Annotated in this window: 113 protein-coding genes, 1 other RNA gene and 1 riboswitch (1 of these 115 only partly in view); of the genes, 51 read left to right on the top strand and 63 right to left on the bottom strand. The window is 58.1% G+C overall.

The window, feature by feature from the left end; translation table 11 throughout:
* On the bottom strand, positions 1–1,207 hold a 1,207-nt coding region (locus ACN0TA_RS13655; RefSeq protein ID WP_417583841.1), incomplete at its 3' end, for a HAMP domain-containing protein.
* A gap of 739 nt (positions 1,208–1,946) precedes the next feature.
* Between ACN0TA_RS13655 and ACN0TA_RS13660 the strand changes: the two genes are divergently transcribed.
* Together ACN0TA_RS13660 and ACN0TA_RS13665 are read left to right on the top strand one after the other, a co-directional pair.
* A complete protein-coding gene (locus ACN0TA_RS13660) occupies positions 1,947–3,803 on the top strand; it encodes an ABC transporter ATP-binding protein (protein WP_417583843.1) in 1,857 nt (618 codons plus the stop codon).
* Positions 3,800–5,701 (top strand): ABC transporter ATP-binding protein, encoded by a 1,902-nt coding sequence (locus tag ACN0TA_RS13665; protein ID WP_417583845.1) that lies wholly within the window; start codon positions 3,800–3,802, stop codon positions 5,699–5,701. The genes ACN0TA_RS13660 and ACN0TA_RS13665 overlap by 4 nt, the downstream gene beginning before the upstream one ends.
* An 18-nt stretch (positions 5,702–5,719) precedes the next feature.
* Here the strand turns inward: ACN0TA_RS13665 and ACN0TA_RS13670 are convergent, their stop codons facing one another.
* Both ACN0TA_RS13670 and ACN0TA_RS13675 read right to left on the bottom strand, forming a co-directional pair.
* The gene (locus tag ACN0TA_RS13670; RefSeq protein ID WP_417583847.1) at positions 5,720–6,616 is read right to left on the bottom strand and encodes an HNH endonuclease; all 897 of its coding nucleotides are present in this window, start codon (positions 6,614–6,616) and stop codon (positions 5,720–5,722) included.
* A 61-nt stretch (positions 6,617–6,677) separates the two neighbouring features.
* Complete coding sequence (locus ACN0TA_RS13675; RefSeq protein WP_417583849.1) at positions 6,678–8,024, bottom strand: HD-GYP domain-containing protein; 1,347 nt, start codon at positions 8,022–8,024, stop codon at positions 6,678–6,680.
* 196 nt (positions 8,025–8,220) lie between these two features.
* Between ACN0TA_RS13675 and ACN0TA_RS13680 the strand changes: the two genes are divergently transcribed.
* The 8 genes from ACN0TA_RS13680 to ACN0TA_RS13715 all read left to right on the top strand — a co-directional run bounded on the left by ACN0TA_RS13680 (position 8,221) and on the right by ACN0TA_RS13715 (position 17,798).
* Positions 8,221–9,276, top strand: a complete 1,056-nt coding sequence (locus ACN0TA_RS13680; protein ID WP_417583851.1) for a CNNM domain-containing protein — start codon at positions 8,221–8,223, stop codon at positions 9,274–9,276.
* A gap of 83 nt (positions 9,277–9,359) precedes the next feature.
* A complete protein-coding gene (gene uvrB / locus ACN0TA_RS13685) occupies positions 9,360–11,885 on the top strand; it encodes an excinuclease ABC subunit UvrB (protein WP_417583853.1) in 2,526 nt (841 codons plus the stop codon).
* A 189-nt stretch (positions 11,886–12,074) separates the two neighbouring features.
* Positions 12,075–12,914: a hypothetical protein gene (locus ACN0TA_RS13690; protein ID WP_417583855.1), complete on the top strand. Its 840-nt coding sequence runs from the start codon at positions 12,075–12,077 to the stop codon at positions 12,912–12,914.
* The gene (locus ACN0TA_RS13695; RefSeq protein ID WP_417583857.1) at positions 12,895–15,201 is read left to right on the top strand and encodes a UvrD-helicase domain-containing protein; all 2,307 of its coding nucleotides are present in this window, start codon (positions 12,895–12,897) and stop codon (positions 15,199–15,201) included. Before ACN0TA_RS13690 ends, ACN0TA_RS13695 begins: the two co-directional genes overlap by 20 nt.
* Positions 15,202–15,281: 80 nt before the next feature.
* The gene (locus ACN0TA_RS13700) at positions 15,282–15,734 is read left to right on the top strand and encodes a hypothetical protein (RefSeq protein ID WP_417583859.1); all 453 of its coding nucleotides are present in this window, start codon (positions 15,282–15,284) and stop codon (positions 15,732–15,734) included.
* Positions 15,735–16,360: 626 nt separating this feature from the next.
* Positions 16,361–16,870 (top strand): pyridoxamine 5'-phosphate oxidase family protein, encoded by a 510-nt coding sequence (locus ACN0TA_RS13705; protein WP_417583861.1) that lies wholly within the window; start codon positions 16,361–16,363, stop codon positions 16,868–16,870.
* A gap of 94 nt (positions 16,871–16,964) precedes the next feature.
* Positions 16,965–17,471, top strand: a complete 507-nt coding sequence (locus ACN0TA_RS13710; RefSeq protein ID WP_417583863.1) for an SH3 domain-containing protein — start codon at positions 16,965–16,967, stop codon at positions 17,469–17,471.
* A gap of 111 nt (positions 17,472–17,582) precedes the next feature.
* Positions 17,583–17,798: a hypothetical protein gene (locus ACN0TA_RS13715; protein ID WP_417583865.1), complete on the top strand. Its 216-nt coding sequence runs from the start codon at positions 17,583–17,585 to the stop codon at positions 17,796–17,798.
* Here ACN0TA_RS13715 and ACN0TA_RS13720 read toward each other — a convergent pair.
* On the bottom strand, positions 17,765–18,241 hold the full coding sequence (locus tag ACN0TA_RS13720) for a hypothetical protein (RefSeq protein ID WP_417583867.1): 477 nt from the start codon (positions 18,239–18,241) through the stop codon (positions 17,765–17,767). The two genes, ACN0TA_RS13715 and ACN0TA_RS13720, sit on opposite strands and share 34 nt — an antisense overlap.
* Before the next feature lie 160 nt (positions 18,242–18,401).
* Here ACN0TA_RS13720 and ACN0TA_RS13725 point away from each other — a divergent pair, with 160 nt between their 5' ends.
* Positions 18,402–18,611: a hypothetical protein gene (locus ACN0TA_RS13725; RefSeq protein ID WP_417583869.1), complete on the top strand. Its 210-nt coding sequence runs from the start codon at positions 18,402–18,404 to the stop codon at positions 18,609–18,611.
* 63 nt (positions 18,612–18,674) lie between these two features.
* Here the strand turns inward: ACN0TA_RS13725 and ACN0TA_RS13730 are convergent, their stop codons facing one another.
* A complete protein-coding gene (locus ACN0TA_RS13730; protein ID WP_417583871.1) occupies positions 18,675–18,974 on the bottom strand; it encodes a hypothetical protein in 300 nt (99 codons plus the stop codon).
* Between the two features lie 172 nt (positions 18,975–19,146).
* On the opposite strand from ACN0TA_RS13730, the gene ACN0TA_RS13735 reads away from it, so the two are divergent.
* Genes ACN0TA_RS13735 through ACN0TA_RS13755 form a run of 5 tightly spaced genes read left to right on the top strand, consistent with a single transcriptional unit; the run spans position 19,147 to position 23,073 of the window.
* Positions 19,147–19,905: an SDR family oxidoreductase gene (locus ACN0TA_RS13735; RefSeq protein ID WP_417583873.1), complete on the top strand. Its 759-nt coding sequence runs from the start codon at positions 19,147–19,149 to the stop codon at positions 19,903–19,905.
* A complete protein-coding gene (gene uvrC, locus ACN0TA_RS13740; protein WP_417583875.1) occupies positions 19,866–21,776 on the top strand; it encodes an excinuclease ABC subunit UvrC in 1,911 nt (636 codons plus the stop codon). The genes ACN0TA_RS13735 and uvrC overlap by 40 nt, the downstream gene beginning before the upstream one ends.
* A 19-nt stretch (positions 21,777–21,795) precedes the next feature.
* A complete protein-coding gene (pgsA, locus tag ACN0TA_RS13745; protein ID WP_417583877.1) occupies positions 21,796–22,377 on the top strand; it encodes a CDP-diacylglycerol--glycerol-3-phosphate 3-phosphatidyltransferase in 582 nt (193 codons plus the stop codon).
* Positions 22,374–22,625 (top strand): molybdopterin converting factor subunit 1, encoded by a 252-nt coding sequence (moaD, locus tag ACN0TA_RS13750; RefSeq protein ID WP_417583879.1) that lies wholly within the window; start codon positions 22,374–22,376, stop codon positions 22,623–22,625. Before pgsA ends, moaD begins: the two co-directional genes overlap by 4 nt.
* Position 22,626: 1 nt before the next feature.
* The gene (locus ACN0TA_RS13755) at positions 22,627–23,073 is read left to right on the top strand and encodes a molybdenum cofactor biosynthesis protein MoaE (RefSeq protein ID WP_417583881.1); all 447 of its coding nucleotides are present in this window, start codon (positions 22,627–22,629) and stop codon (positions 23,071–23,073) included.
* Positions 23,074–23,176: 103 nt separating this feature from the next.
* On the opposite strand, the gene ACN0TA_RS13760 is transcribed toward ACN0TA_RS13755, so the two are convergent.
* Positions 23,177–24,067: a branched-chain amino acid aminotransferase gene (locus ACN0TA_RS13760; RefSeq protein ID WP_417583883.1), complete on the bottom strand. Its 891-nt coding sequence runs from the start codon at positions 24,065–24,067 to the stop codon at positions 23,177–23,179.
* Between the two features lie 207 nt (positions 24,068–24,274).
* Between ACN0TA_RS13760 and ACN0TA_RS13765 the strand changes: the two genes are divergently transcribed.
* Positions 24,275–24,730: a MarR family winged helix-turn-helix transcriptional regulator gene (locus ACN0TA_RS13765; protein WP_417584165.1), complete on the top strand. Its 456-nt coding sequence runs from the start codon at positions 24,275–24,277 to the stop codon at positions 24,728–24,730.
* Positions 24,731–24,743: 13 nt separating this feature from the next.
* Positions 24,744–25,577: an undecaprenyl-diphosphate phosphatase gene (locus ACN0TA_RS13770; protein ID WP_417583885.1), complete on the top strand. Its 834-nt coding sequence runs from the start codon at positions 24,744–24,746 to the stop codon at positions 25,575–25,577.
* Here the strand turns inward: ACN0TA_RS13770 and ACN0TA_RS13775 are convergent.
* The 6 genes from ACN0TA_RS13775 to ACN0TA_RS13800 all read right to left on the bottom strand — a co-directional run bounded on the left by ACN0TA_RS13775 (position 25,533) and on the right by ACN0TA_RS13800 (position 29,727).
* Positions 25,533–26,735: an AI-2E family transporter gene (locus tag ACN0TA_RS13775; protein ID WP_417583887.1), complete on the bottom strand. Its 1,203-nt coding sequence runs from the start codon at positions 26,733–26,735 to the stop codon at positions 25,533–25,535. The two genes, ACN0TA_RS13770 and ACN0TA_RS13775, sit on opposite strands and share 45 nt — an antisense overlap.
* A 78-nt stretch (positions 26,736–26,813) precedes the next feature.
* Positions 26,814–27,155: a tRNA-binding protein gene (locus ACN0TA_RS13780; RefSeq protein WP_417583889.1), complete on the bottom strand. Its 342-nt coding sequence runs from the start codon at positions 27,153–27,155 to the stop codon at positions 26,814–26,816.
* On the bottom strand, positions 27,152–27,967 hold the full coding sequence (proC, locus tag ACN0TA_RS13785) for a pyrroline-5-carboxylate reductase (RefSeq protein WP_417583891.1): 816 nt from the start codon (positions 27,965–27,967) through the stop codon (positions 27,152–27,154). The genes ACN0TA_RS13780 and proC overlap by 4 nt, the downstream gene beginning before the upstream one ends.
* On the bottom strand, positions 27,964–28,464 hold the full coding sequence (locus tag ACN0TA_RS13790; protein ID WP_417583893.1) for a YbjN domain-containing protein: 501 nt from the start codon (positions 28,462–28,464) through the stop codon (positions 27,964–27,966). Before ACN0TA_RS13790 ends, proC begins: the two co-directional genes overlap by 4 nt.
* 268 nt (positions 28,465–28,732) lie before the next feature.
* Positions 28,733–29,467 carry a metallophosphoesterase family protein gene (locus ACN0TA_RS13795; protein ID WP_417583895.1) on the bottom strand — a complete coding sequence of 245 codons (735 nt, stop codon included), beginning with the start codon at positions 29,465–29,467 and terminating at the stop codon, positions 28,733–28,735.
* 8 nt (positions 29,468–29,475) lie between these two features.
* Complete coding sequence (locus tag ACN0TA_RS13800) at positions 29,476–29,727, bottom strand: accessory factor UbiK family protein (protein ID WP_417583897.1); 252 nt, start codon at positions 29,725–29,727, stop codon at positions 29,476–29,478.
* Between the two features lie 136 nt (positions 29,728–29,863).
* Here ACN0TA_RS13800 and lgt point away from each other — a divergent pair, with 136 nt between their 5' ends.
* From lgt to ACN0TA_RS13860, 12 genes are all read left to right on the top strand, one after another.
* Positions 29,864–30,661, top strand: a complete 798-nt coding sequence (gene lgt, locus ACN0TA_RS13805) for a prolipoprotein diacylglyceryl transferase (protein ID WP_417584167.1) — start codon at positions 29,864–29,866, stop codon at positions 30,659–30,661.
* Positions 30,654–31,736: a class I SAM-dependent methyltransferase gene (locus ACN0TA_RS13810; protein ID WP_417583899.1), complete on the top strand. Its 1,083-nt coding sequence runs from the start codon at positions 30,654–30,656 to the stop codon at positions 31,734–31,736. The genes lgt and ACN0TA_RS13810 overlap by 8 nt, the downstream gene beginning before the upstream one ends.
* 17 nt (positions 31,737–31,753) lie before the next feature.
* Complete coding sequence (gene pgeF / locus ACN0TA_RS13815) at positions 31,754–32,524, top strand: peptidoglycan editing factor PgeF (protein ID WP_417583901.1); 771 nt, start codon at positions 31,754–31,756, stop codon at positions 32,522–32,524.
* A gap of 150 nt (positions 32,525–32,674) precedes the next feature.
* A complete protein-coding gene (locus ACN0TA_RS13820; RefSeq protein WP_417583903.1) occupies positions 32,675–33,607 on the top strand; it encodes a ribose-phosphate pyrophosphokinase in 933 nt (310 codons plus the stop codon).
* A gap of 254 nt (positions 33,608–33,861) precedes the next feature.
* Entirely contained in the window at positions 33,862–34,125 is a 264-nt protein-coding gene (locus ACN0TA_RS13825; RefSeq protein WP_417583905.1) for a hypothetical protein, read from the top strand.
* Between the two features lie 127 nt (positions 34,126–34,252).
* A complete protein-coding gene (locus ACN0TA_RS13830) occupies positions 34,253–34,888 on the top strand; it encodes a 50S ribosomal protein L25/general stress protein Ctc (RefSeq protein ID WP_417583907.1) in 636 nt (211 codons plus the stop codon).
* A 57-nt stretch (positions 34,889–34,945) separates the two neighbouring features.
* Complete coding sequence (gene pth / locus ACN0TA_RS13835; protein ID WP_417583909.1) at positions 34,946–35,668, top strand: aminoacyl-tRNA hydrolase; 723 nt, start codon at positions 34,946–34,948, stop codon at positions 35,666–35,668.
* Positions 35,669–36,248: 580 nt separating this feature from the next.
* The gene (gene dapD / locus ACN0TA_RS13840; protein ID WP_417583911.1) at positions 36,249–37,094 is read left to right on the top strand and encodes a 2,3,4,5-tetrahydropyridine-2,6-dicarboxylate N-succinyltransferase; all 846 of its coding nucleotides are present in this window, start codon (positions 36,249–36,251) and stop codon (positions 37,092–37,094) included.
* 4 nt (positions 37,095–37,098) lie between these two features.
* Positions 37,099–38,268, top strand: a complete 1,170-nt coding sequence (dapE, locus tag ACN0TA_RS13845) for a succinyl-diaminopimelate desuccinylase (RefSeq protein ID WP_417583913.1) — start codon at positions 37,099–37,101, stop codon at positions 38,266–38,268.
* On the top strand, positions 38,268–38,789 hold the full coding sequence (locus ACN0TA_RS13850) for a hypothetical protein (protein WP_417583915.1): 522 nt from the start codon (positions 38,268–38,270) through the stop codon (positions 38,787–38,789). Before dapE ends, ACN0TA_RS13850 begins: the two co-directional genes overlap by 1 nt.
* A 14-nt stretch (positions 38,790–38,803) precedes the next feature.
* Positions 38,804–39,373, top strand: coding sequence for a hypothetical protein (locus ACN0TA_RS13855; protein ID WP_417583917.1), 570 nt, complete (start codon positions 38,804–38,806; stop codon positions 39,371–39,373).
* A 4-nt stretch (positions 39,374–39,377) separates the two neighbouring features.
* A complete protein-coding gene (locus ACN0TA_RS13860; protein ID WP_417583919.1) occupies positions 39,378–39,980 on the top strand; it encodes a hypothetical protein in 603 nt (200 codons plus the stop codon).
* Here the strand turns inward: ACN0TA_RS13860 and truA are convergent.
* The 3 genes from truA to def are packed head-to-tail and all read right to left on the bottom strand — an operon-like array spanning position 39,952 to position 42,203.
* Positions 39,952–40,722, bottom strand: a complete 771-nt coding sequence (truA, locus tag ACN0TA_RS13865; protein ID WP_417583921.1) for a tRNA pseudouridine(38-40) synthase TruA — start codon at positions 40,720–40,722, stop codon at positions 39,952–39,954. The two genes, ACN0TA_RS13860 and truA, sit on opposite strands and share 29 nt — an antisense overlap.
* The gene (gene fmt, locus ACN0TA_RS13870; protein ID WP_417583923.1) at positions 40,722–41,645 is read right to left on the bottom strand and encodes a methionyl-tRNA formyltransferase; all 924 of its coding nucleotides are present in this window, start codon (positions 41,643–41,645) and stop codon (positions 40,722–40,724) included. The genes truA and fmt overlap by 1 nt, the downstream gene beginning before the upstream one ends.
* Positions 41,646–41,687: 42 nt before the next feature.
* On the bottom strand, positions 41,688–42,203 hold the full coding sequence (gene def, locus ACN0TA_RS13875) for a peptide deformylase (protein ID WP_417583925.1): 516 nt from the start codon (positions 42,201–42,203) through the stop codon (positions 41,688–41,690).
* 105 nt (positions 42,204–42,308) lie between these two features.
* On the opposite strand from def, the gene ACN0TA_RS13880 reads away from it, so the two are divergent.
* Positions 42,309–43,454, top strand: coding sequence for a DNA recombination protein RmuC (locus tag ACN0TA_RS13880; protein WP_417583927.1), 1,146 nt, complete (start codon positions 42,309–42,311; stop codon positions 43,452–43,454).
* A gap of 60 nt (positions 43,455–43,514) precedes the next feature.
* Complete coding sequence (locus ACN0TA_RS13885) at positions 43,515–43,922, top strand: hypothetical protein (protein ID WP_417583929.1); 408 nt, start codon at positions 43,515–43,517, stop codon at positions 43,920–43,922.
* 9 nt (positions 43,923–43,931) lie between these two features.
* Here the strand turns inward: ACN0TA_RS13885 and ACN0TA_RS13890 are convergent, their stop codons facing one another.
* From ACN0TA_RS13890 to ACN0TA_RS13915, 6 genes are all read right to left on the bottom strand, one after another.
* Entirely contained in the window at positions 43,932–46,334 is a 2,403-nt protein-coding gene (locus tag ACN0TA_RS13890) for an EAL domain-containing protein (RefSeq protein ID WP_417583931.1), read from the bottom strand.
* A 127-nt stretch (positions 46,335–46,461) separates the two neighbouring features.
* Positions 46,462–47,064 (bottom strand): recombination mediator RecR, encoded by a 603-nt coding sequence (gene recR, locus ACN0TA_RS13895; RefSeq protein WP_417583933.1) that lies wholly within the window; start codon positions 47,062–47,064, stop codon positions 46,462–46,464.
* Positions 47,065–47,076: 12 nt separating this feature from the next.
* Positions 47,077–47,400, bottom strand: coding sequence for a YbaB/EbfC family nucleoid-associated protein (locus ACN0TA_RS13900; RefSeq protein ID WP_417583935.1), 324 nt, complete (start codon positions 47,398–47,400; stop codon positions 47,077–47,079).
* A complete protein-coding gene (locus ACN0TA_RS13905; protein ID WP_417583937.1) occupies positions 47,397–49,115 on the bottom strand; it encodes a DNA polymerase III subunit gamma/tau in 1,719 nt (572 codons plus the stop codon). The genes ACN0TA_RS13900 and ACN0TA_RS13905 overlap by 4 nt, the downstream gene beginning before the upstream one ends.
* A gap of 56 nt (positions 49,116–49,171) precedes the next feature.
* An RNA gene (ffs, locus tag ACN0TA_RS13910) (signal recognition particle sRNA small type) lies at positions 49,172–49,266 on the bottom strand.
* 54 nt (positions 49,267–49,320) lie between these two features.
* A complete protein-coding gene (locus tag ACN0TA_RS13915) occupies positions 49,321–50,154 on the bottom strand; it encodes a prephenate dehydratase (protein WP_417583939.1) in 834 nt (277 codons plus the stop codon).
* Between the two features lie 290 nt (positions 50,155–50,444).
* Between ACN0TA_RS13915 and ACN0TA_RS13920 the strand changes: the two genes are divergently transcribed.
* A complete protein-coding gene (locus tag ACN0TA_RS13920) occupies positions 50,445–51,650 on the top strand; it encodes a c-type cytochrome (protein ID WP_417583941.1) in 1,206 nt (401 codons plus the stop codon).
* Positions 51,651–51,731: 81 nt separating this feature from the next.
* Positions 51,732–52,673: a 2-hydroxyacid dehydrogenase gene (locus ACN0TA_RS13925; protein ID WP_417583943.1), complete on the top strand. Its 942-nt coding sequence runs from the start codon at positions 51,732–51,734 to the stop codon at positions 52,671–52,673.
* On the opposite strand, the gene ACN0TA_RS13930 is transcribed toward ACN0TA_RS13925, so the two are convergent.
* Positions 52,667–54,010: a leucyl aminopeptidase family protein gene (locus ACN0TA_RS13930; RefSeq protein WP_417583945.1), complete on the bottom strand. Its 1,344-nt coding sequence runs from the start codon at positions 54,008–54,010 to the stop codon at positions 52,667–52,669. The two genes, ACN0TA_RS13925 and ACN0TA_RS13930, sit on opposite strands and share 7 nt — an antisense overlap.
* A gap of 153 nt (positions 54,011–54,163) precedes the next feature.
* Here ACN0TA_RS13930 and ACN0TA_RS13935 point away from each other — a divergent pair, with 153 nt between their 5' ends.
* Positions 54,164–54,922 (top strand): tetratricopeptide repeat protein, encoded by a 759-nt coding sequence (locus ACN0TA_RS13935; RefSeq protein WP_417583947.1) that lies wholly within the window; start codon positions 54,164–54,166, stop codon positions 54,920–54,922.
* Positions 54,923–54,956: 34 nt separating this feature from the next.
* Here the strand turns inward: ACN0TA_RS13935 and ACN0TA_RS13940 are convergent, their stop codons facing one another.
* The 9 genes from ACN0TA_RS13940 to ACN0TA_RS13980 form a co-directional block, all read right to left on the bottom strand.
* A complete protein-coding gene (locus tag ACN0TA_RS13940; RefSeq protein ID WP_417583949.1) occupies positions 54,957–55,949 on the bottom strand; it encodes a type II secretion system F family protein in 993 nt (330 codons plus the stop codon).
* A gap of 7 nt (positions 55,950–55,956) precedes the next feature.
* Positions 55,957–56,934: a type II secretion system F family protein gene (locus tag ACN0TA_RS13945; RefSeq protein ID WP_417583951.1), complete on the bottom strand. Its 978-nt coding sequence runs from the start codon at positions 56,932–56,934 to the stop codon at positions 55,957–55,959.
* A 2-nt stretch (positions 56,935–56,936) separates the two neighbouring features.
* The gene (locus tag ACN0TA_RS13950) at positions 56,937–58,409 is read right to left on the bottom strand and encodes a CpaF family protein (RefSeq protein ID WP_417583953.1); all 1,473 of its coding nucleotides are present in this window, start codon (positions 58,407–58,409) and stop codon (positions 56,937–56,939) included.
* A gap of 20 nt (positions 58,410–58,429) precedes the next feature.
* Positions 58,430–59,707, bottom strand: coding sequence for an AAA family ATPase (locus ACN0TA_RS13955; RefSeq protein WP_417583955.1), 1,278 nt, complete (start codon positions 59,705–59,707; stop codon positions 58,430–58,432).
* 60 nt (positions 59,708–59,767) lie between these two features.
* Positions 59,768–61,084: a type II and III secretion system protein family protein gene (locus tag ACN0TA_RS13960; protein ID WP_417583957.1), complete on the bottom strand. Its 1,317-nt coding sequence runs from the start codon at positions 61,082–61,084 to the stop codon at positions 59,768–59,770.
* Between the two features lie 56 nt (positions 61,085–61,140).
* Positions 61,141–62,046, bottom strand: a complete 906-nt coding sequence (gene cpaB, locus ACN0TA_RS13965; RefSeq protein ID WP_417583959.1) for a Flp pilus assembly protein CpaB — start codon at positions 62,044–62,046, stop codon at positions 61,141–61,143.
* 263 nt (positions 62,047–62,309) lie between these two features.
* Complete coding sequence (locus tag ACN0TA_RS13970; RefSeq protein WP_417583961.1) at positions 62,310–62,858, bottom strand: A24 family peptidase; 549 nt, start codon at positions 62,856–62,858, stop codon at positions 62,310–62,312.
* Positions 62,859–62,874: 16 nt separating this feature from the next.
* On the bottom strand, positions 62,875–63,054 hold the full coding sequence (locus tag ACN0TA_RS13975; RefSeq protein WP_417583963.1) for a Flp family type IVb pilin: 180 nt from the start codon (positions 63,052–63,054) through the stop codon (positions 62,875–62,877).
* A 119-nt stretch (positions 63,055–63,173) separates the two neighbouring features.
* Positions 63,174–63,368 (bottom strand): Flp family type IVb pilin, encoded by a 195-nt coding sequence (locus ACN0TA_RS13980; RefSeq protein ID WP_417583965.1) that lies wholly within the window; start codon positions 63,366–63,368, stop codon positions 63,174–63,176.
* Positions 63,369–63,672: 304 nt separating this feature from the next.
* Between ACN0TA_RS13980 and ACN0TA_RS13985 the strand changes: the two genes are divergently transcribed.
* From ACN0TA_RS13985 to ACN0TA_RS14000, 4 genes are all read left to right on the top strand, one after another.
* Positions 63,673–64,137, top strand: coding sequence for a pilus assembly protein N-terminal domain-containing protein (locus ACN0TA_RS13985; protein ID WP_417583967.1), 465 nt, complete (start codon positions 63,673–63,675; stop codon positions 64,135–64,137).
* A gap of 131 nt (positions 64,138–64,268) precedes the next feature.
* Positions 64,269–64,823 (top strand): TadE/TadG family type IV pilus assembly protein, encoded by a 555-nt coding sequence (locus ACN0TA_RS13990; protein ID WP_417583969.1) that lies wholly within the window; start codon positions 64,269–64,271, stop codon positions 64,821–64,823.
* 2 nt (positions 64,824–64,825) lie between these two features.
* On the top strand, positions 64,826–65,581 hold the full coding sequence (locus ACN0TA_RS13995) for a TadE/TadG family type IV pilus assembly protein (RefSeq protein WP_417583971.1): 756 nt from the start codon (positions 64,826–64,828) through the stop codon (positions 65,579–65,581).
* Between the two features lie 105 nt (positions 65,582–65,686).
* On the top strand, positions 65,687–66,304 hold the full coding sequence (locus ACN0TA_RS14000) for an HAD family hydrolase (protein WP_417583973.1): 618 nt from the start codon (positions 65,687–65,689) through the stop codon (positions 66,302–66,304).
* Here ACN0TA_RS14000 and upp read toward each other — a convergent pair.
* The 13 genes from upp to ACN0TA_RS14065 all read right to left on the bottom strand — a co-directional run bounded on the left by upp (position 66,301) and on the right by ACN0TA_RS14065 (position 79,973).
* Entirely contained in the window at positions 66,301–66,930 is a 630-nt protein-coding gene (upp, locus tag ACN0TA_RS14005; RefSeq protein ID WP_417583975.1) for a uracil phosphoribosyltransferase, read from the bottom strand. The genes ACN0TA_RS14000 and upp overlap by 4 nt on opposite strands.
* Before the next feature lie 23 nt (positions 66,931–66,953).
* Positions 66,954–68,171 carry a phosphopentomutase gene (locus tag ACN0TA_RS14010; RefSeq protein ID WP_417583977.1) on the bottom strand — a complete coding sequence of 406 codons (1,218 nt, stop codon included), beginning with the start codon at positions 68,169–68,171 and terminating at the stop codon, positions 66,954–66,956.
* Entirely contained in the window at positions 68,171–69,490 is a 1,320-nt protein-coding gene (gene deoA, locus ACN0TA_RS14015) for a thymidine phosphorylase (protein ID WP_417583979.1), read from the bottom strand. Before deoA ends, ACN0TA_RS14010 begins: the two co-directional genes overlap by 1 nt.
* A gap of 6 nt (positions 69,491–69,496) precedes the next feature.
* A complete protein-coding gene (locus ACN0TA_RS14020; protein WP_417583981.1) occupies positions 69,497–69,787 on the bottom strand; it encodes a DUF6958 family protein in 291 nt (96 codons plus the stop codon).
* 50 nt (positions 69,788–69,837) lie between these two features.
* A complete protein-coding gene (locus ACN0TA_RS14025; RefSeq protein WP_417583983.1) occupies positions 69,838–72,207 on the bottom strand; it encodes an aldehyde dehydrogenase family protein in 2,370 nt (789 codons plus the stop codon).
* A 151-nt stretch (positions 72,208–72,358) separates the two neighbouring features.
* On the bottom strand, positions 72,359–73,348 hold the full coding sequence (gene deoC / locus ACN0TA_RS14030; protein WP_417583985.1) for a deoxyribose-phosphate aldolase: 990 nt from the start codon (positions 73,346–73,348) through the stop codon (positions 72,359–72,361).
* Positions 73,345–74,139, bottom strand: a complete 795-nt coding sequence (locus ACN0TA_RS14035) for a purine-nucleoside phosphorylase (RefSeq protein WP_417583987.1) — start codon at positions 74,137–74,139, stop codon at positions 73,345–73,347. The genes deoC and ACN0TA_RS14035 overlap by 4 nt, the downstream gene beginning before the upstream one ends.
* A 63-nt stretch (positions 74,140–74,202) precedes the next feature.
* Positions 74,203–74,616, bottom strand: coding sequence for a cytidine deaminase (locus ACN0TA_RS14040; RefSeq protein ID WP_417583989.1), 414 nt, complete (start codon positions 74,614–74,616; stop codon positions 74,203–74,205).
* Entirely contained in the window at positions 74,616–75,578 is a 963-nt protein-coding gene (locus tag ACN0TA_RS14045; protein WP_417583991.1) for an ABC transporter permease, read from the bottom strand. Before ACN0TA_RS14045 ends, ACN0TA_RS14040 begins: the two co-directional genes overlap by 1 nt.
* Positions 75,579–75,581: 3 nt before the next feature.
* Positions 75,582–76,691, bottom strand: a complete 1,110-nt coding sequence (locus ACN0TA_RS14050) for an ABC transporter permease (RefSeq protein WP_417583993.1) — start codon at positions 76,689–76,691, stop codon at positions 75,582–75,584.
* Positions 76,692–76,699: 8 nt separating this feature from the next.
* Positions 76,700–78,292, bottom strand: a complete 1,593-nt coding sequence (locus ACN0TA_RS14055; RefSeq protein ID WP_417583995.1) for an ABC transporter ATP-binding protein — start codon at positions 78,290–78,292, stop codon at positions 76,700–76,702.
* 28 nt (positions 78,293–78,320) lie between these two features.
* On the bottom strand, positions 78,321–79,328 hold the full coding sequence (locus tag ACN0TA_RS14060) for a BMP family lipoprotein (protein ID WP_417583997.1): 1,008 nt from the start codon (positions 79,326–79,328) through the stop codon (positions 78,321–78,323).
* Between the two features lie 177 nt (positions 79,329–79,505).
* Positions 79,506–79,973 (bottom strand): CoxG family protein, encoded by a 468-nt coding sequence (locus ACN0TA_RS14065; RefSeq protein WP_417583999.1) that lies wholly within the window; start codon positions 79,971–79,973, stop codon positions 79,506–79,508.
* A 158-nt stretch (positions 79,974–80,131) separates the two neighbouring features.
* On the opposite strand from ACN0TA_RS14065, the gene ACN0TA_RS14070 reads away from it, so the two are divergent.
* The 5 genes from ACN0TA_RS14070 (at position 80,132) to ACN0TA_RS14090 (ending at position 84,763) form a co-directional block, all read left to right on the top strand.
* A complete protein-coding gene (locus ACN0TA_RS14070) occupies positions 80,132–81,337 on the top strand; it encodes a cell surface protein (protein WP_417584001.1) in 1,206 nt (401 codons plus the stop codon).
* 17 nt (positions 81,338–81,354) lie between these two features.
* The gene (locus tag ACN0TA_RS14075; RefSeq protein ID WP_417584003.1) at positions 81,355–82,305 is read left to right on the top strand and encodes a DUF6384 family protein; all 951 of its coding nucleotides are present in this window, start codon (positions 81,355–81,357) and stop codon (positions 82,303–82,305) included.
* Between the two features lie 7 nt (positions 82,306–82,312).
* The gene (locus ACN0TA_RS14080) at positions 82,313–83,809 is read left to right on the top strand and encodes a hypothetical protein (RefSeq protein ID WP_417584005.1); all 1,497 of its coding nucleotides are present in this window, start codon (positions 82,313–82,315) and stop codon (positions 83,807–83,809) included.
* A 103-nt stretch (positions 83,810–83,912) separates the two neighbouring features.
* A complete protein-coding gene (locus tag ACN0TA_RS14085; RefSeq protein WP_417584007.1) occupies positions 83,913–84,260 on the top strand; it encodes an ArsR/SmtB family transcription factor in 348 nt (115 codons plus the stop codon).
* A gap of 14 nt (positions 84,261–84,274) precedes the next feature.
* Positions 84,275–84,763 carry an SRPBCC domain-containing protein gene (locus ACN0TA_RS14090; RefSeq protein ID WP_417584009.1) on the top strand — a complete coding sequence of 163 codons (489 nt, stop codon included), beginning with the start codon at positions 84,275–84,277 and terminating at the stop codon, positions 84,761–84,763.
* A 31-nt stretch (positions 84,764–84,794) separates the two neighbouring features.
* Here ACN0TA_RS14090 and ACN0TA_RS14095 read toward each other — a convergent pair whose 3' ends face one another.
* Genes ACN0TA_RS14095 through ACN0TA_RS14105 form a run of 3 tightly spaced genes read right to left on the bottom strand, consistent with a single transcriptional unit; the run spans position 84,795 to position 87,777 of the window.
* A complete protein-coding gene (locus ACN0TA_RS14095; protein ID WP_417584011.1) occupies positions 84,795–85,832 on the bottom strand; it encodes a histidine kinase dimerization/phosphoacceptor domain -containing protein in 1,038 nt (345 codons plus the stop codon).
* A 5-nt stretch (positions 85,833–85,837) separates the two neighbouring features.
* Positions 85,838–86,281: a response regulator gene (locus ACN0TA_RS14100; protein ID WP_417584013.1), complete on the bottom strand. Its 444-nt coding sequence runs from the start codon at positions 86,279–86,281 to the stop codon at positions 85,838–85,840.
* Positions 86,282–86,283: 2 nt separating this feature from the next.
* A complete protein-coding gene (locus ACN0TA_RS14105; RefSeq protein ID WP_417584015.1) occupies positions 86,284–87,777 on the bottom strand; it encodes a sensor histidine kinase in 1,494 nt (497 codons plus the stop codon).
* 137 nt (positions 87,778–87,914) lie between these two features.
* Between ACN0TA_RS14105 and ACN0TA_RS14110 the strand changes: the two genes are divergently transcribed.
* The 3 genes from ACN0TA_RS14110 to ACN0TA_RS14120 all read left to right on the top strand — a co-directional run bounded on the left by ACN0TA_RS14110 (position 87,915) and on the right by ACN0TA_RS14120 (position 91,464).
* Positions 87,915–88,640, top strand: coding sequence for a VWA domain-containing protein (locus ACN0TA_RS14110; protein ID WP_417584017.1), 726 nt, complete (start codon positions 87,915–87,917; stop codon positions 88,638–88,640).
* Positions 88,637–89,377 carry a DnaJ domain-containing protein gene (locus ACN0TA_RS14115; protein ID WP_417584019.1) on the top strand — a complete coding sequence of 247 codons (741 nt, stop codon included), beginning with the start codon at positions 88,637–88,639 and terminating at the stop codon, positions 89,375–89,377. The genes ACN0TA_RS14110 and ACN0TA_RS14115 overlap by 4 nt, the downstream gene beginning before the upstream one ends.
* Before the next feature lie 77 nt (positions 89,378–89,454).
* Positions 89,455–91,464: a BCCT family transporter gene (locus ACN0TA_RS14120; RefSeq protein WP_417584021.1), complete on the top strand. Its 2,010-nt coding sequence runs from the start codon at positions 89,455–89,457 to the stop codon at positions 91,462–91,464.
* On the opposite strand, the gene ACN0TA_RS14125 is transcribed toward ACN0TA_RS14120, so the two are convergent.
* From ACN0TA_RS14125 to ACN0TA_RS14145, 5 genes are read right to left on the bottom strand one after another with little or no spacing between them, the layout of a single operon-like run.
* On the bottom strand, positions 91,445–91,879 hold the full coding sequence (locus ACN0TA_RS14125; protein WP_417584023.1) for a GNAT family N-acetyltransferase: 435 nt from the start codon (positions 91,877–91,879) through the stop codon (positions 91,445–91,447). The genes ACN0TA_RS14120 and ACN0TA_RS14125 overlap by 20 nt on opposite strands.
* The gene (gene edd, locus ACN0TA_RS14130) at positions 91,879–93,693 is read right to left on the bottom strand and encodes a phosphogluconate dehydratase (RefSeq protein ID WP_417584025.1); all 1,815 of its coding nucleotides are present in this window, start codon (positions 93,691–93,693) and stop codon (positions 91,879–91,881) included. The genes ACN0TA_RS14125 and edd overlap by 1 nt, the downstream gene beginning before the upstream one ends.
* A gap of 51 nt (positions 93,694–93,744) precedes the next feature.
* Complete coding sequence (pgl, locus tag ACN0TA_RS14135) at positions 93,745–94,443, bottom strand: 6-phosphogluconolactonase (protein WP_417584027.1); 699 nt, start codon at positions 94,441–94,443, stop codon at positions 93,745–93,747.
* Positions 94,444–94,460: 17 nt separating this feature from the next.
* Positions 94,461–95,942 (bottom strand): glucose-6-phosphate dehydrogenase, encoded by a 1,482-nt coding sequence (gene zwf / locus ACN0TA_RS14140; RefSeq protein WP_417584029.1) that lies wholly within the window; start codon positions 95,940–95,942, stop codon positions 94,461–94,463.
* 26 nt (positions 95,943–95,968) lie between these two features.
* Complete coding sequence (locus ACN0TA_RS14145) at positions 95,969–96,844, bottom strand: BadF/BadG/BcrA/BcrD ATPase family protein (RefSeq protein WP_417584031.1); 876 nt, start codon at positions 96,842–96,844, stop codon at positions 95,969–95,971.
* Positions 96,845–97,008: 164 nt separating this feature from the next.
* Between ACN0TA_RS14145 and cobU the strand changes: the two genes are divergently transcribed.
* Positions 97,009–97,545 (top strand): bifunctional adenosylcobinamide kinase/adenosylcobinamide-phosphate guanylyltransferase, encoded by a 537-nt coding sequence (gene cobU / locus ACN0TA_RS14150; RefSeq protein ID WP_417584033.1) that lies wholly within the window; start codon positions 97,009–97,011, stop codon positions 97,543–97,545.
* On the opposite strand, the gene cbiB is transcribed toward cobU, so the two are convergent.
* The 4 genes from cbiB to cobA form a co-directional block, all read right to left on the bottom strand.
* Positions 97,542–98,498, bottom strand: coding sequence for an adenosylcobinamide-phosphate synthase CbiB (gene cbiB / locus ACN0TA_RS14155; protein ID WP_417584035.1), 957 nt, complete (start codon positions 98,496–98,498; stop codon positions 97,542–97,544). The two genes, cobU and cbiB, sit on opposite strands and share 4 nt — an antisense overlap.
* Positions 98,495–99,961, bottom strand: coding sequence for a cobyric acid synthase (locus ACN0TA_RS14160; protein ID WP_417584037.1), 1,467 nt, complete (start codon positions 99,959–99,961; stop codon positions 98,495–98,497). Before ACN0TA_RS14160 ends, cbiB begins: the two co-directional genes overlap by 4 nt.
* The gene (locus tag ACN0TA_RS14165) at positions 99,958–101,289 is read right to left on the bottom strand and encodes a cobyrinate a,c-diamide synthase (protein ID WP_417584040.1); all 1,332 of its coding nucleotides are present in this window, start codon (positions 101,287–101,289) and stop codon (positions 99,958–99,960) included. The genes ACN0TA_RS14160 and ACN0TA_RS14165 overlap by 4 nt, the downstream gene beginning before the upstream one ends.
* Positions 101,290–101,387: 98 nt before the next feature.
* Positions 101,388–102,233 (bottom strand): uroporphyrinogen-III C-methyltransferase, encoded by an 846-nt coding sequence (cobA, locus tag ACN0TA_RS14170; protein ID WP_417584042.1) that lies wholly within the window; start codon positions 102,231–102,233, stop codon positions 101,388–101,390.
* Between the two features lie 50 nt (positions 102,234–102,283).
* Between cobA and ACN0TA_RS14175 the strand changes: the two genes are divergently transcribed.
* Positions 102,284–103,042 (top strand): cobalt-precorrin-6A reductase, encoded by a 759-nt coding sequence (locus tag ACN0TA_RS14175; RefSeq protein ID WP_417584044.1) that lies wholly within the window; start codon positions 102,284–102,286, stop codon positions 103,040–103,042.
* Here the strand turns inward: ACN0TA_RS14175 and ACN0TA_RS14180 are convergent.
* Both ACN0TA_RS14180 and ACN0TA_RS14185 read right to left on the bottom strand, forming a co-directional pair.
* Entirely contained in the window at positions 103,017–104,006 is a 990-nt protein-coding gene (locus ACN0TA_RS14180; RefSeq protein ID WP_417584046.1) for a cobalamin biosynthesis protein, read from the bottom strand. The genes ACN0TA_RS14175 and ACN0TA_RS14180 overlap by 26 nt on opposite strands.
* Positions 104,007–104,124: 118 nt before the next feature.
* Positions 104,125–105,144 (bottom strand): LacI family DNA-binding transcriptional regulator, encoded by a 1,020-nt coding sequence (locus tag ACN0TA_RS14185; protein WP_417584048.1) that lies wholly within the window; start codon positions 105,142–105,144, stop codon positions 104,125–104,127.
* Between the two features lie 133 nt (positions 105,145–105,277).
* Between ACN0TA_RS14185 and ACN0TA_RS14190 the strand changes: the two genes are divergently transcribed.
* Positions 105,278–105,769: a hypothetical protein gene (locus ACN0TA_RS14190; RefSeq protein WP_417584050.1), complete on the top strand. Its 492-nt coding sequence runs from the start codon at positions 105,278–105,280 to the stop codon at positions 105,767–105,769.
* On the opposite strand, the gene ACN0TA_RS14195 is transcribed toward ACN0TA_RS14190, so the two are convergent.
* From ACN0TA_RS14195 to cobW, 5 genes are read right to left on the bottom strand one after another with little or no spacing between them, the layout of a single operon-like run.
* Positions 105,766–106,296, bottom strand: a complete 531-nt coding sequence (locus ACN0TA_RS14195; protein WP_417584052.1) for a hypothetical protein — start codon at positions 106,294–106,296, stop codon at positions 105,766–105,768. The two genes, ACN0TA_RS14190 and ACN0TA_RS14195, sit on opposite strands and share 4 nt — an antisense overlap.
* Positions 106,293–106,934 (bottom strand): cob(I)yrinic acid a,c-diamide adenosyltransferase, encoded by a 642-nt coding sequence (gene cobO / locus ACN0TA_RS14200; RefSeq protein WP_417584054.1) that lies wholly within the window; start codon positions 106,932–106,934, stop codon positions 106,293–106,295. The genes ACN0TA_RS14195 and cobO overlap by 4 nt, the downstream gene beginning before the upstream one ends.
* A complete protein-coding gene (gene cobN, locus ACN0TA_RS14205) occupies positions 106,931–110,650 on the bottom strand; it encodes a cobaltochelatase subunit CobN (protein ID WP_417584056.1) in 3,720 nt (1,239 codons plus the stop codon). Before cobN ends, cobO begins: the two co-directional genes overlap by 4 nt.
* Positions 110,651–110,655: 5 nt before the next feature.
* Positions 110,656–110,874 (bottom strand): alkylphosphonate utilization protein, encoded by a 219-nt coding sequence (locus tag ACN0TA_RS14210; protein ID WP_417584059.1) that lies wholly within the window; start codon positions 110,872–110,874, stop codon positions 110,656–110,658.
* Entirely contained in the window at positions 110,871–111,926 is a 1,056-nt protein-coding gene (gene cobW / locus ACN0TA_RS14215; RefSeq protein WP_417584061.1) for a cobalamin biosynthesis protein CobW, read from the bottom strand. Before cobW ends, ACN0TA_RS14210 begins: the two co-directional genes overlap by 4 nt.
* Positions 111,927–112,166: 240 nt before the next feature.
* Positions 112,167–112,445, bottom strand: a riboswitch (cobalamin riboswitch).
* 87 nt (positions 112,446–112,532) lie between these two features.
* On the opposite strand from cobW, the gene ACN0TA_RS14220 reads away from it, so the two are divergent.
* Positions 112,533–113,415, top strand: partial view of an aldo/keto reductase gene (locus ACN0TA_RS14220; RefSeq protein ID WP_417584063.1) — the 5' portion only. It continues 95 nt past the right edge of the window; the window shows 883 of its 978 coding nt (coding positions 1–883); it begins with the start codon at positions 112,533–112,535; the stop codon falls past the right edge of the window.

Below are 113,415 nucleotides of genomic sequence, written 5' to 3' on the forward strand. Positions count from 1 at the left end.
GTGTCGAGCGTTCGGACAGATCGTTTGCACCCGCAAGGATTTCGCCAGTCGCAGTCTTCAGCCCGCGCGAGGTCGTCTTAAGCTGACCAACGATCTCGGTCAGCTTTTCAGCAACAGCATTGGTGTCGTCACGAAGCGCAGCGAAAGCACCTTGATACCGGCCTTCCATCCGCTGGGTAAGATCGGTGCGGGCAAGTGCCGATAGCACGTGTCCTGCCTCTCCCAGCCCGGCATTGACCGTGTCGAGCATGGCATTGAAATTGGCAGCCACTCGATCGATATCGTCATCGCCGAACTTCTCGTTGATCCGTGTGGTGAAGTCGCCGGCAACACAGGCGTTGATCACGGCGTCAAACGCTGTCTGAAACCGCTCCATCATGGCGGCGCGCTCGGCCGCCGTCTTGGCATTGAGCAGGCGCTCCGCCTCGGCAGCTTCCATGGCTTGACCATTCGAGCGGAATACCTGCAGGGCCTTGGCCATCTGGCCCAATTCGTGCTCGCGCTCGCTTCCCGAAATGTCGGTATTAAAGTCGCCATCGGCCAGCCGCCGCATCATGGCTGTCATGCCTGAGATCGCGCCCGATAGCCAGCGGCCCATCGCAAACGCGCACGCAGCGCCGATCAACAAGGCGGCTACGATCTCGGCGATCAGAAGCGTCATATAATAGCTTTGCTCAGCGTCGATACGGGCACCAAGCGCATTTTGCTGGTCGGTGACCTGATCCGAGAGATTGTCGTACAGGGACTGCATCTGCGGCCCGAGTTCATCGAGCGTACGCGATGCAGTGACTTGGGCCGTGACATTCATCGACTGCTGCCCGGCGATCATATCCTGGGCGGCGGCGAGATATTCCAGCGCCAGCACTTCGACCCTGCCGATGGTTTCAAGGGCCAGGCTATCGCCTGCGAAATGGGCAAGCCCATCAGCGTCGTTGGTCGCCACGTCCTCGATCATGACCACAAGGGCTTCGGCTGTTTCTTCGGACGGATTGAGCCGGAATTCGTAATTGAGCCGCTGCGCTGCCTCAAGGTCGCGCACATAATCGTTGATTTCCTGGGTCTTGGCGGCACTCGCCTGGTAGCCATCGAGCAGTCCGCTCATGGCCTGCACGCCGAGCTGGCCAGCCAGTCCGACAAGAAGCAAACACGCCATAAGAACGCCAAAGGCGCCATAAACCCTGAATTTTACGCTGAGTTTCGAAAACATTCTGTCTTTCAATCCGTATATTCGAGCCCGTGACCCGGCCGTCCTTCTGGAGGAAAGGTCCTGATTGCGACGGAGGATTGAACACCAGCGACAGATAATACCGCCATACGCATTGTCCTCCGCTAAGCCTCACCGTTGCCGTCCCTCAACACCGGCGGAGCCTTCAGCGACCCTATGCAGAAATGCTTAAAATTTTCGGCACTTGGACTTTGATGGGCCGCGTTAGCGGAATGCCCGGTCCAAAATCGACTCCATGCGCACCATTCAGGCGCGGTTCAGTTGGAAAATGTCCTTATGTCTGCACTGCGCACGAAACTGTCATCGGCTGAAACCAAATCCGACGTCGAACCGTTTAATGCAGTACAGAGGCATCAAACACTGGAGGCTAAAAATGGCCCGCACCCTTATTCAGATGAGCATCGGAACCGCCGCCGGCGCTGTCATGGTCACAATGATGGTTACAGTGATGGCATTCACTGGCGCCTTCGCCTGACCGGCACACGTTCTTCGCCCAAAAAAGCCCCTGCCGATCCTCCCCGGCGGGGGCTTTTTCTTATCCGGCGTCCGAGCCGCAGCACAGTTACAGCGCACTGTTTCGCCAAATTGCAACTTGGCAGGCCGTAACACCTTGCAACCTGTCACAAATCGTCCTTGAATACACAGGCGAGTGATTTGCCTGATTTTCTGCAAGACGGCTTCCCGTTGCAGGTCGGGCTTTTTTTGATGTCTGGATAATTCAGTGACCACCCTCACGGCTGGCCGCGAGCGTTCGCGTGGCGACGCTCGGGCCCATGTTGCCGCCGCCCATTCCGGCAAGGATCGCAGCCCCCTGCTGCGCATCGCCCTTCTCTCTTTGCGCCACCATTGGCAAGTCGCAATCGCGGTCCTGGCGACCATAATTGCCGCCCTGCTTCAGCTTGCAGTGCCGCGCCTTCTGGGCCAAGCCATCGACCAGGCCCAGAATATCGTGTCGGTATCCGGCCAAAATGCCGAACAGGCCCTTTGGCTGAGCGCAATCACCTTGCTCGTCGTTTCAATCCTGCGCGGCGTGTTCACACTGCTGCAGAACTATTTTGCGGAATCGGTGGGCCATCACGTCGGCTACGAATTGCGCCTGGCCTTCTACGACAAGGTCCAGCGCCTTCCATACAGCTATCACGACAAGGTCCATTCAGGCGACCTGATCACCATCGGTCTACTCGATCTCGACGGTATCCGTATGTTCTTTTCAACAGGTCTTATCCGGGTCGTGTTGCTTACTATCCTGATTGGCGTTGGCGCGTGGATGCTGATTTCAACCGACCTGGTGCTCGGCCTGCTGGCGTTGAGCTTTGTGCCCTTTGTCGCCTGGCGGTCTTCGGTCGCCCAGTTGACGCTGCGCCAGACATGGCTGACCTTGCAGGAAAAACTCTCGGTTCTCACCCGCATCATGGAGGAAAACCTCGGCGGCATCCGCGTCGTCCGCGCATTTTCGGGCCAGAAGCACGAGCTCAATAAGTTCGACACAGCGTCAGCTGATGCTCTCGGATTGGCGCACCAGCGCACCAACATCCGGGTCAAGAACACCTCGATGATGACCTTCTCGTTCTTTGCTGCGATGGGGCTTGTCCTTTGGGTCGGCGGCAACAAAGTCATCGCCGGAGATATCAGCGTGGGCACGCTGGCCAGCTTTCTCACCTTCATGACCATCCTGCAGATGCCGGTGCGCCAGCTTGGCCTGATGGTCAATTCCTTTGCCCGCGCTTCCACCTGCGGCAATCGATTCTTTGCCTTCATCGACGCTCCGGTGGCGATCAAGGACAAGCCGGGCGCCAAGGATCTGGTTGTCCCCGAAGGCACGCTGACATTCGACAAGGTGAGTTTCACTTACGATGGCATCACCCATCCCACGCTCAAGGATATCAGCTTCACCGCCCGCAAGGGTCAGACCATCGGCATCGTCGGCGCTCCGGGCAGCGGCAAGTCCACCCTGGCCCATCTGATCGCCCGCTTTTACGACGTCAGCGAAGGCAGTATCAAAATCGACGGGCAGGACGTCCGCGACGTGTCACTCAAATCCCTGCGCACCAGCGTCGCAGTCGTGCAGCAGGACACGTTCCTGTTCACCACGACGATCGAAAACAACATCGCGTATGGCGATCCCTGGGCCAAGGAAACGCGCATCGAGAAAGCGGCTGAAAGCGCCCAGCTCCACAACTACATCATGGGCTTGCCCGCTGACTACGACACGGTGGTCGGCGAACGCGGCGTTTCGCTTTCGGGCGGCCAGCGCCAGCGTCTGTCCATTGCGCGCAGTCTGGTTCTAAAACCAGCCGTCATGGTGTTCGACGATTCCACAGCCGCCATCGATGCGGGTACCGAGCACCGCATCCGCTCGGCCATCCGCCGCTATGCCAAGGACCGGATTACCATCATCATCGCCCACCGCCTGTCCTCGCTCATGGACGCCGACACTATCTTCTTCCTGGAGGACGGCGCCATTGCCGAACGCGGCACACACGCCGAACTGCTTGAATTGGGCGGACGCTATCGCGCCCTCTACGATCTCCAGACCCGGCCCACAGAAGACATCGAATTGACGGAGGCCGGCCAATGAGCACGACCGATCTCGACGACGAACGCGACATCGCCACTTTCCCCGGCCAACGCCCGCCTCGCGCGACCGTAGGCAGCGCCCATATCGAGGAAGAGGTTTTTGGAAAGGCTTACGACCCGCGCACTGTGCGCCGCATCTGGGCCTTCGTACATCCCTACCGCCACCGCATTTATCTCTCGGTTGGCGCCGTTCTGGTATTCACCGCCACCCAACTCTCCATCCCGCTCATCATCGGCTACGCGATCGACAGCGGCATGACTGCCGGCGGCGATACGACCAACCTGCTGTGGGCAGTGCTCGCCTTCGCCGTGATGGTGGCTCTGAACTTCGCAGCCTCCTGGGTGCAGGAAAAGCAGGTCGGCAACGTCGCCGAAAACGTGCTCTTCGACATGCGCCGCGCCATGTTCGCACGCCTTCAGGCGGTCGCGCTGAGTTTCATGGACAAGACCGAAGTCGGGCGCCTGATGAGCCGGCTGCAGGGCGACGTCAACTCCATGCAGGAATTTCTTGAGACCTCAGTCATCTCCATCGGCGATCTCGTGCTGCTGTGCGGCATCGTCGTCGTGCTGCTCAGCCTCGATTGGGGCCTGGGGCTGTTGACCCTGGCCACCATGCCCGCGCTGTTCATCGTCCGCATTTTCTGGCTGCCCCCAGCCAAGCGGGCCTTCTGGGCCGCGCATGAGACCAATTCGGCTACCAATGGCGCCATGGCCGAAGGCATCAATGGCGTGCGCACCATCCAGAATCTCGACCGCCAGAAGGTCAATTTCGATCTCTATGACGATAAGGCCTGGTCCAATCTCAAAACCCAGCTGACCGGCTCGCGCTACGCCCAGGTCATGGTCCCGATCGTTGACAGTTTGACCGGCATCGCCATGGCTACCGTCATCGTGGTCGGCGGCTCGCTGGTCCTCAATGGCTCCATGCAGGTCGGCATCATCGTCGCCTTCCTGTTCTATATCCAGCGCTTTTTCGATCCGATCCGCTCGCTGACCATGCAGTACTCGATCATGCAGCGCGCCATGACCTCGGGCCGCCGCATCACCGAAGTGCTCGACGTCCCCGTTTCCATCGCCGACAGCCCGAACGCGGTAAATCTCACCAGAGACATGGACGGCTCGGTCGATTTCGACAACGTCGTCTTCGGCTACGATCCCAAGCGCCCGGTTCTCAAGAACGTCTCCTTCCACGTCAATCCCGGCGAAACCGTTGCCCTTGTCGGCCCCACCGGCTCGGGCAAGACCAGCGCCATGGCCCTCGTCCACCGCTTTTATGAAGTCCAGTCCGGCGCCGTCCGCGTCGGCGGCCATGACGTACGCGAAATCACCCAGGAAAGCCTGGGCGAACAGGTCGCCATGGTGCTTCAGGAACCGTTCCTGTTCACCGGCACCGTGTTTGAAAACATCCGCTACAACAAGGCCTCCGCCACGCTCGATGACGTCATCGCCGCCTCGAAAGCCGTCGGCGCGCATGAATTTATCACCCGCCTGCCCGATGGCTACGATACTGTCCTCGAACAGCGCGGCTCCAACTTCTCGCTCGGCCAGCGCCAACTTCTCAGCTTTGCTCGTGCCCTTGTTGCAGACGCAAAGATCCTCGTTCTCGACGAGGCCACTGCCAATATCGATAGCTACACCGAGCGTCAGATTCAAAAGGCGCTGGAAACACTGCTCGAAGGCCGCACCGGCCTCGTCATCGCTCACCGCCTCGCCACCATCCGCGGCGCCGACAGGATCATCGTACTGCAAAACGGCGAGTTGATCGAACAGGGCAACCACGACGAACTGATGGCCAAAAACGGCCTCTACGCCCGCCTCTACACAATGAACTACTCAAGCTTCGACGACATCCCCGACGACGTAGTCAACGCCGCCACCGCTGGCGACGGAACGACGTGAGGGCGGCTCTCAGGATGCTCAGTACTTGAATACGTTTTCTCTATGGCACAACAGGAATTCCGGATGCGGTCGATCTCGCAGTTCGTCTGGCCCGATAAGCCGCCCGGACTTATTGATTAGACTTTCCAGCCCCTGCCGATCATTGACCTGACGGGAAATAACGATCTCCAGATCATCCTCCAGCGTGATCAGACCCCGATCAAACATCCAATGGATTGTCCCCGAAAGCGGCACGCCATTATTGATGATATCGGGGCCATTTGCCTCAACCGGCCGAATGTGCGCGGCCTCCACTTCGGCCCGCCCCCCGCCATTGATAAGTTTGAGACCCGTAATTCCGCACCGCGAGTCGTACGCCTTCAAGACGACGCGCCGAAATACTCTATCACGTAGAATGCGGGACGTAAGCACACGCACCCGCTCTCGTTCGACTTCAAACGGCGCTTGCTCTTCCTCCAGTCCAGGCGGCACAGAGGCTAGTGCATCGCTTCGCGGAAGCAAATCGTCCTGCCCGACGAGGCCCATATCGATGATCCGATTGAAGTCTTTAGACCCAAGAGAACGGACTGCCGCTTGCGCCCTGCCCGATATCCGCCCCAGATCATTGAGCAGGCCAGCCTCGACCAATTTGTCGTCGAGAACAAACGGCACAGGGTTGGTGAAGGGCAGATAACTTCCAGGCTCGATGAGAGCTAAGAACATATCAGGCGTGTTGGGATCGCGTATGACGTCGGCGACCTTTGCCACGGCATAATAGCCGCGCGAATTTCGCACTTTGGTTGGTTCGTAATAGACAACCCAATCGCCGATACAGGATTTCACACGGGAATAATATTGCGACGGAAACTGGTATTGAGTGGCCGGGCTATCGTCATAGATCGAATCTGCGCGATGAATAAAAACACCAAAGCCCAAATTCAATCTCCCAATCGTATCATCCGACAATGTCCCACCATCACCGGACTGTCTACCCTGACTAAGCCACCGCCTGCTCCGACCGCACCAACGCCCGCTCCAGCGCTTCGATGCACAAAGGGTCGTGCGAAGTCCCCGCGCCCTCCCACAATATCCCCATCGCCTTGGACATCGGCATCGCCGCGCGATAGGGCCGGTCCGCCGTCAGCGCGTCGAAAACGTCCGCCGTCGAAACGATCCGTGTATCCAGATCGATGTCGTCAGCCGTCTTGCCGTTGGGATAGCCCTTGCCGTCGAGCCGTTCGTGATGGGCGCCTGCGACCACGGCCAGATCGGCGAACGCTCCGATCCGCGCCAGAATATCCTCGGACAGCCGGGCGTGATCGCGCATGGATACCCATTCGGCATCATCGAGCTTGCCCGGCTTGTCGAGCACGCTGTTGGAAACGCCCAGCTTGCCGATATCGTGCAGCAGCGCGGCGCGCTTGAGCCAGCGCCGACGTGCCCCAGTGTAGCCGAGCTCCTCGGCGATCAGATCGGAAAACACAGCAACTCGCTCGCTGTGGCCGGAGGTGAACGGGCTTTTCGCGTCGATCACCCGCGCAAAGGCCTGCGCGATGTCGTCGAGATAATCCTCATCGGCCCGCTGCATCTCGTGGCCCGGCTCGAGATCGAGCACCACCTGCTCGATATCCTCGCGCGCCAGCATGGCCCAGAACTCATCGTCCGCCGCCACGTCGGAAAATGCGAACACCACCGCCGGGTCGAACCACGTCGCCGACCGCGAGGTGATTTCGGCCATTGCCGCCTCCGGCCCGCCGGACATGAAGAACACGTCCACCACCTGCGCCATCAGCGCAATACGAGAAAACAGCGAGATATCGGTGCCGATCTTGCCCGTAGGCTTGCCACCACCATTCCACTGCTCGTCGAGATCGAGGATGCCTTGCGCCACATTCTCGGAGAACCGCATCTGGCGGGCGATTTCCGCCCCGCGCTGACACCGCGTTTCGATAAGGTCGGTAACGATCTCCCCGCCATTGCGCATGATGTTGACCACCGAGCGGAACCGTTCTGCCAGTCCCGCCTCCGCCCCGGTGTGCGACAAGACGAACCGCAGCACCTGCGGCAGGCTGCCGTCGAGATGCTTGAAGTCCCGCTTGAAGGTCAGGTCGTCGGCCAGATACAATTCGCAGATGCGCGCTGCATTGGACGAACACCCAAGATCCTTGAGCAGCAGCGCATAATAGAGATCGCGCAGCGCTGCCTCGTCCATGCCCATCGACCGGCCCACCTGCACCCCGATCCAGCAGCACCGCATGCAATGACCGGGAGGCTGCCCTTCTGTCATATCGAGAGCCCGGCTTAGCGCCCCCAACACTTCGGCCAACCGTATCGAACCACTCATCCTGCGTTCCTGCGCGTAGAGAATTTCCCCGATGGTAGGATCACACTCGCCAATGCTGCGTTAACGCGGACCGCAGCATCGCGTCCCATGGCGCATAGACAGCTTTGAGCACGGGACACGGCACCGGGAACCAAGCCACTGGCGGAACATTGCCTTTCCGATGCCGCAAAAGCGGCGAAACTTTGAAAGCTCGCTAATGACGCTTCTGACAATCTACATCGTTCTGGCCATCGGCATTTCGTTCCTGTGCTCGATGCTCGAAGCCGTGTTGCTCAGCATCACGCCGACCTACACAGCGACGATCGAGGGCGAAAAACCGCGGGTCGCAAGTCGGATCAAGGAATTGAAGGACGATATCGACCGGCCGCTATCCGCAATTCTAAGCCTCAATACCATCGCACATACAGTGGGCGCGGCAGGTGCCGGTGCACAGGCGCAGATCGTGTTCGGCGATGCTGCAGTCACTGTTTTTTCAGCCGTGCTCACCTTTCTGATCCTGGTATTATCCGAGATCATCCCCAAAACACTCGGCGCTCTCTATTGGCAGTCGTTCGCACCCTCCGCATCACGCATCCTGCCGGTGTTGATCATTGTCATGTGGCCGCTGGTCAAGATGTCTCAGTTCATTACGCGCCTCCTGTCGCGCGGCGAGCCGCAACCGCCAGTCACCCGCGAAGAAATCATAGCAATGGCAGATATCGGGCGGCGCGAGGGTGTCATTGATCGCGGGGATTCCAAGGTAGTGGCCAATCTGCTCAAATTCGACAAATTGACGGTCAAGGACATCATGACCCCGCGCACGGTTGCGTTCGCCCTCGATGAGCAAACGACAGTGCGCGAGGCGATCGAGCGCCGTCAGGACCTTCGCTTCAGCCGTGTTCCGGTCTATGAGGGTTCCATCGATACGCCCACCGGCTTCGTTCTCAAGACCGACATCCTCAATCTGGCGCTGGAGGAAGAACTTGAGCGCACCCTTGCAAGCTTTCGCCGCGAGATCACCAGTGTCGTTGAAACCACGCCGCTTGAAGAGCTGTTCGACATCCTCGTCCTCAAGGATCGTCACATGGCGCTGGTCACCGATGATTTCGGCGGCACAGCCGGTCTGGTGACGCTCGAAGATCTCATCGAAACCCTGATTGGCGAGGAAATCGTCGACGAAGCCGACTCAGTCGCCGATCTGCAGGCTTACGCGCGCAAGAAGTGGGAGGGGCGCACCGCCCGGCACAAGCAACGCAAGACCATACCCTCCTGACACGCCCTGTCAGCAGCAACTGTTCACACTCCGTTCTGTTGATGCTATTGAATAGCTCTAACTGCGGCCCGATATGGTGCTCCATGACCTCCGAGAAAAAATCCCGCCCCGGCAAAGCCGAATTCTCGATCGACGATTTCATCAAGGAAATCGAAAAAGCCGAGGATGCACAGGCCTCCAAGCCGCTTTACGCCGAACGCATGCGCAACAAGCGCGCCCTCGATCGCGCCGATCAGAAAGCCGCCGCCGAGGCCCAGGAAACCGAGCGCCTCGCAGGCAAGGGCAAGGACAACGCCAAAGCCAACGCCCGCAAGTCCAGCGCCGCCAAGGGCAAGCGCTCGGAGGCAACCGGCATGTCGCTCAAGGCCCCAAAATCCAAGGCCAACTCCGTCGAGCGCCCCACCAACCTCGATGGGTTCGCCGAAGCGCCGCAGGCCGGCTTTCACGCGCCCACCGACGTGACCAACTCCTCGGCCGGCGTTTCGGCCACCGTCGCCGCGCTCGAAAAGATCATTGCCGAGGGCCGCAAGGAGGTCGAGGGCACCAATGCCTGGAAGCCCCACCGCCCGGCCGCGCTCAAAAAGGACAGGGGCGGCATCCCCTTCCGCCTGCAGACCGATTACACCCCCGCCGGCGACCAGCCCACCGCGATTGCCGAACTGCTCGAAGGCGCCAACAATGGCGAGACCGATCAGGTGCTGCTCGGCGTCACCGGCTCGGGCAAGACCTTCACCGCCGCCCAGGTGATCGCCCAGACCGGCCGCCCCGCCCTCATCCTCGCCCCAAACAAGACGCTGGCCGCCCAGCTCTATGGCGAGTTCAAGCATTTCTTTCCCGACAACGCCGTCGAATACTTCGTATCCTATTACGATTACTACCAGCCCGAAGCCTACGTTCCGCGCACCGATACCTATATCGAGAAGGAATCCACCATCAACGAGCAGATCGACCGGATGCGCCACTCGGCCACCCGCGCGATCCTCGAACGCGACGACGTCATCATCGTCGCCTCGGTCTCCTGCATCTACGGCATCGGCTCGGTCGAAGATTACACCACGATGACCATCTGGCTCGAAAAGGGCCAGCGCATCGACCAACGCGCCCTATTGAACGAACTCGTCGCCCTGCAATACAAGCGCGGCGACATCGGCTTCGTGCGCGGTACGTTCCGGGTGCGCGGCGACACCATCGAAGTGTTCCCCGCCCACTATGACGACGCTGCCTGGCGCATCACGCTGTTCGGCGACGAGATCGAATCCATTTCCGAATTCGATCCCCTGACCGGCAAGAAATCGGCCGAATTGACCGCCGTGCGCGTCTTCGCCAACTCCCACCACGTCACCACCCGCACCACGATGAATGCGGCCATCAAGGAGATCAAGAAAGAGCTGAACGCCCGCCTGCAGGAACTCAACGGCATGGGCCGGTTCCTCGAAGCCCAGCGCCTCGAACAGCGCACGCTCTTCGATCTCGAAATGATGGAAGCCACAGGCTCCTGCGCCGGCATCGAGAACTATTCGCGTTATTTCTCGGGCCGCAAGCCCGGCGAGCCGCCCCCCACGCTGTTCGAATACCTCCCCGACAACGCCCTGGTCTTCGTCGACGAATCCCACGTCACCATCGGCCAGCTCGGCGCCATGTATCGCGGCGATCTGCGCCGCAAGGCGACCCTCGCCGAATACGGCTTCCGCCTCCCCTCCTGCATGGACAACCGCCCCCTGCGCTTCGAGGAATGGAACGCCATGCGCCCGCAGACGGTCTATGTCTCGGCCACCCCCGGCGCCTGGGAGTTAGAGCAGACCAATGGCGTCTTTGCCGAACAGGTCATCCGCCCCACCGGGCTGATCGACCCCGTCGTCGAAACCCGCCCCGCCACCAATCAGGTGGACGATGTGGTCGACGAAATCCGCCAGACCACCGACAAGGGCTACCGCACGCTTTTGACCGTCCTCACCAAGAAGATGGCCGAGGATCTCACCGAATATCTGCACGAGCAGGGCATCAAGGTCCGCTACATGCATTCGGACATCGACACCATCGAGCGCATCGAGATCATCCGCGATCTGCGCCTGGGCAATTTCGACGTGCTGGTCGGCATCAACCTGCTGCGCGAAGGCCTCGACATCCCCGAATGCGGCCTCGTCGCCATTCTCGATGCCGACAAGGAAGGCTTCCTGCGCAGCGAAACCTCACTGATCCAGACCATCGGCCGCGCCGCCCGTAACGTCGATGGCAAGGTCATCCTCTACGCCGACCGCGAAACCGGCTCCATGGAACGGGCGCTGGCCGAAACCAACCGCCGCCGCGAAAAACAGCTCGCCTACAACGAAGAGCACGGCATCACCCCGCAATCGGTCAAGGCCCGCATCAACGACATCGTGGATTCCGTCTACGAACGCGACCACGTCTCCGTCAAAATCCGCCCGGGCAAAGACGGCAAGGACACAGTCCCCGTCGGCGCCAACCTCGCCGCGGTGATAAAAGACCTCGAACACCAGATGCGCGAAGCCGCCACCAATCTGGAATTCGAGAAAGCCGCCAAACTCCGCGACGAGATCAAGAAGCTGCGGGATATGGAGATGGATGCGCTGGAGGGGCCTGGGGGGTGAAGCTGACCAAGTTTCGCAATATTTGGTAATATCAATAGGTCGCCCGCTAGCTGAAACGAGGCCCGTATTGCGCCGCAGAAGATCTGATCCCCCCGGCGTTCGATTTACCTTTGCAGGCGTTTGATACGCGCCTGATTGACCAATTCGCGCTAGAAGCTATCTTGGCCATTAATCTTCTAGGGGGCCGAGTTGCTAAAAGATGCTCTGATAGGGACACTCACACAGGGGGTCGTTTTTTGCTGTGCGCAAGCCGACCGATATGCAGAACGCCCTGTTCATGGAGTGATTATCACAGCTCGCTGTGACCTAAAAAATGACAAGGTCCCCTTGGTCAACTACCTTCCAGTGGTGCGCTTGGAGGATTGGGTGTGGGTGGACGGATGCGACATACTTGAGGACCGCCTGACTCGACAGATTGACGCCCAGAAAAAGGAGACGCTCGCAAATCTTAATGTTCCCGACGATTTGCTCCGGATTCATACTATTACCGAGCTAGCTTATTTATTCTTTCCAACTGATGAAAAAAAAGATCGTTTATCGCGGGAACGGTTAGGAAAAATTTCCAAACGTGAAGGTGAGCTTTCCGATTTGGCGCTCAGAAACTTAAATGAGGTTTCACTTTTGTCGCCGTTCAGAAAGGAAAAAGAACGCCTCCTAAAGGAACTATTTTCTCACAAACTGTCTGGTTATTACTTTCTACCTAGAATATATACTGATGAAATTGAATCTGGTTACGTCGTATTACTTCGGGAAGTAAAGAATATATCATCGTCGGTTGCGACATGCGTCGCCGGCGGCATGAGTCGGCCCACAAATACATTGGTTAGCGGACTCGCATTCGACGCCGACGAATTTGCAATGCCCATTTCCGAGCTTCAGCCGCCTTTTGTAGAACACCTACTACAGAGTTTCTCAATGCTCTATGGACGCATAGGTGTTCCAGATTTCGCAGAGTCACAAATAGAGACCCTTACCCGTTCGCTTCTTGGTTCCAACGAGGTCAAAATAAATGAAGACGTTAACTCTTGATTTGGCAACCATTGATGAAATCATTTCGGAAAGAACTCTCCAATCTATAGAGTTTCCTGACGGAAATGTCCTTGCGGACCTATTATGTGGAAATGCCGAGCGGGCAGTATTGCCAAATAGTATAAAACAGATCAATAATGATGCGGGTACGTTCTGGCACCATATCAAGTCGAATGAAAAGCCTAGATACCTGGTGATAGATTCACAGCAATCAGGTATATTTGATCAACTTCCGCCGGCCGAAATTCTTTACGTTTTTCAAAAGTTGCTCCGCTTCTGTAAAAAGCTATGGACTGGACTATCGCTAACTTATTCCGAAAGGGTGATTACCGGGAGTAGCAAAGCCATATTATTCCCATTTCAGTTTCGCCCCGATCCATATCGGGTCGTTATTGAGCGGGAACCCATGGCCGAACGCTTGGAAAAGCGGGGGCGTGCAGGCACCTTTTTGCTCGTTTATAAGGCGGGCTTTGACAAAGGTGCCCCGTCCGAAGAGCCATCGTTTGCCAACTTCAAGCGAGTATACGAAGGCCTGCCTCGCGTAATTGATGCGGTTAGAAGTGAGCGTGACACTAGGCCCGCAGAGAACCTAGCCGACATTGATCAGTTACAGGTAGCTCGTTTAACCGGACTAGGTAACGGCACGGCGACAAGCATGTTTCGCAGTTACGACGACTGGTTGCCACTCCTAACCGACTCTCAACGACGCTTTGTAACTGCACCCATTGTAGGGAGCTTCCGCATAGAGGGACCGGCAGGCACTGGAAAGACCCTCTCCCTTATCTTGAAGGCACTGTTCAATTTAAATCAGGCCGCTGGTGAGCAGCGGGACTTTCATGCCGCTTTCCTCACTCATAGCGCAGCTACCCGAGACACAATCCGGGAAACAGTCCAAGTCATGGACCAGCGCGGCTTTGGCGAACAGTCGCCTTCCAGCTCAGGCCAATCTCTTTCTATACTGACGCTGAGCGACCTCTGCTCGCAGCAACTAAGGCAATCCATTGCAGAGACCGAGTTTCTTGATCGTGATGCAATGGAATCTAAGGGACTCCAACTACTTCATATTAATGAGGCAATCGATCAAGCCACACTAAAAATCGATTCCTATGCGAAAATTATGAGCTCCAAATTTTTATCATTTGTCAAAAATGAGGATAGATGGACATTTAGTGAACTCATGCAGCATGAAATAAGCGTTATTATAAAAGGGCGCGCTTCTGAGCACTTTGACACTTATAAGTCCATTCCTTCCCTAAAATATGGGCTCCCGGTCGAAAACGATGGCGACAAGTCTTTCGTTTACGGCGTATTTAAAAATTACCAAGATCGTCTTCGCGCTACGGGTCAATTCGACACCGATGATGTTGTCATTACCACCATCGGCCAACTTGATACGCCTATCTGGCGAAGACGGCGTTCTCGTCAAGGATATCATGCAATATTTGTGGACGAAACACATCTATTCAATATTAACGAACTACACGTATTTCATCATTTTACTCGTTCGGAAGGGCCTTATCCGATCGTCTATTCGATCGATCGATCACAAGCAGTCGGTGATCGTGGCTGGACTAACGAACAGATCGCTGAGTCAGTAATTCCAGGAGATCAACAATCTGACGGAAATAGTGCGATAAAAACTGTATTCCGATCTTCCCCGGAAATTGTTAATCTCGCATTCTCCGTTGTGTCCTCTGCTGCCACCTTATTCGAAAATTTCGATAACCCCTTAGATATGGCCTCATCTGGCTTTACAGCTGACGAAGAGGCTCTGAGTCGGCGACCAACTTATCTTGAGTACGGTAGCGAGCAAGATATGATTGCCGGGGCATTCTCGATCGCGGAGTCGTTTGTCTCTGATATGGGCTGTCGGCGCAGCGATTTGTTGATAGTTTGTCTGGACGACGCTTTGCTGGATCAGCTGAGAAAATATACCGAAGAAAAAAACAAACCTATAAGTATTCTAACACGACGAGGTGACCTGCAAGCCGTCGAGCAGGCGAGAAAATCTGGACACTTTGTTTTGGGGCATAGCGATTATGTAGGAGGCCTTGAATTTTTTGGTGTCGTGATTGTTGGGGTTGACGAAGGACGCGTTCCGTACAAGTCACCTAACGACAGTGAAAGCAGCAAGCGATACCTGAGTTACATTTCCCATAACCGTTTGTACGTCGCAATTACGCGTGCAAAGTATAGAGTAGCAGTGTTGGGCGAACAAAGTCGGGGACCCAGCAAATTGATTGAGCCGGCGATTTATGCGGGCGTCCTTGAACGAGAACCTAACTAATCCCCACCGCCTCAACCTCCCCTATCCTCTCCTGTCACCCTCCGCCCCGCCGGAGCGAGACCTGACACGGAGACCGGCCCATGCCACGCCGCAAGACATCCACGCCCACCCCCGCAGCCTATGCCGCGTTGATGGCGCGGCTGGCGGCGGTTCTGGGCTTCATGACCGCGCAGGGCAAATCGCGCCCCACGCTTGAAGCGCCCGAGGGAACCATCCGGCTGGTCCGGGCCCTGTTGACCGATCTGCGGCGCTTTGCGACCGGTCTCGGCCACAAGCGCACAATCCCGGCGCTCCCGCACGGCCCGGTCAAATTTTCAACCCTTCTGCTGGTGCTGGGCGAAGCCAAGGCCCGCTTGGAAACCCTCGGCCTCGAACACGGCTTCCCCTACGCCGATCCCCGCAGCCTCAAGGGCCGGATCGATGCCGCGAACACCGATATGGCCGCCCTGCTCGCATCGGCCACCGCCAGCTTTCGCAGGCGGCGGCAACAGCGCATGGACGAGGAGGAGCGCGAAACCCAATGGGGCGAATAGCGACCCACGCAAGAAACTTATCCCCGCGCGTCCCGCCCGCATTAGGCTTCGCTTCATGGGCTTGCATCGGGCGCGGATGCATACGAGCTTTCGGCAAGCCTGGTCCGGGTTCCTCGCGGGTCGCTGCGGGGAAGGCCCAAACGTCACAAGCGCCGGACGGCGCGAACCGGCCGCCTGATCTCCTGTGTGGGACTGGCGCGATTGCTACCGCCGTCGTACTCCCGAAAGGGAGAGGGGATTGACCCTAGCCTTCTGAAGGGCGACTAAGCCAAAAACCCCGGTCATGAACGGCGAAGCTGGCTTCGCACACTACAAAAAATCGGATGAAGCTTGCTTCGCCGTTCATCGCCCACCCCTATCCCCCGAGGCCCATGGCCGTCGGCCGCTTTCGTGCGCGCCCCGACTCTAAAAATTGTACCGGACGAGGTGAAGCCGAGGACCCCGGCGCACCATTGCGCCGCCCCGCCGGAGGGTCAGCGCAGCGCATAGGTCCGGCTTTAGGACCGTCATGCGCGGAGCGGTGCGGCCCGTGAGGCAAAGGAAACAACTGCGCGCCGTGAGACAGAAACAAGCAACCCATAAGCCCTCTCCGCCGTTCTTCCCCGAACACAAAAAGGAGTTTGCTCATGTCCCATCACACCGAACAGGCCGACCAGCTTTCCCCCGCCGAGACGCAGGACAAGATCTGGAATCTCGCCGACGATATCAAGATCTGCATGCTCACCACCTGGAGCGGCTCCGAGCAGCATTCGCGCCCGCTCTCGGCGCATGTCGATCGCGACGCGCACGCGCTTTACTTCCTCGTCGATGAATCCGGCCACAAGAATGAGGAGATCGAAAAATTCCCTGAAGTCTCCTGCGCTTTCGTCGACAAGGGCTCAAACGATTACGTGGTGATCGCCGGCGAAGCCAAAATCACCAATGACCGCGCAAAAATCGCCGAAATCTTTTCCAACTTCGCAAAAGCCTGGTGGGATGATGAAAACGACCCCGCCATTCGCCTTTTAACGGTTTCTCCCTCGCGCGGTGAACTCTGGGACGGCCCCGGCAGCGCCGTGGCCAAAGCCAAGCTGCTGTTCGCCGCGGCGACCGGCGGCGATATCGACATGGGCGAGACGGGGAAAACCCGGCTCTAGCCTAAATATTACATTCAGTTAAGGTTCAGGTGGATTGGGCTTTATTGGGGTCAAGGCAGTGAAAGAGCTGCCAGCAACTCACAGGAGAAGCGTCATGGCTCTCGGAAAAACAGCAATAAAGGGCGGCATCGCCGCTCTCCTGGTCGCGGTGATGACCACAGGCGCCTTTGCCTGGGAAGCCTACGCGACCAATGCCCTCAATGTCCGCTCGGGACCGGGCACCAATTATGGCGTGGTGACCACCCTCCAGCGCAATCAGGTTGTCGATGTGCAGTACTGCCGCTCGGGCTGGTGCTTCCTCGACACGGGCCGCTACGGTCGCACCGGCTGGGCTTCGCAGAACTATCTGCGCGAAGTCGGCAACTGGACCCCGCCCCGGCCCAACCCGCCGAGCTGGCAGCCCCCGCGCCCCAATCCGCCGAGCTGGAACCCCAATCCGCCGCGCCCGCCCTTCTGGGGCAACAACCCGCCCCGCCCGCCGCACTGGGGCAATCCACGGCCTCCGCACTGGAACCCGGGCCCACCCCCGCGTCCCCGGCCCCCCAACAATTCCGAAGTGTGCTTTAACGGCCCGAACGGCTATTTCTGCATCGGAAACTAACGACAACACATACGATAATGGCCGGAGCTTTCATTGCTCCGGCCATCTTGCTTTCTCAAAGCCCAAAACCAATATGGTGGGCTTTCAGTCAGTCTTTCGATGGACCATCCGATGAAATCCTACGTCAAGCTCGCTTCCGCTCTCATGCTTTCCGGCGTCGGCATGGTCGCCCTCGAACGCGCCATCGCCAGCGGATTGGCCAGCGGCAATATCCATCTGCCAGCCGGCACAGGGTCCATTGTGTCCGTCCTGGCGCTCGCTCCCCTCGGCCTCATCGCTGCCGGCGCTCTGGTTTATGTGGGTGGCGCGGTTCTGGGGCTGAAATAGGTTAATTGGTCCGCAGCCGCTCGGCATCCAGCCCGCGTGCTGCAAGCCGGGCACGAAGGACGGCGCATGATTACGGTCACCCCGTAGATCGCCGCCGCGCCCACCAGCAGGGCCAGGAGAAAGGCCTGCACCCCGCCCGCTTCAATGCCAAAGCCCAGGGCGACAAAAAACACGGCCATCCCGCCAATTGTCGCGAGATAAAACCGCCTGTCGCTCTCGGCCCGCACCTCATGGCCGGCGCTCATCACGATATCCCTGCGCTCGACCTCACTCATCGCGGCAAGCGCCTCGGGCAACCCCTCGCGCTCAAGACTGGCCAGGTAAGCTTCGCCGCGCGTGCTGATCCGCGTTTCGATGCGCTGCGCGTTCCATTTCGCCAGCATCAAATTGCCAATGATGGTGATCGCCGCCAGTCCGAGCGCCGCATAGAGCACGATAATCAAACCAATTGTCTCCTCACAAACACTGTCGTTCCAACATGGCCATCACCGACCGCTCCCGCAACCTCTCCCACCCGAACGTCTCATGCTAAGCTCGTTCACCTCAGGGTCAGGATCGCTGATCTATCCTGACCGGGTCATTTGCAGGAGCACGATTAGAGCCATGACAACGTTTCGCTGGGGTATCGCCTTCATCCAACTCGGAATGCTGCTGCTTGCCATTGGCCTTGTCCCGCTGGCAATCATGGCTCTGCTGTTTCCCGGCGTTTCCAACCTGGTGCCAGTCCTGCTCAGCCTTTCAGTGGCCCCTCTGGGCGGTCTTTGCCTGATCGCCGGACTGGTCATGTGGGGCATTGGCAAAGTCAGGGGCTAGACTGTGCTGCAGCCAAGGACCCGGACGCTGCCGCCCGGGTCCGAAATCACAATCGCGAAGACGTCATTTTGCCATTGATTTGCGAACAGCGGCAACGATCGCTGTCAAAACACCGCCGCCTACGAGCCCCGAAAGACCTTGCGTAACCAGCATACCGGCATCCAAACCGGCGCCTGCACCGCCGATAAGATTGGCCAGACCCGGTATCAGACTGGCCAGCCACGTTCCGCCAACACCGCCGATAGCACCGGCAATAGAGTTTCCCGTCGGACCAAGACTGAGCGTCTTGGTCGTCGCGCCAATGCCGTTGCCACCGATGGCCCCGGCCACCAGTTGGATTATAATAGGGATAAGCGTTTCCATAGTCCCCTCCTGATAACGAGGTGCTAAATTGCACCTCCCCACGATCCTGAGCCTACGCCCATTCCTGATTCGCGGTAAGCTGCAGCATCACGCGGCCCGAACCATTGCTTTGGAAGCCCGTTCTGCCTATCTCGGTAACAGGCCAATTCGCACTCACTACGGAAGTTCAGACATGCCGCCAGCAGCGCTGATAACAGGAGCCGCAGACAGGATAGGCGCAGCAATTGCCACGCGTCTGGCCGCTGAGGGCTATGCTGTCATCATCCATTATCGCTCGTCAGGCGAGAAAGCCGAAAGCCTTGCCGACGCCATTGGCGCCGATGGCGGTTTCGCTGCTGCGCTGCGTGCCGATCTGGCCAATCGTCAGGATCGCATGGGGCTGATTGCGGGCGCTTCCGAGCTGTTTGGTCCGTTATGCGTTCTGGTCAACAACGCATCAATTTTCGAACCTGACAGCGCCGATACGCTGCATGAAGATCTTTGGGACCTGCACATGGCAGTTCATGCCGAAGCGCCGATCTTTCTGGCCCGCGATTTTGCCGCGCAACTTCCTGCCCACGAAAATGGCAACATCGTCAATATCATAGATGAACGGGTACTAGCGCTCTCGCCGGACTATTTCTCGTACACGCTCTCTAAATCACTGCTCTGGACGGCAACGCGCACCTTGTCGCAATCTCTTGCACCCCGCGTTCGGGTGAACGCAATTGGTCCTGGACCGACTCTGGCCAACAGCCGCCAATCCGAGAGCGAATTTGAGGCATCCCGCAAGCGCCTTCCGCTCCAGACGGGTGCCGACCCGGACGGCATTGCCGATGGCGTTGTCGCAATTCTAAACCTGCCCTCGATGACTGGGCAGATGATCGCGCTCGATGGCGGCGAACATCTCGAATGGAGCGCGCGCAGCGCGCCGACCCCCCGCAAGCAATGACAGACGAACCCCTCCCCGGCCCCGACATCATCAAGCGCTTTGTAAGAACCCTGCCCACCGGCGCGGGGGTTTACCGCATGATCGATGAAAAGGGCGACGTCATTTATGTCGGCAAGGCGCGCAACCTCAAATCGCGCGTTACCAACTACACGAGCTATGAAGGCAATTCGGTTCGCATCAACCGAATGATTGCATCGACCCGGTCGATGGAGTTCGTGCGCACCGAAACTGAAGCCGCAGCACTTCTGCTTGAAGCCAATATGATTAAGCGCCTTCGGCCGCGCTTTAACGTATTGCTGCGTGACGACAAGACGTTCCCCTACATCCTCATCGCCACCGAACACGAGGCCCCCGAACTCACGAAGCATCGCGGCTCTCGACGCCGCAAAGGCGATTATTTCGGCCCTTTTGCATCCGCTGTTGCGGTCAGCCGCACCATCGCGGCACTGCAAAAAGCGTTTCTGTTGCGCAACTGTTCGGACAGTTTTTATGCCGGGCGCACCCGCCCCTGTCTTCAGCATCAGATCAAGCGCTGCGCAGCCCCCTGCACCGGCGTCATTTCGATCCCGGACTACAATGAACTCGTCGACGAGGCTCGCGCCTTCCTCTCGGGCAAGACAAAGGCGGTGCAGGACCATCTGCAAAAAGAAATGAACGGAGCTGCCGAAGCGCTCGATTTCGAGCGCGCAGCAATGCTGCGTGACCGCCTCGGTGCGCTCGCGCTCATCCAGGGCTCAACAGGCAACGGGGCGCAGTCGGTTCCCGAGGCTGACGTTTTCGCCATCCATAATGAGGCCGGCGGTTTCTGCGTGCAGGTATTCTTCTATCGCGCCCACCAGAATTGGGGCAATTACGCTTTTTATCCCCGCGCCAACGATGACAGCACCAATGCTGAAGTGCTTGAAGCCTTTATCGCCCAGTTCTATGAAAATCGCACCCCGCCAAAGCTCGTGCTGCTTTCCGAGGATCTGACCGAGCCCGATGTATTGCGCGAAGCGCTCTCCTCCCGCGCCGAGCGCAGTGTGCGAATCGAAACCCCGCGCCGGGGCGAAAAACGTACATTGGTCGAAAACGCACTGACCAACGCCCGCGAAGCCTTGGGGCGCCATCTTTCCGATTCGGCCAGCCAGCGCAAACTGCTCGAAGCCATGGCGGATACGTTTGGCCTCGAGGAGACACCGCGTCGCATCGAGATCTACGATAACTCCCACATTCAAGGTACAAATGCCGTCGGAGGCATGGTCGTGGCAGGTATGGAAGGGCTTTCAAAAAAGCACTATCGCACCTTCAACATCAAGTCCCACGACCTCACGCCGGGCGACGATTTTGGCATGATGCGCGAAGTGCTTACCCGCCGATTTACACGGCTAGCCAACGAAAGCGCGCCCGACGCCGGGGATGATGCCAACGAGATGCCCGATTGGCCGGACGTCCTGCTTATCGATGGTGGTGCCGGTCAAACCAATGCCGTCAAGGCAGTGCTGGCGGAAATGAGCCTTCCTCGCGACGTCACTATTATCGGCATTGCCAAGGGCGAAGAACGCAATGCGGGCCGTGAGACGTTCTATATGGAGGGTAAGGAGCCGTTCATGTTGCCTGCGCGTGACCCCGTTCTCTACTACGTTCAGCGCCTTCGCGATGAGGCGCACCGTTTTGCGATCGGCACCCACCGTGCCCGTCGCAAAAAGGAAATGGTCAAAAATCCACTGGATGAAATTGGCGGTATTGGCCCAACACGCAAGCGTGCTCTGCTCCAGCATTTTGGCTCGGCAAAGGCCGTCTCGCGCGCGTCCGTCGCCGATATCGCCGCGCTGCCAGGTATATCGACTGCAATGGCGCAAATGATCTACGATCACTTCAACCAAAGATAACCAGGGTCAGGAATACGAAATGACCGAAACAAAATTCGATATGGCCCGACTGCCAAACCTTTTGACGTATGGCCGCATCGCCGCCATTCCCGTCGTCATGCTGTTCTTGCTGACCGACAACGGCCCGCTGCGTTGGCTGGCGCTGCTGCTCTACATCGCTGCCGCCGTAACCGATTTCTTTGATGGCTATTTTGCACGCAAATACGGCTCTGTCTCGCCAATAGGCCGCATGCTCGACCCCATTGCCGACAAATTGCTCGTCGGCGCACTGCTGCTTGTTTTCTGCTTTGACGGCAGTTTTGGCCTCTGGGACCTCATCCCAGCCACGATCATCCTGCTGCGTGAGATCTTTGTCTCAGGCCTGCGTGAGTTCATGGGCACAGAGAAAATCACGGTTCCCGTTTCAAAGCTCGCCAAATATAAAACCACTGTTCAGCTTGTAGCGCTCGGCGTGATTATCGCCGAACCGCTTATCCCGGGCATGCGCGAGCTGAGTGATATTCTGCTCTGGCTGGCCGCAAGCCTCACAGCCATCACCGGATGGCAATACTGGTCCGGCGTATCCCGCCATCTGGCGCGCGACGAGGACGAATCTCTATGAAAATTCTATATTTTGCCTGGCTGCGCGAGCGGCTCGGTCGAGACAGCGACCACGTGACCGTTCCGGAAACAGTTGCAACGGTCGCCGATCTGATTGGCTGGCTCGCCGACCATGATGAAGGTTTTGCGCTGGCAACGGCAAACCGCCAGCTCATTCGTGCTGCAATCGATGACGAGCTGGTCGATCACGACACGCCTTTGGGCAATGCACAAACTGTCGCGCTTTTTCCGCCGATGACAGGCGGCTGAAATGAGCGTCACACTGCAATCAGATGCATTCGACCCTGGCGCCCTGTTCAATACTTTTCTAAGGGCCCACACTGGTGCTGGCGCTGCACTGACATTTACGGGGCTCGTGCGCTCGACGCCTGCAGATCCCATTACGTCAATGACGCTTGAGCATTATCCCGCTCTCGCGCGACGCCAGCTCGAAGACTTACGTGCAATCGCCATGACACGGTTCAAGCTCCTTGATGCTGAAATCGTCCATCGCTTTGGCAAGCTCTATCCAGGAGATCCCATAGTGCAGGTGATGACTCTCGCGCCGCACAGGCAAGCGGCATTCGACGGCGCCAATTTCATCATGGATACGTTGAAAACCACTGCGCCCTTCTGGAAGAAGGAAGAAGGAGCTCACGGCATCCGATGGGTGGACGCCAAAGATAGCGACGACAAAGCCACTGCGCGCTGGCAATGAATTCACCAGTATCGCCAGCAATTCTCGATATCCTTGGTTCGACCCACAAAAAAGAGCCGGAGATTTCTCCCCGGCTCTTCAAATTCGCTCATACTGCGGCTTTTTATTCAGCTGCTGCCTTTTTGGGCTGCACTTCGCTCATATAAGCTTCAACCAGCGTCCGGCAGGCTTCGCCCGGCGCGAACTTGTAATCGCCCACTTCGGAAACCGGGGTCACTTCTGCGGCGGTGCCGGTCAGGAAACACTCGTCGAATTGTGAAAGTTCTTCGGGCTTGATGTGCCGTTCTGTGACGGTATAGCCATTTGCCTTGGCCAGCGCGATCAGTGTGCGGCGCGTAATGCCGTCGAGGAAGCAATCCGGAAGCGGTGTTGTGATGTCCTTGCCTTTGACAAAGAACACGTTGGCTCCAGTGGCTTCAGCGACATAGCCACGATAATCGAGCATCAGCGCATCGGCATAGCCCTTATCCATGGCCGCGTGCTTGGACAACGTGCAGATCATGTATAGGCCAGCAGCCTTTGCCTTGCACGGAATGGTTTCCGGCGATGGCCGCTTCCAGTCCGCCCAGCAAAGGCGAATGCCCTTGAGCCGCTCTTCGGTGGAGAAGTAGCTCGGCCAAACCCAGGCCGCGATCGCCAAATGCACAGTGTTGTCACGTGCAGGAACCGAAAGCGTTTCCGATCCGCGCCAGGCGACCGGGCGCATATAGGCGTCGACAAGATTGTTCTTGGCAAGAACCTGACGGCAGGCGTCATCGATCTCTTCGGCCGAGTACGGAATTGTGAAATCGAGCGTCTTGCCCGAAAAGATCAACCGCTCGGTATGCTCGCGCAGCTTGAACACCTCTCCGCCATAAGCGCGCTGCCCCTCAAAGACGCTGCTGGCATAGTGAAGACCGTGAGTCAGTACATGGAGCTTGGCGTCCTTCCAGGGCACCATCTCGCCATTATACCAGATCCAACCGTCTCGCTGATCCATTGGCACGGTGGCCATCTTAATCTCCCGATTATGCGTTTGTTTCGTGTGGGCCAATCGCCCACAATCTGTGTCCCATAATGCAGTATTCTCTCACCACTTGGCAAACCAAAGCGGCTCTGTGATAAGTCATTAGAGGGCAAAGATATTGGTAGGACGATGCCAGCGCATTCAATTAATGTCAACAAGGCTGACATAAATTCGGCCATCTATGATTTTCCTGAGATGCCGATCGATATCATGGGGCTGTTCTTCTTTGCCTATCGTGATTTCGTGCGCGACGCCGATGCACTTCTCGAGATGCAGGGATTTGGCCGCGCTCATCACCGGGTCATCTATTTCGTCAATCTGCGGCCTGGCATGACAGTTGCCGATTTGCTCGATATCCTGCGCATTACAAAGCAGAGCCTTGCGCGAGTGCTGCGTCAGTTGATCGACAATGGTTATGTGGCGCAAAGGCATGGCGAAACCGACCGACGTCAGCGCCTGCTGTTTCCCACCGAAAAGGGTCGCGATTTCTTTGAAGTCCTCAGCGCCACCCAGGCGCGCCGCATTGAAGCGGCCTTTGCAGCACTTCCAGAAGAAACCCGCGAAGGCGTGCGACATTTCTTTGCCGAAATGACCGAGCGTAGTGACCAGCAATTGCTGCGCTCCCTGCGCCTGGTCGAACCAACGTCATAGGACGACTTCCCAATTGGACATCATCAGCACCGTCTTTCTGGCTCTGGTTCAGGGCATCACCGAGTTTTTGCCTATCAGCTCCTCGGGACACCTGATCCTGGGCCGTTGGCTGCTTGGGCTTTTGGGCGTCACGTCCACTGTAATGACACCCGCCGAGGAACTTGCGCTTGATATCGCGCTTCATGTCGGCTCTCTGGGTGCGGTCATCGTCTATTTCTGGCGCGATGTCGTTATGCTGTTCATGGGCCTTGTTGACGGCGTCACAGGCAGGATGGGGCCCCGCTTTCGCACGCTGCTCGTGGTCATTGCGGCTTCACTTCCCATTGTGGTCGTTGCTTTTCTTGCCAAGGATCTGGTCACCGAAGCTGGCCGGAACCTCGCGATCATCGCCTGGACCACAATCCTTTTCGGCATACTGCTCTGGCTTGCCGATCGTCGTCCCGAACAGAAGGACACGCTCGAAGCACTCTCGCTGCGCGACGCCATGGTCGTGGGATTTGCGCAATGCCTAGCGATCATACCCGGCGTTTCGCGCTCGGGCATCTGCATGACTGCCGCACGGTTCGTGGGCATGGACCGGCCTCTGTCTGCCCGGCTTGCCATGCTGCTGTCCATTCCGACAATCTTGGGCGCCGGCGTTCTCGCGGGTTACGATCTGTACAAATCGGGCAATGCGCAGGTCACTTCGGATGCGCTTTTTGGCGGCATTCTTGCGTTCTTCGCCGCATTTGCAAGCATTGCGCTGCTGATGAAATGGCTCGAACGCCAGTCCTATACGCCCTTCGTTATCTATAGGATCGTACTAGGCGTTTTCCTTTTGGGCCTCATCTTTGCGGGCATCGCCTAACGCGTCTGTCTCGGGGGGCACTGCAAGGCCCGCGCCCCCGTCATCATCGGATTGATCGAGATCGTGGACCCATTCGCGCCACATCGAAACAAACAGCGCCATCAGTACGGGGCCGATGAACAGGCCCACAAAGCCCATCGTCTTCACCCCGCCAATCAAGCCAAAGAAGGTCGGCAGGAATGGCAGCTTGATCGGCCCACCGACAAGTTTGGGCCGCAGTGTCTTGTCGACGATGAACAACTCGACAGAACCCCACACGAACAGTGCAATCCCTGGAATCACAGACCCGCTGGCCGCCAGATAGACCGACACAAGTGTAAATGAAAGCGGCGCCCCGCCCGGTATCATTGCTGCCACACCGGTAATGACGCCCAGCAGCACCGGCGACGGCGCGCCGGCAAGCGCATAGGCGATACCAAGGACGATGCCCTCGCCAATCGCGATGATGGTCATTCCAGTTACTGTCGAGCTGATGGTGGCCGGCACCACCCGCGACAACCTCTGCCAGCGGGTCGGCAGAATACGCTCACCGAACCGGTCAAGCTGTCCAGCCAGATTGGCCCCGTCGCGATAAACGAACAGCAGAGCGATCAGCATGAACAGCAGATTGAGCGCAAGATCGAGGAAGCTGCCTCCGGCGGCCAGCACTGTCTGGTAGATGCTGTAAATATTGGCGCCGCCGATATAGGCGACATATTGCCCCAATGCACCGGGGCGACCAACGTAAAGGTCCCACTGTTCGGTTGCCCATTCTCCCACCATCGGCAGGGTTGCAAACCATTCCGGGGCAGCCGAACCATTGGCATTTGTCGCGAGCACCCAGCCGATCAACTGACGCGCTTCATTTGTCGCGTAGGTCAGTGCCATAAGAATAGGGATCAGGATGAACAGCACGATCACAGCGATCATCAGGCTGGCCGCCAGCGTGCGATTTCCGCCCACAGTGCCCAACACGCGCCGATAGACCGGCCAGCTCGCAAACCCGATTATCAATGCGGCAAGGACTGGAACCAGGAACCCGTGGAAGAAATACACGCAGGCTAGAAGGATCAGAATAATCAACCATCGCGCCACTGCCATGGGCGGCACAAGCGCCGAACCGTTAGATCCGAGCAGACGAGGTTCGCGTTCGATGGGATGAAGGTCCGGGTTGGTCACATGCTGCTTCCGGTCTGAGGAGGCTCACCTATATGGCAAAGCCTGACGTCAAGACAAGCCAACCCTTGCCAGCCGCAGTCACATAAGCTTGCGGCCATTGGCAACCGGCGTGTCGACAGAGGCCAGAACGATAGCGCCGTTTTCATCTTCGAAACCGAGCGTGAGCACTTCCGATTTCAGTGGGCCGATTTGGCGTGGCGGAAAATTGACCACCGCCATAACCTGCCGCCCCACCAATTGCTCGGGCGTGTAATGAACAGTGATTTGTGCCGAGGATTTCTTGATGCCAAGCTCGGGGCCGAAATCGATCAGCAAGATGATCGCAGGCTTGCGCGCTTCGGGAAACGGCCGCGCTTCTACAACAGTACCCGTACGAATGTCGACCTTGAGAAAATCGTCGAAGGAAATGGTATCGCTCATTGTCCCAGTTCTTCGCTGCGCTTGCGTGCGGCACTGACGGCGCGCTTCATCAATGACCCAAGCCCGTCAGGCGCCATCAGGACATCGAGCGCAGCCTGCGTGGTCCCGTTCGGCGAGGTAACGTTCTTGCGCAATTGCGCTGCAGCACTGTCGTCAGCGTCCATCAGGGCCGCGGCGCCGACAATTGTTTGGCGCGCCAAAGTCATCGCCTGTTCCGCGCTCAGACCTTCAGCTTCACCCGCTGCCGCCATGGCCTCGACAAGATGAAACACATATGCCGGTCCCGAGCCCGACACAGCGGTTACCGCATCGATCAACGCTTCGGTCTCAACCCAGACGACGCCGCCGGCTGCAGCAAGCAACGCGCCGGTCAACGCCCTGTCGTCAGGCGTTACGGCCTCACCGGCAAACGCGCCGGAAATGCCTTTTCCGATCTGAGCCGGCGTGTTGGGCATGGCGCGCACAACGCGGTCCGTCCCCAGACCGCTCACGATCTTGTCCGACGAAATGCCAGCAGCAATCGAAACAACGAGGGTTTCAGCCCCGACTGAAGGCTTGGTCATTGCCAGAACGCCATCCATGATCTGCGGCTTGACAGCCAACACCACGACGCGTGGCGTCCGGCTCGGCGGATCAGACCGCACTGTAGCGCCGTGCGCCTTGGCAAAGACTGCAACACTTTCGTGGGGTTGAGGATCGACAAGGGTCAGCGCCGAACCGGGCAAGCCACCCTGTACCCATCCTGACGCCATCGCCATGCCCATCTTGCCGGCGCCAATCAAAAGCACCGAGCCCACGTCCGAAAGGGTCATGCCTGCCCCACAGTTTCAAACATCACTTCGGCAAGCGCATCGGAAGCGGACTTACCGGCCCATACGACAAACTGGAAGGCTTGATAGTAGAGATCGCAACTCTCGGTAGCCGAGCGCAAGAGAGCCTCACATTGCTGGTGAGAAACTTCTGCTCCGCCCGAAAGCAGATGCGAGTTGCGGAACAGCACTACGCCTTCTTTACTCCAGATGTCGAAATGACCGATCCAGAGCTGTTCGTTGATCAGCGATATAAGCTGCTTGATTTCGCCCCGGCGTGCCTCGGGCACCTTCAGATCGAACGCGCAGGCGAGATGGAGAGATTCCATCTCCTCCATCCAGTTGAACGACACGTGGTAGTCGCTCCAGCCGCCTTTGACCGAAATGGAGATCTCGTCGGCGTCCTGCCGCTCGAACGACCAGTCACTGATCGCGGCGATGTGCTCGATAATATCGACCGGATGAATGGTCCGATCCAGTTCCAATTCGAGGAGTGACATGGCTGGCTCCGCACGCTTATGCGTTGGTTCGAAGATGCAGCGACCGACAGGATGCCGGACGCCTTACGCGGCACAACCGAACCGGCTTCGCCGGGGACAGGATGTACGAATCGTCATTGAACTCAACTGTACACTGCACCCCCGGCACGGACCCAGAAACGCGGACCCAAAACCGAAATTCTCTTGTGGATGATCGGAGCGTTATGGTTAACGGGTTCTTAACAAACCTTTCAAACCACAAGGTTTTACACTGCTGTCATAAAGCAATTTATCGCCTGCGGCCTTTGGCCAGATCCTGCGACCATTCTTGCTCGCCCCAGGCACGGGCCATGGCCGATGCCGCCATGTTGTCATAGGCGACCTGCCTGAGATTAACGTGCCATTTGCCTGCCGAACGCTCGACGATGGCGTAGGACGCGGCCGGAGACAGCCGCATGGCGGAGTCTGTGTCGCTCATGTTGAAAGAAGGCCGGCCCACGCTTCCAGGATTGAAGACAATCCGACCGTCGGCCAGCGGCACGACACGGGCGATGTGGGTATGGCCACAACAATAAACGGGATAGTCAGCATTGGGCAATTCGGCCTCAACCTCATCGATCGAGGCAACGCGGAATCCCTGCTTTTTCACCTTGCGGTCCAGCCAATAGGTTTCATCCGAACGCGGCGACCCGTGGCTCATGAAAATCGTATCGCTGTACACTGCCGTTTCGGGCAGGCTCTTCAGCCAACGCAACGGCTCACCATCGATTTCGGCAAGAATCTTTAGATCGCTGGCATCGGCATGAGCGACGTCGCCTTCCAACAGATAGCGATCCGTGTTCCCTCTGATCGCGACCATTTCGCGTTGGGCCAACAGGGCGGCCGTTTGCTTCGGCCACAGCGGCCCGGCAAAATGATCGCCGAGATTGAGAATTTTTTCGACGTCATGGCGCTCGATATCGGCCAGCACCGCTTCAAGCGCCAGCGCGTTCGCGTGGACGTCCGATATGACCGCGACCCGCATCGATAGGCTCAGGTCGTCTTCTTGCGGCGCTTGAACGCGTCGAGTTCACGCCGCAACGCTTCGATTTCCTCGCCCTGGATACTGACCAGTTCGCGCAACGCGTCATAATCTTCACGCTTGACCAGATTGAGATCATTGGCAACCCGCTCCATCTGGCCCCTGATCGCAGTCTCTGCCTCACGGCGCGCACCATCGGCAACCGAGGCGGCATCGTTCATCAGCCGCCCGAGATCATCGAAAAACTTTTGTCCTTGCGACATCGCTCACTTCCTCTTGTTTGGCCGTCCGGCCCACTCCCAACTATGTAGGGGCTCCAGCGCCGCTTGACCAGAGCCGGTCCGGGCGGCATGGTCGCGCCAAATTCAATCAGCTTTGAGGCTCCCTGTGCCCTTCCCTATGATCGATCCGATTGCCTTCGCCATCGGACCCATCGTCATCCGCTGGTACGCCCTTGCATATCTGGCGGGTATTTTCCTCGGGGTCGGCTACGGGATGCTGCTGCTCAAGCGCAAGTCGCTATGGGTCAATGGCACGCCACCCATGACTCCGGACGAATTGTTCGACTTCACCTTCTGGATTGTCATCGGCATCATCGTTGGCGGCCGGCTGGGATATGTATTGTTTTACGACCCGCTGGTCTTCGCCGCCAATCCTGGACAGATCATAGCGCTCTGGGATGGCGGCATGAGTTTTCACGGCGGCATGCTGGGCCTGATGATTGCAATGATCCTCTATCTCAGGAAAAAGGACGCCAATGTCCTTTCTGGCCTGGACCTGCTGGCATGCTGCGCCACCATCGGCCTGTTCCTGGGGCGCGTTGCCAACTTCATCAATGCCGAGCTTTATGGCTCGGTCACGACGATGCCCTGGGGTGTCGTTTTCCCCGGCGGCGGCGATCTTCCGCGCCACCCCAGCCAGCTCTATGAGGGTCTTCTGGAAGGCGTCCTGCTGTTCCTCGTCATCCGCTATTTCACGCACGTCAAACTCGTCCTGCGACGCCCCGGCATCGCCGCTGGCATTTTCGGCATCGGTTATGGCCTCTCGCGCATATTCGTCGAGTTCTTCCGTCTCCCCGACAGCCATATCGGCTATCTTGCCTTTGGCTGGCTGACGATGGGCATGGTGCTCTCACTGCCTATCGTCGTTGCCGGCATCGCACTGATCCTTTGGGCAAGGAAGCCGCGCCATGCCTGAGGCGGGCCTTTCGCTGGGTGACCTTATCGACATGCAGATCCGGCAACAGGGGCCGATGTCGCTGGCAACATATATGGGTTTGTGCCTGACTCATCCAACACGCGGCTATTATCGCAAGGCCGACCCTCTGGGGCCGCGCGGCGACTTCATCACCGCGCCGGAAATAAGCCAGACGTTCGGCGAAATGATCGGCGCGTGGATCGCCGATCTTTATCTCCAGATGGGCGCGCCGGAAAAATTCACATTGCTCGAACTTGGCCCCGGACGCGGGACCCTGCTCGCCGACGCCCTTCGGGTAGCGAGCCGTGCCACAGGCCTTGCTGCAGCGGTCGATCTCAAACTCTACGAGACCAACCCCGTCCTTATCGCCATGCAGCGCGAGAAGCTCGCATCCTATTGTGCGGACTGGATAGAGGATGTGGAAGCACTCGGTGATTGGCCACTCATTATCATCGCAAACGAGTTCTTCGATGCGCTCCCGGTGCGTCAATTCGTTAGGCGCGACGGAAAATGGTATGAGCGCAGCGTGGGGCTTTCCGATGGTCAACGCGTGTTCGGCCTCTCGCCCACCCCGTATGAGGAAGCGCTGATCGGAGAACCCTTTTCGGCGGCAAAGGACGGAGAAGTTGCCGAAATCGGATTGGCTGGCCAACAGTTCATGGGCCAGCTCTGCCGTTTGCTCGGCCCCCGCGGCGGCGCCCTGCTCGCCATAGATTATGGCTATGAACGCACCCAGCCTGGCGAAACGCTTCAGGCTCTGTCCCGGCACGCATCTGTCGATGCCTTGGCACAGCCCGGCAGTGCCGATCTCACAACGCATGTGGATTTCGAAGCTCTGGGCCGCGCTGGACGCATGGCTGGGTTGACGGTCCACCCCATTGTGACCCAGAGCCATTTCCTTACATCATTGGGACTGGCAGAGCGTCACGACGCCCTTGCCGCTGCGAACCCCGAAAAGGCCGCCAACCTGGCATCGGCCTTTGATCGACTCACACGGGCCGATCAGATGGGTGAACTGTTCAAAGTCCTGTGCGCAGCGAGTCCAGGACTGCGTCCAGCGGGATTTCCCGCATAAAGAAGGCCTGCCTCACAATGCATCCACCTGTCGAAAAAAGCCCCGCCATCTCTGCAGCAAATGCTGTCCGCCATGGTTTTTTCGGGCGACGCGGCGGGGTATCTGAAGGCGAGTTCGCTTCACTCAACGCCTCGCGCTGGGTAGGCGACGACACGGCCAATGTCGTCGACAATGTCCATCGCGCGGTGATGGCGCTCAAGGGCGGCCCCATCGAGGTCGCACTCGCCAAGCAGGTCCACGGCACACATGTCCATGTCGTCGACAAGACCTTCAGGCTGGAGGACCGGCCAGAAGCAGACGCGTTTGTGACGGCCCGCTCAGGCATCGCGCTGGGTATTCTGACCGCCGATTGCGTCCCCGTGCTCTTTGCCGATGCAAATGCCGGAATCATCGGCGCTGCTCACGCTGGCTGGAAGGGCGCTGTCGGCGGCGTTGTCGCCAACACTGTGATGGCAATGGAGGCCCTGGGCGCAGATCGCGCCAACATTATTGCCGCCGTCGGTCCCGCCATATCGGCGCAGAACTATGAAATTGGCGAAGAAATGGCCGCCGACATCCGTGCTCGATTCCCGAATGCTGCCGATTTCATAGTCACCAAGGGCTGGCCAAAACCCCATTTCGACGTTCCCGGCCTGGTCATCGCACAGGCCAAGACGCTGGGCATCGGCAAAGTTGAGGCTGTCGGAAGCTGCACCTACGCCCACCCTGACAATTACTTTTCGCATCGCCACGCAACCCACAACAACACGCGGGCTGGGCGCCAGATCGCCTTGATTGCTCGAGGGTAACGGCCGGTGCATACGGGCAACACCGTTAACTGCCCTTCACCTTCATTCAAAAGTCATATTGAGTTTAGCCGTTGCTAGGTCTAAACGTCCGCCCCACAAGCTTGGGGCATTGGCGGCCTCTGGCGATCAGGGCACACATAGAGGCTGACCATGAAGCTGGTGACGGGTAACTCAAACCTCACCGTGGCCAAGGCCGTTTCCACCTATCTCGAAATTCCATTGACCGATGCGTCGGTCAAGAAGTTCGCTGACAAGGAGATTTTCGTAGAGATCCACGAAAACGTACGCGGCGAGGATGTGTTCATCCTTCAGTCCACGTCCTTTCCAGCCAACGACAACCTGATGGAATTACTGATCCTGATCGACGCCATGCGCCGATCTTCAGCGCGCCGCATAACAGCAGTCCTGCCCTATTATGGCTACGCACGACAGGATCGCAAATCGGCGCCCCGCACACCGATTTCGGCGAAGCTGGTTGCCAACCTCATTACTCATGCGGGCGCAAACCGTATTCTGACCTTGGATCTGCACGCACCGCAAATCCAGGGTTTCTTCGATATCCCCACCGACAACCTCTACGCCGCGCCTGTCCTTACCCGCGACATCGCCGAGAACTATGACACCTCAAAGGTCATGATTGTCTCGCCCGACGTCGGCGGCGTGCTGCGAGCGCGCAACGTCGCCAATCGCATCGGCGCTCAACTGGCCATCGTTGATAAGCGTCGTCCACGCGCAGGCGTCTCCGAAGTCATGAATATCATTGGCGACGTCGAAGGCCAGTCCTGCATCCTCATCGACGACATCGTCGATTCCGGTGGCACTTTGGTCAACGCTGCCGAAGCGCTGCTCAATGCCGGTGCGAAGGAAGTTTCTGCCTATATCACCCACGGGGTTCTATCGGGAGAAGCGCCGGAACGCATCGCCAAGTCGCGCCTCAAGGAGCTTGTCACGACAGACTCGATCGAAATGACTGAAGCTGTAGCCAAGGTCGACAAGATCCGTCACATTTCGATCGCCACGCTGATCGGCGAAGCCATAGCCCGCACGGCGTCCGAGCAATCGGTGTCCAGCCTCTTCGATTAAGAGAAGAATCTTCCAAGGTTAACGCCAGATTAACGGGCAGCCACGCATTCGTCCTGGCTGCTCTTTGATGGACGAATCCTTCACGCTTCCGGCATCGGAAGAGAGCGAAGGGTTTTTGACCTATGGCCACGACTCAGCCACAAGCGCTGTCAGCGTACGGAACTTTGTGCTGGCTTCGGCATTTTCCCTTATTGCGGAAAATCCGGTGGGGCAAGCAAGCCATGACCGCGTACGCTGCGTATGTGGAAGTATCAGTGACCAAGACCCCTATTCGCCACCCTTTGGTGGCCCCGCGCGCAAGCGCCGAGACTGAGCTATCGGCTCTGCTGGACGAAATTCCCGGCTGGCCCGACGCAATGCTCGTGCACATGCACAAACGCTTTGGAACCAGCAGGCTTTTCCGCGTACATCACGATCCAGACGGACCGTTGACGGCCAGCGCTCTGACATTGCGCGCTGCAGCTCTTGAAGAAATGGACAGGCGGGGGCTCGAAGCGCTCGCCGAAGACGAAGGCTAGCGGCACCGGTCCTCTTGCCCATTTTTTCGTCCTCCTATATAGACCCGCTCCATGAAGCGTTCGTCACCCCTGGAGGACGGGCGCGCACTCTGCGTTTGCAGATTGCACCCAACAATGGATGTTTTCCATGAGTGTCGAGCTAAAGGCTTCGGTGCGGGACCGGGTGGGCAAGGGGGCCGCTCGTGAGCTGCGTCGTCAAGGTCTGGTTCCTGCAGTTATCTACGGCGATAAGAAAGCCCCTCTTTCTATCGCAATTTCCTACAAGGACACGTTCCGCAAGATTCATGATGGCGGATTTCTTTCGCACGTCATCGAGATCGATGTGGACGGCAAAAAACATCGCGTGATTCCTAAGGATTACCAGCTTGAGCCGGTACGCGATTTCCTCGTGCATGTGGATTTCCTGCGCGTGGGCAAGAACTCGACCCTTACGGTCGATGTTCCCGTCCACTTCGAGAACGAGGAAAAGTCTCCCGGTCTCAAGAAGGGCGGCGTGCTCAACGTCGTGCGCCACACTGTGGAAGTCACTGTCCCTGCGGATTCGATCCCCGAGCACCTCGTGGTGGATCTCTCCAAGGCCGAAGTTGGCGATTCGTTGCACATCTCGGCTGTGGACCTGCCCAAGGGCGTTGTTCCGACCATCACCGATCGCGATTTCACCATCGCTACAATCGCTGCGCCGTCAGCTCTGCGTTCGTCCGAAGGCGCTGAAGAGGCCGACGCCGATGAGGATGAAGAAGACGAAGACAAGTCGGAAGACTAGAATTCTATGGACCGGCGGCATGTCTGCCGGTCCCCCTCACTTTCCCGGAGAGCTTCGATGCACCTGATCGTAGGGCTCGGCAATCCCGGCGCCGAATACGCCGCACACCGGCACAATATCGGTTTTCTGGCCGTCGACGAAATCGCCCGCCAACACAATTTCCCGCCATTTCGCCAAAAATTTGCCGCCCTCGTATCTGAAGGCGTCATCGATGGCGAGAAAGTCATGCTGATCAAGCCGCAGACCTTCATGAACCGCTCCGGCGATTCCGTAAGCAAAGCGGCTCAATTCTATAAGCTCACCCCCCCCGACATTTCGGTCATCCACGACGAACTCGACTTGGCGCCCGGCAAGGTGCGAGTCAAAACCGGCGGCGGGAATGGCGGCCACAACGGCTTGCGGTCCATTGAAAGCCATTTGGGCAAGGACTTCATACGTATTCGCCTCGGCATCGGCCACCCAGGTCACAAGGACCGCGTGCACGCCCACGTGCTTTCGAACTTCCACAAAGCTGAAAACGAATGGCTCGAGCCCCTGCTAGACGCCCTGGCGCGTAACGCCGCCTTGATTGCCAAAGCCGATGCAGCCGGCCTGATGAACAAGCTCGCGCTCGCCGTTCCTTCAGCCCCCAAAGCCGAACCGACAGACGAAAAACCGGTGCCCAGACCAAAGGCACAAAGCCACATCCGTCAGGCGCGCGGCTCGGACCCACGGCCCAAAATCCCCGAATCCGGCCCGATGTCGGAAATGCTCAGAAAACTGTTCGGCAAAAAGGACTGATACGCTTAGGCGCGCTAAACGGGAACTTACTTATCCCCGCGCTCAAATCCGCCCCCATACTGGCTCGACGAACCCGCTTTTATGGACGCAAGCGCAACGAACGTTTGGGCGGGTTTGGTTCGGGTTCCTTGCGGGTCGCTGCAGGGAAGGCCCAAACGTCACGAGCGCTGGACGGCGCGAACCGGCCGCCTGATCTCGATTGAGACTGGCGCGATATTGCTAGCGCCGTCGTACTCTCGAAAGGGAGAAGGGATTGACCCTGGCCTTTGAAGGGCGACTAAGCCAAAAATCCCGGATGCATGGGGCAATGATCGCTTCATAATTACAAATCTCAGTGCGGAGCGTTCATCGCCCCACGCCGTCTATACCTTCATAGCCCGAGGTGATGTCGCCGTCGGAGGTTGGCGCGTGGGGAAGGCTGACGACTCTTGGACCCCAGCACGCCGGCAAGGCGTCATCCGGACGCATCCACCGCCCACCGCCAGAGCCGAATATGGGTTCCCCCTCCATTACGCTTCGGTTATGGTCCGCGCCGAATTCTCCCTTGTTTTTGCCAAGTCCAAAGAGGCCCGCACTTCCCATGTCCATGAGTGAGCTTGCCGCAACTATCGATGACGCTTTCGAGGCACGCGATAGTGTCAATTACCAGACGACCGGTGAGATCCGCGATGCTGTCAACACGGCACTCGGCCTGCTCGACGCGGGCGAGGCGCGCGTTGCGGAAAAAGGCGCTGACGGCGATTGGGTCGTCAATCAGTGGCTGAAAAAGGCAGTGTTGCTTTCTTTCCGCCTCAACGACATGGAGGCCATTCCCGGCGGGCCGGGCGGCGCACAGTGGTGGGACAAAGTGCCATCAAAGTTCGATGGCTGGAGCGAGAACACGTTCCGCGACGCTGGCTTTAGGGCAGTGCCCGGCGCAATCGTTCGTCGCTCCGCTTTCATTGGCAAGAATGCCATTCTCATGCCGTCCTTTGTCAATCTGGGCGCCTATGTCGATGAAAGCGTGATGGTTGACACCTGGGTCACCGTTGGTTCGTGCGCCCAGATCGGCAAGAATGTTCACCTCTCGGGCGGCGTCGGCATCGGCGGCGTGCTCGAGCCGCTGCAGGCCGGCCCGGTTATCATCGAAGACCATTGCTTTATCGGTGCCCGTTCGGAAATCGTCGAGGGTGTCGTGGTCGGCGAAGGGTCGGTCATTTCAATGGGCGTTTTCATCGGCCAATCTACAAAGATCGTCGACCGCACGACCGGGGAAATCTTCTATGGCAAGGTTCCACCCTATTCAGTCGTTGTCTCGGGCTCACTCCCCGGCAAGCCGCTGCCCAATGGCGAGCCTGGACCGAACCTTTATTGCGCAGTGATCGTCAAGCGTGTCGATGAAAAAACCCGCTCCAAGACATCGATCAACGATCTGCTGCGCGACTGAGCCAATGACAAATCCCGCCGTCGCCCTGCTCGCCGATCTTATCCGCCGCCCATCGGTCACCCCGATCGAGGACGGGGTGCTCGATGTGCTCGAAGCCTTTCTTTCGCCGCTGGGCTTTGCCTGCACGCGCATGAAATTCGAGGGCGACGGCTCTTATCCTGTCGATAATCTCTATGCTACCCGCAAGGGTAGCGCACCCGGCCCTCACCTGTTGTTTGCCGGCCATACCGATGTTGTCCCACCAGGCGACATTGCCGCCTGGACACACGACCCTTACGCCGCCGATATCGTCGATGGTGTGATGTGGGGACGCGGCGCCACCGACATGAAAAGCGGCGTGGCCGCGTTTTGCGGCGCCATGGCACAAATGGCCGCCACCGGCGGGCTTGAGAATGGCACGGTCTCGCTGGCCATCACCAATGACGAAGAGGCCGATGCGGTCAACGGGACCAAAAAACTTATGGAGTGGGCACAGGCACAAGGCGAAGAATACGACTTCGCCATAGTTGGTGAACCGTCCTCATTCGAGACGTTTGGGGATTCGATCAAAATCGGCCGCCGCGGATCGGTTTCGGGCAAGATAACTGTCATCGGAAAACAGGGCCACGCGGCCTATCCGCAGCGGGCCAACAATCCAATGCCGGTGATCGCAGCGTTAACCCAAGAGCTTTATGCTCCCCTTGATGAAGGCACAGAGCACTTCCAGCCGACAAATCTCGAAGTCACTGCAATTGACACCGGCAACCCAGCTTCCAACGTCATCCCCGAGCGCACGGCGCTACGCTTCAACGTCAGGTTCAACGACACCTGGACGGGCGAGACGCTGCTTGCAGAAATCCACGACCGCATCGCCGGTGTCGACAATCGCGGCTGTCGCATCGAGTTTGAGCAGCTCGGTCCCGTGTCGCGCTGCTTTATCTCCGAGCCCGCCGGCCATGTCGCTCATCTTTGCGATGTGATGGAAACCTTCAACGGCGTTCGTCCGCAGCTCTCGACCATAGGCGGCACTTCGGATGCGCGGTTCATCTCGCTCTATTGCCCGGTAGTTGAATGTGGTCTGATCGGGGCCACGATGCATCAGGTCGACGAGCGCGTGCCGGTCGCCGACGTCGAGCGCCTGGCTGATTTTTACGCCGCCTATGTCTCCAGCTTTCTTGCCCGGGAGCTGTCGTGATGCTTGAAGCGCTGAAGCAGGCTGGAGCCGGCTGGTCAAAGATACTTGGCAAGCGCGACGATTGGAAACGCCATTTCCGTCTCGACGCCGAGGGAATCAACAATGGCTTCATCGTCTTTGGCGGCGCCGTTGTGGCCGCCATGGTTCTGGCGACGCTCCGCTTCGGCTTCCCCCCACCCTTTGCCATGGTGTTGGTCGTCATCCAGCACCTGTTGTCTCTGCTCGCGCTGTTCATCGCAACGGGCCTGGTCATGCGGTTCATGGGTTTTTCGGGTGAAAGCGCGCGCTTTCTGGTGCCGGGCCTTTACCTAATGGCGCTCATGAAACTGATCGAGGGCGTCGCAACGGTTGCAGGGATTCCTTTGGCCGGCGCCATCCTTGCCGTAACAGGCATTCTGGGCTTCCGGCTGGCACAGGCAAACGGGCTGTCGCTGCCGCTTGCCATCGGCTACGGGTTGGCGCTGTTCGTGCTGCTTGCGGTCCTGCCAATCGCCCTCTACATGTTGGTCAACGCCTTTTAGAAAGCCATTTTTTAGTGTCCCAAGCCCAGCCGACCCTTTTGGAAGAAACCCGCTCTGCTTTTGTTGGCACCTGGCGGTTGATCGCTGGACGGCGCGATGCGCCTGGCTATTTCTTCACCGACATGCGCGGGCTGGCCTCGAGCTTTATTGCGCTGCTGATTTCGGTGGCAATCACCTTCCTGATCTCGGCGCTGGTGGTGCCTAGCGGCTCTGAGGTTTCGACATTTGCCGCGCTGGTTCAGAACGCCCTGCTCTATGCCGGCATAATGAGTGCGTCATGGGTCGTCTTGCGCCTCACCGGACTTTCCGAGAAATTTACAGCCTTTGTGACAGTCGAAAACTGGGTCAACGCCATAGTGTCGATTGCGCTGGCCGTCGTTGCTCTGGTGACTGTGAGCGCCGAGTTGATTCTTATACTTGCTGTAGTGATCGGCTTTCTGGCCCGCATCAACAATGCACGGCTCGTGGTTGGCATGAAGGCCGGGCAAATCGTGATGCTCATCGTCGTCCAGACCATCGGCATGATGTTCGCGCTGCTCGCCGTCGAAGCGCTGTACGGTACTGTTCCCACCCCTGAGATGTGATCGGGTGGACCTGCATCGTTCATCATTGCTTGAGGAAGCAGGCTGGGCGCTCGGGGGCACATGGCGTCTCGTCCTGTCCCGTAGCGATGCGCCTTCATGGTTTGATTTTTCCCAGCGTGGACTGGCAGGGAGTTTCGTTCCACTGATCATTGCCTACGCTGCTTTCGTGGCGTTCATGGGACTGGGTGCGCAGCAGGCTCAGATCTTTTCGGCGGCAAGCCTGCTATTTATTTTCGGCGCGCTGGTCTGCGCCCGATTCCTGGCGCTTCGCCTGATTTTCCCAAGACTGGGCGTGTTGCACGCCTTCCGGCCTGTACTGGTGGCCATAAACTGGTCGAACGCCTTCACGCTGGCCGCCATCTTGATCACAATCTTTGCTGTTTCCTTTCTCGGAGCATTCCTGCTCGGTGCGGATTCGGGGGGAACCCTGGTCAACACGATCCTGATCGTATGGGCAGCTCTGGGCCTGGCCATGCTTGTCGTCGAGATTAACATTCTGCGTCTGATTGCCGGTCTGGGAGCAGGCGACGTCGTAATCGTCCTGGCCGCGCAGATTTTTTCGCTTATCGTTGCAGCACTTATCCTCGGTCAGCTGCCGCTGCATTAGGTTCAGGATAGTCGATAGCGGTGAGATAGAGACCCGACGAAGGGGCCATAGCGCCGCAACGTGCCCTGTCCTGCGCATCGAGCGCCGCGCGCAGGCCTGAAATGGGCCAGCGCCCCTCGCCCACCAGTTTAAGCGAGCCCGTCATGGAGCGCACCTGATGGTGCAGGAACGCGCGCGCCGATGTCTCGATGACCACAAGATCGCCATCGCGACGCACGTCGAGCCGATCGAGGGTACGCACCGGCGAATTGGCCTGGCAATGAACAGATCTGAATGTCGTGAAATCGTGCAGACCGAGAATGGTTTGCGCAGCTTCATGCATGGCACCCTCGTCAAGCGGCTTTGCAACATGCCAGACCCTTTGGGCCTGCAGCGCAGGCCGGGCCCGGCGGTTGAGGATGAGATAGCGGTAATGGCGGCCAGTCGCTGAAAACCGCGCTTCGAAATCCCCGCCCACCAATGTGCAGTCTAGAATGGCAATCGGGTGGGGTCTGAGATGGTAGTTCAGAGCCTCGGACACACGAAAGGGATCCCAATCGCGCTCCAGATCGAAATGGGCTACCTGCCCCTGGGCATGAACACCGGCATCAGTGCGGCCCGCCGTCTGGGTGCGCACGGTTTCGCCAGAAAACGCTTCGATGGCGATTTCGATGGCTTCTTGTACGGACATATCCTCGGCCTGGCGCTGCCAGCCGACAAAAGGGGTTCCATCGTATTCGATTGTGAGCTTGTAGCGGGGCATCAGCCCACCTTGCGCCCGGTCAGGTCACCTGCGCCGCGCAGAAAGGCTTCAGCGTCCATGGCGCCCTTGCCCTCGCGTTGCACCTGCTTGAATCTAACGGCGCCCTCGGCACAAGCAATGGTCAGGCCCTCAAGAACTGTGCCGGGTTCGCCCTGCGCCTGGACGAGGGTAGAGCGTAGGACCTTTACCCGAACGGGCTTGCCCCCGAGTTCGATCTCGAACCATGCGCCCGGAAACGGCGAAAGACCCCGAACGTGGTTGTGAACCTCATTTGCGGGACGCGCGAAATCGATACGCGCCTCGGCCTTCTCGATTTTTTTGGCATAAGTCACGCCGTCGTCGGACTGGGTCGTAAACTCCAGCGCATCCCGCTCGAGCGCGGACAGCGCTCGCCCCATCAAATCGGCGCCGGTTCGCATCATTTCGTCGTGGAGTTCGCCCGCCGTCATGTCGGGTGCGATGGAAATGAAATCGATAAGGCCGACCGGACCGGTATCGAGCCCCTCTTCCATTTTCATGACCGAAACGGCAGTGCGCTCATCGCCTGCCATGATGGCGCGCTGGATCGGTGCGGCACCGCGCCAGCGCGGCAACAAAGATCCATGCAGGTTCAGACACCCCTTTTCAGGCGCTTCAAGCACAGCTTCAGGCAACAGCAGGCCATATGCAACAACGACTGCCACTTCGGCATCAAGCGCTGCAAAAGTCGCCACATCGGAGGGGTCACGAAAATTCCTGGGCGTGAATACGGGGATGCCGAACTCTTCGGCGGTCAGATGGACCGCCGATTTGCGTTCGGACTGCCCCCGCCCAGCCGGTTTTGGCGCGCGGGTATAGCAGGCAACAACTTCGTGGCCGCGCATAACGATTTCGGTAAGCGTGGGCACAGCGAAATCGGGGGTACCCATGAAGACGACGCGCATCGGATTACCCTTCGATTTCGAGACAGATGGCAGGCGCCCAGCTTAACTGGCGAGCCGTGCCCTTTTTTGGAATTTCTTGTTCACGCGGTCGCGTTTGAGGCGCGAAAGGTAGTCGATGTAAAGCACCCCATCGAGGTGGTCGATCTCGTGCTGCATGCAAACGGCCAGACGGCCCGTTGCATGGCGGGTGACTTCCTCACCCTTGGGCGTAAAATACTTTACCGTCACCTCGGCGGGACGCTCGACCTCATAGTAGAGCTCGGGAATCGACAGGCATCCTTCTTCGGAAACTGCCGTTTCCTCGCTTATGCCGACGATCTCAGGATTGACCATGGCGATCTTGCCCGAGTCCGGATTTTCCTCGTCAGCAAGATCGATCACCACAACACGCTTCATATAGCCGATCTGTGGGCCGGCCAGTCCGATGCCCGGCGCGTCGTACATGGTTTCGAACATATCATCGACAGTCTTCTGGAGGTCGTCATCGAACGCCTCGACAGGCTCTGTCACCTTGCGGAGCAGGGGATCGGGCAGGATGAGAATTTCACGTACGGCCATTCAACGATCTCGGAATTGATGTGTGAGGCACTGGTTAATGCAGGTGGCCCTTGTGGGTCAAGCAAAGCGGATATGGGAAGGGCCGAATCAGATAACAAGAACATTATGGAAACAGTGCTCTTTGACATCGGCGGAACGCCAATAACGATCCTTGAAGTTCTGACGGGGGGGCTGGCGATCGCCGTTATCGGGCTGATTGTCGTATTGCTCGGGCAAACACGTGCTGCCCGAGAGCGAGAGGCTCAGGCCGCATCAGATTTGACCCGCAATGCCGAGATGGAACGCCATATGGCCGATATGATGCGCATTCAGTCGGAAATGACGGGCCGCATGCAAACAATGAGCGAAATATTTGGCACGCGCACATCCGATCTTGCCCGTGTCCTTACCGAGCGGATTGATGCCAATTCCCATCGGGTCAATCAATCGATGACCGAGAACCGTACAAAGACCGATGAAACACTGACCAAGCTCAACGAGCGGCTCGCCGTGATCGACAGGGCTCAGACAAACATAACTCAACTCTCGGGCGAGATCGTCTCACTGCAGTCGATTCTGTCCAACAAGCAGCAGCGCGGTGCCTTTGGCCAGGGGCGCATGGAAGCCATCATCGCCGACGGGTTGGCACCCAACGCTTACGAATTCCAGGTTACCCTTTCCAACAATTCGCGACCGGACGCCCTCATTCATATGCCCAACGATGCACCGTCTTTGGTGATCGACGCGAAATTCCCGCTTGAGGGCTGGCAAAGGATCGCCGAGGCTGAGACGCCCGAAACTGTGCGTTCGGCCATGGCAGGCTTTCGTAGCGACTGCGCCACTCACATCAAGGCGATTTCGGAGAAATATCTTATTGCCGGCGAAACTCAGGACACAGCATTCATGTTCGTGCCCTCCGAGTCGATCTTTGCCGATCTCCATGAGCAGTTCGAAGATGTGGTGCAAAAGGCTGCGCGTGCACGGGTTGTGATCGTTTCTCCCTCGCTGCTGATGCTGTCGATCCAGGTAATCCAGGCACTCTTACGCGATGTCCGCATGCGCGAGCAGGCTCATATCATCCAAAAGGAGGTTGTCGCGCTGCTTACCGATGTCGGTCGCCTCAATGACCGGGTCAACAAACTGCAAACGCACTTCCGACAGGCCAATCAGGATATCGATGACATTCTGATTTCGACCGGCAAGGTCACCCGACGTGGCGAAAAGATTGAAGCTCTTGAGTTTGAAGAGGAACGACCATCGCTGATTGAATAACGAGCAACCTTGGGGCTGCTGCGACGTTGTCCATGCAAGATCATGCCAAGGAGTACAGTGATGGCAGAACATCCCCATGAAGGTCGCGTCATACCGGTCGATCAGGCGCTTGGTGACGATGCAAACCCCACAGCCGCGCTGATGCCGATGAGTGTCGATGAGGTCAACGACTACCTCTATGACGATAGCCGACCGACCGAAGAGCGGCTCGATCGACTGCGTGAAATATCAGCCGGCCTCATCGGCCTTGCAGCCTCGGACGCCGGAAGCGACATCGACACCTTGCGTGACGAGGTCAACGCCGCCATTGCCGCACTTGAAGGTGCCGAGCGCTCAGCGCCAAGGGATGCAGCGACCAGTTTTGATCCGGCCGACCATATTGAAAGCCAGTCTCCCGACGATGAGGATGCGATCTCGCGGATTACCGGTGAAGCCGATAACCAAGGTTATGAAGACAAGCCAGATTGACCTTTTACGCTAGGCGCGACGCTTGAGTGGCACGACATTCTGATCTGAGGAAATCGTTCTCTGGGTTCCTCTCACGATCTCTTCGAACGCAGAAATATCTTCAGGCTTCGAGAACCAGTACCCTTGGGCGGCATTGCAGACCTCGCCCCTGAGGAATTCCAGTTCCTCAGGTCGCTCGACGCCCTCCGCCAGAATTGGCAGGTTCAGTCCCTTGCCCAACCCAAGCACCGCCCTCACGATTGCGGCTGACTGATCATTGTCGTGGACGGCGCGAATGAAGGACTGGTCGACCTTGATCCTGTCGAACGGGAATGCTCGCAGGTTCGACAGAGAAGAATAGCCGGTGCCAAAGTCATCCATGGCGACTTTGACACCGAGCGCCTTGATCTGGCGCAGATTGACAAGGGCGCGGTTCATGTTGCGGATCATTGCCGTTTCAGTGATCTCGATCTCCAACCGGTCGGCAGAGAGGCCCGTTTCAGACAAGATACCCTCAACGAAGGCGACAAAGTTCGGCGCATGAAGTTGCACTGCCGATACGTTAACAGCAACCATCAACGGAGAAGTCCAGCTTGCAGCCTGTTCACATGCAGTCCGCATGACCCATTCGCCGAGTTGGAGTATGAGACCAGTCTCTTCAGCGATAGGAATGAAGGTCGAGGGGGGAACTGCACCGCGTTGGGGGTGGGCCCAGCGCACCAGTGCTTCAAAGCCCGACACCTCTCCAGACTCGAGGTCCACCTGAGGCTGGTAGGCAAGCGAAAGTTCGCGGCTTACCAACGCTGCACGAAGATCATGCTCCAGCAAACGTCGATCGCGCACCTGAGCCCCCATCTGGCTCTCAAACAAGCGGTAGGTCCCTCGACCTTCAGCCTTCGCGCAATAGAGCGCAGTATCGGCATAAGTCATCAACTGGTCGACGTCCTCTGCGTCGTCTGGATAAAGCGCAATACCAACCGATGCCGAAATGACAGTACCGTCTGTGTTTTCACGATTTGCACGTGAAAAAAGTTCAAGCATGTCCTCGGCAAGTTTTGAGGCGTGTTGTGCCGAAGGCACATCTGGGAGGATCACGGCAAACTCATCACCCCCAAGACGCCCCGCAAACTGGCGCCCTTTGAGCCCATCTTCGATTAGCCTGGCTACGCGCTGCAACAACGCATCTCCGGCAGCGTGACCGAATAGATCGTTGATTTCCTTGAAGCGATCGAGATCAAGGCACAAAACGGCCAGCTTCTGTCCGGCAAGACGGGCGCGGGCAATTTCGTCTTCGAGCCGATCATTGAAGCTGGCACGATTGGCCAGGCCCGTCATCGCGTCGTGATGGGCGAGAAATCTTATATGATGTTCGGCCTGTTTTCTGGCACGCAGATCGCGGACCGCAATCGCCCGATGCAGGCGGCCACCAAAGTCAACCTCGCGCATGACCACTTCTACCGGGATATGTTCACCTTTAAGGTCAGTGAGTTCGGTTTCGACAAGTTCGTCGGCCTGCTCAAAGATTGCCACACACCCTGTGGCCGCCAGGAACTCGCCAATTGACGTCCCCGCCAGATCCCTGCCTTTTGCTCCCACCATTTCTTGAAATGCGGCGTTGACTGCAACGACAGTGCGGTCAGAACAAACAACCAAGCCCTCGACAGCCGCATCGGCCAAACCACGCATGCGGCTTTCTTCGGCGGCGGCGCGCTTGCGGTCTCGCAAATCGAGATAGAGACTGGCAAGCGCGGCAAGAAAAATGAGGATCGAGGCTACGCCCACAAATAGCGACAGCAATGCGGGACTAAATTCTCCCGCTGCCGCAATTGCAAAACAATTTACGAACCCTGCGGCGCCCATTGCCGTAAAGTGCATGGAGCAGATCGCGAGTGTCAAAAGCCCCGTTCCAAACGCACGGGCTTTGGCATTTCGGCTCACTCCAACACGCAGAGCTGCAGCGCCCAGCACCATGCCTGAAATCACAGATCCAGCAACAAGGCCCGAATCCCACGACACCTCGCCGCCAATCTCCAGGGCCCGCATGCCCGTGTAGTGCATAGCGGAAATACCAAGCCCCACGATGGCACCGCCCAGAACGAGGTCGGAGCGACGACGTCCCATCCCGGCTGCGGCCAGCCCCATACCACAGACGGCTATCGCAATCAGCAGAGAAGCCAGGGTCAACCCGATGTCATAGCTGGCTGGAAAGCCGACATCGAACGAGAGCATTGCGACAAAATGGGTAGCCCAGATGCCAAACCCGACCGACACTGCAGCAACCGCCAACCACACCGATCGCATCAACCCGATGGAACGCCTGGCATGGGTGAGAATGGAAACACCCGCAAAAGACGCCAAAGCGCATATTAAGGCAGCGAGGATTACGAGCTTGATATCGTGTTGATTGTAAAGTGTCGAAAGAACTTCGCCCATGTAACGATTGCCTGTCCCCAGCATTGATGGTGCAGGTTATCGGACAAAGACGTAAACAAATCGGAGATGGCCGCCCGCTGATCCAAGCAACACCCGCAAATACACTTAGCGAGCTGTAAACGAGTTTCTAGAAGCGCGTGCGGGCTTTAAGCGCCTGACTGAGCGTGCCTTCATCGAGGTAGTCAAGTTCGCCACCGACAGGAACCCCATGTGCGAGGCGGGTTATGGTAACACCGGTGCCGGCTAGTCGGTCGGTTATGTAATGGGCCGTAGTCTGCCCTTCCACGGTGGCATTGACCCCCAGGACGACTTCTGAGTACTCGGGCGCCCGACGGATGAGCTGATCTATTGAAAGGTCGTCCGGCCCCACCCCATCAAGCGGGGAAAGAACGCCACCGAGCACATGATAGCGAACGGCGCCGATTCCAGCGCGTTCGAGCGCCCACAAATCTGCGACGTCCTCAACAACAATCAGCAATCCGGATTCCGCGCGGCGCTGATCCGAGCAGATCGTGCATGGCGAGATGGTATCGATATTGCCGCAACACTGGCAAACCTTGACGGCTTCGATCGCACGATCGAGCGCTGCCGCAAGCGGCGCCATCAATTGCTCTTTTTTCTTGATCAGATGCAAAACAGCCCTGCGACCCGAACGCGGACCAAGGCCCGGCAGGCGCGAGAGAAGCTGAATGAGTTGTTCAATTTCCGGCCCGCCGGAGGTGCTTGCCATTTCGGCTTGATCCTAGAAGGGAAACTTCATGCCCGGCGGAATGGGCAATCCTGCGGTCATTTCGCTCATCTTTTGCTGCATAAACTCTTCGCCCTTACGACGGGCATCGGCGTGGGCAGCAACGATAAGATCTTCAACGATTTCAGCCTCTTCGGGTTTAAACAAAGAGGGATCGATCTTGACGCCCTGGAGGTCGCCTTTTGCCGTCATGGTCACGACAACCATACCGGCTCCGGCTGTGCCATCAACCATATGCGCTGCCGCCTCAGCCTGCATGTCCTGAGCGCGCTGTTGAAATTCCTGGGCTTTTTTCATCATGCCCATGAGATCTTTCATTCGTCTTCCTCCGGATCAATAGGAGCTTCGAAATTCTCTGCTGCGGCTTCCAACTCATTGGTCAGGTCCGGGCGAGACTTAATATTGACGAGTCTGGCGCCCGGAAAAGTTTCCATCACAGCCTTGACCAGAGGATCTTCGAGCGCCGCATCGCGCGCGTGATCTTCGGCCGCCCGCCGGGCTTCACGCAAGGTTGGCGCGGCGATTTCCTTGGTCGAAATAGTCACGAGCCAGGGGCGGCCTGTCCATTCCTTGAGCCGTGCCGACAACATCGAAACGATGGATGGGTTGGCCGTTGGTGTCAACGCCACCTCGATGCGTCCGACTTCGAACGAGACGGGCTTGATATCGGATTCCAAGGCGTATTTGACAGCAACATCGCGCTTCTCGCCAGCCAGGGCGACAATCTGCTCATACGATTGCGGCACCTGTTTTGTTTCGGCCCGCGGGGCTGGACTGGGCGGCGCCGATGGCGCCAAAGCACGCGCTTGATGCCCGCCACCGCCATTGGGAGCCGGCGCTGACGGTGCAGGACCGGAACCAGTCGGCTGATTGGTCAGCTTTTCGATGAGTTCATCCGGGCTCGGCAGATCCGCAGCATAGGCAAGTCGGATAAGGACCATTTCGGCGGACTGCAGACCATTGCCCGACTGTGCTATTTCCGTCAGACCCTTTGACAAAATCTGCCAGGCACGCGTCAGTATCCGCAACCCAAGCTTTTGGGCAAGTTCGGAGCCGCGGCTGCGTTCATCAGGTGTCAGCACAGGATCATCGGCTGCTGAGGGCACTATCTTTATGCGTGTGACCAGATGGGTCAATTCAGCAAGATCGGTGATAATCGTTGTTGGATCGGCTCCAGAATCATAGAGCTCGCGCGTATCGTCGAGCGCTCCAGCGATGTCGCCGCTCATCAGTTTTTCAAACAGATCGATGATCCGGGCGCGATCGGCAAGGCCTAGCATGTCGCGGACGGACTGAACGGAAATCTCTCCACCCCCATGCGCAATGGCCTGATCGGTCAGAGACAGGCAATCACGTACCGATCCTTCGCCTGCGCGGACGATCATGGACAGTGCTTCGGGCTCAACCGCTATCGCTTCTTTTTCCAAGAGACCCGACAGATATCCCGTCATCACTTCGGGCGAAATCCGGCGCAGGTCAAAACGCATACAGCGCGACAGAATTGTCACTGGAACCTTGCGGATTTCAGTCGTCGCGAAGATGAACTTCACATAGGGGGGCGGCTCTTCCAGAGTCTTTAGAAGGCCGTTAAACGCCGACGTGGAGAGCATGTGCACTTCGTCGATGATGAACACTTTGTAAGGTGCACTCATCGGCGGCGTGCGCGTCATCGCATTGATCTCACGAATTGAATCAATGCCAGTGTTTGACGCCGCATCCATCTCCATGACGTCGACATGGGTGCCCGCGATGATTTCGGCGCAATGAACCCCTTCCTTTGAAAAATCAAGGGTCGGACGCGCACCAGTTTCGTCAGCGTAATTGAAGGCGCGGGCAAGGATTCTGGCAGTCGTGGTTTTGCCTACACCGCGCACGCCGGTCAGAATAAAAGCGTGATGAATCCGGCCTGTGGCAAACGCGTTGCCCAGAGTCTGGACCATGGCGTCCTGCCCGACAAGGCTCTCAAAGCTCAACGGCCGGTGTTTCCGGGCCAGAACCTGATAGGGCGTTGCTGGGGTCTGGGGGGTCACCATCGCGGGCCGTTGCTGGGAGAAATAGCCGCGCCATTACCGAATGGCGCCAATATAAAGCAGGAGGCTGACGACGACCCGTGCCGTACTCGTTGGGGCTGCTTCCTTCCGGACCTGACCCGGTTGGCGAGCGGTTCGTCCGCCACCAACCTCCCGTCCCCTATGTGCTGCATCGGGAACGGGTTTGCAAGAGGTCTGTATGACTCTTTCAAGGCGCGGAGTCGGCTACCGGATAAATTCCGAGGAGTTTGAAGTGATCGGAGAAAAATCCGAGTTCTTCGAGCGCCAGCTTTACATTGTGATCGTCAGGGTGCCCCTCGATATCGGCATAGAACTGGGTGGCAGTGAACGAGCCGCCAACCATATAGCTCTCGAGCTTGGTCATGTTGACCGAGTTGGTCGCAAATCCACCCATTGTCTTGTAGAGCGCTGCTGGGACGTTGCGGACGCGGAACACAAATGTCGTTTTGATCTTGTTACCGTTGGGCCTGGGCGCCACAGGTTCACGCGCCATAATCAAAAAGCGCGTTGTGTTGTGGGAAGCATCTTCGATGTTCTCGGCAACCACATCCAAGCCATATGTCTCGGCGGCAAACCGTGAAGCAATGGCAGCAACTGACCGATCACCCATTTCTGCGACCTCCCGCGCCGAACCCGCTGTATCGACGGCGCTGATGGTGCGCAGCTTGTGCTTGGCAATAAAATTGCGGCACTGACCTAGCGCGACCGACAGAGATTGCACAGCTTCGATTTCAGAAAGCGTCGTTCCGGGCACGCCGAGCAGGTTCATGCGGACGGGCAGATAATGCTCACCTATAATATAGAGCCCACTTTCGGGCAGGATGTGGTGGATATCTGTTATGCGACCGTAGAGGGAATTTTCGACAGGCACGACTGCATAGTCGGCATCGCCAGACTGCACGGCTGCAATTGTCTGCTCAAACGTCACACAAGGCACCGGCTGGTCGTCTGGAAACACTTTTACAGCCGTTGCGTGACTGAAAGCTCCCAATTCTCCCTGAAAGGCTATCTTGCGTGACATAGGCTTTGTCCCAATAAATGAATGCGCGCACCTAACCCCCACCGCCAACGGGTGTCAATTGAACCTGCGACACCTAAAAATTTGGCTTGCGGGATTGTCGCACCCGGCCTATGGCGGTTGCGTGGGCCGATGCTTCCATTTATGGTCCGCGCGCGGGCTTGACGGTCGAATCCGTGGCTTTGGCGCAAGCGTGGTAACACGCTTGCTTCCCGGATCACCGATCGGGGCCCGTGTTTTGCGTTCTGCTGCCGGCGCTCGGGCGGGGATAACGGTACGGAGAGACCGAGATTATGAATTCATTTGAACTCAACAAGATTTTCGGTGCCATTCTTGGCACGCTAGTCTTTGTGATGGGTGTCGGCTTCATTGCCGACGAAATATACGCTCCGATCGAGGGGCGTGGGGCCGATTATGCACTGCCCGAACCGGCTCCCGAAGGTGGAGAAGGTGGCCAAGAAGCTCCCGGAGTGCCATCCATCGCGGCCCGCATGCAGACGGCTTCTGCAGAAGAAGGCGCCAATTTGATCAACCGGTGCCAGTCGTGCCACGATTACTCACCTGCCAACGAAAACCGCACCGGCCCCGGCATTTACGGCGTTGTCGGCCATCCGATAGCAAGCCATGAAGGCTTTGCATATTCGGACGCCTTGGCAACGCTTGGTGCCAATGGCGAAGTTTGGGACTACGAACACCTTGATGCTTTCCTTGAAAGCCCTCGCAATTATGCACCGGGCACAAAGATGAGCTTTGCCGGTCTCTCCAACCCCGAAGATCGCGCCAATCTCATCGCCTTCCTGCGCGAGAACTCGGACGATCCGTTCCCGCTTCCCGAAGCCCCGGCTGAAGAAGAAGTAACCCCCGCTGAAGGTGAAAGTGGAGAAGACGCTCCGGTTGAGGACGAGTTGACTGCCGCTCTTGCTGCCGTGACCCCTGAACAGGGCGAAGCGCTCATCGTGCGCTGCCAGTCATGCCATGACTATTCGCCTGCAAACGCAAATCGCGTCGGACCGGGCATTCATAACGTTGTTGGCGCGGACATTGCTCTTCACGAAGGCTATTCCTACTCCGACGCGCTCGCTTCACTGGGCGCAGAAGGCGAAACATGGACGCCGGAAAACCTCAGCGCCTTTCTTGAGGACCCCGCGGACTTCGCACCGGGCACGCGGATGAGCTTCCCCGGCCTTGCCGATATCGAAGATCGCGCGGCGCTGATTGTGTTCCTCAATTCCATCTCGGACAATCCGATCGATCTGACCGGCGGGGCTGCCTCGGAAGGCGATGCTGCGGCGGAACAGCCTGTCCTTGACGAAGTCGAAGCGCTTAATCTCGAGGAATCTGCCGAAGGTGATGATCCGGTGGTGATCGACGCTGAAGAACCTCAGGTCAACCCGACCCCGCAGACTGAAGATGCTGCACCCGGCGAAGGTCAGCCAGCTGGCGAGACCGACGAAGGCGGTGCCGAACTCGACAATGCGCCCGAAACCACGGCCAACTAATTGACTGGCCAAACTAGACTTAAGGCAAAGGCCGCGCCATCTGGTGCGGCCTTTTTCGTAAATATTACCTAGGAGCGTTCAATGGCCCTGTTGTTGCATTTGACCGGAATCGATGAGGCTGGTTGGGCTAAAGGGTTCGGCGAAGCAATGCCGGATTATCGTGTTGTCACGCGCGACGACTCATTCGACCCGGCGGAGATCGAGTATATCTTTGTATGGAAGCCGGAGCCTGATGCATTCGCGGGAATGAGCAATCTGAAAGCCATTTTGTCTCTGGGCGCGGGTGTCGATGCATTGCTGGAGCACCCTGCGCTGCCCAACGTACCGGTTATCCGCTTCGTTGATGAAGAGCTTACCCATTGCATGAGCGACTATGTGATCTCGCAGGTCACCATGCATCAAAGACTGTTCACGCGCTACGCAGCCCACCAGAAGGCCAAGGTATGGCGCCAACTGTATCCTCCAGCCAGCCATGAGATCTCTGTAGGCATCATGGGTTTGGGAGTATTGGGCACAGATGCTGCCCGGAAACTCAAAGCAATCGGCTTCACTGTCAATGGCTGGAGCCGTTCGGCTAAATCAATTGATGGCGTTGAAGGCTTTGCCGGTGATGCAAGGTTCAACGACTTTCTTGCGGCAACCGACATTCTCGTCTGCCTGTTGCCGCTGACCGATGAAACACGCGGCATCCTCAACATGCAGACCTTCAAGGCGTTGCGCACGGGTCGGTTGGTGGGAGGCCCGGTGCTCATCAACGCGGCGCGTGGCGGCCATCAGAAGGAAGCCGACATCGTTGCAGCCCTCAATGACGGAACGCTCGGAGCAGTAAGTCTCGACGTTTTCGAGGTCGAACCCCTTCCCCGCACCAGCCCGCTGTGGGAACTCGATACCTGTTTCATCACGCCCCATATTGCGGCGATATCAAACGAACAAAGCGGCGTTGGTTATTTTTCGCAGATCATCGCCGACCATCAGGCCGGCAATGGATTGCGAAACATTGTTGACCGCGGACGGGGTTACTGACCGTAACGCGCCTTGAGCGCGCCGTAGAGCGCACGAAGACCCTGATCGGTTCCGCCATAGGGGCGGCCCGGCCGCGCGTCGGGAGCCCACGCAAAGATATCGAGATGCATCCACTCTGTTTGCGGCTTCACGAACCGGCTCAGAAACAAGGCCGCAGTGATCGAACCGGCCATTCCACCGGTCGAGATATGATTGACGTCAGCGATCTTTGACGCCAGCAACTTGTCATAGCCGTTCCAAAGCGGCATTGACCAGAGAGGATCATCGACCGCCATGCCATGGTCGACGAGTTTTTTGGCAAATCCTTCCTCGCGGGCATAAACCGGCGGCAATTCCGGACCGAGCGCCACTCGCGCCGCGCCGGTCAGGGTTGCCATATCGATGACCAGATCGGGATCTTCTTCGTCAGCCAAAGCCAGCGCATCGGCAAGTATCAAGCGCCCCTCTGCATCGGTATTGCCGATCTCCACGGTCAATCCCTTCCGTGATGGGAGCACGTCTCCGGGCCGAAATGCATTGCCCGCAATCGCATTTTCAACGACCGGAACGAGCACCCGTAGGCGAATCTTTAGTCCAGCTGTCATGATCGCGTTGGAAAGACCAAGCACATTGGCTGCGCCCCCCATATCCTTTTTCATCAACGCCATGGAACTGCCAGGCTTGATGTTTAGGCCACCGGTATCGAACGTGACCCCTTTGCCCACCAATGTGACCTTGGGGTGCGCAGGGTCACCCCAGCTAAAGTCGATCAAGCGCGGCGCCTGATTGCTGGCCCGCCCCACGGCGTGGATCATTGGAAAGTTCTGCGTGAGCAGATCATCGCCACGGATGATTTTGGATTGGGCGCCATGGGATTTTGCAAACTCGGCAATCCAGACCTCGAAGGCGTCCGGGCCAAGGTCATTTGCGGGAGTATTGACGAGGTCACGCGCGATGAATGCAGAAGTGACAAGATTTTCGATTTCGTCAGCGTCGACCCCATCCACCGGAACCAGCGTCGGCCGTTCCTTGGCCTTGGTGTATTTGTCAAATCCGTATGCCCCCAGCCTGAAGCCGAGAGCTGCCAGAGTGGGATCGCCATAATCACCTTCCAGCCTGTAGGAGCCGGCAGGCAATGCCGCAGCAGCAAGGCCCAGAACGAGCGCCGAGCGATTTGCTTCTCCCCCCAGGCCGAACAAATACGCCTCAATTTCTCCACTGCTGGCGGGAAGAGCCAAAAGCTTTCCTGTTTGTCCGGCAAACCCATTGTTCTTCGCCCAAGCCTTGTGCCCCTCGCTGATGTTGACGGACTCAAATCCGTTTTCGGCGACGCAGATGATGGGCAAGGTCTTGGACATAAAATAGCTCCGAGTGTGGTTTCGATCTGTTTGTAACTCCAGCACTCCGCAACCGCAATCGATCCCCGCTGTCACTTAACCCGTCGTTAGGGTTAATGAATTACTGCTGAAGATGGATAGGCATTGTTGAGCGCGCGGCTCCCGGGGGTTGGAATGGGCAGAGTTGGTTTGATGTTGCTGGCCAGTGTCGCGACCATCGCTCTGACAGGGTGCGCTACAAATCGCACCGGAGCGCAAAATGCCGATTACGCTAATTATTCGGGTCCGCAGATACAGGCAAGCGTTGCCGATCTATCCCAGCGTTATGCCCGCGATCCGCGCAACAAGGTGTTAGGCATCCATTACGCTGCCGCTTTGCGCGCAGCTGGCCAGGTTGAACCCGCCGTCACCGTCCTCGAGAATCTTGTTTCGGCCCATAACGGAGATCCAGAGGTCGGCTTGGCCTACGCCAAGGCGCTTTCCGCGGCGGGCCGTTTCGAACAGGCACTCCGGGTGGTGGACAACGCGATGAACCCCATAACGCCCGATTGGGACGGGCTGTCAGTGCGCGGTGCCATCCTCGACCAAATGGGCCGACCGGCGGAAGCACGCCAAGCCTATACCCAAGCGCTGTTGCTGGCGCCTCAAGAGGCGCGGCTCTATGCCAATCTTGGGCTGTCCTATGCTATGACCGGAGAACTGGTGCAAGCAGAAGCCAATTTGCGAAAGGCGGCTTCGCTGCCTGGCGCAACCTCAAAGGTGCGGCAGAACCTGGCACTTGTCCTGGGATTGCAGGGTCAGTTTGAGCCAGCTCGTGCGCTTTATGCCGCCGAATTGCCGCCCGAACAGGTGCGGGCCAACATGGATTATATCCGCGCCCTGCTTACCCAACAGGACCGCTGGCAGGCAATCCGCAACGACACGCCGAGTTGAACGGCATGAGATCCTGGGGCGTACGCGCGGGGGATCAAAGTGACGTGACCGAGATGATGGCCGGCGCCATGATAACAATAAACAGAACAGGCAGAAAAAAGACGATAAGCGGTACTGTCATTTTCGGGGGCAGTGCGGCTGCTTTCTTTTCTGCTTCCATCATGCGTGCCTCCCGCCCCTCTTCAGCCATGACCCGCAACGCCTGTCCCACCGATGTTCCGTAGCGTTCAGCCTGGATAAGGGCCGTCATGACCGAGCGCACGCCGTCAAGACCTGTGCGCCTGGATAAATTATCGTAAGCACGCGTTCGGTCCTCGAGAAACGACAGTTCGGCGGTGGTCAGCGTCAGTTCCTCGGCCAACTCCACACTTTGCAGCCCGATCTCCTTTGCGACCCGTTTGATCGCATGTTCGATCGACATGCCCGACTCCACACAGAGCAGGACAAGATCGAGTGCGTCGGGCCATGCCTTCTTTATCGACTGCTGGCGCTTTTGGACCCTGTTGCGAAGCATCAGGAGCGGGATGTAAGCACCGACCAAGCCAACGCCCAGCGCGTAAACCAGATTGAGAAAAACGGGTCGACCGCCGGGCGTGATAAAGATCAGATAAAACGCGCCGAGAACGAACAGCAAAAACGGGGTAACGAAGCGCAGAAACAAGTGTTTTGTCAGCTCTCCCTGCCCTCTCAAACCGGCCTGTGCCAACCGGTTCACTGTATTTTCGTCCACGAAGGCCTTCTGTAGCGAGAAACGCTCGACCGTCGATTTCATGTAGGAGCGCGCATCGGCACCGCGGATATTGCCTCGCGCACTCTCTTTGCTATCGGAATGATGACGAAGCCGCGCCATTTCCCGGACGCGCATTTGTTCGCGCTCGATGGCTACTTTTTTCATGCGGTCCTTGCGCTCTACCTTCTCAAAGATATGAGATCCGAACGTAAAGACGATTGCTGCAGCCGAAACGGCAGCGAAAATAGCGATAAGGAAGTCTGGATTTACGATCTGATCAGCGAGGTTCACGCGCAAATCTTCCTTAATAGTCGAACTGAATCATGCGGTTCATTACGAATGCGCCAGTCATCATCATACCCGCCGCTACGCCCAGGCAGATCATGCCCACGCTCGTGGTCATCAGCGGTGCGAGATAATTGGGACTGACAACCGATACCGCTCCAATAACGAAGAGGGGCAGAGCACCGATGATCATGGCGGAAGCTTTTGCTTCCGAGCTCATTGCTTTGACCTTCGCCTTCATCTTCTTGCGGTTACGCAATACGATTGCCAGGTTTGAGAGGGCCTCGGACAAGTTGCCGCCTGACTGCTGCTGGACGGTAATGACGACAATGAAAAAGTTGACTTCCGCCAGCGGGACGCGATCAAACAGCACCGGCACAGCTTCGGCCATGCTTTTGCCTACTGACTGCTGGTCGAGCACACGCATGAACTCCGACCTCACTGGCTGCTTGACCTCGCGGGCAACGAGGCGGATTGAATCGTTAAGTGGCATGCCGGCCCTGACACCGCGAACGATGGCTTCGACAGCATTGGGCAGCTCATCAAGATAAGCGCTTTGATATCTCTTGCGTCGCCAGCCGAGATAGACGTTGGGCAGCACATAAGCACCTGCAACAGCGATAATCACGGCATAGAGAAGCGGGACCTGAGCGACAAACAGCACAGCAAACAGCCCCACTCCCAAAATTATCGAGTTGCGAACCCAAGAGCTTAGTGGCGTCTTGATGCCAGCCTGAAATATCCTGTGCTTCAAGGTTGCCTTGGCACGACGGGCAGTAAGCTGCGCGGACTGCTGTTTGAGCGCGTCCTGAACAGTGCGACGACGCGTCTCCTTGGTCTTGTCAGCCGACATTGTCTGCCGACGCACCTGCACGTCGGCTTGAAGTGCCTTCATGCGTTTATCGGCTCGGCTCGAGCCGGCCAAAGCAGGCACGAAAGCAACACCCAACGCGCCGACGCAGATCACAACAAGTATAGCTAGAACAAGTGGGCTCATGTTCACCGCATCAATTCGTGCTGTTCGACGTTGGCCCTCTCAAGCGCTTCCACCAGGGCTATTTCCTCGTTGAAATAACGCGCCTTCTCGGTGAACTGCGGCTTGGTGATACCAGTCGAGCGATGCCGTCCCAACAGAGCGCCATTGGCGTCTTCGCCCATGATGTCATAAAGGAACACGTCTTGGGTGACGATGACGTCGCCTTCCATGCCGAGTACTTCTGAGATGTGGGTAATCCGCCGCGACCCGTCTCGCAGACGCGCTGCCTGAACGATAACGTCGATCGACGACACGATCATTTCTCGGATTGTACGGCTGGGCAAGGCGAACCCACCCATGGTGATCATCGATTCGAGACGAGATAGCGCCTCACGTGGGGAGTTGGCGTGCAACGTGCCCATCGATCCATCGTGACCAGTGTTCATGGCTTGGAGCAGATCGAAAGCTTCGGGTCCACGAACTTCGCCAACGATGATGCGTTCAGGACGCATGCGAAGACAGTTTCTCACAAGCTCTCGCATCGTCACTTCACCTTCGCCCTCAAGATTGGGCGGGCGGGTTTCGAGGCGCACAACATGGGGCTGCTGAAGTTGAAGTTCAGCCGAGTCCTCACAGGTGATGACACGCTCGTCTTTATCGATAAAGGCAGTAAGACAGTTGAGCAATGTGGTCTTGCCCGAGCCGGTACCGCCGGAGATCAGCACATTAGCGCGCACACGCCCAAGAACCCGCAACACTTCGGCGCCATCGGGAGAAATCGAGCCGAACTTGACCAATTGTGGAAGCGTCAGCTTGTCCTTTTTGAACTTACGAATTGTAAGAGTGGGACCATCAATGGAAAGAGGCGGCGCTATGACGTTGACACGAGAGCCGTCGGGCAGGCGCGCATCGCAGATGGGCGAGGATTCGTCGACACGGCGCCCGACCTGACTCACGATGCGCTGGCAAACGTTCATAAGGTGCGCATCGTCACGGAAACGCACATTGGTCAGTTTCACACGCCCGTTGACTTCGATGTAACAGCGCTGCGAACCGTTGATCATGATATCGGCGATGTCGTCTCGAGCCAGGAGCGGCTCGAGCGGACCATACCCCAAGACGTCATTGCAGATATCGTCGAGCAAGTCCTCTTGCTCGGAGATCGACATAACAAAATTCTTGAGGGCAATGATTTCGGCAACAATGTCACGAATTTCCTCGCGCGCCGAATCCTGGTCCATAGCCGCGAGCTGGGACAGGTCAATCGAATCTATAAGCGCCGAAAAGATCGAAGACTTTGTCTGGAAATAATTCTTGTCGCGCCCCGTAGGTTCGGGCGCCTCGGCTTCTTCCATCCGGCCAGCTCTGGCTGGCTCGGGCGCGGCACCAATGGGTTGGTCGCGCGCGCGTTCAAGCTCCGTCGCCTCGGGAGGCGGCGCCGGACGATTCGGAGCCGGCTGTGTGTTGCCGCCGAAACTCGCTCGCTTGCCGAACATCGTGTGAGCCTTCCTTTTGACTAAGCCCGCTTACGCTTGCGAAACAGGTCGGGTATACGCAGACCGGACTGACGGCTGCTTGCTTCGGCGCTGGCCCGCCCGGTTAGTTCAAGTCCGAGCGTGCGGAAAATATCGTTGACCTTATGGGTCGCCGACACCTCTGCAATCATCTGGCCGTTGTTTGCAGCGGTGCCGAAAAGCGCCGGCTCGAAGCCAATCTGGGCAGCGAGGCGACATTCGATCGACGACGCAAATTCGGCAGCAGGAATTTCCGGACGCTTGGCGATACCAGTCTTGTTGACCACAATGATCGGATCGCTGTCGCTAGGGCGCATCGCCTTGACGGCATCTGCTATGGCTTTGGCATTGCGCAGATTGGCAAGGTCTGGCTCGGCTACAATGACAACTTCGTCGACGGCGGCCAAAGTGTGGCGAACCCAGCTCGTCCACAAATGAGGGATATCGAGGATGACAACCGGCACCGTCTTCTGGCTGAGTTCGATAATCTGTTCGAAGCTGCGTTCAGACAGGTCATAGGCGCGATCAAGCGTTGCCGGTGCAGCAAGAAGTGAGATGTGATTGGCGGCCTTGCTCATCAATCGATCAAGCATGACTGCATCCATTTTGTCGCTGGCATAGACAGCATCGGCTATGCCTTGAGGAGGGTCCTGATTGAAATCGAGCCCTGCCGTTCCAAACGGCAAATCCAGATCGGCAACCAGAACGTCCTGGCGAATTGAACGTGCAATGGCCCAGGCGACATTGTGGGCTACCGTCGAGGCGCCCGCTCCGCCTTTGGCGGAGATAAAACCCATTGAACGGCCAATTGGCGCAGCGCCCTCCGATGCAAAAAGATCCGTTATCGCGTTGATGATCGTCGCACTGGAGGCCGGCATTACCAAGTATTCCGAGACGCCTGCGCGAATCAGACTGCGATAGAGCATGACATCGTTAACGTGCCCGATAACGATCACACGCGTTGATGCATCACAAACCTCTGCGAGCTTTTCCAATGCGCTTTCAATCTGGTCGGCGGAAAGCGTGGTCTCAACGACAATCAGGTTCGGCGTAGGGTTGGTGCGATAAGTCTCCACCGCGCCTTCGAGACCCCCATTGTGTGTGGTTAAGGCCACCTTGGACATTCGCCTGTCGTGGGTTGTGTCTTCGATGATCTGTGCCGTCTGGGAGTGCTCACAGAACGCCTGGATCGTGATGCGCGGGATCAACCGCGCGCCACTTACAGTTTCGGTCGCCGGCTCGGAGCCTTTGGCACGATCGTCATTATCGATAAAATTCATAGTTTCTACCCCAAGCGGGACGACAAATGGTGCACCTGCGGCAACGCCGGCGCTAAAGGATCAATCGAGCATGAAACCAACAGAGCCTCGGAACTGGCCGCTTTGCGCGCCGCCCACTCCGTACATGCTCTCCATGCGGCCAAGGAACATGGCTTCTGCATTTGATGAGGGCTGATAGAAGTCGTCGGGTGTAGCAACAGGCGCAACGCTGGGCTGAGCAATGACCGGTGTGACAAGTATCACCAGCTCGGTCTGGGACGTGCTGTACTCGTACGACCGGAACAGGGCGCCAAGAATGGGGATATTTCCCAGTCCGGGCAGCTCATTGATCTGACGGCGCGTGCGCTCTTCGAGCAACCCGGCGATCGCAAGGGTCTGATATGCGGGTAGCTCTACAGATGTAGAGGCGCTTCGCGAGTTCAGGGCACCTGAAATCGTATCGGAAATCTCGGAAATCTCGGTATCAATCTCCAGACCGATCAAGCCGTTGGAGCGGACGGTGGGCGTGAAATTGAGCCGAATTCCATATTCCTTGTAGTCGTAGCTTGTCTCTCCATCCCTGACGACACGGATCGGAAGCTCGCCGCCGACATGAAAGTTGGCTTCCTGACCTGACATCGCCGTCAACACCGGTTCGGCAAGGAGCCGCAAGGCATTCTGGCTCTGCAGGGCCTGCAGTGAAGCGTCAATCGAGAAGCTGCCTTGCTGAAAATCGCCGGAATAGCTGCCGGCCGAGGCACCGCTTTCCGGTGCTGAATTCAGGCCAAGGTTGAGGGCGCCGACCGAGAGCGAGCCCGAGAGGTTGATGCCCAACGCTTGAGCCGCATCGCGCTTGATTTCAGCGACGACAACCTTAAGCGCAACCTGTTGACCGCCGGCTACATTGATAACTGAGGTCACATTGGATTCGCCGCCCACATATTGCGCTGCGATCGCAACAGCCTTTTCCATGTCATCGCCGGACTGGACGTCACCGGAAAGAATAACCGAATTGGCAAAGGACTGCACCTGCACCCGCGACCCGGGCAGCAACCTGTTGATTGTTGCAGCAAGACCCGAGGAATCCTGGGCCACCGAGATTTCGATCACGGCAATGCCGGCGCCAGAAGAATCGAGAAACAAGATGTTGGTTTCGCCAGCCGAAATGCCTTGAATCACCGCGCGTGTGCGTGTCCGCATCAAGGCGTTGGCGACCCCTGGCTGGGACACGATCACTTCGCCCGCCTCGACTGGCAAATCGATGATGATCGATTTATTGACCCCTATCTCCACATGTTGGGTGCGCCCCAATTCGCTGTGCGCGATGCGCAGATGGGGCGATGTGGCGCCCAAGACCGGGGTGAAAAGGCCAAAGCTTGCCAGGAGCAAGCCCGCCATAACTGCACTCATGCGACCGAAGCGAGCGGCGAAAGTCTGTTTTGGAGCGAAGAGCATTATCTGACCTCGATGACGGGCGACAACGGCTGAGCCGGCGCAATTGGTGCAGCGGGATTGTCCAGGGCCGATACGGAAGTGCCCGAAGGCGGCGTCATGCGCGGAGCGCTTGATGTGACCGATTGAGACTGGCCGTACCGGACAAGTCTCACGGTCTGGCTTCCAGCGCTGCTGTCCGGGGTGGTCTGAGCGAAATCGACGACCGAGCGCAGGACCAGCGCGAGACGACCAATCGATCCTGACTGAAGTATTGTTTCCGACTGTGCAGGGGTGACTTCTAGAGTTGCGACCTCAGCACTTTCAAACACTTGGGAGGACGGGTTGTCAGGATCGACCTGTCCGCCAGTACTCCCCACTTCTCCAAGTCTAGTCCCAATTGCCAGAACACGAATATTGGAAAGAATCGTTTCCGAGTAGTCGCCGCCCGAACGGGTAAGAACGACATCCACGCGGTCGTTGGGAACGATGTAGCCGCCGGAGGCCGAATCTGGATTGACCGAGACCGAGACCGCGCGCATCCCCTGGCCAATCACGGCAGAAAGGTAACCTTGCGTCGAATTGACGAGCTTGGCTTCGCGGATCGGCTCGCCGGGAAAGAACTCAAAACGCGCCACCGAACCCGACACCTGCTGAGGTGCATCTGGGATTGCGCCGGCCGTGATGTATTCGGACCGCAGCGCGCCTTCGGGCCAATCCTGCCAACCAACATCGGCTTCTGTCAGCCGCTGTCCCAGTCCGATTGCACGTGTTGCCACAAGGACCTGCGCCCTGGCTTCCCGTTCGATCTGTACAGCAGCGGTCGGTGTGTCCTGGGGACGAGGGCTATTGCCGCGCGTTGCCAAAAATGCAGCTAGCCCACCCGCCACGACAGCAACCACTATGAGCAGAATACGCGCCGGTTTCATCTGACCCTATTACTCCCACTGGCTCGTGCCACTCCGGCACATGCACTGTTCTCGGGAGACAGGACGTCTCATGCGCTACCGGCCCCCGTAATCTCACCCCAGACACGCAATAGTCAGACGCGAGTGGGGCATGACCGGAGAACTATTGCCGGGAAAGGGTCAAAACTTGGTTAATCGATGCTTTTTCACAAAGGTTAACCAATGGTTTAGAAGCAAAGCTTCGCCCAACCAAAGCAAAGCCACACGCGCTTCGTCGATGGGCGTTAGAACGTCGAGAGCTGGTCGAGCAATGTCTCCTGGACAGCACGATCGGTCACTAGTTCTTCGTAAACGAGGGTCTGGGGATAGACCAGCATCGCAGCGATCGCCAGAGCGATGCCGTAAGGCACCCCGGTCTTGGGGTGGTGCAGCCGCTGTATCCAACCAACTCCGAGCAAGGGAGCAGGAAGGGCATAACGTCGACCAAAGAGCAGAACAAAGGTCAAAACGCCGCCCAAAATCGAGGAATAGAGCAAGAAGGGCAAAGTAAATTCAAAGCCCATCCACATAGCGATTGCTGCCGCCAACTTAGCATCGCCACCGCCAATCCATCCGAGTGCAAACAACGTGAAGGTGACGACAAGCACCACGGCGCCTGCTGCCAGATGCAGCCCGATCGCTGTCAGACTTAGACCTAAGATGGCAGCAATAGCCACGAAACCTACAACCACAGCAGCCACAAGCATGTTGGAAATGCGCATTGTAAGCAAATCCGAGCAGGCAGCGAAGGCCATAAGAAGCGGAAAGATAAGCGCCAGAAGATGCAGCGTCATGGGATAGATCCTGAATCTAGCCGCCCAGTGCAGGACCAACGTTGTCGACGATATATTGAAACATGCCGCCGGCCGACGAATTGAGGACCAGCAAAGCTCCAACGATGGCAATGGAAACCAGCGACGCAATGAGAGCGTATTCGATGGCCGTTGCCCCTTCATCGTTGCGCGCCAATTTCGTGACCATATGCATCATTTGGCTCCCGCCTCGGACCTCAACTTCAAATGTAGTTTATCGGAGATTGTTTTAACGTTTCCCAAATAAAAAGGAGGGCCTTGCGGCCCTCCTCGCTAAAGACGTTAATGCCTGACTTATTACTCAGGGCAAGCGCCGTCGCCAGCGTTATCGGCATCAAGACATGCTGCGATGTTGCTGAACGTGGTTGTAAGATTCTCGCCGATCAGGGTCATTGCGGCAATTGCAACGACGGCTACGAGAGCCGCGATCAGGCCGTATTCGATAGCTGTAGCGCCGGATTCATCGGCAACAAATTTCTTAAAAAGGTTCATGACTAAGCTCCTTGTTCGTGCGTCCTCAAGTGACTGCATCGTTCGACGCGTCACACATCGAACATGAGGCGAAGCTAGTCTGACCCAGTTGAAATTGAGTTAATCTGAAGCCTCAAAACCTGACGTTCCGCACCAATACTCGACATGACTAGCAAATGGTTTCCAACACACATAAACTGCTAACTATTACGAGCGCAGACACTCAGTATATATATAGCGATGACGTGCCCATCGCGTTTGCCAAATCGTAACCATTGCCGGCCATGATCGGGTAACCATATCACTCAAGGCGGGAAATCTTATTATGCCGGGTCAGTTGCGCAGCGCGTTGATTGCTGCAGTCTTTGTCATGAGTGGGTACTGCGTTTATCCGGTTTTTGCTCAGGACCAAGACGCCATTACGGTGACGGTCAATACCAACATGGCAAGGGTACTCCGTATCAATGCACCGGCGGCAACGGTCATCATTGGCAATCCCGCCATTGCAGATGTTACAATCCAGGATCCTCAGACCCTTATCCTGACCGGCAAGAGTTTCGGCCGAACCAACATGATTATCCTCGATTCCAACGGCGACCCCATAGCCGATACGATTGTTGAGGTGGCTCAGCTCAACACTGACACCGTAACTGTTTTCATGGGCGCTCAGCGGACTTCAATGGCTTGCGCGCCCAATTGCCAGCCCGTCATCATGTTGGGCGACGATACGAGCTACACCTCTGATGTCATCTCCTCGAGCAGCATTATCGACGGCGCTGCCCGTCGATAGAACCAAACTTCTAACGCCCCTTAACGCCAGGTTTACCTTGGTCGCAGATGCCCGGTCGTGGCGTCCAAACCTAACTTTCGGTTAGGGACGCTTTGCGTATTGTGCCGTGCGATTTCATACGGAGCGCGGGCATGGGGACTACCCCACTGAAAAAACCTAGCAGAACCTGGCTGCCGCGCAGACTAGCGCAGCGCTTTGCGCGATCCGAACGCGGTGTCACCATAATTGAATTTGCGATTGTGGGGCCGGTGTTTTTTGCCTTCATCGGAGCCACCATTGAAACGGCACTGGCGTTTTTCGCCGGCTACGCGCTCGATGCAGCTGTAATCGATACCTCGCGCCTGATCCGTACCGGGCAATCCGCCTACATTTCCAGCGAAGCCAATTATCGCGATGCTCTGTGCGGCCAGCTCTACGGTATTTTCGACTGTGACGAGTTGCGCATGTCCGTGCGCCCCATTTCCAGCTTCGCAAATTTCTCGACAACCGACCCAGTCGATCCCGACACCGGTGCCTGGACAATGAACAATACTTACACCGCAGCACAGCCGCTACAGATCATGATGATCGAGACTTACTACAAATGGCCCACATTTTTTAACATTCCCGGCCTCAACGCAGGCCAGACTGGTGACGGCAAGCGTCTCTTGGCTGCTGCCCATGTTATTCGCACGGAGCCATTCTGATCATGAGCCGATCGCGCAATGGAATTGTTGATACGGGCGCGCGGTTGCTTGCCAACCGCAAAGGCATGGCTGCAGTCGAATTTGCCCTGATCGTGCCTGTCTTATTGGTGAGCTATCTTGGCGCTACCGACGTCACACAAGGGCTGGCGATTGATCGCAAGCTTGGCCAGGTTGCTTCCACCGTCTCCGATCTTGTGGCTCAGGAAGATACGATTACGCGCGACCAGGTGCACGGATTTTTTGAGTCTGGCCTGGCCATAATGCGTCCCTTCGATTTCGAAAGCACAAAGCTCAGGCTTACGATCATTGAAGTGGATGGTGGATCCACTGAAGTGACCGGAGCAACGGCGCGAAACTGGAATATCGAGGCCCGCAATGGGCAATCTTATGATCTGCCCAACGACATGATCGCGCTGTCCGAAGGCCGTTATGTTGTCGTTGCTGACGTCAGCTACGACTTTGTTCCGATGTTCGGAACGGTTTTCAATGGCACCGTGTCGCTTGAACAGCGCTCTCTTCACGTCACCCGCAAGGATGTCGAGGATTTCGGTTTCCCACCAGATGGCTCGCCCAATAGCACAGGTCTGCTGAACGATGTGCTGGACACTGTGGACGAGGTCGTGGACGAGGTGGCTGGAGGCCAAACTGAGGACGACGGCGGAGGCGGAGGCGGAGGCGACACGTCCGGCGGAGGATCTTCTGGCAATGGCAGCAATGACAACTGGTGGAACCAGTGGTGCTGGGCTTGGGGCTGTTAAAGTATGCTGCGCCATCCGCTTCGAGGGACGCGCAACCCATCGCAGCGTTGCAAATCAGTTACCGACCTGACATGAACTCAGTTCATTCCCAGTCCGGAGGTCCCGATGTCCGAGCCACTTGTTCCCGTATTCGATCTCGGCGGCGTGTTCGTTGATTGGGATCCGATGTATCTGTTTCGCAAGCTCTTCGCGACCGAAGAAGAGGCACGCTGGTTTGGCGAGTCAGTTTGCACCAAAGACTGGAATCTCGAGTTCGACGCAGGCGATATCTATGCCGAAGGGGTCGCGCGACTGATTACCAGATTTCCGCGATACTGGCGTGAGATCCAAGCCTATGATGCGCGCTGGCGGGAGACTATCGGTGGGGTATTTCAGGGCACAGTCGATATCCACAACGAACTGATCGAAGCCGACATTCCAACGTTCGCCATCACAAATTTCTCTTGGGAGAAATGGATTTCGATGCTCGATGAGTGGAGCTTCCTTGAGAAGTTCGACGGCGTCGTCGTCTCCGGGCTTGAAAAACTGGTCAAGCCCGACCCCCGGATCTTCAGGTTATTCTGTGACCGCTACGGCCTCGCGCCGGAATCGTGCGTATTCATCGACGACAATCAGGCAAATGTCGTTTCGGCCCGGGCGATTGGCATGGAAGCAATCCAATTTTCTTCACCCGAAGCCCTCAGAGCCGAACTCGTCAGCCTTGGATTGCCGCTTAAGGGTTAGCGCGTACCATACATTCGGTCCCCGGCATCGCCGAGCCCTGGCACTATATAGCCATGCTCGTTGAGTTTTTCGTCCAGGCTTGCTGTAAAGATCGGCACGTCAGGATGGGCTTTCGAAAAGCGCTCGACTCCTTCCGGCGCGGCCAGAAGGCAGAGAAATCGAATGTTATTGGCGCCACGGTCTTTGAGCTTTTGAACTGCGGTGATGGCTGAGTTTGCCGTTGCCAGCATTGGATCGACCACAATGACCAGACGATCGGCCGCGTCCGACGGTGCTTTGAAATAATATTCGACCGCCTCAAGCGTATCGGGATCCCGATAGAGTCCGATATGGGCTACACGCGCTGAAGGCACCAGATCGAGCATACCGGTCAGCAACCCCTCTCCAGCCCGCAATATTGAAGCGAACACCAGCTTTTTGCCCTTGAGCGTGGGGGCAGTGGTAGGGCCGACCGGCGTTTCAACTTCGATGTACTCGAGTTCGAGATCGCGCGTGATTTCATAACAGAGCAAATGGGCAATTTCGCGCAGCAGTCGACGAAAACTCGCTGTCGAGGTGTCTTTGCAGCGCATGATGGTGAGCTTGTGCTGGACGAGGGGGTGTTGGACGATGGTCAGGTTCTGCATGTGGCCGCTCTTTTGTTTTCTTGTTACAGGACGCTCTTGCCGTGCTTTCCCGGTGCTATGCCCAGCCAGTGGGCAATGGTCTCGCCAATATCGGCCAGAACGGGGCGCAAGCCAATGCTGCCCTTTTCCAATCTGCGACTAAACAACAAGATTGGCACCTGCTCGCGCGTGTGATCGCTCCCCCGCCAGGTCGGGTCATTGCCGTGATCGGCTGTTATGACAAGCAGATCGTCGTCACGAAGCTTGGAAATGAGCTCGGGCAAGCGGCGGTCAAATTGTTCCAGCGCATCCGCATATCCGCCAGGGTCACGGCGATGGCCAAACTCGGTGTCAAAATCAACAAAATTTGTGAAAATCACCGCACCGTCGCTGGCCATATCCATAGCGTCAAGCGTGCGATCGAACAGCACCATGTTGCCCGATGCCTTGATCTTGTGCGTAATGCCACGCGAAGCGTAGATGTCGGACACCTTGCCAATGGCATAGACCTGCCGATCGACGGCCTTGAGCCTGTCAAGCAAGGTTTCCTCAGGGGGGGCGATCGCGAAGTCACGCCGGTTACCCGTACGTTTGAAGCTCATCTTGTCTTCGCCGACGAAAGGACGCGCGATAACCCGACCAATTTGCAGTGGAGCCGTGAATTGGAAAACCGTCGCGCACAGCGCATACAGCCTTTCGAGGCCGAAATGGTCTTCATGAGCCGCAATCTGAAACACAGAATCCACTGACGTATAAAAAATCGGCTTGCCGCTGCGCACCGACTCCTCGCCGAAATCCTCGATGACCTGGGTACCGGACGCGTGAGTGTTGGCCAGCGAACCTTCAAGACCGCCAGCTTCGTAGATCTTTATGAGCAGGTCTGTCGGGAAAGCAGGATTCTCATCTGGAAAGTAACCCCACGCGAACGGAACTGGCACACCGGCAATTTCCCAGTGACCCGATGGCGTGTCTTTTCCAATGGACACCTCACGTCCAACTCCCCAACGGCCACCCAACGGAGCGTTGGTCAGACCCGGCGGAACTTTTCCGGTAGAAAGCTCTGCGGCCGCGCCAAGCCCAAGGCCGTCCAGATTTGGCAGATACAGCACTCCAGTTCTGGTGCCCTCAATATCGCCGCCTCCCTGCGCGCAAGCATGCGCGATATGGCCGAGTGTATCGGCACCTTCATCTCCAAAATCAGCCGCGTCAGGCGCACCGCCGATGCCGAAACTATCGAGCAGACATAAAATTGCACGGGGCATCATTGGCCTCCTTGGGGCAGAATTTCACTATAGATTACGGGATGCTCCGCCGCATTCTCGCCAATTCGATAGGCGGCGATCAGGCGCTTTTCGGCCTCAGCCGCAGTGGATACGTCATTTGCATGAATACGGGCAATCGGCTCTTGAGAACTCACTTTCGCCCCGATGCCGGCAAGGCGATCAAGGCCAACCCGATAATCGATTTTCTGGCCAGGATGAGCGCGCCCGCCCCCAAGAACGACAATAGCCATGCCCACCTTGCGCACCTCGATGTGCGTTACACTTCCGGTCGACGTCGGGAACACATCCCTTATCACAGCAGCGGGTTCAGGCGTGTAGGTCTCCAGATCATGCCAGGAGCCCAGCGCATTAGCCATCTTGAAGAACTTTTCTGCCGCAGCACCGCTATCGAGCGCCATTTGGGCGCGAACCAAGCCATCATCAATATCGAGCGCCATGCCGCCGAGCACAAGGCCGTGGGCACAGAGTGCGAGCGTCGCCTCCTGCAAGCGCGGGTCACGATGGATACCCGTAAGAAAATCGATCGCGTTTTTGACTTCGAGCCAATTTCCCGCTGCAGATGCCAAAGGCTGATTCATATCGGTGATAAGCGCACCGGTTTTCAAACCTGCACCATTGGCAACCGCGACGAGGCTTTCAGCCAACCCAATCGAGTCGGCAAGGGTATCCATGAAAGCGCCAGACCCTGTCTTGACGTCGAGGATGAGCGCATCGAGACCCGCCGCGAGCTTTTTTGAGAGGATCGATGCGGTGATGAGCGAGATATCTTCGACAGTCGCAGTGACGTCGCGAATCGAGTAGACGCGCCGGTCGGCCGGGGCAAGGTCGTTTGTCTGCCCGATGATTGCGCATCCAACCTGTTTGACCACCCTCTTAAGCGTGTCGATATCGGGATTGGTCATATAGCCGGGTATGGCGTCGAACTTGTCCAGCGTGCCGCCGGTGTGCCCAAGTCCACGGCCGGATATCATGGGCACATACGCCCCGCTAGCGGCCAGTATCGGTGCAAGCATTAAAGAGACGTTGTCGCCCACACCGCCCGTCGAGTGCTTATCGATCGTCGGGCCTTCCAAATCGGTCCAATCGAGCACACGCCCGGAATCACGCATGGCCAGTGTTAGCGCCACGCGCTCATCAAGCGTCATGCCCTGAAAATATACTGCCATTGCGAAGGCTGCGATTTGCGCGTCATCGACGGTTCCAGACGTAATACCGATGACGAACTCTGTAATGTCGGATGCATCGAGTTCGATCCCGTCGCGCTTTTTCGCGATCACTTCCTGTGGAAGAGCCGGCATGCGGGATCAGACCTTGTGAAGCCGCACGGGAGCCTTGGGCGCGCGCTTCAATACACCCTTTGCTTCGAGATCAAGCTGAACGCATTTGAACCACCTGCCTGCCTTATCTCCGCCCGGAAACAGATCCTGGGGAAGATCGGGCTTGATGGAAGCGATTATCTCCGAGGGCGTCGCGCCGGGTTCGGTCGTTGGAATGTGCTCCAATACAGCGTCGCGGACAGCCATGTATTTCGCCTTATCGACACGCGTTGTTCGACCTGGCGACGTGAAGTTTTCGACTTCGATCTTTTCACTCATGACGGTTTCCTCCGTTCTGTCGTACGGCCCCAAGGCTAACGCCGACTTTTCTATGCTCCGTAGGGCACCCAGACGTTTTTGATTTGGGTCGCCCTTGTCAGAAGGTAATCGCCCTCCAGCACAGGGTCAGTCCAGTCGAAACCCAATCCGCGCGTGGTCCAGCTTTGCTTGACGTTACCGGCAGCGCACTTTTCAATTTCGGTTGAGTCTTGTGCCGATCCGGCAAACCAGATGCCATCGACGCCGTCATGCTCAGCAAGCGTTTTCGCAAGCGATGTCGCCTCGCCAGTGACGATGTTCACAACGCCCGAAGGGACATCAGAAGTTTCCAGAATTTGGTAAAAATCGGTCATAGCCAAAGGATAGGCGGCAGACGGGATCAGCACGGTTGTGTTGCCCATAGCGATGGCTGGGGCGAACAGCGAGATAGCGCCGAGCAAGGCGCTTTCGATGGGGGCGACGATTCCAAGGACGCCGATCGGTTCGACCATAGCGACGGCCATCATCCGGGCGGGCGGATTGTGGACGGCTCCATCGAATTTGTCGGCCCAGCCGGCAAATGCAAAGAGCCGTTCGACGGAAAGATCGACTTCTCGACGCGCAACATTGGCCGAAACACCACTCATCGAGCGGATACGTTCGGCAAATTCGGCCCTACGGTAGTCAAGATTTTCGCCCAGGTAATACAATATCTGCGCGCGGTTATGGGCTGTCGTGTTGCCCCAGCCTGCTGCGGCCCTGGCAGCTTCCACCGCATTGCGAATGTCCTTGCGATTACCCTCGCCCACCTCTCCGAGATGCTTACCATCGGACGCAATGACGGCCCGGGCATAACCTGAATCAGGGCGGGCCTGTTTGCCACCGATATAGAGCTTGGCGGTCCGGTCGATGCCCGAGCCCGCAGCACCGTCGATCGGATCAGGCAATTTGACGCCCGGCGCGGGTTTGAGTTTTTTCTCCCAGGCCGGTTTCAGGTAAGCGGCCATCCCTTCCCTGCCTCCCTCGCGGCCGAAGCCGGATTCGCGATAGCCGCCGAAGCCGACGGCGGCATCGAACTGATTTGTGGAATTGATCCACACAACACCAGCCTTGATCTTTGGCGCGATATCGAGGGCGAGATTGACGTTCTCGGTCCAGACAGAGGCGGCCAGACCGTATTTGGTGTTGTTGGCCAGCGCTACAGCCTCTTCGGGCGTACGGAAACTCATGGCGACGAGCACAGGGCCAAAGATTTCTTCGGACGCCAAGGAATGGGCCGGGGAAATGCCGGTGACCAAGGTTGGACGCACATAACATCCGTTTTGCGGTATGTCCCCTTCGGGAGAATAGAACTCGCCACCCTCGGCCTTTCCGGCTTTCAACAAATCGAGGACGCGTTCGACCTGAACCGGGGCGACGAGCGCTCCGATATCGATAGATTTGTCGAGCGGATCACCGACACGCAGCGTCTTCATGCGTTCTTTGATCTTGACGACGAAAGCGTCCTCGATGCTCTCTTGCACCAAGAGACGAGACCCCGCACAGCACACTTGGCCCTGGTTGAACCAGATAGCATCGACCAAGCCTTCAACGGCACTGTCGAGATCGGCGTCTTCGAACACGACAAAAGGCGATTTGCCTCCCAATTCGAGCGAAAGCCCCTTGCCAGATCCGGCTGTGGCGCGTCGAATAATCTTGCCGACCTCTGTCGATCCGGTGAAGGCGATCTTGTCGATATCTGGGTGCGAGACTATGGCCTCACCGGTTTCGCCTGCACCTGTCACAATGTTGACTACCCCCTTGGGCAGTCCAACGCGGGCACAGATTTCTGCGAACAGCAATGCCGTGAGCGAGGTAAACTCGGCTGGCTTGAGCACCACGGTGTTGCCAGCAGCCAATGCCGGAGCAATTTTCCACGACAGCATGAGGAGCGGAAAATTCCACGGAATGATCTGGCCGCAGACGCCGTACGGCACATGATCGGGAAATGATTTACCCAGATGCTGAGCCCAGCCAGCGTGATGATAGAAGTGCCGTGCGACCAGCGGAATATCGATATCGCGGGTTTCACGGATCGGCTTACCATTGTCCAGGGATTCGAGAACCGCGAACAGGCGGCTTTCTTTTTGGACCTGCCGGGCAATGGCATAGAGAAACTTGGCGCGCTCGTAACCGCTCAGTTGAGACCATGCGGGAAACGCCGCTCGGGCAGCCTTCACTGCCTTGTCCACATCCGATTTGCCCCCATCCGATATGTCCGCAAGCTTTTCACCATTGGCCGGATTGGTCGAGGCGAAGGTCTTTCCCGGCTTGGTGAAATCGCCATTTATGAAATGGCCAAACGATTTACCGTGAGCTTCAAGCCAGTCAAGCGCAGGTCCCGCCGCTTCAGGCGCCGGTCCGTATTCCAGGGTTTCGAAGATTTCCGCCACTTTGCTCATTTCGTGTTCCTTTGCCTCACCCGCAGTATCGGCATGGGCATGACGCTATTTGTTTGACCAGTTTCCGGCGCTGCTGCAGGACGACCAACTCGCTGGTTGAATTTCGCGCTGCCGTCCGCGCCTTGCCAGGTGCCGCCTCACAGTTTCTCGGTCAGGCCATGGCGAAGCGGTAATCAGCAGCATAATGACCAGTAATACCGTGCTCGATCTGGCGTTCGATATCGGTGAGGAGCGAGGACGCGCCGAAGCGGAACAAGTGCGGCTCAAGCCAATTGCGCCCCAATTCCTCACGCATCAGCGCCATGTATGTAATGGCGTCCTTGGCCTTAGAGATACCACCCGCCGGTTTATATCCGATCTCGATGCCGGTCTGCTCGCGAAACCAGCGGATCATGCGGACCATCGTCAATGAGGTCGGCAATGTGGCGTTGGTCTTTTCCTTACCGGTCGAGGTCTTGATGAAATCCGCGCCGGCCAGCATGCAGACAAGCGAAGCTTTTGCCACATTGGTCAGTGTCGCCAACTCGCCGGTACCCAGGATTGTCTTGATGTGCGCTTCCCCGCATGCCGCGCGCATCGCCCGCACCTGGTCATAGAGCCCTTGCCAATCGCCATTGAGCACCATGCCACGCTCGATCACTATATCGATTTCCTTGGCGCCGTCCTCAACGGATGCCTCGATTTCCGACAGCCGAATCTTGAGAGGAGTCAGACCGTGTGGAAAGGCAGTGGAAACTGCCGCCACCGGGATGTCTGTCCCATCGAGTGCCTTAACGGCAGTGGAGACGAAATTATGATACACGCATACAGCTGCTGGTGTCAGCGCGAGCTGCTTGACGCCCATCGCCTCAATCAGGTCAGCGCGGATGGGCTGACGGGCTTTGGCGCAAAGCCGCTCGACCCGGCCCGGTGTGTCGTCGGAATTGAGCGTCGTCAGATCCATGAGCGTCACGGCCTTCAACAACCACGCAAGCTGGTGGTCTTTCTTGACCGAGCGACGGGCGCCGATTGTGCCTGCGCGGCGCTCCAGCGCCGAACGGTTCATACGCACGCGCTCGACCCAGTCGAGGTCCAGCGGAAAGCCGGGATTGCGCTTATGGCCCGTCGCCTGGTTCTGGCTATCGACGATCTTGAGACTCATATCTCCTCCATCAGCGCCGGAATGAGACGCTTCAATTTCTCGGCCCCATATATTGCTATGTCCTTGGTCTGGGTATGCGAGATGTTTTCCTGGGCCATGCCCGCGCCCATATTGGTAATCGAAGAGCACGCCCAAACCCGCAATCCCATGAAGCGCCCTAAGATCACCTCTGGGACAGTCGACATACCCACCGCATTCGCACCTAGAGTTTGCGCCATGCGGATTTCAGCCGGCGTTTCAAAGCTTGGTCCAGAATACCATATATAGACACCCTCCTTGAGGGCGATTTCGAGGCGGGCAGCCACTGCATGGGTAGCGGCGCGCAGCTCGGGATCATAGGCATCGACCATGTTGACGAAGCGCGCCTCGGCTTGCTCTCCGATCAATGGATTGATGCCTGCGTTATTGATGTGGTCGGATATCAGCATCAGTTCGCCGGGCAGGACGTCTTTATCGAGCGAGCCGGCGGAGTTGGTAAGCAGCAGGGTTTTGGTACCAAGCTCTGAAAGAGTTTCCAGTGCCGGCCGCATGGCAGCAGCGTCACCGTGTTCGTAATAGTGTTGCCGCCCGGTGAGAATGGCCAAGCGCTTGCCTGCCATCTGGCCGATCAGCAACTCCTTGCCGTGACCTGAAACGCCGCCCTGGGGGAACCCTTCAAGATCGTCGAAGGGGATGGTGATCTTATCGGTCAAGAGATCGCCGGCTTCCGAAAGGCCGGACCCCAGTATAAGCGCAGCATCGATTGGTGCGGACCCCGCCAGATTGCGGATCGTTTTGAGTGCCTTGGCCATTGTCAGTGCCTTATGGTTTGGTCTTGAGGCCCAACGGGGCCTCCCCGTTCGGCAGATCGAAGTTTAGTGGCCGAGAAATTCAGGGCCAAAAGAATGCGGCAGCAAATCGCCCAACGTTGTGAACAGCGGTTCACCATCCACGCCCAGGCAAATAATCGGGGTGGTCTCCGAGGCAAACTCGCGGATGCGCTGACGGCAACCGCCGCAGGGCGTCACAGGCGCCCTACCAGGCCCTGTCACAAATATCTTTTCAATGCGCTTGCCGCCTCCGGCGAGCATTGCCGCAATAGCAGACGGCTCAGCGCAATTGCCGACCGGATAGGCGGCATTTTCCACATTGCACCCGGCATAGATATTGCCATCGTCGGCCAAAATTGCCGCACCGACCTGAAAGTTCGAATAAGGCGCGTAGGCGCGGTTACGGACTGTTTCTGCGGCGTCGAAAAGCGATTGGTCCTCTGTGGATAGGGCTGCCATTACCGCTCCTTGACGTAAGGCTGACCGGACGCTTTGGGTGCAATTGCACGGCCGACAAAGCCGGCGAGCAGCAGAATTGTGAGGATATAGGGAAGCGCCTGCATGGCCTGTGTCGGCACTGGCCCGATGATCGGCAGGTCAACGCCTTGCAGGCGGTATTGCAAGGCTTCGAGAAACCCGAACAACAGGCACGCGCCAAGCGCAGGCCACGGCTTCCACTTGGCAAAAATCAACGCGGCAAGCGCTATATAACCGCGCCCCGAACTCATTTCGCGCGAAAAGCTGGCAGCCTGGGCTGTCGAGAGGTACGCTCCACCCATGCCGACAAGCACAGCAGTGATGGCGAGCGCCTTATAGCGCAAAAAGCTGACCGACATACCAGCTGTGTCCAGAGCCTTGGGGTTTTCCCCGACCGCACGCAGGCGCAAACCAAACCGTGTACGCCACAGGATCCATGCCGTCAGTGGCACCGCAAGAAAGGCAAGGTAGGTCAGGATGGTGTGGCCCGACATCAGCCCTGAATAGATCGGGCCAAGCACTGGCACATCGGCCACTTCCCGGGCGAAGGGAAGCTCGATGCCATAAAAGCGAGCCCCGCCAGAAAGCGCCGGCGTGTTGCCACCACGCCCGAACCAGGCGCTGCCCAAAAACACTGTCAGGCCCGATGCGAGGAAATTGAGCGCCACGCCTGAAATGATCTGATTGCCGCGGAAGTTGATGGATGCGAGGCCGTGCACGGCAGAAAACATCATCGATACACCGATCCCGGCAAGCAGCCCCAGCCAGACGCTGCCCGTGATTGAAGCGACAACAGCGGCGCCGAATGCCGAACCAAGAAGCTTGCCCTCAAGTCCGATATCGACAATGCCGGCGCGTTCAGAATAAAGGCCAGCCAGACAGGCAAGGATCAGCGGGGTCGAAACGCGAATGGTGGTAATGAGAATGGAGATGATGTCTTCCATCGCCTAAGCCCCTTTCTCTTGCGCCACAGGATCGGGTTCTCGCTTGTGTCGAGTGGCCATGAAAGCGAACTCGACCGGGCGGCGCAGCATGTTGCTCATGGCCCCGGTAAACAGGATGACCAGGGCCTGAATGGTAACGATCATCTCGCGCGTAATCGCTGGCATGGTGAAGGCCAGCTCTTGCCCACCCTGATACAGAACCCCAAACAGCAGTGCTGAAAGCCCGACCCCTATCGGGTGGGCCTTGCCCATGAAGGCAACTGCGATACCGACAAAGCCGGTTCCCGCAACATAACCAAGGATCAGTCGTCCATGCGCGCCGGCAGTGTCATTGACGGCGACCATGCCGACAAGAGCGCCCGATACGGCCATTGTGAGCATGATCAGCTTTGCATTGGACATTCCCGCATAACGCGCGGCGGTGCCGTTGTGACCCATGGTGCGCAGGGCATAACCAAATTTGGTGTGCCAGATGAGGATATAGACCCCGATCAGTGCCAGGATCGCGATGATGAAGGAGATGTTGACCGGTGTGTTGCGCAGAAGCGGTATCCATTCGGACAAGAACGGCACACGGGTCAATTCATCGATACGCGCGCTCTCATCGGAATTGATGTTGTCAGGCTTGAGAACGCGCGAGATGATGTAGCTCATCATCGAGGTGGCGATGAAGTTCATCATAATTGTGGTGATAACCACATGGCTGCCCCGCTTTGCCTGAAGATAGCCCGGAATGAAGGCCCAGGCGCCGGCGAACAGTGCCGAAGCGATCATGATCAAGGGCAATGCGAGCGCCCAGTGCAGCCCACCAACCGCCAGCGCGACCAAGATAGCCCCCAGCCCTCCGACATAGGCTTGGCCCTCACCGCCGATATTGAACAGCCCTCCGTGAAAGGCGACTGCCACTGCCAACCCGGCGAAAATAAAATTGGTCGTGTAATAGAGCGTGAAGCCGAACCCGTAGCCATAGCCGAAAGCACCATAGAGCATGATGCGCACGGCTTCGATGGGGTTCTCGCCAACGATCAGCACCACGATGCCACCGATAATGAACGCCAGTGTCACGTTGAGCACCGGCAGTAGGATGACATCGACCCAGCGGGGCAAGGGCATGGCGGCACTCATTGGCTCGACTCGGTGGTTTTGGTTTTGTTGTCCGCCTTCACGCCGGCCATAAGCAGGCCCAGCTCGCCCTCATCGGTGGTGACGGGGTCGGCTTCACCGACAATTTTGCCATCGAACAAGACAACGATCCGATCCGACAGTGAGCGAATTTCATCGAGCTCAACAGACACAAGCAATATCGCCTTGCCAGCGTCCCGCATCTTGATGATCTGATTGTGGATGAACTCGATGGCCCCGATGTCAACGCCACGGGTGGGCTGACCGACGATCAAGACGTCGGGATCGCGCTCCATTTCGCGCGCCAGGACGATTTTTTGCTGATTGCCGCCCGAAAAATTGGCTGTTTTCAGATCTGCATTGGCGGGCCGAATATCGAATTTTTCGATGTGACGCTGCGCTTCGGCGCGCGCCGCCTTGACGTCAAGCATCAGGCCCTTGCCGTAATTCTCGTGATAACCAAGAATTGCGTTCTCCCACTCGAAGAAATTGGTGACCAGCCCCATGCGGATACGATCTTCGGGAACGTGTGCCAGCCCGTTTCGGCGCAACATGGCGGCGCTATCTTCATTGACCGCGGTCACATCGTGGCCATTCAGCGATATGGACCCCGATTTGGCTGCGCGCATCCCGGCCACGCACTCGAGCAATTCGGATTGCCCATTGCCGGCAACACCGGCGACCCCAAGAATTTCGCCAGCCCGCACCTTGAGCGAAATGCCCTTGAGACGCTCGGTCCCCGCATCGTCGGTCACCACAAGCTCGGCGACGTCGAGTAACACATCGCCGGGCTTTGCTTCTTCCTTGTGGACACGCAACAGGACGCGGCGCCCTACCATCAGCTCGGCCAGTTGCTCGGGGCTGGTTTCTGCGGTCACCACCGATTCGACCATCTGCCCCTGGCGCATGACCGAAACCGTATCGGTAATGGCCATGATCTCGCGCAGCTTGTGGGTGATCAGGATAATGGTCTTGCCTTCATCGCGCAGCGTCTTGAGCACTTTGAAGAGATGATCAGCCTCGGCGGGCGTCAGCACGCCCGTCGGCTCATCAAGGATCAAGATATCGGCACCACGATAGAGCGCCTTGAGAATTTCCACGCGCTGCTGCTGACCGACAGAAAGATCCTGGACCAGCGCATCGACGGGCACGTTGAGCCCATAATCATCGGCAAGGCGCTGCAACTCCCGGCGCGCCTTGTCGACACTTGGCCCCAACAGCGCAGAGTCCTCGGCGCCGAGGATGACGTTCTCGATCACCGAAAAATTGTCGACCAGCATGAAATGCTGGTGGACCATCCCAATGCCGAGCGCGAGCGCATCGGACGAGTTGTGGATCGTCACAGGTCGGCCCTCGACAACGATCTCACCGCTGTCGGCGTGATAAAATCCATAGAGAATCGACATTAAAGTCGACTTCCCGGCCCCGTTTTCGCCAACGATTCCGTGAACCGTGCCGCGCCTAACGGCAAGGTCTATATCCTTGTTGGCGTGAACCGGACCGAAGCTCTTGTTGATCTTTTTCAATTCGATCGCAAAAGAGGTATCAGCGGCCGTAACCGGTCGCTGAACGTTTTCGGTTTGCGTGTCCATTATCGGACCCTTCCCTTACAGGGGCAAATCAGACCGGGCAGGATTCGTCTTCGCGATAATCGTGAACAACGATTTCACCAGAAACGATCTTCGCAGTGATGTCATCGACCATGGCAAGCATTTCATCGGTGATCAGATCAGCGTTGTTTTCGTCGAATGCTGCGCCAACACCTTCTTCGGCCAGGCCAAGGACCTGAACGTCGTTTGTCCATGAGTCATTGGCAAAATCTTCGAAGGCATTATAGACAGCCACGTCGACACGCTTGATCATCGAAGTCAGGACCTGGCCAGGATGAAGGTGGTTCTGGTTGGAGTCGACGCCGATCCCGAACACGCCTGCATCTGCCGCCGCCTGAAGCACACCAACACCGGCACCGCCAGCAGCGTGATAGATGACGTCAGCGCCGCGATCGATCTGGCTGCGCGCCACTTCGGTACCGCCGCCCGGATTGTTGAACGCATCAAAGCCGGTACCGATGGCGGTTTCGATGACCTCGATATCGGGATTCACGTAGGCAGCACCCTGCTTGTAACCACAACCAAAGGCCTGTAGCAGCGAGAAATCGAAGGCGGGGATGAAGCCGATGGTGCCCGTTTCGGTCGCCATTGCAGCCAGTGCGCCGACCAGGTACGAACCCTCCTGCTCCTTAAACACCACCGAACGTACGTTCTCGATATCGTCGACGACTGTATCGATGATGAGGAATGACGTATCCGGGAAATCCGGCGCGACCGAGCGGAGGGCCGTTTCCCAGCTAAAGCCGGGCAAGACGATGGGATTGTTGCCGCGCGCTGCAAACTGGCGAATGGCCTGTTCGCGCTGGGCGTCACCCGAAATCTCGAGATCCTGATAATCCTGGCCGTTTTCGGTCTTGAACAGCTCGGCGCCATTATAGGCCGCTTCGTTGAACGAGGCGTCAAACTTGCCGCCGCCATCATAAACGAGCGCGGGATCGGCAAGCGCCGTGCCGGCTAGAAGGGTGGTCAGGGCGACGCCGGCCAGGGCGGCGATGCCAGTCTTTGTTGTTTTGGACATGATTGATGCTCCCTATTCACGGGCTGCGGAAAGAGACCCGGCGACGGCCGGTGCATTTCCACGCGCGATGGGTTCAGATACAATCGCGCAAATAAAGCAGACGCAATAGCCAATTTCGATTTTTTGACCATTTGGGCAAAAAATTTTGGGATTGCGGTAAACTGCGCTGATCCCCAGCTAAACCTGCGGCTCCAGGGGAACGACATTTGCCCCCATAGCCTCGCCAAAGCGCTCAAAAAACCCATCAATGATTTTCTGAGCCGAATTGCCGATGATGGCCTTGCCCAGTTTCATGATCTGACCGGAAGCGCCACCCGTCGCGGCGAAGCTCAATAACGTCGCCGTATCGAGATCAACGAGCGTTATGTCCGCGGCAGCCTGCGCCCTGCCCAAAAGACCGCCCCTGCCCTGCCCGGTCAGCCTGTAGCTTATCGCAGGGTCGATATCAGACAGGAACAAATCGCCTTTGAAAACCGGCTGAACCACGCCAAGATTGACAGCGATCTCGAGTTCAAGTGCCGTATCGGACACCCAGCGGATCGACTTGCAACCGGGGATGCAGGCTTTGAGCACTTCGGCATCGTTGAGCGCATTCCAAACCGTGAGCCGATTTGCATCAACCCTGTAGCGTCCACCGAAATCCAAGCCGACTTCCTCTTCATTTAATTCAAACGCCGCCTATGCGGCTTTTTGGCACCAATGACGAGAAAACATCCCCATCTTGCGCATGGCCAATTGTCTTATCTCTTGCCAGGCGGAATCATGTCACCACATCTGCCAAAGTTGCAACAGGGACGTGGGCAATGAGCACCGAGATTACCCAAACCGAAGCTCCCCAGCTTATGGACAAGCCGCTTCAGTATCTGGACAAGGCCGTAACCGCGATCAAGGATCTCGGGTTGTGGCCCGAAGGCGAGCCGGGCGAAGCGCCGATCACAGGGCTGCTGGCCGAAATCACTCATCTCGATGACACCAAAGTTATCCTGATCGGGCGCGTATTAACTCAGGCAAGCGCCTTTAACGAGGTCGTGCGCACCCAGATCGCCGCCATGAATGTAGGCGAGCGCTATGAAGACATCACCAAGTCGTTCAACTCGATCCGCGACGATGCAAAAGGCATGGTCGACCAGCTCGAAGACGGTAAGATCGACATTTTCGAACGCGCGTCAAATGTCTGGATGAAGGTCTCACGCGGTGACATCGCCGCGCGCTTCGACAAGATTCGCGATACATATCTCGACGTTTCCAGGGACACCAAGGACCAGATCGACCGGGAGCACACGATTCTGGAAGCGTATCGCGACTTCCGCGGGGCGCTCAAGCAGGCCGAAGTGATGGCGCTCGAAGTCCTTGAGATCGCCAATGCCCAGCTGGAACAGCGTAAGTTCGACTTGCAGGGCGCTACTGACAAGCTCAACGCGTTTACCGAAGGGACGCCGGCCGACCGCGCGCGGCTGGAGATGGCGCGAGACGAACGTCTGCGCGATCTTCAGAACGAGGAACGCCGCTACCAAATCGCCAAGGATTTGTCAGACAATCTGACGATTTCCTATTCGACCTCAGAAGTCATCATGGCGCGGCTCATGCAGACGACGAACGCCAAAGAGCGCGTCTATCAGCAGTCGATCTCTTTCTTTTCGACCAACGAGACCGTTCTCACTGCGCTTTCGGCCTCGTTTACGGGCCTGTTCGGGCTCCACGAATCGACCGAGACGCTCAATGCCATGAAAGAAGGCATGAGCCAGAGTCTGGAAACGCTTTCGGAGATCGGCGGCAAGGTGCAGGAAGAAGCACTCAAGGCGGGTTATGGCCCGACGATCCGCGCCGATGCTGTCAAGAAACTCGTCGACAGTGTGGTCAAATACCAGGAAAAGAGCTTCACGATCATTGCCGAAATGCGCGACCAGGCCACCAAGAATTCGGCCGAAATCCGCGATGCCGTTGAAGATGGCAAGAAGCGCCTGGCGACACTTGCCGCCGATGGCAACGCGCTCGTTTCGGCCAGTTAGGACGCGAAAATCCGATTATGGCAAGCGGTGGGGCAATAGCGGGAAAGACCGGCAAGGCGCCGCTGGATGACGTGATGTTGGCCATGGACGTGGTGGATACACTGCGCCATGACGATAATCTCGTGGCCCGCGAACTTGGCGCTTCATCGCGTGAAGCCGCTCTGATCGAGCGCTTGCGCAAAATTTACCGCGATCAGGGTATCGAGGTGCCCGACCACATTCTCAAGGAAGGCGTCAAGGCGCTTGCCGAGAGCCGGTTCACCTATGCCCCGCCGCCCGATAATCTTTCGACGCGGCTCGCCAAACTCTATGTTGGCCGCGCCCGCTGGGGGCGACCGGCGCTGATCGGCGTGGCGTTGCTTGCAGTGGTTCTGGGTGGGTACTTTCTCGCCTACCGCCCCTATCAGGCGAGCGTGGAAGCCGCAGCACAGTTAGAACTGGCCCAAGAACTCCCGGCCAGGATGGACGAGATCTACCAGCAGATCTTCAATGAAACCAAAGTGCAATCAGCGCTCGAAGTGGCGCAGCCTTGGGTCGACCGCGGCAAGGCGGCGGCTGCGCGAGGCGATCGCGATGACGCGCTTGCAGCCATCGAACAGCTCGAAACCATCCACGCGACCCTACTCGCGGACTATTCGATCCGCATCGTCAATCGACCCGGTGAATCGACCGGGATCTGGCGGTTCCCGGAAAACAATAGCGCGGCAACCAATTACTACCTCGTTGTCGAGGCGGTCGGTCCCGATGATGAGCTTGTGACCCTTCCGATCACCAACGAGGAAACCGGACAGACTGAAGAGGTCTCGACCTGGGCCATTCGCGTTCCGGATGTCACTTACGAGTCGGTGCGCGCCGACCGGCAGGACGACGGGATTATCCAGCGCAATATCTTAGGCATAAAGCAATACGGCTTCCTTGATACGGACTTTGCGATGCCGGTCCTTGACGGGGCGATTACCCAATGGTGAGGCGGCAATGAGCGTTAGCGGACCTCAGGCCATGCGGGCGCTCGACGATGCGCTGCGCGACATACGGCGCGAGGAAGACGACATCACAAAACGCATAGCGCGCGCCAATGAGCGCGTGGGAAAACTGCGTGAGACAGAGTCTGGCCAGTTACGCGCGCTTGCGGCGGTGCGGTTATCGCCCGACGTTCAGAGCGAGCTTGCGGGTAAACTTAGCCAGGCGGAAACGCGGGCGCGTGAAATGCTCAAGAACCATGCCGCTGCAATGGCGGATATGGAAAAGACACTGGCCGCCAAGGAAGCCGCACTCGCCAAACTGAGTACCGAGCGGCAGGAGCTTCTGGAAAACGCAGCCGAATGGCAGGCTGAGATCGATGCGCTGGACGCTCCGGTCAAGGCTGCATTGGCCAATGACCCGGCTTATGGCGGGCTGATCGCAGAGCGCAACGAGACCGAAAAGGTGGCTATCGAAGCCGATCGAAAGGCCGACATGGCCGAGGCCGACCGCGAGGAAAAGGGGCGCCCCTATCGAGATGACCCCTTGTTTTCTTATCTGTGGGATCGTGGATATGGTACGGTCGACTATAGCGCCGGCAACATTACGCGCATTCTAGATGCCTGGGTTGCGCGCCTTGTTGGCTTTGCCAAGGCTCGGCCCAATTATGCGATGTTGATCGCCATTCCAGACCGACTGCGCGAACATGCCGAAAAACTTGCCCAGGACACCGATGCGCTCGACACCCGGGTAAACGATCGAGAAAGAGCCGCGCTCGACGCTGCGGGTGGTGGAAAGGCGCGCACGGCAATTGAAGCTGCCCAGGCACGCGTTGATGCAATCGATGCAGAGCTGCTGACCATCGAAGATGCGCGCGAAGACCTCACGGAAAAGCAAAAACAGATTGCCGATGGCGGCGATCCGACCTTCGCCGGTGCCGTTGACATGTTGGCCGAAGCGATCGGCGGCACAGGCATAGAAAAACTTCTAGCCGAAGCGCGAGCCACGCGCACTGATGAGGATGACGCCATTGTGGTGCGGCTCGAACAAACGCGACGACGCATCACTGAGGAGCAGCTCGAACTCGACGATGAGCGCAGCCGCCTCAAGGTGCTTGAAGCGCGCCGCCGTGAACTTGAAGACATTGAGTTTGAGTTCAAGAAGTCTCGCTATGATCACCCGCGCTCGCGGTTTGGAAATGACAAACTGGTCGGCGATCTGCTGACCGAGTTCCTCAAGGGCGGGATGACCGCCGCTGCGTATTGGGGACAATGGCGCCAATCCCAGGATTGGACCGGCTCATCGGGGCCGATCGTCCCGACCTCACGGTCGCGCTCATCGAAGTCGAAAGGCAGTTTTCCCCTCCCTCCCGGTGGCTTTTCGCCACGCCCGCCTTCAGGTGGCAATTGGGGCGGTTTTTCGCGGCCGCGTGGTGGCGGCATGAGCGGCGGCGGGTTTAAAACCGGCGGCGGTTTCAAAGGCGGCGGATTTAAAACCGGCGGCGGCTTCTGATCTTTTTATAGCCCTGAACATTTGCGTAGTGGTTCGCGCTCTTGACGGGTTATCACTCGCGCTATATTAAACCAACTAGTTTACAACTTTTTGGTTTAATTAAATGACCTCAATCGACCCTCTTAGCCAGGTTTTCGGCGCTCTCGCCGATCCGACGCGACGTGCGATCCTTGCTCGCCTTTCTAAGGGTCAAGCAAGCGTGGGGCAGTTGGCCGATCCACACGCGATGAGCCTTGCCGCCGTATCCAAGCATATCAAGGTGCTCGAGAACGCTGGCCTGATCGCGCGCAAGAAAGATGCGCAGTTCAATTACTGCACGCTGACCGCGTCGCCCCTGAAGGATCTCCAGGGCTGGCTGGATGCGTATCGGAAATTCTGGGACGAAAGCCTCGACCAGTTCGAAGATTACATTGCTCACCTTCAGCGCGCCGATCTCAATTCAAAACAGTGACAAGAGGCATTCACATGAGCGACACAATTATCGAGCTTCCCTCCAAAACGCCAATCATCACGTTTACCCGAACCTTTGCTGCTCCCCGCGCTTTGGTATGGAAAGCCTATACCGAACGCGAACACGTGGCGCGGTGGTGGGGTCCAAGATCCATCGGATCCGTCGAGATTATTGAGCATGACTTTAGGGCCGGCGGCCGCTGGCGCTATGTGCAGGATGTCCAGGATATCGGCAAAGTAACGTTCTTTGGACGCTTTATCGAGATCGATGCGCCCGAGGGCTATGTAAACACTTTCGGATTTGAAGGCCCATTTGGATCGACCGAAGGCAATGAAGGGCGCGAAACCCAGCGCTTTGAAGATCTGGGTGAAACGACGCGATATGTCGGAACGTCATATTTCGATGATCTCGCAACGCGCGATGCAGCCGCTGCATCCGGCATGGAGGGTGGCGCGCGCGAACAGATCGAGCAATTCGCGCGCTATGTTTCCGAACTGGCATAGAGGCCACAAGGATTGTGGCGAAAGGCGCGGTTCAGATCTCAATCTGAAGGCGGGCGCGGGTACCTTGTGCGACAGCTTCATAGTTGAGCGAAGCACCCAGCCCGCTGGCTGTTGCAGCGATCACGCGAGAGCCGACGCCGGTACCATGAACCTTGCCCTCGCCCGTCCATCCGATGCCGTCGTCTTCAACGATGATCTCGAAAGTGCCCGGCACGACCTGACTTGCTTTGACCCGGATCTCCCCGACTTCACGGTCCCGGTAGGCATATTTGGCCGCGTTGGTGACAAGTTCATTGACGATGACGCCGACAGATACGGCCTTATCCGTGGGAATACGAATAGGTTCGGCCACCAGTTTGATATCGGCTGCTGAGCCATCAAGACTCATTGACGCCTGAATTTCGCTGGCGAGATTGCCCAGATAGGAATCGATTTCGACAAAGCGGACATCGTCCGTTGTGTAAAGTCGCTTGTGAATCCCGGCGATAGCCGAGATGCGTCCCTGGGTTTCAGCCAAGGCTTCCTTTGCAGCCGGATCAGCAACGGCCGAGGCCTGAAGCCTGACCAGTGCCGCTACCAAAGCGAGCGAATTGGCCACGCGATGGTTCACTTCGGCAAGCGCGAGCTCCGCACGCTCTTTTGCTGCACGCAATTCGCGCTCTGCCTGCTCGCGTGACTTGCGCAGGCGCGAGGTCATGATGGCCTGCTCGACCGCATTGCTCAACAGTTCAAGAAAGTCTTCACCGACAGTCTTGAGGACATAATCGGCGGCACCGGCTTTAAGTGCTGAGACAGCGATTGCAGCTTCGGTGGAGCCCGTTACATAAACGACAGGTGGGGCCTCTACCCCGGCTGCGACCTGTTCGAGCATACCCAGGCCAGTACCATCACCCAAATAGTGATCGAGCACGAGCACATCGATGTCACCCACCGCAAGCCGCTCGAAACCCTCGTCGGCGCAGGTAACGTGAATGATCTCGCGCCCCTCGCGCCCAAGAACTCTCTGGACCAATCGCCCCAGGGCTGGGTCGTCATCAACGTAGAGGATGTTGGCGGGTGTGTTCGGCATTTGCCTCACGCGGTCTCCGGAACCTGCATGACAGAAAAGAACATCCCGAGCTGACGGATGGCGTTGGCAAAGCCGTCATAATCGACGGGCTTTGTTATGTAGACATTCGCGCCAAGGTCATAACAACGCTGAATCTCGCGCTCGTCATCCGTCGTGGTCAGCACCACAACGGGCGTGCGCTTAGTGTGAGGATTGGCTTTGACCTTTTCGAGAATCGAAACCCCCGTCATGTCGGGCAGATTAAGATCGAGGAGGATCAGGTAGTGCCGGTGCGCACTCACCGTCCCGCTGCCGTCCTGTCCGAAAAGATAGGTAAGGGCGTCGGTACCATTCACAAAAGGAATGATCTCATTGTTCACCCCTGCGCGGCGAATGTTCTTCTCGATAAGGCGAGCATGACCGTCATCATCTTCGACCATCAGGATCGTGACGGGTTTGGCATCGGTCATTTTCAGTCCTTGCTTCTCGCGATCGCGCGCAGGTCAGGCGCGATAATTACTGTAAACGTGGTTCCATGTTCGGCATTGGATTGCAATTGGATATCGCCGCCAAGGTTACGGGCCATTATCCGCACGTGAGCGAGCCCAATACCCTCTCCGGGGACACTTTGATTGCCCGATCGGCGAAACAATTCAAACACGCGGTCGTGATCGTCAGCAGATATTCCACGGCCATTGTCAATCACATCAATGATAATCCGACCGTCGCGTTCCTGACGGCCGTTCACGGCAATGGCGATAGGGCGCTCTGGATGCCTGTATTTTATGGCATTGTCGAGAAGGTTTCCCAAAATCTGCTCCAGTGCCAAACGGTCTGAAAACACCGGCGGCGTCGTTACCTTAACATCGACATCGCCTTCGGTCTCCGCAACCTGGTGGCGAACGGCAGCTACCGCTGACTCCGCGAGTGCTTCAAGATCGATACGCTCAGCCTTGAGTTCGCGCCGCCCCTCGCGTGAAATCTTGAGAATGGCGTTGATCAAGCCGTCCATCTTTTTTGTCGAGGAGCGAATAAATCCAATCGCTTCGGGCAGATCTTCGGCAGCAGTCTGGCGCGCTTCGACCAGCACAGGATCGTCAGGATTGTCCGGATGACTTTCGACCAACGCGTTTATCGGTCCCAGTGACGCCTCAAGCTCGGAGGTAAAGCCCATGATATTGACCAGAGGGGCACGCAAATCATGGGTCACGATATAGGCGAAACGCTGCACCTCTTCATTGGCGCGCATCAGATCGCGTGTCCGTTCGCCGACCCTGGCCTCCAGATCACGATTAAGCGTTTCCACCTCGGCGCGAGCGGTATCGATTTCCCGCGTATAGCGCAACACGAGCCAAGCCGCACCGCCCACCACGGCGACAATCACCAAAGCTCCAAGAAGTGCGATGATCCGCAATGCACCCACTGCGCCACGCTGTTCCATCACCCCGTCGATAGTGCGCTGGTCGGCAGAACTGACGATGGCATCGAGTAGAGTCCGGATACGCTCCATCGTCACTTCTCCCTGATCTGTCCGGACCAGATCGAGAGCAGATTCGAGATTGCCCTCTCGCGCCAACTCGAGCGTCCTGTCGAGTTCGTCAAGTTTGGCATCTATATCGACGCGCATCTGCTCCATTGCCTGCTCGGCCTGGGGATAGGAGACCAGGAGCTGGTTGAGCCGCTCATAAGCAGGAACTATGCTATCGATTACGTCGCGGTAGGGCTCAAGATAGCGGTTGTCGAGGGTCAGCAAATAACCACGTTGGCTCGATTGAGCACTCTGGAGAAGATTCCTCAAATCCACGGCGGCTATGCGTGCTGTGCGCGCTTCGGTGACCTCGTCAAAATGGGCTCCATTGCGCTCAACGAGCCAAATTGTCGTACCGACAATCCCTATGAGTGCAAGAAGGCCAACTATGATGAGCGCAAGGCTGGACCGGGCGAAGCCCTTTGACGATATTGGCATTTTCGATGATGGAGCCCGGAAATCATGGCACTGGTTTTCACTTTTGCAGCAAAATCGATCACGACACAAGCAGTACCGCCAGCCTGGACTTGCAGGGTGTCGAACGGCGGCCCATATTCATAGCAAAAGGAGAGGACGTGGCCGAAAAGACACCAACAAAACCCGCGACGTCAACGCAAGTTGATGAGCCAGCATCCCATGCCGAGGTTGCCGACTTCGTTGCCAAAGTGGGTGCCATGAACGCGACAAAGACAAGAAGTGCCGGCGAGCGCGGCAGGTTGCTCTTTGCCATGGACGCCACAATGAGCCGTCAGCCCACATGGGATCTGGCATGCCAACTACAGGGCGAGATGTTTGAAACCGTAGCCAAGACCGGCGGTCTTGACGTTCAGCTCATCTATTTCCGGGGGTTTGGAGAATGCCGGGCCTCGCGTTGGGTTTCCGATGCACGGGCGTTGGCAGGTCTGATGACCGGCATCGACTGCCGGGGCGGGCACACGCAGATGTCCAAGGTATTTGCCCATGCCCGAACCGAGCACAATTCCAAAAAAATCAATGCCGTCGTTTATGTGGGCGACGCCATGGAAGAGGACATCGACAAGCTAGCCCAGAAAGCAGGCGAGCTGGGATTGCTGGGGTGCCCGATGTTCCTGTTTCAAGAAGGTCATGACCCTTTAGCACAGACAGCGTTCAAAGAGTTTGCACGACTGACAAAAGGTGCCTATGCGCGGTTCAATGCTGGCGCGGCAGCTGAACTGGCTGCGCTGCTCCGTGCGGTTGCGGCCTATGCCAGTGGCGGACGGGCCGCGCTCAAGCTTCAACAGGGCGGGACGGCAAAACTGCTGCTCGAACAGCTTTCATGATCTGGTTCGTGCTCGCCGGCGCAACAGTGCTGATCGGTATCTATCTTTACTCGCTCTTTTTAAGGGCTGAGATTCGTCAACTGGTGCGAACACTGCGCTGGGTTGTCGGTGGCGGACTGATCGTTGGCGCCGCGCTTATGGGGCTACGGGGACAGATGCTGCTTGCCAGTTTTATGGCGGCTGGCGGGTTGGGCGTGATCATGCGTGGCCGACTTGGACCCATCGATTTTGGTGCAGGCATGTCCAGTCCGAACAATGTCTCGGCTGTGTCTTCGCGTTATCTCGACATGCGGCTCGAACATGAGACCGGGGCGGTTTCGGGCATCGTGCGCACGGGGCATTTTGCGGGTCGAGACCTGAGTGCATTGTCCGCCGAGGAGTGCTGGGCATTCTATGATGAGGTGAGTGACGATCCGGACTCGCTGGCGCTCTTCAAGAGCTGGCTCGATGCCAATCGCGCCGGGTGGCGCGATTACTTTGCCGACGAGTTCGGCATGGAGACCGAGAATGACGATCCTGAGGATGCGCACAACAGCGCGCCCACTGTCACCGGGCTTGAAGAAGCATATGAAATGTTGGGACTAAAGCCCGGAGCCGGTCCGGATGCCATCAGAGCTGCGCACCGCAAGCTGATGAAAAAGGTCCACCCCGATACTGGCGGATCAGCTTTTCTTGCCGCCAAGATCAACCAGGCGAAGGACTTACTGCTCAAGGAGACGACATCGCGCAAACCTTGAGGACGTGATCCGGAAAAGTCTTTGGAACATTTCCTAGCGAAGGTACGTTGCCCTTCGTTAAAGCATTAGGGGGACGTATGCCGGGCTTCGTCATCAATCCGCCGGTCTTTTTTGGATCGATCGTTATCATATGCCTGTTTTTAGCCGTGGGAATCGTGGCCCCGGATCAGGCAGAGGTCTTTTTTCGAGATCTCCAATCTCTCATTCTGGTCAATTTCGGGTGGCTGTATCTGCTGGCCGTCGGCATCATGTTGATCGCAGTTGTGCTGTTCGCAGTCTCTCGATTTGGCAACCTCAAACTCGGGCCCGACGATTCAACGCCTGATTTTGCCTACCATTCCTGGATTGCCATGCTGTTTGCAGCCGGCATGGGCATCGGGCTGATGTATTACGGCGTTGGCGAACCTGTCAGCCACTATGCTTCGCCGCCCGAAGCCGACCCTTATACGATCGAGGCCGTCCGCGAGGCGATGACCTCGACCTTCTTCCACTGGGGTGTGCATGCCTGGGCGATCTATGCAGTCGTAGGGTTAGCGCTTGCCTATTTCGGTTATCGCTACAATCTGCCACTGACCATCCGGTCAGGCCTTTACCCGCTGCTTAAAGACCGCATTCACGGTCCGATCGGCCACGTCGTCGACATTTTTGCCATCGTGGGCACCATGTTCGGCCTGGCGACTTCACTAGGCTTGGGCGTGAACCAAATCGGCGCCGGGCTGGACTACCTTATTGGCTTTCCAAACACTCCACAAATGCAGGTTATGCTGATCGCCATAATTACGGCGGTGGCAAGCATTTCCGTGATGACCGGCCTCGACAAGGGGGTGCGCATCCTGTCCGAGACCAACCTGGCCGTTGCTGTGCTTTTGATGGTTTTCGTGCTCATCGTCGGCCCCACTGGCGATTTGATGCGCGATCTTGTCCAGAACGTTGGGTTGTATTTCGACAGGTTCATTCTCAAGACCTTCAACATCTATGCTTACGAGCCGCGCAGCTGGGTTGAGGATTGGACACTGTTCTACTGGGCCTGGTGGATTTCCTGGTCACCGTTCGTTGGCATGTTCATCGCACGGATATCGCGCGGTCGAACCGTACGCGAGTTCCTTGTGGCCGTACTTTTCATTCCCGCGGGCTTCACCTTCATCTGGATGACCGTATTCGGCAACACCGGTATCTTCGTCGACATGACGCTCGCCGGTGGGCAACTGAGCACTGCGATCGGAGACGACATTTCTGTCGGTCTTTTTCAGTTCTTCGAGTACCTGCCACTGAGTGGCATCACCTCGACACTTGCGATCATGCTGGTTGCCGTGTTTTTCATCACATCGTCAGACTCGGGCTCGCTGGTCATCGATACGATCGCTGCTGGCGGTGAAACCTCTACAAAGCCGATTCAGCGCCTGTTCTGGTGCGCGTTCGAAGGGATTGTCGCCTCGCTACTGCTTTTGGCAGGCGGCCTTGCTGCCTTGCAATCGGCCACAATTGCCAGCGCCCTGCCCTTTACCTTCGTCATGTTGGCACTGATCTGGTCGCTGTTCGTTGGTATGCGGGCAGATCTGGCCCAAACCCTCGCGCCGGCCGGCACGAGCCTTCCGCAACCTGCGGCGGGAGTCACCTGGCAAAGGCGGCTGGCCATGATGCTGCGCGCACCGAACCAGAAGGAAGTCGATGGCTTCATTTCCAAAGAAGTCGTTGCCGCACTTGAATCGGTCAAGGCTGAAATGGAGAAACGTGGCCGAACTGCTGAGGTGACCGAAAACGGAGAAACCGGCGGCGCCGCGCTGACGGCCCCTGCCGATGGCGTTCGCGACTTTATTTATGGGGTGCACAGAGCCGAGCACCGTCTGCCAGCATTTTCAGCGCTGGAGGCATCGCGACCGGACCTTCGCTATGAAGCTCGTACGTATTTCTCCGACGGCAGCAAGGGCTACGACATCATGGGCCTGAACCGCGACCAGATCATCACCGACGTTCTGGTCCAGTTCGAGCGCTATTTGGCACTTGTAGCTTCGCCTGCCTCGCAGATCCTTTCGGTTGCCCCCGAGCATGCGCCCGAGGCCGTGGAGGTCAGTAGTTCTTCATCTTGAGATGGGGAATGCCGGCATCCATAAACTGGTCGCCATATGCAACAAAACCAAGACGGGCATAAAAGCCCGTCTTGTCGGCCTGGCTCTCGAGATAACATCGCGGCTGTCCCGCAGCTTCTGCCTGCGCCAGGGCAAAACAAACGAGCCTGGCGCCAAGCGATTTGCCCCGATGCGACGCCGCGACCGCGACACGGCCGATCTTAGCGTGTTCGGGCTTGAACAGAATACGAGCGACGGCAACGACAGTCCCATCCATGACGCCTACTAAATGGGTTGCCGTCAGATCATGCTGGTCGTGCTCAAGCTCGGCTGGCACAGCCTGCTCGATGACAAAGACTTCACGCCGCAACGCAAAGCCAAGATTGCACAGCGGCGAAAATACCGGCACTGCCAGCAACGTCAGTTCGGGTTCCATCAGGCAAAAACGCTGGCGCCACGATCGGCTGGACCGACCAAGTGACGGAAACCGGCAAACAATTCGCGCCCCATGCCGTAGTGCTGCTCGGACAGATCTTCGGTCGCCGCGGTGCGAGCGTCAAATTCACCGGCGTCGCCAAGGTATTGGAGCGTCCCTGCCTCGGCATCGAGCCGGAGCATATCGCCATCTCTAAGTTTGGCGATGGGACCACCATCGGCAGCTTCCGGCGTCATATGAATTGCGGCGGGCACCTTGCCCGAAGCGCCTGACATGCGACCGTCAGTGACCATCGCAACCTTGATGCCACGATCCTGAAGAATACCCAGGGCGGGGGTCAGCTTGTGCAGCTCGGGCATACCAATGGCCTTGGGGCCCTGAAACCGGACAACGGCAATGAAATCGGAAGTCAGCTCGCCTGCCTTGAACGCATCCTGCAGCCCCTGCTGGGTATGAAAGATCCGAGCAGGCGCTTCGACAAGTCGGTTTTCAGCTTTGACGGCCGAAATCTTGATAACCGACTTGCCCAGATTGCCCGATAGGAGCTTTAGCCCCCCGGTTTTGGCGAAGGGTTCACTGGCAGTTGTGAGGACTTTGGGATTGCCGCTCTGGGCTGGCGCGGGCGTGAACGACAGTTCCTGCTCGATATAGCGCGGCTCTTTGGTATAGGCGTCCAGGCCCTTGCCCCACACGGTCGTTACATCGTCATGCAGATATCCGGCATCGCGCAGTTCGCGGATCAGGAAGCCCATGCCGCCGGCGGCGTGGAAATGGTTCACATCGGCAAGCCCGTTTGGATAGACACGGGCAAGAAGGGGTACGACGTCGGAGAGTTTTGACATGTCGTCCCAGGTGATTTTCAGTCCCGCCGCGTTGGCCATAGCGATCAAGTGCATGGTGTGGTTCGTCGAGCCACCTGTTGCGAGCAGTCCCACGAGACCGTTGACTATGGATTTTTCGTCTATGACGTGTCCGGCCGGAGTATATTCGTTGCCCTGAGACGTAATCGCCAAAGCGCGTTTGGCAGCGGCCTTTGTCAACGCATCACGCAATGGGGTGCCCGGATTGACAAAGCTTGATCCGGGCAGGTGCAAACCCATGATTTCCATGAGCATCTGGTTGGAGTTTGCGGTGCCGTAGAAGGTGCAGGTGCCGGGGCCGTGATAGGATTTGCTTTCGGCTTCGAGCAACTGATCGCGCCCGACCTTGCCTTCCATGTGCAGCTGGCGAACCTTGGCTTTCTCGTCATTGGGCAGACCGGTTGTCATGGGACCGGCTGGGATGAAGATTGCAGGCAGGTGTCCAAACGTCAGTGCCGAGATGACGAGTCCGGGAACGATCTTATCGCAAATGCCAAGAAACACCGCCGCGTCGAACATGTTATGGGACAGGCCAACGGCTGCTGCCATAGCGATCACATCTCGCGAGAAAAGCGACAGATCCATGCCGAGCTGGCCCTGGGTCACGCCATCGCACATGGCTGGAACGCCGCCTGCAACCTGGGCTACACCGCCCGCCTCGCGCGCGGCATCGCGGATGATTGCCGGATAGGTTTCATAGGGCTGATGGGCCGAGAGCATATCGTTGTAAGAGGTGATGATGCCCAGATTGAGAGCCTGATCGCTGGCAAGCTGAGCCTTATCGGACGGACCGCACGCAGCGAAACCATGGGCGAGATTACCACACGAAAGTGCCGAGCGATGCACGCCCTGCGCGCGCGCCTTGTCGAGACGATCGAGGTACGTACCGCGGGAAGCCTCCGAGCGCTTTGCAATGGCGTCGGTTACATCCTTGATTGCAGTCTTTACGGTCATGGTCGCCTCCTTAGCGAGGATGAAGGAGGTGACCCTGGGTCTGGTTTGGCCTCAGGGACACCAGAAGAGAGAAACTGGAATGTGGCTTTGCGAAAGCACGGCGCGCACCGGCATGGCTTCAACCGGTCCGGTTTGAAGCGCATTGTCGAGAACCTGTGCCTTTTCATCGCCTTCGATATGGAGGTAGAGCGCACGCGTTGCTATGAGGCGCGGCAGCGTGAATGTGACCCGTGGTTCGCCGGCGCCGGGCGCTGTGATGGCGATCACTGGCCCATCGGAATTGAGTGCATCCTGAAGCGTATCGCCGCCGGGGAAAAATGATGCTGTATGCCCATCGGTGCCCATTCCAAGAATTACGGCATCGAACGGCATTGGCAGCCTGCTCAGAGCGGTTGCGGTTTCTGCTATGCCTGTTGCATCGGGCTGGGACGTACCGGAAAAAAGCGGGATAAAGCTCGCGTTGGCTGCCGGTCCGACAAGAAGATGGTCTTTGACCAGCCTGGCGTTCGAGCGTTCGGATGTTTCGTCCACCCAGCGCTCGTCTACAAGCGTGACTGTCACATTCTCCCAATCCACATCCTCGCGGGCGCCCAGCACCTCGAAAAACCGCTTTGGAGTCGAGCCACCCGAAACGGCCAATGAAGCTGCGCCGCATTCGTCCAGTCCGGCATTGAGGTTTTCGGCGACAGCATCAGCCAAGGCTTCTGCCAGCCGCTCCTTTGTCGAAAAGACATTGCGCTCGATGGTCATCGCGATCTCCAGGTGTTTCAGTCGTCGCCTTCGTGCCATGTTCGGCCATCGCGTTCGATCAGCGCGACCGATGCCGTCGGACCCCATGTTCCCGCAGTATAGGTCTGGGGGGTATCTGACGCATTGTCCCAGGCTTGCCGGATCGGGTCGATCCAGCGCCAGGCGGCTTCGAGTTCGTCGCGGCGCATGAACAACGTCTGGTTGCCGCGAATGACGTCCATCAACAACCGTTCATAGGCTTCAGGGGTCCGTTCTGTGAAGGTTTCCGCAAATGATAGGTTCAAAGGCACTTCACGCAGACGCATGCCTCCGGGCCCAGGATCCTTGATCATCAGGAAGAGTTTCACACCTTCATCAGGCTGAAGGCGCAGAACAAGCTTGTTAGGCTTGGGAGCACCTTCGGCATGGTCGAAAATCGAATGAGGGATGCTGCGGAACTGGATGACAATTTCAGAAACGCGTGACGGCAAACGCTTGCCCGTGCGCAGGTAGAACGGCACACCCGACCAGCGCCAGTTCTCAACCTCTGCCTTGATCGCCACGAAAGTCTCGGTTTTCGAGCCTTTTTTGTCGTCCGGAAGTTCGTCCTGATAGGACGCAACCGAACCGCCATTGACCGCGCCGCCCTTGTACTGGCCCCGGACCGTGCATTTGGAGACATTGTCGCCCGTTATTGGCTTGAGCGAGCGCAAGACCTTGAGCTTTTCGTCGCGCATGGCATTGGCATCATCGGAAGCGGGCGGCTCCATTGCAACCAGGCACAAGAGCTGCAGCATATGGTTCTGAACCATATCGCGCAGGGCGCCTGAACTGTCGTAATAGCCTCGCGTGCCAGCGCCCACGTCCTCGGCCACTGTGATCTGGACGTGATCGATATGAGCGGCGTCCCAGATCGGCTCGAACAAGATGTTGCCAAAGCGCAGAGCAAGAAGGTTCTGGACGGTTTCCTTGCCGAGATAATGATCGATCCGATAAACCTGATCTTCGGCGAACACCTCGGAGATCGCATCGTTGATTTCCATCGACGATTCGAGGTCCTGCCCAAGAGGCTTTTCAACAACGACACGGGCATCGCGACGCCAGTACCCCTTGTTGTCGAGATATTCGCAGATCGGACCGAACAGCGCAGGGGCGACCGCAAGGTAAAACGCACGCTCGACTTCCGGGTCGGTGCGCAGCGCCTTTTCGAGATCCGCCCAGCCCGACTTGTCGCTCACATCATTGGCGACATAGGAAAAGCACGAGACGAAACGCGAAATGATATCTTTGTGCTGATAGTCTTTATCGACAAACTCGGTCACCGCTTGCCGGGCGAATTTCTGGAAATCAGCATCGGACAATTCTGAGCGCGATACGCCAATGATGCGCGAGCGCTCGTCAAACTGACCATCAGCAAATCGGTGATAAAGCGCCGGGATCAGTTTGCGTCTGGTCAGATCACCAGTGGCGCCGAACACCACATAATCGAATGGCTGGACCGGAATAATGCGTGCGGACAAGGACAAGCCTCCGTCTTGGGTGCGGTTTAGCGGGCGGCGTTCTGGCGGGCCAGGATTACAGCGCCATGCAAGGGTTCGGCGCGGGGCAGAGAGACGAAATCGCCATAGCGGATTTCGAGCAAAGACATCAGCCTTTGACCAAAACCACCGACAATGGCGAGTCTGTCTGCACCACAGGATTTGAAGTAAGACACATACCGGTCGATATGGCCAAGCTCGATTTCCATCAATTCGGCTGCGACCGGGTCCCCTTTTTCAAAATATTCGATGAAAAGCGGCATCAACGCCCCGTAATCGGCGGGCTGGCGCCGGTCAAAGCTCCAGGCCATTACCGCATTGAGATCGCCGCCCAGTTCAGCAATCACCGCCTCGGTAAGCGGCGATGTGGGAACAAGTCCATCGCTGGCTTCGACGGCGTGCCGGACGAGGTCTCGCCCCAGAATGGCGCCCGACATCTGATCGCCGATATAAAAGCCCCAGCCGCCAACCTGATAGCGTTTGCCATCGACAAGAGCCATGCCAGCCGAGCCGGTGCCAACGATAATAACAGCGCCGTCCTCGCCTTCGTGAGCGCCGGCACGGGCGATATCGATGTCATCATAGACAGTGACGTGGGCGAAAGGCCATGGCCGCAACGCAAACGCTTCTCGGGCGGAGGGCAGGCGCGCGCCCGCCATACCGAAACAGGCTTCCGTGTTTGCGGTTTCACCATAATCGAGCCCGGCGAGTGCAAACACCTGGCGTGTACCTTCCTGTATGGAGGCATAGGCCGGGTCACCGCCCTCGAGCTGGAGATTGGATCGGCCGCCGCGAGCTTCGGCGAGCGTTTTCATGTTGGCGTCGGCGAGACGAATGCGGCAATTGGTGCCGCCGCCATCAACGCCGAGGAAGTATTTGGGCACGATCGGATCAGCTCCCCGTTTTTCGCGGCGGACCATACTGCGCTTGCGCATAGGACGAAAGTATTATGAGGTCAAATCGTAAATCGGCCAGGTGAAGCGATCAGGCTGGTTGAAGAGGCGAACGGCCGGGCCCATTTTAGCCCCGGACACAGACTGCGGAGGGCATGTCATTGGCTGATCATATCCTAGTCCTCGGGGGCACGCGCTCGGGCAAGACCGCTCTTGCCGAACGGATTGCCCTGCGATCGAGTTCAACACCCGCCTATCTGGCGACTGCCGAGGCGTTGGACGATGAAATGATTGAGCGGGTGTCGGCCCACCAGCGCAGCCGTGAGGGACGCTTTGCGACCATTGAGGAGCCGTTGGAGCTACCCCAAGCACTGTTTGCCGCGGCGCAGGCTCATGATGTGATCCTTGTGGATTGCCTGACGCTGTGGATCACAAATTTGCTGAGCATGGAACGCGACGTCGCCGAAGAGGTCGATCTGTTGGTTGAAGTGCTTGAGAACATGGCCGATACACAGGTCATCCTGGTTTCCAACGAGGTGGGACTTGGGATCGTGCCGGATAATGCTCTGGCTCGCACCTTCAGGGATTTGACCGGTGCTGCACATCAGGAGTTGGCCGGGATTTGCGAGCACGTATATTTTGTTGTTGCCGGATTGCCCATGGTGGTCAAAGGCAAACCGCCGGCGCTCTAAAGGACCATCCGCATAACCGCCCAGACGGCCAAAGCGCCAAGCGCGAACAGCATTGCCCGATCGTAGAGCCTTATGGCAGTTGCGATATCGTCGGCAGAGAGTTCTCGTTTTCCAGTGCCCATTCCAGGTAGATCGAGGGTTTTGCCACTATAGGCCCGTGGGCCGCCAAGGCTGAACCCAAGCGCACCGGCCATGGCCGCCTCCGGCCAGCCTGCGTTGGGAGACGCGTGGCCAGGCGCGTCTCGGAGAGCGGTTTCCCAAGCGGCTCTTGCATCGGCGGAGGGCATGGCGCGGGCAGCCAGCGCGATCAGGCCAGCGGTCAAACGCGCCGGGACAAAATTGACCAGATCATCCAGCTTTGCAGACGCCCAGCCGAAAGCGGCGTGACGTTCCGAGCGGTGACCGATCATGGAATCTGCTGTGTTGATGGCTTTATAAACGGCGGCTCCGGGCAAGCCGAACAGGGCAAGAAACAGCATGGGAGCGATTACACCGTCGGACGTGTTTTCGGCCAAAGTCTCGATAGCGGCTCGGGACACTTCGGCTTCATCAAGCTGCGCGGTGTCTCGGCCGACGATGTGAGCGACCGCAATGCGGGCTGCCTGGATACCGTCTTTTTCCAGCGCCCTGGCGACACTGAGCACTGCGTCTCGAAGAGACTTTTGAGCAATCAGCGTGGACGCAAGAAGGATCTCAAACAGCCAGCCAAAAGGCACAAAGTGCAGCAATTGCTGGATGCCGAGCGTAACGGCCAAGGTTACCAGGACCACCGCGATAATGGCGAAAACGCCCCATATCCTACGGGATTCAAAGGGTTTTCCGGGGTCGTTGTAGCGTCGATCGAGCGCGTCAATCAGGTTTCCGATCCAGATGACGGGGTGGCCAATCCGGTCGGTCACCCAGGCCGGGTAGCCGATAAAGCGCTCAAAGATTGCAGCAAGAACAGCGATCAAGTCTGCGGCTCCCGGGCGAGTACAAGGATGCCATCAAGGTCGAGATGGGTCTCGAGATGGTCGGCAAGATCATCCAGAGTTTTGTCGATCATGGCATCAAACTCAAGGAGCGGATCGCTGGAAACGCCAAGGTCTGCAAGGAACTGGCGCCGGAAAGCATCGGCGGCGAACAGTCCGTGCAGGTAAGTGCCCATGACTTTTCCATCCGCAGATCGGGCGCCTTCAGGCATGGCATCGACCATGGCGAAGGGTCTTTGCGTGTCCGGGCCGAGCGTCGTGCCCATGTGCATGTGATAGCCGGTGAGCTCGAGGTTTGAGGCTGCGTCGGTTGCGGTTTCGAGGCGGAGTTGCTTGACACCTTCCAGACGGGTCGAGACATCGAGATGACCAAGTCCTTGCGTTTCACCGGCTTTACCTTCGATGCCATCGGGATCGGCAACCAGACCACCGAGCATTTGATAGCCACCGCATATGCCCAGGACATGCCCGCCGGCCCGGATATGGGCGGCGATGTCGATATCCCAGCCTTGCTGCCGCAGGACATCGAGGTCGGCGCGCGTGGCCTTCGTGCCGGGGATTATGATGAGATTGGCACGGCGCGGGATGGGCTGGCCGGGCTGGACGATGACAAGGCGGACACCGGGTTCGGCGCGCAGGGGATCGAGGTCGTCGAAATTGGCGATGCGTGCCAGACGCGGCACAGCAATAATCGTCTCGGCTTCATTTTGTTCAATACTTTCAAGGGCCAGGACGTCCTCCGCCGGGAGGTATCTGGCGGCATCAAAATAGGGAATGACCCCGAGACACGGGCGCGACGTACGGGTTTGTACGATGTCGCGGCCTGCGTCGAACAGGGCCGGATCGCCATGAAACTTGTTGATCAGCGTTGCCGCGATCAGATCGGTATCGGTGGGATCAATGACGGCAAAGGTGCCCACCAGCGATGCGATGACGCCGCCACGATGAATATCACCGACCAGAATGACCGGAATTTTCAATTGCTGCGCGAAACCGAAATTGGCGATGTCGCCATCGCGCAGATTGACTTCCGATGCACTTCCCGCGCCCTCGACGATGATGAGATCATTTTGGGCAGCAAGCAGTTTAAACGCGTCGGTGACGGCGGGCATAAATTGGCCGCGCGCGGCAAAATACTCGCGGGCGGACATTGATGCGACGCGCTTCCCTCCGATAACCACTTGAGATCCCGTGTCTTTCTCCGGCTTGAGCAGTACGGGGTTCATCAAAGTGGTCGGCTGTTTGCGGGCCGCCCTGGCCTGCAGGGCCTGCGCGCGACCGATCTCGCCGCCGTCTTGGGTGACAGCTGCGTTATTCGACATATTTTGTGGTTTGAACGGCGCGACAGCAAGGCCACGATTTGCAAATGCCCGACAAAGTCCAGCTACTATCAATGACTTACCGACGTCAGAACCGGTTCCCATGACCATGATTGCCCGTGTCATGCCGGTGCGCCTTCGATGATGTGAGCGTAAGAGCCCATTACGTTTTCGCGCACGCAACCCATGGGATCGAGCGGGCTGCCAAGGGCGTCAACTGCACCAAACAATGGCGCTAAAATGTATGGAGTTGAGTGTTCTGGCGCCCCAGATTGCCGCGAATAGTGAAATTCGTGCGCACATAATTTTTCGGGCCAAGGCAGTGGTGATGTGTGGGTAAGGCGGCGATAGCCCAGCACACGTTTAGGGCGATCTATGGATGTGGAGACCGGCAGGAGGCCAGCCATCTGGTGGGTGGCTCCGGATTTGTCCGTAAGAGTTTGTCCCAGAACCATGTAGCCACCGCATTCGCCGTAGATCAGCGCCCCGCTGTCTCGAGCTGCGATAAGTCCCGATTTGAACCCTGACGCGTTGGCGAGGGTTTCACCATGCAGTTCAGGGTAGCCACCGGGCAGAAAAACCGCATCGACGTCCGGATCGGGTGCCTGATCTTCCAGGGGCGAAAAAAAGCTGAGCGCAGCGCCCCCACTATGCCAACTGCCAAGCAGATGGGGATAAATAAAAGCAAATGCCGCATCATGGGCGATGGCTATACGCTGGCCGAGAGGTGGAAGGCTGGGGGCCCGCGCGGCGGGCACAACCGGGGCGGCGATGGCGCCAAGGAGGCGAAAATCGAGATGGGTGGTCATCACAGCGCCGGCGCGGGCCAGATAAGCGTCGATGCCCTCGATATCGCCCGGCAGGACCAGACCGAGATGACGCTCGGGCAGCGCGAGATCGGTGCGGCGCGCGATGGCACCAAGACAGGCCAGCCCGGTTTTGGCCAATGCGCCACGCAGCATGGTTTCGTGCCGGTCTGACGCGACCTTGTTGAGAATAACCCCGGCGATTTCGACATCCTCGCGCCATGAGGCAAATCCATGCACGAGCGCGGCAACCGATTGGGCCTGCCTGTCACAATCGACGACGAGAATGACCGGCAGATTAAGAGTTGCGGCCAGATCGGCGGTCGAACCCTTGCCATCTATTGCGGAATCGAAAAGCCCCATGACGCCTTCGACAAGCAAGATGTCATTGCCTTTTGCATGATCGGCGGCGCGCGCTTTGAGCGTCGCCGCATCCATCGCCCACGGATCGAGATTGATACAGGCCGACCCGGCGGCCCGGGCCAGAAAGGCGGGATCGATATAGTCGGGGCCGGTCTTGGCGGGCGCGACCCGATAGCCCGAGTTGACCAGAGCGCGGGCGATGCCGAGCGTGGTTGCCGTCTTGCCCGAGCCTGAGCGTGGGGCGGCCACGACAAAACCGCGTGGGGATGAAGTCATGTCAGGCATGAAACAGCTCCTGGCCCGTATACGGCCATTGGTGCGCCTTGGCAGCGGTGGGACGAGGCGAGCGCGGGCGAGACAACGTGTCATCGCTGTGGAGCGGTTCAGCCAAAGCTGTTCTCCCGCAGCGTTGCTGCGTACCACTCGAAGGATTCGCGGTAACGCGATACCGGGCCAAGGACGATGATGGCCGGGGTCGGAATGCTAGCGTCGGCAAGATCTCCTGCCCCATCCAATCTCAATTCGCGCACTGACTGATCGGGCAAGGCAGCATTGGACACAATGGCAACGCGATCTGCCGGATCGCGACCGGCAGCGATCAGCTTTTCGGCAATCGAGGGGAGATGCTTGACGGCCATATACATGACAATGACCGGAGAGGCCGTTGCGATTGCAGCCCAATCGACCCCCTGGGGGATGCCGCCCTTTTCATCGTGGCCGGTCAGAAAGATGACTGTGTGATTTGTATCGCGATGGGTAACAGGAATGCCCGCATAGGCCAGCCCGCCGATGCCCGCCGTGATACCGGGGACGATGCGGAAGGCAATGTTTTCGCGCACGAGGGTCTGAACCTCTTCGCCACCACGCCCGAACATCATCGGATCGCCCCCTTTGAGGCGAAGCACACGCTTGCCGGCGCGGGCGTGTTCGACAAGCTTTAAGGTGATGTCGGCCTGTTTGGGCGAGGGCTTGCCACCCCGCTTGCCCGCATAGATCTTCTCAGCTTTGGGGTTCGCCATATCGAGCACGCCGGGATTGACCAGCGCATCATAGACAATGACATCTGCAGCGCCGAGCGCATGATAGCCCAACAAGGTGATGAGACCGGGCGCACCCGGCCCGGCCCCGACCAGCCACACCGAACCGGGCGCAAAGGCGGGAAACCGGCCAGCATCGAGTCGAGCGAAATGGCCAGATGTCGTCAATTTGCGCTTGAGCCAGCCCAGCATTGCTTTCCCGTTTCAATTTTCAAAAGGCTGTATAAAGCTATGGCATGGAAATGAGCAATCGCGACACCGCCGGCAGGCGCATATTGATGCTTGGTGGCACAAGCGAGGCGCGGGCGCTGGCCGGCACGCTGACCGATGCAGGCTATGGGCTGATCACGTCTTTGGCCGGGCGGACCGCCGCGCCGCGCTCGCTGCCCGGAAACGTACGGATCGGCGGTTTCGGCGGCAGTACGGGGCTGGCCGACTATCTGCGCGCCAACGCGATCGACCTGCTTGTCGACGCAACCCACCCCTTTGCTGCGCAAATTTCCGCAAATGCGGTTGAAGCGGCGCGCGAGGCCGGAATACCCCTGCTCCGGCTAGAGCGCCCGGCCTGGGACAGGCCATCGGGAGCAAACTGGGTTGAGACCGGGTGCATCGAGGATGCGGCGGACGCGCTCCCCAAGGGGGCGCTGGCCCTTTTGACAGTGGGCCGGCAGGAGTTGGCGCCCTTTGCAGCGCGGACCGACTGCCGTTTTGTCGCGCGCATGATCGATGTCCCCGACCGGTTGCCTGACGACTGGGTGGCGATTGCGGCGCGCGGGCCATTTACGCTCGAAGGCGAGTTAAGATTGTTGACCGATTATCAGATCACCCATCTGGTGACCAAAAATTCCGGCGGCGCGCAGGTTGGGGCCAAGCTCGACGCTGCCGCAAAACTATCAATTCCCATGATCGTTGTCGCGCGGCCCCATCTGCCCGCGGCGGAAACACTGGCCAGTGTGGATGACGCATATCAGGCTATCATACGGGTTTTCCGAACCGATTGACGTCCAGAGGGGTATCGGCCCGACCGAGTGCGCACGTAACATTGCCGGCAATCTGTTTGGGAGCGATGAGCGCGCCGGCCTTGATGGCAACCGCCTCGCAGACGCCAGCAACCCCGATGGCAGCCTCGACCGCAGCCGATGGATTGACCAGGCGCTTTTTTTCCCTGTCGATTTCGCGGCGGGTAAATGTGCGCAGCGGCACGCTGAAATGATCTGCGGCCTCAAGCAGCGCCGGAGTTCTGCCATGGGTGTGAATGGTAGCCAAGGCGGCCAACGCCATTGGGGCGATGCCTGCGGTTTCGAGCGTTGAGCGCACGAGCGAGACGACCTCGGATGTCTCTGCCCTGCTGGTGCAGCCCAGGCCGGCCACAACGGTTTTTGGATGAACAAGAAGGCCTGGGCCAGGCACCGGGCTTTCGGTGAGGCGCAAGAGCTGGCTGCCATCGCGCGACACAGGATATCCGGCAAGCTCAAGCCAGCCCGACAGCCCCTCGACCCTGAGTTTTTCACCCTTCAAAAGCGCCGCCATGAGTGGGCGCACCGCTTGGGGGTTGGCAACGACATAACCTGGCGGCGGGTCGTCGAGCGAGAAATCATAGAGCGTATCGGAAGTGGCGGTGACAGCGGCAAAGCCACGAAAGCCATCGGCAATCCAGCGGGCGAGCGCATTGGCGCCACGGTGGCTGCCCAACAGCGGCACTGCCACCTTGCCATCGGCAGACACCGCAACAACCGGCGGCTCGGAACTCTTGTCACCCAGATTGCCATCGAGCAGCCTGATAAGGGCGCCGGTGGCGCATATCCCGACGATGGGCACGCCCTGGCCATAGGCGGATGTAACCAAGGGCGCGGCATCGGGCCGGCCCGAGCCACACAGGTGCACCGGTGCTCCCAGAAGCTGGGCCACGTGGCGGGCAATCTCGTCGCCGCGAGGCGAGGTGGAAAATACGAGCGGGGTTTTCAACGCCGGACATTAACTTGAGTGACAGAGTTCAGTTTTTTCGCCTAGCATGGTTGGCGATGGCGGGCAATCATTTGGCGCAGCCACAATCGAGAGAAACACGCGCATCGGGCAATGGCGCTCAAGGCTGGCGGGCAACCGAGTCGCGCGGGACCAGATGGACTGGCAGTTCAATGATGGGCAGGTCCGATCTGGTGCGATGTTCGATAATGTCGAGCACCAGGTTCATGGCGTGACGGCCCATTTCCTCCTTGGGCTGATGCACCGTGCTCAGACCAGGGACGTAGGTGTCGGCGAGCACGATATCGTCGAATCCCATGACCGAAAGCTCATCAGGAACCGAAACGCCATAGCGGTTCAATTGGGAGATAAAGCCCATTGCCGCTTCGTCATTGGCACAGAAGATGGCGGTGGGCCGCTCTTTGAGCGAAAGAAAGCTCTGGGCGGCGGCGCGCCCGCCAATGGCGGAAAACCCACCCTCGAAAAACCATGTATCGTTGACGGTAATGCCCGCTTCACCCAGCGCCCGACGCAACCCATTGGCCCGTGCCCGGCGAACCGGCGTGCGGTGAGGACCATAGGCGTGACCGATGCGGGTGTGCCCCATCTCGATGAGATGCCTGCCCGCTATATAGCCTGCACGCTCATTGTCGATGAGGATATGAGGCACGCGGATATAACCGCGCTCCTCGCTCATGGCGACTATGGGCGGGGTGCCCGCATAGAGCTTTTGCAGCAGCAAGAGATCGTGATCGGCAATCTCGTGCCCGGACAGCAAGATGACGCCATCGACCTTTGCCGTGCGCAGGTTCGACAGGATCAGATCCTGGGTGCCTCCTGGACTGGGATTGGCGATAATGATGGAATAGGCCGACGCTTCGGCGCGGCGCTGGATGCCGCGAAAGATCTCCGAATAATAGATGTTGCCGATATCGCTTGCCACAACGAGCACGGTATTGGCGCGTTGTTTCTTGAAATTGCGCGCCGTTTCCGACTGCACGTAATGAAGGGAATCGACGGCCTCCTGAACCTTACGGCGCGTCTTTTCAGTGACAGTTTCGGGCGCGTTGATGGCCCGCGAGACGGTTGCCGTCGATACGCCAGCCTGGCGTGCCACGTCTCCGATTGATGGTCTTTTCACTTCCGCTTGTCCCAAGCGCTCGATTATCGGACGCCCTGTTTACGGCAATTGCGCGCCGAGCGGAACCGCGACGCGCAAACAATGGGGCAAAGCCGGCTTGCGAAAACCACATTCGGTCGGCAATCATCGCAAAATGCTCAGTCGATTTGTTCTTGCCGCAATAGTTATCGTCAGCGTTTCCGGGAGTTTTCCGGCCGCGGACTGGATGCGTTACGTCAATCCGCGATTCGGCGCGGCCGTCGACATTCCGGCCACCTTCGTTGCCGACGGGCCGGCGCAGGTCGATGGCGAGGGCAAACGGTTTCGCGCGACCAGTGGGCGAGCGGTGATCACCGTGTGGGGTGGGCCGGCCAAGGACGCCGATTTCCTGGCCGAGATGCGGCGGCGGATCGGCGCTGAGGAATCGGAGGGCTGGGCGATCACCTATCGCTCGGAAACGCCGGACTGGGCGGCCTGGGGCGGCACGCGCGGCGGTCACGTTTTTTATGCGAAGGCCATTCTCGCGTGCAACGGACGGCAGACCGCCAATGTGCGGCTCGATTATCCGGCCGCGGACGTGCCGGCATTCGACGCTGTGGTTACCCGGCTGGGGCAGAGTCTGGGCCAGGACGGCGCGTGCTTTTAGGTTTTACGCCAGAGCCTGAAGCGATTGTCCGGAGCGACCAGTGTGTTCGCCGCAGCAACGGCATCGGGCCATGACCTGGCTCGGCCGAAGACCGAGTGGATCAGGCCGCTCAAAATCGGGGCTATCGCCGCGCCGTCTGGATAGTCCTCCGGAGCAATGTACCAGACTGCGCCTGCAGCGAGAAAGGCGGCGGCGAAGGCGTCTGTTCCGGTACCACAAGCCGTCGATATTACCGTTGAGGCGTCCACATCCGTTCCAGCCAGATCAGTAGCGCGGAGGCGATTGCCGACAAGATCGAGCGAGTCGATCCCGCGCGCCATTTCGGGCATTATGAACCCTTCTTTGTCACCATGGCCGGCGATGACAGCAAGGTCAGTTGAGCCACCGTTGAAATTGAATGCAGTCATAACGGCGCTCGGTTTTCCAATACGGCGAAGCTGAACATCGACGCCTTGGGCTTCCAACAGGCTGCGGATGAGCAATGGTTCATCGCCCGGCTCCAGCGCGATGATGACGGCACTGCTCAAAACTCGATACCCGCCTGGGCCTTGATGCCCTGTTCGCGGAAGGGGTGTTTAATCTGGGTCATTTCGGTGACCAGATCGGCGATCTCGATGACTTCATCCTTGGCATTGCGGCCGGTGATGATGACGTGCTTGTCGACGGGGCGGTTTTTGAGCGTCTCGATGACCTCCTCGAGCGGCAGATAGTCGTAGCGCAGACAGATGTTGAGCTCGTCGAGCAGAACCATCTGGTAGTCGGGGTCGGCGATCAGCTCTTTAGCGCGGTCCCAGGCCTGGCGGGCGGCTTTGAGGTCGCGCTGGCGGTCCTGGGTCTCCCAGGTGAAGCCATCGCCCATCGCATTGATCGAAACCTGATCGGGAAAATGCTCGAGGATATCGCGTTCGCCAGTGTGCCATTTGCCTTTGACGAACTGGACAATGCCGACCTTGAAGCCATGGGCGATGCCGCGGAACACCATGCCGAACGCGGCTGTTGACTTGCCCTTGCCCTTGCCAGTGTGGACAATGAGCAGGCCTTTCTCATTGGCATTGGCCTCGACGAGCTTGTCGCGCGCCGCCTTTTTCTTTTTCATTTTTTCGGCGTGATAGGCGTCGCGCTCGGCCTCGGTCATCAAATCTGTTTTTTTAGTGCGTTCGGTCATGTCTCGTCCTCGAGATAGGCGTAAGCGGAATTGGAGCGAGGGGTCCAGAAGCCGCGCCGGCGAGCCTCGTTGAATTTTTCGATCAATTCGTCATAGCCAAAGCGGTTGGCGTCGATAAGGAAGTCGCGGGTGGCGTCGTCTTCGACAAAGGCTGAAAAGGCCATGTCGAAGTGGTGGGATTTGACGGCACCGGTGGTAGCGGCGAACCCGAACATGAAATCGACTGTGGCGATGATCTCGAAGGCGCCGCGATAGCCGTGGCGCTTCATCGCGCCGATCCATTTTGGATTGACGACGCGGGCGCGCATGACACGCGCGATCTCTTCTTCGAGTGTCCTGACCTTTGGCATGTCCGGACGCGAGGTATCGAGGTGGTAGGCTGCGGGTTTATGGCCGGAAAGGGTTTCGACGGCAGCGGAGAGGCCACCTTCGAACTGATAATACTGATCGGAATCGAGCAGGTCGTGTTCGGCGTTGTCCTGAACGTGGACCACCGCATCAGCGGATCTCAGCCGGGCGGCGAACAGGCTTTTTTCAGCTATCCCTTCGGCGTGGGCACCATAGGCATATTGGCCCGACGCAAGGACGGCTTCGGCGAGATCCGATTTTTCGGCCCATTTCCCGGTATCCACAAGCTTGCCAACGCCCGTTCCGTAGCCGCCCGGGGCGGCGCCAAAGATGCGGTGTCCCGCGCGCAGACCGGCATCGTCCTGGGTTGCGCCCGCTTCCATCATGGCGAGGGCATCGGTGCGCATACGGGCTGCGATGGGGTTGTCTTCGATGGGTTCGTCCAGTGCGCCTATGGCGCGCACGGCGCGATCGAACAGGGAGATCTGGGCGGGGAACGCATCGCGGAACAGGCCGGAAATCCGCAAGGTGACATCGACGCGGGGGCGGCCGAGTTTGGCCAGCGGAACGATCTCATATCCGGAAATGGCGAGCGAAGCGCCTTGCCAGACAGGTTTGGCGCCGATCAGTGCGAGCGCCTGGGCGATATCGTCGCCCCCGGTACGCATATTGGCGGTACCCCATACGCTCATGGCGAGCGAGGCGAGCCAGACGCCGTGATCCTGGTAGTGCCGCTTGAGCAGATTTTCAGCGGATCTTTGCCCAAGCGCCCAAGCGGTCTGAGTGGGGATTGCACGGTTGTCGACCGAATAGAAATTGCGGCCCGTGGGGAGCGTGTCGATGCGGCCACGCGTTGGCGCGCCAGAGGGGCCAGGAGCGACAAATTTTCCCGCCAGACCGTCAAGGAGCGACTTGATCTCATTGGGGCCCGATGCTGCAAGTCGGGGCCGGATAAGTGTTTCGATTGTTTCGAGAACTTCAGTTGTGGCTGCCCAATCAGGATCGGGCGCGCTCCCGGTCACGAGCCTGGCGGCCAAGATCTCAAGACGATCGATAGTATCGCCATTGGAACGCCATGTACCATCCGCGCTCAAAACTGGCGGCTTTGGGCCGGTCCAGGGCGCAGCGAGATCGAGGGCAAGCGGATCGACACCGAGCCGGAGATCGTCGGCCAAAGCACGGATCAGCGAGGCATCGCCTCCCTGCCCTCCGCCACGCGGCACACGGGCGAAGGCGACGAGCAGGTCGCGCTCGAAAGTGCCGGTCGGAGATTGACCGAAGACATGCAGCCCGTCGCGGATCTGGGATTCTTTGAGCTCGCAGAGAAAATTGTCGATCTGGTTGAGCGCCTCGGCTTCATCGTCGGGCAGCGCCAGATCGAGATCCAGGCGGACGTCACGGGAAAAATCGAGAATCTTGCGCTTGAGGCTTTCAAGCCGGCGCTGGTCCATGCCCATCGCCGCGTAATATTCATCAAGCAGGGCTTCGAGATCCTTGAGCGGGCCATAGGTTTCGGCGCGGGTCAGCGGGGGCACGAGATGGTCGATGATGGTCGCGCCGGCGCGGCGCTTGGCCTGGGTGCCCTCGCCCGGATCATTGACGATGAAGGGATAGAAATGGGGGATCTGGCCCCAGAGAACCGAAGGGTAGGATTCGCTATCGAGCGCGTTGGCCTTGCCGGGCAGCCATTCGAGATTGCCATGCTTGCCGTTATGGATCAGCGCGTCGATGCCAAAGGTATGGCGCAGCCAGAGATAGGAGGCGATATAGGCATGGGGCGGCACGAGATTGGGATCGTGGAAGCTGATCTCTTCGGCCACATCATAGGCACGGGCCGGTTGGAGCAGGATCGCTACATTGCCGAAAATCTTGATGGGCAGGTGGAAGGCACCGTCGCGCACGAAGGGATCGGCTTCCGGGGCGCCCCAGCGCTGCGGGACGTCCTCGCGGATGCAAGGATGGAGGGCGTTGAGCCAGGCCTTGTAGGTTTTAACCGGCAGGATGGCGTCGGAAGTGCCGTTGCGCGGACGGGCATTGGTGGGGCCGGTCTGGAGGTGTTCGATAAGGGCGGTGCCCGACGACGGAACAGGCTCAATATCATAGCCCGTTTCAGCGAGGGTTTTGAGAATCTCGACGCTCGATTGGGGGGCGTCATAGCCGACGCCGTTGGCGAGGCGGCCATCCTTTAGGGGATAATTGGCGAGGACGAGGGCGATCTTGCGCTCGGCGGGGGATTTGGCGCGCAGGCGGGCGTAGTTCTGGGCGAGGTCCGTGGCGCGGGCGATGCCGTCGGGTTCGGGGGTGAAGGCCGTGAGCGGGCATTGGGTGCGTTCGTGCCAGACCGCTTCGGCCTTGTGCCCGACGATCAGCGCGCCAACGCGGCCATCGATTTCGGGCAGAACCACCTGCATGGCGAGGTCCTTGGAGGTCAGACCCCGCGGATCGGCTTCCCACATGATGGGCGGACGCGAGCCCTGAACGAGCTGGATGACCGGCGCGTCGGTCAGCGCAAAGGGGTTTTTCTCGAGCGTGAGATCGTTAATGCCCAGGGCGAAGCCTGTGAGGTTGAGAATCGCGGCGGGCTGGATATCGCCCAAAGCCTCTCGCACAAACGCAGCGCAGTCGGGCGATTTAAGCGAGGAAATGACGATGGGCACTGGCGCCAGACCTTGACGTTCCAGCCCGTTTATCAGTGCCTCAAGCGTTGCTGTACCCGACCCTTCCAGTACGGCGCGGTAAAACAGAATGGGCACATGGGCCGGCTTTTCGCGCTGTGTGTTCACTGGTTCGGGACAGACACCGCGCGCCGGCGCGCTGACGATGCCGCGTTGGCGATCCCAGAAGCCGAAGGCGGGAAAAGGGTGGGGCGCGGTGGGGATGGGTCCGCCCGCAGCGAGGGCGCGGAAGGCCGACAGGATCGCGTCCGCATTGTCGGGACCGCCGGTCAGAAACAGTTTGTGCAAGGCATGCCAATCGGCGTCCGCAATGGTCGAGCGGGCCAAAAGGATCGGGTCGGGGGTTGCGTCGCCGGGCAGGAAAGCCAGAGGAATGGATTTTTGCCGGGCCAGCATTTCGATTTCGTCGCAACCATAGGGCCAATAGGCCGAACCGCCGATCAAGCGAATGACGATCAGTTTGGCCTGGGCGAGGGTATCCTGGCACCAGAGGTCGACCGAGAAATTGTGGGTCAGCCGCATGAGGTTGGCCAGCCGCAAGCCGTCTTCGCCGGACCGGTCGGCGGCGGCTGCGAGCATGGCCAATTCGCTGTCAGCCGATGACGCGAAAGCGAAATCGCCGGGCGTCTGGGCGAGGTCTATGGCCTCGCCCTCCTGCTGGAGCGCACCGGCCTGTGCTGCGAGAAGGTGCACTAGCTTCAGGCCCTCTTGAGAAATTCTGTTCGCAGCACCAGACCCTTGACCTTGGGAATGCTGGCTTCGATTTCTTCGGGATTGCCGGTGAGCCGTATTCCCTTGACCAGCGTACCGCGCTTGACCACGACGGAGCTGCCTTTGACCTTGAGATCCTTAACGACGGTGACTGCATCCCCGTCGTTGAGCTGGTTGCCATGCGCATCGCGGACGATTTCGCTCATGCTGCCGCCTCGGCAATCTTTTGCAGGCTTGCCTCGATGGCCTCGCGGGCCAGAGGGCTTTCGCCGATCACCACGAGCCGGGTCACCTTATCTTCACCCTCGGCCCAATCCCTGTCGAAATAGGCGTTGACGCGGGGGCCGACGGCCTGGATGGCGAGGCGGGCGCGGGCGCCGGGGATGGCGGCGAAGCCCTTCAACCGCAGCACGTCATGGGTGGCGATGGTATCTGTGATGGCGGCAAGGAGCTGGTCGCGACCGGGGCCGGAGGGCAGCGTGATCGAAAAGGAATCGAAATCGTCGTGCTCGTGGCCCTCGCCATCGTGTTCGAGCTCGTGGTGGCTTTCGCGACCTTCCAGATTGTCCTCGGTGGACATCCCCAAGCCGAGCAGCGCCATTGTATCGACATGGCCGTTGGCGGCGCGCACGATCTGGGTGCCCTTGCGCATGTGCTTTTTGAGCTCTGCTTCAACGGCGTCGAGGGCCGCAGGGTCGACAAGGTCAGTCTTGTTGAGCACGATCATGTCGGCGGCGACCATTTGGTCCTCGAACAATTCGCCCAGCGGGGTTTCGTGGTCGAGCATTTCGTCGAGGCGGCGCTGGGCGTCGACGGCTTCTTCGTTGGATGCAAAGCGGCCTTCGGCGAGGGCGGCGGCGTCGGCCACAGTGACCACGCCATCGATTGTGACTTCAGCCTTGATCTCGGGCCAGTTAAACGCGCGGATCAGGGGCTGGGGCAGAGCGAGGCCGGAGGTTTCGATAACGATATGATCGGGGCGGTCAGGGCGCGCGAGGAGCTGTTTCATCGTGGGGATGAAATCATCGGCAACTGTGCAGCAGATGCAGCCATTGGCCAGCTCGATCATATCCTCTTCGCGGCAGGTTTCATCGCCACAGCCGGCCAACACGTCCTTGTCGACACCGATATCGCCGAATTCGTTGATGATGAGCGCTATGCGTTTGCCTTTGGCGTGAGCCAACAGATGACGCACAAGCGTCGTCTTGCCGGCGCCGAGAAAGCCAGTGATGACAGTCGTTGGGATTTTCGAGGTCATAGGGTCCTCCAGGGGACGAATGAAAAACTGTTTATGCGGAAAAGAGCGCCGCGCAGGCAGCGTCGGCACCAAGGGCGCAGGGGGGGCTTATGCCTTAACATGTCCTATGCCGGTCCGGCTCATGCCCTAACGGGCACGGAACAAACCGAAAAAGACGGATCGCGGGCGGGCCGCAGGAAAAATTCTGGTCGTCACAGCAACACCCTCCGTGTGCAAATGCGCAAATCCGAATCCCGGGACGGGTCGGTCCTGTGTGCTGGCAGGTCTCCTGGCTCATCGCTTTCAGGCCATTGCGCTCGATTACTGGCAGGGATGATCCATCCTTGCCCAAAGCGCGCCATCGGTGCCTGTTTGCCTTCCCAGCCCCAGGGCCAGTGGATTTGAACAGGATCCATCGCGACTTACAGTTGCGGGGGCAGCCACGGGATTGGCCCCTTTTGGGTCGTCCGCACCGTGTTCCCTTTTACTTCCCGTTTCGACTCTTGCAACGAAAGGGGAACCAACACGGTTTTAGATGTGCCACGCCGAGTGTCTCCGCGTCAATTGCATCGCGGCGCGCGCTCGCTTATCACCGAAGAGAACCAGACAACAAAGAGGCAGGCCAACATGAGAACGCGGCGATTGGGAAAGACCGATTTTCTGGTGTCCGAGATCGGATTGGGCACCTGGCAGCTGGGCGGCGATTTCGGCCCGATCGAGGACACCGACGCATCGACAATTCTTGCCAATGCCGCGCGGCTTGGGGTCAACTTCTGGGACACGGCGGACGTCTATGGCAGTGGACTGTCCGAGCACAGAATCGGCACGTTCTATGGCAAGCCCGACGGGTTGGTGGTGGCCACCAAGGTGGGCCGGGCCGCAGCGCTCTATCCCGACAAATATACAAAGGGCGGTGTGCGCGAGAGCCTTGAGGAATCGGCCAAACGCTTGTGCGTGGACAGCATAGATCTTGCCCAACTCCATTGCGTTCCACGCGACGTGCTCGAGGCTGGCGAAATCTTTGCGTGGATGGACGAGATCAAAGCCGAAGGGCTGATCAAGAATTGGGGCGCCAGCGTGGAAACGGTTGCGGAGGCAGAAATCTGCCTTGAGCAAGCTGGGCTCGCGACGCTGCAGATCATTTTCAACATTTTCCGTCAGGACGCCGCCGAAAGCCTGCTCGACAAAGCCATGGACCGCGATGTCGGGGTGATCGTGCGCCTGCCGCTGGCTTCAGGATTGCTGTCGGGTAAATATACCCGTGACACAGAATTCTCACCCACCGACCATCGCAGCTACAACCGCGAGGGTCAGGCGTTCTCGGTGGGAGAAACGTTTGGCGGGATACCGTTCGAGACCGGCGTGGAGCTGGCCGATGAGTTGCGTGGTTACGTGCCCGAAGGCCAGAGGATGAGCCTTTTCGCGCTGCGCTGGATCCTGGACCACAAGGCGGTTTCCACGATCATTGCCGGGGTCTCGCGCCCCGACCAGATCGGGGTCAATGCCGAAG

The sequence above is a fragment of the Pelagibacterium sp. genome (assembly GCF_048264985.1).
In the GTDB taxonomy this organism is placed as follows: Bacteria; Pseudomonadota; Alphaproteobacteria; order Rhizobiales; family Devosiaceae; genus Pelagibacterium.

Coding starts and splice junctions, on each gene's coding strand:
- ACN0TA_RS13960 (WP_417583957.1), bottom strand. CDS start 61,084: ATGGCGGGCTTGCTCCTGGCAAGCTTTGGCCTTTTCACCCCGGTCTTG.
- ACN0TA_RS13705 (WP_417583861.1), top strand. CDS start 16,361: ATGTCCCATCACACCGAACAGGCCGACCAGCTTTCCCCCGCCGAGACG.
- proC (WP_417583891.1), bottom strand. CDS start 27,967: ATGACCCTTTCGGACGTGGGCTCGGTGCTTTTGATTGGCGCCGGCAAG.
- cobO (WP_417584054.1), bottom strand. CDS start 106,934: ATGACCGAACGCACTAAAAAAACAGATTTGATGACCGAGGCCGAGCGC.
- ACN0TA_RS14095 (WP_417584011.1), bottom strand. CDS start 85,832: ATGCCGAACACACCCGCCAACATCCTCTACGTTGATGACGACCCAGCC.
- ACN0TA_RS13810 (WP_417583899.1), top strand. CDS start 30,654: ATGCCTGAGGCGGGCCTTTCGCTGGGTGACCTTATCGACATGCAGATC.
- ACN0TA_RS14070 (WP_417584001.1), top strand. CDS start 80,132: ATGAGCACCGAGATTACCCAAACCGAAGCTCCCCAGCTTATGGACAAG.
- ACN0TA_RS14080 (WP_417584005.1), top strand. CDS start 82,313: ATGAGCGTTAGCGGACCTCAGGCCATGCGGGCGCTCGACGATGCGCTG.
- ACN0TA_RS14125 (WP_417584023.1), bottom strand. CDS start 91,879: ATGGAACCCGAACTGACGTTGCTGGCAGTGCCGGTATTTTCGCCGCTG.
- ACN0TA_RS13915 (WP_417583939.1), bottom strand. CDS start 50,154: ATGTCACGCAAGATAGCCTTTCAGGGAGAATTGGGAGCTTTCAGTCAC.
- ACN0TA_RS13665 (WP_417583845.1), top strand. CDS start 3,800: ATGAGCACGACCGATCTCGACGACGAACGCGACATCGCCACTTTCCCC.
- pth (WP_417583909.1), top strand. CDS start 34,946: ATGCACCTGATCGTAGGGCTCGGCAATCCCGGCGCCGAATACGCCGCA.
- deoC (WP_417583985.1), bottom strand. CDS start 73,348: ATGAGTCTCAAGATCGTCGATAGCCAGAACCAGGCGACGGGCCATAAG.
- ACN0TA_RS13700 (WP_417583859.1), top strand. CDS start 15,282: ATGCCACGCCGCAAGACATCCACGCCCACCCCCGCAGCCTATGCCGCG.
- ACN0TA_RS13925 (WP_417583943.1), top strand. CDS start 51,732: ATGGCCCTGTTGTTGCATTTGACCGGAATCGATGAGGCTGGTTGGGCT.
- ACN0TA_RS14075 (WP_417584003.1), top strand. CDS start 81,355: ATGGCAAGCGGTGGGGCAATAGCGGGAAAGACCGGCAAGGCGCCGCTG.
- ACN0TA_RS13695 (WP_417583857.1), top strand. CDS start 12,895: ATGAAGACGTTAACTCTTGATTTGGCAACCATTGATGAAATCATTTCG.
- ACN0TA_RS13900 (WP_417583935.1), bottom strand. CDS start 47,400: ATGAAAGATCTCATGGGCATGATGAAAAAAGCCCAGGAATTTCAACAG.
- lgt (WP_417584167.1), top strand. CDS start 29,864: ATGATCGATCCGATTGCCTTCGCCATCGGACCCATCGTCATCCGCTGG.
- cpaB (WP_417583959.1), bottom strand. CDS start 62,046: ATGAAACCGGCGCGTATTCTGCTCATAGTGGTTGCTGTCGTGGCGGGT.
- ACN0TA_RS14120 (WP_417584021.1), top strand. CDS start 89,455: ATGCCGGGCTTCGTCATCAATCCGCCGGTCTTTTTTGGATCGATCGTT.
- ACN0TA_RS14045 (WP_417583991.1), bottom strand. CDS start 75,578: ATGGAAGACATCATCTCCATTCTCATTACCACCATTCGCGTTTCGACC.
- ACN0TA_RS14010 (WP_417583977.1), bottom strand. CDS start 68,171: ATGCCCCGTGCAATTTTATGTCTGCTCGATAGTTTCGGCATCGGCGGT.
- dapD (WP_417583911.1), top strand. CDS start 36,249: ATGTCCATGAGTGAGCTTGCCGCAACTATCGATGACGCTTTCGAGGCA.
- ACN0TA_RS13990 (WP_417583969.1), top strand. CDS start 64,269: ATGGGGACTACCCCACTGAAAAAACCTAGCAGAACCTGGCTGCCGCGC.
- ACN0TA_RS13930 (WP_417583945.1), bottom strand. CDS start 54,010: ATGTCCAAGACCTTGCCCATCATCTGCGTCGCCGAAAACGGATTTGAG.
- uvrC (WP_417583875.1), top strand. CDS start 19,866: ATGGAGCGCGCGCAGCGCGCCGACCCCCCGCAAGCAATGACAGACGAA.
- ACN0TA_RS13995 (WP_417583971.1), top strand. CDS start 64,826: ATGAGCCGATCGCGCAATGGAATTGTTGATACGGGCGCGCGGTTGCTT.
- pgsA (WP_417583877.1), top strand. CDS start 21,796: ATGACCGAAACAAAATTCGATATGGCCCGACTGCCAAACCTTTTGACG.
- ACN0TA_RS14210 (WP_417584059.1), bottom strand. CDS start 110,874: ATGAGCGAAATCGTCCGCGATGCGCATGGCAACCAGCTCAACGACGGG.
- ACN0TA_RS13680 (WP_417583851.1), top strand. CDS start 8,221: ATGACGCTTCTGACAATCTACATCGTTCTGGCCATCGGCATTTCGTTC.
- ACN0TA_RS13950 (WP_417583953.1), bottom strand. CDS start 58,409: ATGTTCGGCAAGCGAGCGAGTTTCGGCGGCAACACACAGCCGGCTCCG.
- ACN0TA_RS13955 (WP_417583955.1), bottom strand. CDS start 59,707: ATGAATTTTATCGATAATGACGATCGTGCCAAAGGCTCCGAGCCGGCG.
- ACN0TA_RS14165 (WP_417584040.1), bottom strand. CDS start 101,289: ATGCCTGACATGACTTCATCCCCACGCGGTTTTGTCGTGGCCGCCCCA.
- ACN0TA_RS13905 (WP_417583937.1), bottom strand. CDS start 49,115: ATGGTGACCCCCCAGACCCCAGCAACGCCCTATCAGGTTCTGGCCCGG.
- ACN0TA_RS13760 (WP_417583883.1), bottom strand. CDS start 24,067: ATGGCCACCGTGCCAATGGATCAGCGAGACGGTTGGATCTGGTATAAT.
- ACN0TA_RS13710 (WP_417583863.1), top strand. CDS start 16,965: ATGGCTCTCGGAAAAACAGCAATAAAGGGCGGCATCGCCGCTCTCCTG.
- cobA (WP_417584042.1), bottom strand. CDS start 102,233: ATGCTGGGCTGGCTCAAGCGCAAATTGACGACATCTGGCCATTTCGCT.
- ACN0TA_RS13755 (WP_417583881.1), top strand. CDS start 22,627: ATGAGCGTCACACTGCAATCAGATGCATTCGACCCTGGCGCCCTGTTC.
- ACN0TA_RS14175 (WP_417584044.1), top strand. CDS start 102,284: ATGAGCAATCGCGACACCGCCGGCAGGCGCATATTGATGCTTGGTGGC.
- ACN0TA_RS13880 (WP_417583927.1), top strand. CDS start 42,309: ATGGAAACAGTGCTCTTTGACATCGGCGGAACGCCAATAACGATCCTT.
- ACN0TA_RS13830 (WP_417583907.1), top strand. CDS start 34,253: ATGAGTGTCGAGCTAAAGGCTTCGGTGCGGGACCGGGTGGGCAAGGGG.
- pgeF (WP_417583901.1), top strand. CDS start 31,754: ATGCATCCACCTGTCGAAAAAAGCCCCGCCATCTCTGCAGCAAATGCT.
- ACN0TA_RS13985 (WP_417583967.1), top strand. CDS start 63,673: ATGCCGGGTCAGTTGCGCAGCGCGTTGATTGCTGCAGTCTTTGTCATG.
- ACN0TA_RS14040 (WP_417583989.1), bottom strand. CDS start 74,616: ATGGCAGCCCTATCCACAGAGGACCAATCGCTTTTCGACGCCGCAGAA.
- ACN0TA_RS13935 (WP_417583947.1), top strand. CDS start 54,164: ATGGGCAGAGTTGGTTTGATGTTGCTGGCCAGTGTCGCGACCATCGCT.
- dapE (WP_417583913.1), top strand. CDS start 37,099: ATGACAAATCCCGCCGTCGCCCTGCTCGCCGATCTTATCCGCCGCCCA.
- ACN0TA_RS13725 (WP_417583869.1), top strand. CDS start 18,402: ATGACAACGTTTCGCTGGGGTATCGCCTTCATCCAACTCGGAATGCTG.
- ACN0TA_RS13765 (WP_417584165.1), top strand. CDS start 24,275: ATGCCGATCGATATCATGGGGCTGTTCTTCTTTGCCTATCGTGATTTC.
- ACN0TA_RS14105 (WP_417584015.1), bottom strand. CDS start 87,777: ATGCCAATATCGTCAAAGGGCTTCGCCCGGTCCAGCCTTGCGCTCATC.
- deoA (WP_417583979.1), bottom strand. CDS start 69,490: ATGCCGGCTCTTCCACAGGAAGTGATCGCGAAAAAGCGCGACGGGATC.
- ACN0TA_RS14060 (WP_417583997.1), bottom strand. CDS start 79,328: ATGTCCAAAACAACAAAGACTGGCATCGCCGCCCTGGCCGGCGTCGCC.
- ACN0TA_RS14050 (WP_417583993.1), bottom strand. CDS start 76,691: ATGCCCTTGCCCCGCTGGGTCGATGTCATCCTACTGCCGGTGCTCAAC.
- ACN0TA_RS13850 (WP_417583915.1), top strand. CDS start 38,268: ATGCTTGAAGCGCTGAAGCAGGCTGGAGCCGGCTGGTCAAAGATACTT.
- ACN0TA_RS13795 (WP_417583895.1), bottom strand. CDS start 29,467: ATGCGGGTCGCGGTCATATCGGACGTCCACGCGAACGCGCTGGCGCTT.
- ACN0TA_RS14000 (WP_417583973.1), top strand. CDS start 65,687: ATGTCCGAGCCACTTGTTCCCGTATTCGATCTCGGCGGCGTGTTCGTT.
- ACN0TA_RS14090 (WP_417584009.1), top strand. CDS start 84,275: ATGAGCGACACAATTATCGAGCTTCCCTCCAAAACGCCAATCATCACG.
- ACN0TA_RS14025 (WP_417583983.1), bottom strand. CDS start 72,207: ATGAGCAAAGTGGCGGAAATCTTCGAAACCCTGGAATACGGACCGGCG.
- ACN0TA_RS13730 (WP_417583871.1), bottom strand. CDS start 18,974: ATGGAAACGCTTATCCCTATTATAATCCAACTGGTGGCCGGGGCCATC.
- ACN0TA_RS14100 (WP_417584013.1), bottom strand. CDS start 86,281: ATGACCGATGCCAAACCCGTCACGATCCTGATGGTCGAAGATGATGAC.
- ACN0TA_RS13980 (WP_417583965.1), bottom strand. CDS start 63,368: ATGAACCTTTTTAAGAAATTTGTTGCCGATGAATCCGGCGCTACAGCT.
- uvrB (WP_417583853.1), top strand. CDS start 9,360: ATGACCTCCGAGAAAAAATCCCGCCCCGGCAAAGCCGAATTCTCGATC.
- ACN0TA_RS13800 (WP_417583897.1), bottom strand. CDS start 29,727: ATGTCGCAAGGACAAAAGTTTTTCGATGATCTCGGGCGGCTGATGAAC.
- moaD (WP_417583879.1), top strand. CDS start 22,374: ATGAAAATTCTATATTTTGCCTGGCTGCGCGAGCGGCTCGGTCGAGAC.
- ACN0TA_RS13820 (WP_417583903.1), top strand. CDS start 32,675: ATGAAGCTGGTGACGGGTAACTCAAACCTCACCGTGGCCAAGGCCGTT.
- ACN0TA_RS14190 (WP_417584050.1), top strand. CDS start 105,278: ATGCTCAGTCGATTTGTTCTTGCCGCAATAGTTATCGTCAGCGTTTCC.
- recR (WP_417583933.1), bottom strand. CDS start 47,064: ATGGCAAGCACCTCCGGCGGGCCGGAAATTGAACAACTCATTCAGCTT.
- ACN0TA_RS13715 (WP_417583865.1), top strand. CDS start 17,583: ATGAAATCCTACGTCAAGCTCGCTTCCGCTCTCATGCTTTCCGGCGTC.
- cobW (WP_417584061.1), bottom strand. CDS start 111,926: ATGACCTCGAAAATCCCAACGACTGTCATCACTGGCTTTCTCGGCGCC.
- ACN0TA_RS13885 (WP_417583929.1), top strand. CDS start 43,515: ATGGCAGAACATCCCCATGAAGGTCGCGTCATACCGGTCGATCAGGCG.
- ACN0TA_RS14160 (WP_417584037.1), bottom strand. CDS start 99,961: ATGACACGGGCAATCATGGTCATGGGAACCGGTTCTGACGTCGGTAAG.
- ACN0TA_RS14115 (WP_417584019.1), top strand. CDS start 88,637: ATGATCTGGTTCGTGCTCGCCGGCGCAACAGTGCTGATCGGTATCTAT.
- fmt (WP_417583923.1), bottom strand. CDS start 41,645: ATGCGCGTCGTCTTCATGGGTACCCCCGATTTCGCTGTGCCCACGCTT.
- ACN0TA_RS14055 (WP_417583995.1), bottom strand. CDS start 78,292: ATGGACACGCAAACCGAAAACGTTCAGCGACCGGTTACGGCCGCTGAT.
- pgl (WP_417584027.1), bottom strand. CDS start 94,443: ATGACCATCGAGCGCAATGTCTTTTCGACAAAGGAGCGGCTGGCAGAA.
- cobU (WP_417584033.1), top strand. CDS start 97,009: ATGTCATTGGCTGATCATATCCTAGTCCTCGGGGGCACGCGCTCGGGC.
- ACN0TA_RS13945 (WP_417583951.1), bottom strand. CDS start 56,934: ATGAGCCCACTTGTTCTAGCTATACTTGTTGTGATCTGCGTCGGCGCG.
- ACN0TA_RS13675 (WP_417583849.1), bottom strand. CDS start 8,024: ATGAGTGGTTCGATACGGTTGGCCGAAGTGTTGGGGGCGCTAAGCCGG.
- upp (WP_417583975.1), bottom strand. CDS start 66,930: ATGCAGAACCTGACCATCGTCCAACACCCCCTCGTCCAGCACAAGCTC.
- edd (WP_417584025.1), bottom strand. CDS start 93,693: ATGACCGTAAAGACTGCAATCAAGGATGTAACCGACGCCATTGCAAAG.
- ACN0TA_RS13780 (WP_417583889.1), bottom strand. CDS start 27,155: ATGAGCGATACCATTTCCTTCGACGATTTTCTCAAGGTCGACATTCGT.
- truA (WP_417583921.1), bottom strand. CDS start 40,722: ATGCCCCGCTACAAGCTCACAATCGAATACGATGGAACCCCTTTTGTC.
- ACN0TA_RS13920 (WP_417583941.1), top strand. CDS start 50,445: ATGAATTCATTTGAACTCAACAAGATTTTCGGTGCCATTCTTGGCACG.
- ACN0TA_RS13790 (WP_417583893.1), bottom strand. CDS start 28,464: ATGTCACTCCTCGAATTGGAACTGGATCGGACCATTCATCCGGTCGAT.
- ACN0TA_RS14085 (WP_417584007.1), top strand. CDS start 83,913: ATGACCTCAATCGACCCTCTTAGCCAGGTTTTCGGCGCTCTCGCCGAT.
- ACN0TA_RS14020 (WP_417583981.1), bottom strand. CDS start 69,787: ATGAGTGAAAAGATCGAAGTCGAAAACTTCACGTCGCCAGGTCGAACA.
- ACN0TA_RS13890 (WP_417583931.1), bottom strand. CDS start 46,334: ATGGGCGAAGTTCTTTCGACACTTTACAATCAACACGATATCAAGCTC.
- def (WP_417583925.1), bottom strand. CDS start 42,203: ATGGCCGTACGTGAAATTCTCATCCTGCCCGATCCCCTGCTCCGCAAG.
- ACN0TA_RS14035 (WP_417583987.1), bottom strand. CDS start 74,139: ATGGCCAAGGCACTCAAAACGATCCGCAATCTGGCGGGGTCCGCACCA.
- ACN0TA_RS13970 (WP_417583961.1), bottom strand. CDS start 62,858: ATGACGCTGCATCTTCTGGCGCTTATCTTTCCGCTTCTTATGGCCTTC.
- ACN0TA_RS13975 (WP_417583963.1), bottom strand. CDS start 63,054: ATGATGCATATGGTCACGAAATTGGCGCGCAACGATGAAGGGGCAACG.
- ACN0TA_RS13735 (WP_417583873.1), top strand. CDS start 19,147: ATGCCGCCAGCAGCGCTGATAACAGGAGCCGCAGACAGGATAGGCGCA.